Origin of the sequence: Rhizobium sp. CECT 9324, from assembly GCF_918741265.1 — a bacterium.
Classification (GTDB): domain Bacteria; phylum Pseudomonadota; class Alphaproteobacteria; order Rhizobiales; family Rhizobiaceae; genus Allorhizobium.
This window is the reverse complement of the sequence record NZ_CAKKMZ010000002.1, coordinates 57237-169911: the sequence shown is the minus strand read 5'-3', so window position 1 is coordinate 169911 and position 112675 is coordinate 57237. Positions and strand designations below refer to the sequence as shown.

The 112675-nt window shown below is 59.0% G+C and carries 110 protein-coding genes, 5 pseudogenes and 1 riboswitch (2 of these 116 only partly in view); of the genes and pseudogenes, 40 read left to right on the top strand and 75 right to left on the bottom strand.

What is annotated here, in order from left to right:
• Positions 1-576: the final stretch of a PAS domain-containing protein gene (locus LQ231_RS20780; protein ID WP_230174993.1), read on the top strand. The gene continues 2511 nt to the left of window position 1, outside the view; only the last 576 of its 3087 coding nucleotides appear in the window; its start codon lies beyond the left edge, outside the window; the stop codon is at positions 574-576.
• Between the two features lie 148 nt (positions 577-724).
• Positions 725-1333, top strand: coding sequence for a DnaJ domain-containing protein (locus LQ231_RS20775; RefSeq protein ID WP_113143617.1), 609 nt, complete (start codon positions 725-727; stop codon positions 1331-1333).
• A 41-nt stretch (positions 1334-1374) separates the two neighbouring features.
• Here LQ231_RS20775 and LQ231_RS20770 read toward each other — a convergent pair whose 3' ends face one another.
• Genes LQ231_RS20770 through LQ231_RS20755 form a run of 4 tightly spaced genes read right to left on the bottom strand, consistent with a single transcriptional unit; the run spans position 1375 to position 3919 of the window.
• Positions 1375-2211, bottom strand: coding sequence for an ATP-binding cassette domain-containing protein (locus LQ231_RS20770; protein ID WP_230173679.1), 837 nt, complete (start codon positions 2209-2211; stop codon positions 1375-1377).
• Positions 2208-2954, bottom strand: coding sequence for a cobalt ECF transporter T component CbiQ (gene cbiQ, locus LQ231_RS20765; protein WP_290371380.1), 747 nt, complete (start codon positions 2952-2954; stop codon positions 2208-2210). The genes LQ231_RS20770 and cbiQ overlap by 4 nt, the downstream gene beginning before the upstream one ends.
• A gap of 3 nt (positions 2955-2957) precedes the next feature.
• Entirely contained in the window at positions 2958-3248 is a 291-nt protein-coding gene (locus LQ231_RS20760; protein WP_230173675.1) for an energy-coupling factor ABC transporter substrate-binding protein, read from the bottom strand.
• 2 nt (positions 3249-3250) lie between these two features.
• Positions 3251-3919, bottom strand: coding sequence for an energy-coupling factor ABC transporter permease (locus LQ231_RS20755; RefSeq protein ID WP_230173673.1), 669 nt, complete (start codon positions 3917-3919; stop codon positions 3251-3253).
• Positions 3920-3968: 49 nt separating this feature from the next.
• Positions 3969-4184: riboswitch (cobalamin riboswitch) on the bottom strand.
• A 21-nt stretch (positions 4185-4205) separates the two neighbouring features.
• Between LQ231_RS20755 and LQ231_RS20750 the strand changes: the two genes are divergently transcribed.
• Genes LQ231_RS20750 through LQ231_RS20740 form a run of 3 tightly spaced genes read left to right on the top strand, consistent with a single transcriptional unit; the run spans position 4206 to position 6197 of the window.
• Positions 4206-4400 (top strand): hypothetical protein, encoded by a 195-nt coding sequence (locus tag LQ231_RS20750; RefSeq protein WP_230173671.1) that lies wholly within the window; start codon positions 4206-4208, stop codon positions 4398-4400.
• Positions 4397-5338 carry a transglutaminase family protein gene (locus LQ231_RS20745; protein ID WP_230173670.1) on the top strand — a complete coding sequence of 314 codons (942 nt, stop codon included), beginning with the start codon at positions 4397-4399 and terminating at the stop codon, positions 5336-5338. The genes LQ231_RS20750 and LQ231_RS20745 overlap by 4 nt, the downstream gene beginning before the upstream one ends.
• Before the next feature lie 46 nt (positions 5339-5384).
• Entirely contained in the window at positions 5385-6197 is an 813-nt protein-coding gene (locus LQ231_RS20740) for a transglutaminase family protein (RefSeq protein ID WP_230173668.1), read from the top strand.
• A gap of 5 nt (positions 6198-6202) precedes the next feature.
• Here the strand turns inward: LQ231_RS20740 and LQ231_RS20735 are convergent, their stop codons facing one another.
• The 4 genes from LQ231_RS20735 to LQ231_RS20720 all read right to left on the bottom strand — a co-directional run bounded on the left by LQ231_RS20735 (position 6203) and on the right by LQ231_RS20720 (position 10272).
• Positions 6203-7369 (bottom strand): mandelate racemase/muconate lactonizing enzyme family protein, encoded by a 1167-nt coding sequence (locus LQ231_RS20735; RefSeq protein ID WP_230174992.1) that lies wholly within the window; start codon positions 7367-7369, stop codon positions 6203-6205.
• 15 nt (positions 7370-7384) lie between these two features.
• On the bottom strand, positions 7385-8632 hold the full coding sequence (locus tag LQ231_RS20730) for a TRAP transporter large permease (RefSeq protein WP_290371389.1): 1248 nt from the start codon (positions 8630-8632) through the stop codon (positions 7385-7387).
• A gap of 56 nt (positions 8633-8688) precedes the next feature.
• Positions 8689-9168 carry a TRAP transporter small permease gene (locus LQ231_RS20725; RefSeq protein ID WP_230173666.1) on the bottom strand — a complete coding sequence of 160 codons (480 nt, stop codon included), beginning with the start codon at positions 9166-9168 and terminating at the stop codon, positions 8689-8691.
• 66 nt (positions 9169-9234) lie between these two features.
• Positions 9235-10272, bottom strand: coding sequence for a TRAP transporter substrate-binding protein (locus LQ231_RS20720; protein ID WP_230173665.1), 1038 nt, complete (start codon positions 10270-10272; stop codon positions 9235-9237).
• A 123-nt stretch (positions 10273-10395) separates the two neighbouring features.
• Here LQ231_RS20720 and LQ231_RS20715 point away from each other — a divergent pair, with 123 nt between their 5' ends.
• Positions 10396-11088, top strand: a complete 693-nt coding sequence (locus LQ231_RS20715) for a GntR family transcriptional regulator (protein ID WP_230173664.1) — start codon at positions 10396-10398, stop codon at positions 11086-11088.
• A gap of 11 nt (positions 11089-11099) precedes the next feature.
• Here the strand turns inward: LQ231_RS20715 and ugpC are convergent, their stop codons facing one another.
• The 4 genes from ugpC to LQ231_RS20695 all read right to left on the bottom strand — a co-directional run bounded on the left by ugpC (position 11100) and on the right by LQ231_RS20695 (position 15341).
• Positions 11100-12173, bottom strand: coding sequence for a sn-glycerol-3-phosphate ABC transporter ATP-binding protein UgpC (ugpC, locus tag LQ231_RS20710; RefSeq protein ID WP_230173663.1), 1074 nt, complete (start codon positions 12171-12173; stop codon positions 11100-11102).
• A 14-nt stretch (positions 12174-12187) separates the two neighbouring features.
• A complete protein-coding gene (locus LQ231_RS20705) occupies positions 12188-13036 on the bottom strand; it encodes a carbohydrate ABC transporter permease (RefSeq protein ID WP_230173662.1) in 849 nt (282 codons plus the stop codon).
• Positions 13029-13946 carry a sugar ABC transporter permease gene (locus LQ231_RS20700; RefSeq protein WP_356637615.1) on the bottom strand — a complete coding sequence of 306 codons (918 nt, stop codon included), beginning with the start codon at positions 13944-13946 and terminating at the stop codon, positions 13029-13031. The genes LQ231_RS20705 and LQ231_RS20700 overlap by 8 nt, the downstream gene beginning before the upstream one ends.
• 90 nt (positions 13947-14036) lie before the next feature.
• A complete protein-coding gene (locus LQ231_RS20695) occupies positions 14037-15341 on the bottom strand; it encodes an ABC transporter substrate-binding protein (RefSeq protein WP_230173661.1) in 1305 nt (434 codons plus the stop codon).
• 181 nt (positions 15342-15522) lie between these two features.
• Here LQ231_RS20695 and LQ231_RS20690 point away from each other — a divergent pair, with 181 nt between their 5' ends.
• The 3 genes from LQ231_RS20690 to LQ231_RS20680 are packed head-to-tail and all read left to right on the top strand — an operon-like array spanning position 15523 to position 18531.
• Positions 15523-16743, top strand: a complete 1221-nt coding sequence (locus LQ231_RS20690; RefSeq protein ID WP_230173660.1) for an ROK family transcriptional regulator — start codon at positions 15523-15525, stop codon at positions 16741-16743.
• Between the two features lie 27 nt (positions 16744-16770).
• Positions 16771-17871, top strand: a complete 1101-nt coding sequence (locus LQ231_RS20685; RefSeq protein ID WP_230173658.1) for a Gfo/Idh/MocA family oxidoreductase — start codon at positions 16771-16773, stop codon at positions 17869-17871.
• 18 nt (positions 17872-17889) lie between these two features.
• Entirely contained in the window at positions 17890-18531 is a 642-nt protein-coding gene (locus LQ231_RS20680; protein ID WP_230173656.1) for a ThuA domain-containing protein, read from the top strand.
• A 247-nt stretch (positions 18532-18778) separates the two neighbouring features.
• Here LQ231_RS20680 and LQ231_RS20675 read toward each other — a convergent pair whose 3' ends face one another.
• The 8 genes from LQ231_RS20675 to LQ231_RS20640 all read right to left on the bottom strand — a co-directional run bounded on the left by LQ231_RS20675 (position 18779) and on the right by LQ231_RS20640 (position 27591).
• Positions 18779-19654 (bottom strand): DMT family transporter, encoded by an 876-nt coding sequence (locus LQ231_RS20675; protein ID WP_230174991.1) that lies wholly within the window; start codon positions 19652-19654, stop codon positions 18779-18781.
• 80 nt (positions 19655-19734) lie between these two features.
• Complete coding sequence (locus tag LQ231_RS20670) at positions 19735-20937, bottom strand: mandelate racemase/muconate lactonizing enzyme family protein (protein ID WP_230173654.1); 1203 nt, start codon at positions 20935-20937, stop codon at positions 19735-19737.
• Positions 20938-21182: 245 nt separating this feature from the next.
• Entirely contained in the window at positions 21183-22187 is a 1005-nt protein-coding gene (locus LQ231_RS20665) for a TRAP transporter substrate-binding protein (protein ID WP_113143630.1), read from the bottom strand.
• A gap of 46 nt (positions 22188-22233) precedes the next feature.
• Complete coding sequence (locus LQ231_RS20660) at positions 22234-23511, bottom strand: TRAP transporter large permease subunit (protein ID WP_230173651.1); 1278 nt, start codon at positions 23509-23511, stop codon at positions 22234-22236.
• Positions 23508-24044 carry a TRAP transporter small permease gene (locus tag LQ231_RS20655; RefSeq protein WP_230173650.1) on the bottom strand — a complete coding sequence of 179 codons (537 nt, stop codon included), beginning with the start codon at positions 24042-24044 and terminating at the stop codon, positions 23508-23510. The genes LQ231_RS20660 and LQ231_RS20655 overlap by 4 nt, the downstream gene beginning before the upstream one ends.
• A gap of 5 nt (positions 24045-24049) precedes the next feature.
• Positions 24050-25219 carry a fumarylacetoacetate hydrolase family protein gene (locus LQ231_RS20650; RefSeq protein ID WP_230173648.1) on the bottom strand — a complete coding sequence of 390 codons (1170 nt, stop codon included), beginning with the start codon at positions 25217-25219 and terminating at the stop codon, positions 24050-24052.
• 176 nt (positions 25220-25395) lie between these two features.
• Positions 25396-26112: a FadR/GntR family transcriptional regulator gene (locus tag LQ231_RS20645; RefSeq protein ID WP_230173646.1), complete on the bottom strand. Its 717-nt coding sequence runs from the start codon at positions 26110-26112 to the stop codon at positions 25396-25398.
• Between the two features lie 33 nt (positions 26113-26145).
• A complete protein-coding gene (locus LQ231_RS20640) occupies positions 26146-27591 on the bottom strand; it encodes an FAD-binding oxidoreductase (protein WP_230173644.1) in 1446 nt (481 codons plus the stop codon).
• A 204-nt stretch (positions 27592-27795) separates the two neighbouring features.
• On the opposite strand from LQ231_RS20640, the gene denD reads away from it, so the two are divergent.
• Genes denD through LQ231_RS20625 form a run of 3 tightly spaced genes read left to right on the top strand, consistent with a single transcriptional unit; the run spans position 27796 to position 31476 of the window.
• Entirely contained in the window at positions 27796-28779 is a 984-nt protein-coding gene (gene denD, locus LQ231_RS20635) for a D-erythronate dehydrogenase (RefSeq protein WP_230173642.1), read from the top strand.
• Positions 28776-29699: an NAD(P)-dependent oxidoreductase gene (locus LQ231_RS20630; RefSeq protein ID WP_290371379.1), complete on the top strand. Its 924-nt coding sequence runs from the start codon at positions 28776-28778 to the stop codon at positions 29697-29699. Before denD ends, LQ231_RS20630 begins: the two co-directional genes overlap by 4 nt.
• A complete protein-coding gene (locus LQ231_RS20625) occupies positions 29692-31476 on the top strand; it encodes an IlvD/Edd family dehydratase (protein WP_230173640.1) in 1785 nt (594 codons plus the stop codon). Before LQ231_RS20630 ends, LQ231_RS20625 begins: the two co-directional genes overlap by 8 nt.
• 153 nt (positions 31477-31629) lie before the next feature.
• On the opposite strand, the gene LQ231_RS20620 is transcribed toward LQ231_RS20625, so the two are convergent.
• Together LQ231_RS20620 and LQ231_RS20615 are read right to left on the bottom strand one after the other, a co-directional pair.
• Complete coding sequence (locus tag LQ231_RS20620) at positions 31630-35136, bottom strand: AAA family ATPase (protein ID WP_230173639.1); 3507 nt, start codon at positions 35134-35136, stop codon at positions 31630-31632.
• A complete protein-coding gene (locus tag LQ231_RS20615) occupies positions 35136-36401 on the bottom strand; it encodes a DNA repair exonuclease (protein WP_230173637.1) in 1266 nt (421 codons plus the stop codon). Before LQ231_RS20615 ends, LQ231_RS20620 begins: the two co-directional genes overlap by 1 nt.
• A gap of 288 nt (positions 36402-36689) precedes the next feature.
• On the opposite strand from LQ231_RS20615, the gene LQ231_RS20610 reads away from it, so the two are divergent.
• Positions 36690-37442, top strand: a complete 753-nt coding sequence (locus LQ231_RS20610; protein WP_230173636.1) for a sulfite exporter TauE/SafE family protein — start codon at positions 36690-36692, stop codon at positions 37440-37442.
• A gap of 403 nt (positions 37443-37845) precedes the next feature.
• On the opposite strand, the gene LQ231_RS20605 is transcribed toward LQ231_RS20610, so the two are convergent.
• Positions 37846-38070 (bottom strand): integrase core domain-containing protein, encoded by a 225-nt coding sequence (locus tag LQ231_RS20605; RefSeq protein WP_230173635.1) that lies wholly within the window; start codon positions 38068-38070, stop codon positions 37846-37848.
• 200 nt (positions 38071-38270) lie between these two features.
• Here LQ231_RS20605 and LQ231_RS20600 point away from each other — a divergent pair, with 200 nt between their 5' ends.
• From LQ231_RS20600 to LQ231_RS20590, 3 genes are all read left to right on the top strand, one after another.
• Positions 38271-38537 (top strand): type II toxin-antitoxin system ParD family antitoxin, encoded by a 267-nt coding sequence (locus LQ231_RS20600; RefSeq protein ID WP_230173634.1) that lies wholly within the window; start codon positions 38271-38273, stop codon positions 38535-38537.
• The gene (locus LQ231_RS20595) at positions 38534-38830 is read left to right on the top strand and encodes a type II toxin-antitoxin system RelE/ParE family toxin (RefSeq protein ID WP_230173633.1); all 297 of its coding nucleotides are present in this window, start codon (positions 38534-38536) and stop codon (positions 38828-38830) included. Before LQ231_RS20600 ends, LQ231_RS20595 begins: the two co-directional genes overlap by 4 nt.
• 566 nt (positions 38831-39396) lie before the next feature.
• On the top strand, positions 39397-40308 hold the full coding sequence (locus LQ231_RS20590; protein ID WP_230173632.1) for a LysR substrate-binding domain-containing protein: 912 nt from the start codon (positions 39397-39399) through the stop codon (positions 40306-40308).
• Between the two features lie 64 nt (positions 40309-40372).
• Here the strand turns inward: LQ231_RS20590 and LQ231_RS27320 are convergent, their stop codons facing one another.
• The 10 genes from LQ231_RS27320 to LQ231_RS20545 form a co-directional block, all read right to left on the bottom strand.
• Positions 40373-40789 (bottom strand): gluconokinase, GntK/IdnK-type, encoded by a 417-nt coding sequence (locus LQ231_RS27320; protein WP_356637042.1) that lies wholly within the window; start codon positions 40787-40789, stop codon positions 40373-40375.
• Between the two features lie 48 nt (positions 40790-40837).
• Complete coding sequence (locus tag LQ231_RS20585; RefSeq protein WP_230173631.1) at positions 40838-42118, bottom strand: TRAP transporter large permease; 1281 nt, start codon at positions 42116-42118, stop codon at positions 40838-40840.
• A complete protein-coding gene (locus LQ231_RS20580; protein WP_230173629.1) occupies positions 42115-42672 on the bottom strand; it encodes a TRAP transporter small permease in 558 nt (185 codons plus the stop codon). The genes LQ231_RS20585 and LQ231_RS20580 overlap by 4 nt, the downstream gene beginning before the upstream one ends.
• Before the next feature lie 55 nt (positions 42673-42727).
• Entirely contained in the window at positions 42728-43723 is a 996-nt protein-coding gene (locus LQ231_RS20575; protein WP_230173626.1) for a DctP family TRAP transporter solute-binding subunit, read from the bottom strand.
• 34 nt (positions 43724-43757) lie between these two features.
• Positions 43758-44651, bottom strand: coding sequence for an NAD(P)-dependent oxidoreductase (locus LQ231_RS20570; RefSeq protein WP_230173625.1), 894 nt, complete (start codon positions 44649-44651; stop codon positions 43758-43760).
• Between the two features lie 18 nt (positions 44652-44669).
• Positions 44670-44975 carry a putative quinol monooxygenase gene (locus LQ231_RS20565; protein WP_230174989.1) on the bottom strand — a complete coding sequence of 102 codons (306 nt, stop codon included), beginning with the start codon at positions 44973-44975 and terminating at the stop codon, positions 44670-44672.
• 14 nt (positions 44976-44989) lie between these two features.
• Entirely contained in the window at positions 44990-46348 is a 1359-nt protein-coding gene (locus LQ231_RS20560; protein ID WP_230173624.1) for a Gfo/Idh/MocA family oxidoreductase, read from the bottom strand.
• 462 nt (positions 46349-46810) lie between these two features.
• Positions 46811-47230, bottom strand: coding sequence for a type II toxin-antitoxin system VapC family toxin (locus LQ231_RS20555; RefSeq protein ID WP_230173623.1), 420 nt, complete (start codon positions 47228-47230; stop codon positions 46811-46813).
• The gene (locus tag LQ231_RS20550; protein WP_230174988.1) at positions 47227-47481 is read right to left on the bottom strand and encodes a plasmid stabilization protein; all 255 of its coding nucleotides are present in this window, start codon (positions 47479-47481) and stop codon (positions 47227-47229) included. Before LQ231_RS20550 ends, LQ231_RS20555 begins: the two co-directional genes overlap by 4 nt.
• A gap of 472 nt (positions 47482-47953) precedes the next feature.
• Complete coding sequence (locus LQ231_RS20545; protein ID WP_230173622.1) at positions 47954-48853, bottom strand: LysR family transcriptional regulator; 900 nt, start codon at positions 48851-48853, stop codon at positions 47954-47956.
• A 191-nt stretch (positions 48854-49044) separates the two neighbouring features.
• Between LQ231_RS20545 and LQ231_RS20540 the strand changes: the two genes are divergently transcribed.
• From LQ231_RS20540 to LQ231_RS20530, 3 genes are all read left to right on the top strand, one after another.
• On the top strand, positions 49045-50328 hold the full coding sequence (locus LQ231_RS20540) for a serine hydrolase domain-containing protein (protein ID WP_230173621.1): 1284 nt from the start codon (positions 49045-49047) through the stop codon (positions 50326-50328).
• Between the two features lie 32 nt (positions 50329-50360).
• Positions 50361-51242, top strand: a complete 882-nt coding sequence (locus LQ231_RS20535) for an NmrA family NAD(P)-binding protein (RefSeq protein ID WP_230173620.1) — start codon at positions 50361-50363, stop codon at positions 51240-51242.
• Between the two features lie 74 nt (positions 51243-51316).
• The gene (locus tag LQ231_RS20530; protein ID WP_230173619.1) at positions 51317-52147 is read left to right on the top strand and encodes an aldo/keto reductase; all 831 of its coding nucleotides are present in this window, start codon (positions 51317-51319) and stop codon (positions 52145-52147) included.
• Between the two features lie 248 nt (positions 52148-52395).
• On the opposite strand, the gene LQ231_RS20525 is transcribed toward LQ231_RS20530, so the two are convergent.
• From LQ231_RS20525 to LQ231_RS20505, 5 genes are all read right to left on the bottom strand, one after another.
• Positions 52396-53379: an ABC transporter ATP-binding protein gene (locus LQ231_RS20525; RefSeq protein WP_230173618.1), complete on the bottom strand. Its 984-nt coding sequence runs from the start codon at positions 53377-53379 to the stop codon at positions 52396-52398.
• A gap of 4 nt (positions 53380-53383) precedes the next feature.
• Positions 53384-54211 carry a carbohydrate ABC transporter permease gene (locus tag LQ231_RS20520; RefSeq protein ID WP_230173617.1) on the bottom strand — a complete coding sequence of 276 codons (828 nt, stop codon included), beginning with the start codon at positions 54209-54211 and terminating at the stop codon, positions 53384-53386.
• Positions 54208-55086, bottom strand: coding sequence for a sugar ABC transporter permease (locus LQ231_RS20515; protein WP_230173616.1), 879 nt, complete (start codon positions 55084-55086; stop codon positions 54208-54210). The genes LQ231_RS20520 and LQ231_RS20515 overlap by 4 nt, the downstream gene beginning before the upstream one ends.
• Positions 55087-55154: 68 nt before the next feature.
• Positions 55155-56435 carry an extracellular solute-binding protein gene (locus LQ231_RS20510; protein WP_230173615.1) on the bottom strand — a complete coding sequence of 427 codons (1281 nt, stop codon included), beginning with the start codon at positions 56433-56435 and terminating at the stop codon, positions 55155-55157.
• A 42-nt stretch (positions 56436-56477) separates the two neighbouring features.
• On the bottom strand, positions 56478-58799 hold the full coding sequence (locus tag LQ231_RS20505) for an alpha-L-rhamnosidase (protein WP_230173614.1): 2322 nt from the start codon (positions 58797-58799) through the stop codon (positions 56478-56480).
• A 126-nt stretch (positions 58800-58925) separates the two neighbouring features.
• Here LQ231_RS20505 and LQ231_RS20500 point away from each other — a divergent pair, with 126 nt between their 5' ends.
• Positions 58926-59978 carry a LacI family DNA-binding transcriptional regulator gene (locus LQ231_RS20500; RefSeq protein WP_230173613.1) on the top strand — a complete coding sequence of 351 codons (1053 nt, stop codon included), beginning with the start codon at positions 58926-58928 and terminating at the stop codon, positions 59976-59978.
• A gap of 169 nt (positions 59979-60147) precedes the next feature.
• Positions 60148-60294, top strand: a pseudogene (locus LQ231_RS27315) (type II toxin-antitoxin system HipA family toxin); the annotation flags it as partial.
• 286 nt (positions 60295-60580) lie between these two features.
• Here LQ231_RS27315 and LQ231_RS20495 read toward each other — a convergent pair.
• Positions 60581-61834, bottom strand: a complete 1254-nt coding sequence (locus LQ231_RS20495; protein WP_230173612.1) for a HipA domain-containing protein — start codon at positions 61832-61834, stop codon at positions 60581-60583.
• On the bottom strand, positions 61827-62141 hold the full coding sequence (locus LQ231_RS20490) for a helix-turn-helix domain-containing protein (protein ID WP_230173611.1): 315 nt from the start codon (positions 62139-62141) through the stop codon (positions 61827-61829). Before LQ231_RS20490 ends, LQ231_RS20495 begins: the two co-directional genes overlap by 8 nt.
• A 239-nt stretch (positions 62142-62380) precedes the next feature.
• Here LQ231_RS20490 and LQ231_RS20485 point away from each other — a divergent pair.
• A pseudogene (locus LQ231_RS20485) lies at positions 62381-63842 on the top strand (hypothetical protein); the annotation flags it as partial.
• A gap of 23 nt (positions 63843-63865) precedes the next feature.
• On the opposite strand, the pseudogene LQ231_RS20480 reads toward LQ231_RS20485, so the two are convergent.
• A pseudogene (locus LQ231_RS20480) lies at positions 63866-64072 on the bottom strand (IS6 family transposase); the annotation flags it as partial.
• A gap of 227 nt (positions 64073-64299) precedes the next feature.
• On the opposite strand from LQ231_RS20480, the gene LQ231_RS20475 reads away from it, so the two are divergent.
• Positions 64300-65730, top strand: coding sequence for an NAD-dependent succinate-semialdehyde dehydrogenase (locus LQ231_RS20475; RefSeq protein ID WP_230173610.1), 1431 nt, complete (start codon positions 64300-64302; stop codon positions 65728-65730).
• A 133-nt stretch (positions 65731-65863) separates the two neighbouring features.
• On the opposite strand, the pseudogene LQ231_RS20470 reads toward LQ231_RS20475, so the two are convergent.
• The 10 genes and pseudogenes from LQ231_RS20470 to LQ231_RS20425 form a co-directional block, all read right to left on the bottom strand.
• Positions 65864-66654 (bottom strand): annotated as a pseudogene (locus LQ231_RS20470) (integrase core domain-containing protein); the annotation flags it as partial.
• Between the two features lie 190 nt (positions 66655-66844).
• Entirely contained in the window at positions 66845-67741 is an 897-nt protein-coding gene (locus tag LQ231_RS20465; RefSeq protein ID WP_230173609.1) for an alpha/beta hydrolase, read from the bottom strand.
• 16 nt (positions 67742-67757) lie between these two features.
• Positions 67758-68564, bottom strand: a complete 807-nt coding sequence (locus LQ231_RS20460) for an aspartate dehydrogenase (RefSeq protein ID WP_230173608.1) — start codon at positions 68562-68564, stop codon at positions 67758-67760.
• Complete coding sequence (locus tag LQ231_RS20455; protein WP_230173607.1) at positions 68551-69252, bottom strand: ABC transporter ATP-binding protein; 702 nt, start codon at positions 69250-69252, stop codon at positions 68551-68553. Before LQ231_RS20455 ends, LQ231_RS20460 begins: the two co-directional genes overlap by 14 nt.
• A complete protein-coding gene (locus LQ231_RS20450; RefSeq protein ID WP_230173606.1) occupies positions 69246-70001 on the bottom strand; it encodes an ABC transporter ATP-binding protein in 756 nt (251 codons plus the stop codon). The genes LQ231_RS20455 and LQ231_RS20450 overlap by 7 nt, the downstream gene beginning before the upstream one ends.
• The gene (locus LQ231_RS20445; protein WP_230173605.1) at positions 69998-70969 is read right to left on the bottom strand and encodes a branched-chain amino acid ABC transporter permease; all 972 of its coding nucleotides are present in this window, start codon (positions 70967-70969) and stop codon (positions 69998-70000) included. Before LQ231_RS20445 ends, LQ231_RS20450 begins: the two co-directional genes overlap by 4 nt.
• Positions 70970-70972: 3 nt before the next feature.
• On the bottom strand, positions 70973-71887 hold the full coding sequence (locus LQ231_RS20440) for a branched-chain amino acid ABC transporter permease (RefSeq protein ID WP_230173604.1): 915 nt from the start codon (positions 71885-71887) through the stop codon (positions 70973-70975).
• Positions 71888-71983: 96 nt separating this feature from the next.
• Entirely contained in the window at positions 71984-73153 is a 1170-nt protein-coding gene (locus LQ231_RS20435) for an ABC transporter substrate-binding protein (RefSeq protein ID WP_230173603.1), read from the bottom strand.
• Between the two features lie 62 nt (positions 73154-73215).
• On the bottom strand, positions 73216-73764 hold the full coding sequence (locus LQ231_RS20430; RefSeq protein ID WP_230173602.1) for a 3-hydroxyanthranilate 3,4-dioxygenase: 549 nt from the start codon (positions 73762-73764) through the stop codon (positions 73216-73218).
• Between the two features lie 24 nt (positions 73765-73788).
• Entirely contained in the window at positions 73789-74745 is a 957-nt protein-coding gene (locus tag LQ231_RS20425; protein ID WP_230173601.1) for a dihydrodipicolinate synthase family protein, read from the bottom strand.
• 247 nt (positions 74746-74992) lie between these two features.
• On the opposite strand from LQ231_RS20425, the gene LQ231_RS20420 reads away from it, so the two are divergent.
• From LQ231_RS20420 to LQ231_RS20380, 9 genes and pseudogenes are all read left to right on the top strand, one after another.
• Complete coding sequence (locus tag LQ231_RS20420) at positions 74993-75910, top strand: LysR family transcriptional regulator (protein ID WP_230173600.1); 918 nt, start codon at positions 74993-74995, stop codon at positions 75908-75910.
• 574 nt (positions 75911-76484) lie between these two features.
• Complete coding sequence (locus tag LQ231_RS20415; RefSeq protein ID WP_230173599.1) at positions 76485-76742, top strand: type II toxin-antitoxin system VapB family antitoxin; 258 nt, start codon at positions 76485-76487, stop codon at positions 76740-76742.
• Entirely contained in the window at positions 76739-77143 is a 405-nt protein-coding gene (locus LQ231_RS20410) for a type II toxin-antitoxin system VapC family toxin (RefSeq protein ID WP_230173598.1), read from the top strand. The genes LQ231_RS20415 and LQ231_RS20410 overlap by 4 nt, the downstream gene beginning before the upstream one ends.
• Entirely contained in the window at positions 77140-78282 is a 1143-nt protein-coding gene (locus LQ231_RS20405; protein ID WP_230173597.1) for a tyrosine-type recombinase/integrase, read from the top strand. The genes LQ231_RS20410 and LQ231_RS20405 overlap by 4 nt, the downstream gene beginning before the upstream one ends.
• 56 nt (positions 78283-78338) lie before the next feature.
• Positions 78339-79474 (top strand): annotated as a pseudogene (locus tag LQ231_RS20400) (tyrosine-type recombinase/integrase).
• 94 nt (positions 79475-79568) lie between these two features.
• Positions 79569-79835: a type II toxin-antitoxin system Phd/YefM family antitoxin gene (locus tag LQ231_RS20395; protein ID WP_230173595.1), complete on the top strand. Its 267-nt coding sequence runs from the start codon at positions 79569-79571 to the stop codon at positions 79833-79835.
• Positions 79832-80254, top strand: a complete 423-nt coding sequence (locus LQ231_RS20390) for a type II toxin-antitoxin system VapC family toxin (protein WP_230173593.1) — start codon at positions 79832-79834, stop codon at positions 80252-80254. Before LQ231_RS20395 ends, LQ231_RS20390 begins: the two co-directional genes overlap by 4 nt.
• A gap of 159 nt (positions 80255-80413) precedes the next feature.
• The gene (locus tag LQ231_RS20385; protein WP_230173591.1) at positions 80414-80914 is read left to right on the top strand and encodes a hypothetical protein; all 501 of its coding nucleotides are present in this window, start codon (positions 80414-80416) and stop codon (positions 80912-80914) included.
• A gap of 135 nt (positions 80915-81049) precedes the next feature.
• Positions 81050-81247, top strand: a complete 198-nt coding sequence (locus LQ231_RS20380; protein ID WP_230173588.1) for a type IV secretory system conjugative DNA transfer family protein — start codon at positions 81050-81052, stop codon at positions 81245-81247.
• 450 nt (positions 81248-81697) lie between these two features.
• Here LQ231_RS20380 and LQ231_RS20375 read toward each other — a convergent pair whose 3' ends face one another.
• The gene (locus LQ231_RS20375) at positions 81698-82693 is read right to left on the bottom strand and encodes an AraC family transcriptional regulator (RefSeq protein WP_230173587.1); all 996 of its coding nucleotides are present in this window, start codon (positions 82691-82693) and stop codon (positions 81698-81700) included.
• A gap of 169 nt (positions 82694-82862) precedes the next feature.
• Between LQ231_RS20375 and LQ231_RS20370 the strand changes: the two genes are divergently transcribed.
• Positions 82863-83633: an alpha/beta hydrolase gene (locus tag LQ231_RS20370; RefSeq protein ID WP_230173586.1), complete on the top strand. Its 771-nt coding sequence runs from the start codon at positions 82863-82865 to the stop codon at positions 83631-83633.
• Between the two features lie 202 nt (positions 83634-83835).
• Here the strand turns inward: LQ231_RS20370 and hisD are convergent, their stop codons facing one another.
• The gene (gene hisD / locus LQ231_RS20365) at positions 83836-85134 is read right to left on the bottom strand and encodes a histidinol dehydrogenase (protein ID WP_230173585.1); all 1299 of its coding nucleotides are present in this window, start codon (positions 85132-85134) and stop codon (positions 83836-83838) included.
• Positions 85135-85314: 180 nt separating this feature from the next.
• Between hisD and LQ231_RS20360 the strand changes: the two genes are divergently transcribed.
• The 5 genes from LQ231_RS20360 to LQ231_RS20340 all read left to right on the top strand — a co-directional run bounded on the left by LQ231_RS20360 (position 85315) and on the right by LQ231_RS20340 (position 90152).
• Entirely contained in the window at positions 85315-85863 is a 549-nt protein-coding gene (locus LQ231_RS20360; RefSeq protein WP_230173584.1) for a cupin domain-containing protein, read from the top strand.
• A 118-nt stretch (positions 85864-85981) separates the two neighbouring features.
• Complete coding sequence (locus LQ231_RS20355; protein ID WP_230173583.1) at positions 85982-87022, top strand: ABC transporter substrate-binding protein; 1041 nt, start codon at positions 85982-85984, stop codon at positions 87020-87022.
• A 105-nt stretch (positions 87023-87127) separates the two neighbouring features.
• The gene (locus tag LQ231_RS20350) at positions 87128-88192 is read left to right on the top strand and encodes an ABC transporter ATP-binding protein (protein ID WP_230173582.1); all 1065 of its coding nucleotides are present in this window, start codon (positions 87128-87130) and stop codon (positions 88190-88192) included.
• On the top strand, positions 88189-89370 hold the full coding sequence (locus LQ231_RS20345) for an ABC transporter permease (protein WP_230173580.1): 1182 nt from the start codon (positions 88189-88191) through the stop codon (positions 89368-89370). The genes LQ231_RS20350 and LQ231_RS20345 overlap by 4 nt, the downstream gene beginning before the upstream one ends.
• The gene (locus tag LQ231_RS20340; protein ID WP_230173577.1) at positions 89367-90152 is read left to right on the top strand and encodes an ABC transporter permease; all 786 of its coding nucleotides are present in this window, start codon (positions 89367-89369) and stop codon (positions 90150-90152) included. The genes LQ231_RS20345 and LQ231_RS20340 overlap by 4 nt, the downstream gene beginning before the upstream one ends.
• Positions 90153-90322: 170 nt before the next feature.
• On the opposite strand, the gene LQ231_RS20335 is transcribed toward LQ231_RS20340, so the two are convergent.
• The 13 genes from LQ231_RS20335 to LQ231_RS20275 form a co-directional block, all read right to left on the bottom strand.
• Positions 90323-90664, bottom strand: a complete 342-nt coding sequence (locus LQ231_RS20335) for a hypothetical protein (RefSeq protein ID WP_230173575.1) — start codon at positions 90662-90664, stop codon at positions 90323-90325.
• 183 nt (positions 90665-90847) lie between these two features.
• On the bottom strand, positions 90848-91525 hold the full coding sequence (locus LQ231_RS20330) for an RraA family protein (protein ID WP_230173572.1): 678 nt from the start codon (positions 91523-91525) through the stop codon (positions 90848-90850).
• Between the two features lie 7 nt (positions 91526-91532).
• Positions 91533-92549 (bottom strand): hydroxyacid dehydrogenase, encoded by a 1017-nt coding sequence (locus tag LQ231_RS20325; protein ID WP_230173570.1) that lies wholly within the window; start codon positions 92547-92549, stop codon positions 91533-91535.
• Positions 92546-93394, bottom strand: coding sequence for a CoA ester lyase (locus tag LQ231_RS20320; RefSeq protein WP_230173568.1), 849 nt, complete (start codon positions 93392-93394; stop codon positions 92546-92548). Before LQ231_RS20320 ends, LQ231_RS20325 begins: the two co-directional genes overlap by 4 nt.
• Positions 93391-94596 (bottom strand): CoA transferase, encoded by a 1206-nt coding sequence (locus LQ231_RS20315; RefSeq protein ID WP_230173566.1) that lies wholly within the window; start codon positions 94594-94596, stop codon positions 93391-93393. Before LQ231_RS20315 ends, LQ231_RS20320 begins: the two co-directional genes overlap by 4 nt.
• A gap of 7 nt (positions 94597-94603) precedes the next feature.
• On the bottom strand, positions 94604-95680 hold the full coding sequence (locus tag LQ231_RS20310) for an ABC transporter ATP-binding protein (protein ID WP_230173564.1): 1077 nt from the start codon (positions 95678-95680) through the stop codon (positions 94604-94606).
• Positions 95673-97391 carry an iron ABC transporter permease gene (locus LQ231_RS20305; protein WP_230173562.1) on the bottom strand — a complete coding sequence of 573 codons (1719 nt, stop codon included), beginning with the start codon at positions 97389-97391 and terminating at the stop codon, positions 95673-95675. Before LQ231_RS20305 ends, LQ231_RS20310 begins: the two co-directional genes overlap by 8 nt.
• Positions 97392-97455: 64 nt before the next feature.
• Entirely contained in the window at positions 97456-98553 is a 1098-nt protein-coding gene (locus LQ231_RS20300; protein ID WP_230173560.1) for an extracellular solute-binding protein, read from the bottom strand.
• A 3-nt stretch (positions 98554-98556) separates the two neighbouring features.
• Entirely contained in the window at positions 98557-99309 is a 753-nt protein-coding gene (locus tag LQ231_RS20295; RefSeq protein ID WP_230173558.1) for a helix-turn-helix domain-containing protein, read from the bottom strand.
• Between the two features lie 322 nt (positions 99310-99631).
• Positions 99632-100687: a DNA topoisomerase IB gene (locus tag LQ231_RS20290; RefSeq protein ID WP_230173556.1), complete on the bottom strand. Its 1056-nt coding sequence runs from the start codon at positions 100685-100687 to the stop codon at positions 99632-99634.
• 284 nt (positions 100688-100971) lie between these two features.
• Entirely contained in the window at positions 100972-101208 is a 237-nt protein-coding gene (locus tag LQ231_RS20285) for a hypothetical protein (RefSeq protein ID WP_230173554.1), read from the bottom strand.
• Between the two features lie 190 nt (positions 101209-101398).
• The gene (locus LQ231_RS20280; RefSeq protein ID WP_230173552.1) at positions 101399-101986 is read right to left on the bottom strand and encodes a DNA-3-methyladenine glycosylase; all 588 of its coding nucleotides are present in this window, start codon (positions 101984-101986) and stop codon (positions 101399-101401) included.
• Between the two features lie 43 nt (positions 101987-102029).
• The gene (locus tag LQ231_RS20275) at positions 102030-102380 is read right to left on the bottom strand and encodes a hypothetical protein (protein WP_230173551.1); all 351 of its coding nucleotides are present in this window, start codon (positions 102378-102380) and stop codon (positions 102030-102032) included.
• Between the two features lie 325 nt (positions 102381-102705).
• Here LQ231_RS20275 and LQ231_RS20270 point away from each other — a divergent pair, with 325 nt between their 5' ends.
• Positions 102706-103719, top strand: coding sequence for an aldo/keto reductase (locus tag LQ231_RS20270; RefSeq protein ID WP_230173550.1), 1014 nt, complete (start codon positions 102706-102708; stop codon positions 103717-103719).
• 31 nt (positions 103720-103750) lie between these two features.
• Here the strand turns inward: LQ231_RS20270 and LQ231_RS20265 are convergent, their stop codons facing one another.
• The 8 genes from LQ231_RS20265 to LQ231_RS20230 all read right to left on the bottom strand — a co-directional run bounded on the left by LQ231_RS20265 (position 103751) and on the right by LQ231_RS20230 (position 111333).
• On the bottom strand, positions 103751-104683 hold the full coding sequence (locus LQ231_RS20265) for a LysR family transcriptional regulator (protein ID WP_230173549.1): 933 nt from the start codon (positions 104681-104683) through the stop codon (positions 103751-103753).
• Positions 104684-104872: 189 nt separating this feature from the next.
• Complete coding sequence (locus tag LQ231_RS20260) at positions 104873-105268, bottom strand: Rid family hydrolase (protein WP_230173548.1); 396 nt, start codon at positions 105266-105268, stop codon at positions 104873-104875.
• Between the two features lie 4 nt (positions 105269-105272).
• The gene (locus LQ231_RS20255) at positions 105273-105854 is read right to left on the bottom strand and encodes an NAD(P)H-dependent oxidoreductase (protein WP_230173547.1); all 582 of its coding nucleotides are present in this window, start codon (positions 105852-105854) and stop codon (positions 105273-105275) included.
• On the bottom strand, positions 105854-107260 hold the full coding sequence (locus tag LQ231_RS20250; protein WP_230173546.1) for an FAD-binding oxidoreductase: 1407 nt from the start codon (positions 107258-107260) through the stop codon (positions 105854-105856). Before LQ231_RS20250 ends, LQ231_RS20255 begins: the two co-directional genes overlap by 1 nt.
• Before the next feature lies 1 nt (position 107261).
• Positions 107262-108575: a cytosine deaminase gene (locus LQ231_RS20245; RefSeq protein WP_230173545.1), complete on the bottom strand. Its 1314-nt coding sequence runs from the start codon at positions 108573-108575 to the stop codon at positions 107262-107264.
• Complete coding sequence (locus LQ231_RS20240; protein WP_230173543.1) at positions 108575-109423, bottom strand: ABC transporter permease; 849 nt, start codon at positions 109421-109423, stop codon at positions 108575-108577. The genes LQ231_RS20245 and LQ231_RS20240 overlap by 1 nt, the downstream gene beginning before the upstream one ends.
• Positions 109423-110247, bottom strand: coding sequence for an ABC transporter ATP-binding protein (locus tag LQ231_RS20235; RefSeq protein ID WP_230173542.1), 825 nt, complete (start codon positions 110245-110247; stop codon positions 109423-109425). The genes LQ231_RS20240 and LQ231_RS20235 overlap by 1 nt, the downstream gene beginning before the upstream one ends.
• Positions 110248-110316: 69 nt before the next feature.
• Positions 110317-111333, bottom strand: a complete 1017-nt coding sequence (locus tag LQ231_RS20230) for an ABC transporter substrate-binding protein (RefSeq protein WP_230173541.1) — start codon at positions 111331-111333, stop codon at positions 110317-110319.
• Positions 111334-111516: 183 nt separating this feature from the next.
• Here LQ231_RS20230 and LQ231_RS20225 point away from each other — a divergent pair, with 183 nt between their 5' ends.
• Entirely contained in the window at positions 111517-112455 is a 939-nt protein-coding gene (locus LQ231_RS20225; protein WP_230173540.1) for a LysR family transcriptional regulator, read from the top strand.
• A gap of 13 nt (positions 112456-112468) precedes the next feature.
• On the opposite strand, the gene LQ231_RS20220 is transcribed toward LQ231_RS20225, so the two are convergent.
• Positions 112469-112675: the 3' end of a creatininase family protein gene (locus LQ231_RS20220; protein WP_230173539.1), read on the bottom strand. 591 nt of this gene lie beyond the right edge of the window; the window shows 207 of its 798 coding nt (coding positions 592-798); its start codon lies beyond the right edge, outside the window — the gene reads right to left on this strand; it ends in the stop codon at positions 112469-112471.

Below are 112675 nucleotides of genomic sequence, written 5' to 3'. Positions count from 1 at the left end.
CCAGACATCGCGGTGCTTTTTACGTCCGGCTACACCGAAAACTCGATCGTACATGGCGGCAAACTCGACGCCGGCGTCGAACTGCTGTCGAAGCCTTACACCCGCGACGCCCTGGCCCGTAAATTCAGACACGTTCTCGGCAACCAGCGTCAGCGTGGTCGATCAAAGCCATCCGAGCTCCAACCCAGCCATGAAAAGCCAGCCGCAAGCTGTGAGATGACTACGCAGCTGACCATCGTTCTGGTTGAGGATGACGCACTCATCCGCATGAACACCGCTGATATACTGCAGGAGGCCGGGCATATCGTTGTCGACGCAGGCAGTGCTGAAGAAGCCATGACCGCACTTGAAACCGTCGCGTTCAACGTATTGGTGACGGATGTGAACTTGCCGGGTCTATCGGGCAAAGAGCTTGCGGAACGTGCTCGCGCCCTGCGGCCCTCCTCTGCGATCGTGTTCGCGACAGGGGATACGTCTCAAGTCAGTGCGCAAGGCGGCGCCATGGTTCTCGGCAAGCCTTATAGCGCAGCCCAATTGCTGGCTGCGGTTCGCTCCGGTTGGCTACAAAACGCCTGAGCCTGACCATGTGGAAAGTCTGATCCATGCAACGGACAGGTCACACGCCCAGTCGAGCATTGTGCTCTTGCGGCAACAGAACAGCACGCTGCTTGATCGAATTGTCATATGCCTTGCCGGTCGCAAGCCGACTGCCCTATAAGGCGCGATGACTTCTGATTCAAAGATTTTCGTCGGCCTGAGGTCGACCCGTAAAAAACCGGCGCCGCATCGCGAGACGAGTGGCCCGAAATGCCAATGGGACGGTTGTGACAAAAGTGGCAGCCATCGCGCACCCGTCGGACGGGATGCGGAAGGGCAATACATCCTGTTCTGTTCCGAGCACGTCAAGGAATACAACAAGGGTTATAATTTCGCCACGAACCTGTCAGACCCGGTGACGGCCCGCTATCAGCGGGAAGCTGCAAGCGGCAGCCGTCCTACCACTGGTACGAGCAAAAAACCGCCTTCTGAAATGCCCCTTCCTTCGACCGCCCGCTCCGGGTCAGCCAAGGCGATCAACGCTCGTAAAACTGCGGCTCAACGTCAAGCGGCAACGGCAGAACTTCAGCGGCGCACACTCAAGGTGCTGGAAGCAAAGGCTTTCGAAGCGCTCGGACTTTCGCAGGATGCGACGCCAGCGGAAATCACGGCCCGCTATAAACAGAACCTCAAGCTGCACCATCCGGACGTCAATCTTGGCGATCGCAATTCGGAGGACAAACTGCAGGAATCGATCAACGCCTACAAGATCCTGAAGCTGAACGGCTTTTGCTAGACGGGCGACGCCAGTCCGCACAGCTTCCGGTGACGATCAGTCTAAGGCGTGATCGCCACCCGGACCTGCCGCAATAGATCGTTGACGCCGCGTGGCAAATCCTTGCCAGCCGGCATCAGGCCAAGATCCCTCAGACCTTGCGCCACCTGATGGATGATGGGTTTGCGCAAGCCGCTACGCTCGCAGAAATTCTCGGTGCCGAACACCTGGTCTGGTGTGCCGTCCATCACGATCTTGCCCGTCGCAAAGACGGCAACCCTGTCCGCCCATGCATGCGCCATATCCATGTCGTGGGTTGCCACCACCACCGCGACCCCATTTGCGGCCAGCACGTGCAGGGTTTCGGTGAGTTCCTCAACGCCCTTTGGATCGAGCCCGGCGGTCGGCTCGTCGAGCAGCAAAACCGAGGGAGACATGGCAAGGACACCGGCGATTGCGACCCGCTTGCGCTGACCAAAGCTGAGCAGATGCGTCGGGCGATGCGACAGCGCATCAATTCCCAACGCATCCAACGCATGTGTCACGCGATCCCGGGTGTCACTGGGGGAAAGGCCGAGGTTGAGAGGCCCGAAGGAGACGTCCTCGAACACGGTCGCTGCAAACAGCTGATCATCTGGATCCTGAAGGACAAGGCCAACTCGAGACCGAAGTTCTGTCAGATCTCTACGGCCGTAGCGAACGGGCTTTCCGTCCAGCAGCACATCTCCGGCGGAAGGCCTGAGTGATCCGTTGAGAAGCGACAGCAGGGTCGACTTACCGGCACCGTTGGCGCCCAAGATCGCCAGCTTCTCCTGCCCCCGGATTGCGAGGGAAACCTCATCGAGAGCAACAGTCCCATCTTCATAGGCGAAATGAACCCTATGCGCTTCCAGGATCATCCGAGCCACCACGTCATTGCAGATACACCGATCAAGCCTGCGCCAATCAGCAGCAACCGCGGACCCGACGCCGGCCTTTCGACCGAGATGAAATTCAAGCGGCCCGTGTAACCGCGCGCAGCAAGGCCGGCATCCATCCGTCTGGCCCGGTCAAACACACGCGGCAGCAACGACGCAAGCAAAAGACCGTTGGACCTCAGCATCCGGCGGCGACTGCTATAGCCTAGCCGGGCGCCAAGCGACTGCTGGCCAGCATCAAGACAATCGAGCAGCAGCCAGATCATCCGGAACATCACCATGGCGATATCCGATATTTCGACACTGAGCCCTATCCGCTGAAACAGCTGAAGAATGCTTGACAAGGGTGTGGTCAATGCCAGGAACAACAAGGCTGAGACGCAGACACTGCTTCTCAGCGCGACAAAGAGCGCTTTCTCTATGCCTTCGCCCGGGACGACAGATACGATCGGCACGAAATCGACCGCGGTGACGGAGATCAATTGAGCCACCGTGCCCGTCGTAATGAACAGAAACGGTATGCGCGCCGCTCGCAGGATGTCGCGCCATGCGATACGCGCACCAACCCTCATAGTGGCCAGCATAACAACGAGGAACATCAATTGGCCTGTCCATCCTGCCGATAGGAGTGACGCAGCCATCACCCCGCCGGAGAAAAGGAGTTTTTCACCGGCGGCGTGATGACGCCACCGGTTAGTCTGGGCACAGCGATCGATGGCGCGCATCGGTTACAGTGTATCCGCGGTTTTCTTTGGCGACGTCCTGCGGCCGAAATAGAAACCGACAAGTCCAGCACCCAGCGCTGCCTGCAGGGCAAACAGCAGGCTCTCGATCTCCCCACTCGGCGGCTCCCAGAGCGGTGCCGCCCAAGGCTGGTAATCGGGTTGGATTTCGGTGATTGCAGCTTCGGCCTCACCGTCAGCACCACCGAATTCGGCATCGCCGCCGTGATGAATGACGAGCGGAAGGATTGCCAAGGCAATGACGGCGAACAGCATCCAGAGATTACGTTTCAGCATGATCAGGCCTTTGCGGAGAAGATGTTGAGCGCATTCAGTTCGCCGCGGCTGTAGCGCTGCAGCAGGTTGAACACGATGACGGTCAGCAGGCCCTCGCTGATGGCCAGCGGAACTTGCGTAAATGCAAAAATCCCTAGGAATTTGGCAGCGGCACCCGTCATTCCCGATACCGGATCAGGGAAGGCCAGCGCCAGTTGCAGCGAAGTGGTGACATAGGTTGCAAGATCGCCGACCGTGGCCGCAAAAAAGATCGCCACCGCTCCGCTGAAACCTGCCCCGGTGATCCCCTTGAACAAGCCGTAGGCGACGAAGGGCCCGACGATGGCCATCGAGAATATATTCGCACCGAGGGTCGTCAAGCCACCATGCGCAAGGAGCAGTGCCTGGAACAAGAGAACAATCGTTCCCAGCACGGTGGTCACCGTGGGTCCGAACAGCGATGCGGCCAGACCCGTGCCCGTTGGATGGGAACAACTTCCGGTCACTGATGGAATCTTCAAAGCGGAGAGCACAAAAACATAAGCGCCGGATGCCGCCATCAGCAGTTTGACCTCTGGTTTTTCTCGTACCAGCGTCACGATGCGCCTGGCACCGTAAATCACGAATGGCGCGGAAACCGCGCCCCAGCCAACCGCATGCGCGGCCGGCAGATAGCCTTCCATAATATGCATATAACACCCTCAACCACGCCCGCCGCGTGGCCCGAAAAAGTCACCACGGATGTCGTGGCCCAGCGATGGCAGGTCTCCTGGCTCGCGGGTCATAGCTCGGTCCGCCTTATCAGCCGATCACTTGGCCAATGGCATTCTGGACGTCGCTCACCGCTTACAGTTGCGGGGGCAGCCACGGTCTTGGCCCCTGATGGGTAATCCTCACCGTGTTCCCTTTTCATCCGCCATCCCTTGGTCAGGCGGAACCATCTGGTGAAATTCATAGGCGTGCGGCGGGAAAATGACAATGGAACGAAACAGAAAAATCGATCGTCAGGCAAAAGCTGAAGACGACGGAAATTCCCTGCGCGAAAGTGAAAATGGGGCAAGCCGCCAAGCCATAGAGGTGCTATGGTCGCCTGATAAACATTCAGAGCTCCCAGTCAGGCAACGTCCCGGCGCATGCTCATCATTGGAGCGCAAGGCCAAAATTCCAATATGACGATTTTCTCCGTAAGGCATGTTACCGAATATCGCTACAAACGACCGGTGCATTTCGGCGAGCATCGGCTGATGTTTCGACCGCGCGACAGCTACGACCAACGCCTTCTCGACGCAACGCTCCTCTGCGATCCACATCCACAGCAGATACGCTGGATTCAGGACGTGTTTGGCAATTGCGTCGCGATTGTCGATATCACCCGGCCATCGACAAGCCTGCGTTTCGAAACCTGGATCACTGTCGACCACACGCCGCAGGTCGCACTCGATCTTGAGATTGACGAGGCAGCCGCAACCTATCCATTCTCCTATGACCCTGAGGAGCAACCGGACCTTGAGCGGGTCATTCAACGGCATTATCCGGACCAGAGTGATGAAGTCGCCAAATGGGCCAGCCAGTTTGTCGCACTTGGAATGGCCACGCCAACGGGTCAGCTGTTGATGACCATGTGTTGCGCGATCCAGGAAAGCTTCAGTTATGCCCGGCGACATGAACCCGGCACACAGACACCGCAGACGACACTGTCGTCCCGCAAGGGCACCTGTCGCGATTTCGCCCTGCTGATGGTCGAGGCCTGTCGTGCGCTTGGCATGGCTGCCCGTTTCGTCACGGGCTATGTCTATGTCCCGGATCGCGACGGTTCGACGACCCGTGGCGGCGGCTCCACACATGCCTGGTGCCAAGTCTATATTCCGGGTGCCGGCTGGGTCGAATTCGACCCAACAAATGGCATTGTCGGCAACCGTGACTTGATCCGCGTCGGCGTTGCGCGCGACCCACGCCAGGCCGTGCCGCTTTATGGAAGTTACGACGGTGGGCCAACTGACTTTGCGGGCATGTCGGTACAGGTCAACGTGACGACGAAACCTGCTGACGATAGAAGGCATTTGCCTGGGCATGTGACGGAACACTCGTCCCTGCTGAGCGTTCACTCATGACCCAGCGCCGACCGGCGATTTGTACGGGCACCGAACCGAGGAATTCATGAAGATAAGAGCTGGCTTCAATCTGGGCTATGAATGCACCCAACCAACACCAATGCTACTGGCGTTGAACATTCATCCCTCCCGCCGCGTCGACCTCTTATCAGAACAAGTTTTGACCTTCGATCGAGACATTGAAGCCTGGAATTACATGGATGGGTTCGGAAACGCCTGCTCGCGTATCCTCGCTCCGCCGGGTCTGACCACAATATCAACGTCGTTCGATATCTATGACGACGGCCAGCCCGACATCATCCCCGAACATGCCGTCCAGCACGCGATCAAGGATCTGCCGGATGATGTCCTGGTTTATCTGCTGGGCAGTCGCTATTGCGACACCGATCGCTTGGCCGATTTCGCCTGGCAGAACTTCGGCACCACCCCAACAGGTTGGGCGCGCGTCAAGTCCATCCTCGATTTCACCCATGACCGCATCGTATTCGACTACAACAGAGCCGATTCGACCCGATCCGCCTATGGCGGCTTCATGGACCAAACCGGCGTCTGCCGCGATTTTGCGCATCTGGCAATTACGCTTTGCCGCTGCATGAACATTCCAGCCCGCTACTGCACGGGCTATCTGGGCGACATCGGCGTGCCGCAGGATCCGAACCCGATGGATTTTAGTGCTTGGTTTCAGGTCTATCTTGGCGGCTGCTGGCACACGGTCGATGCCCGTCACAACAAGCCGCGTATCGGGCGCATCTTGATGGCGACCGGGCGCGATGCCATTGACGTGGCCTTGACCACCAATTTCGGCCCCGCACAGTTGGTTCGTTTCGAGGTTATCACCGACGAGATCATCGATGCCTGACCAGACTACCAGTTTGTGAACGAGCCGTCGGTCCGGCGCAGATGCGGCGGCTCGGCGTATTCGAACGGCATTTTCTGCAATTCCGCCTCGTTGACATCCACTCCCAGGCCCGGCGCGTCAGGAACGACATAAAACGCGCCATCCATCTGAATCTGGCCTGGAAACAGGGTGGAATTGTCGAAGCCCCAGTGTTGCTCCGCCGGGCTCTGGCGGCATTCCAGCCAGCTGAAATTGGCGACAGCCGCGCCAAGATGCACGGATGCCGCCGTACAGATCGGGCCCAGCGGATTGTGCGGCATAAGATCGATATAATGGGCTTCACACAAGCCCGCGACCTTCATCGCCTCGGTGAAGCCGCCGACATTGCAGATATCGATCCGGCAGAACTGCAGGATATCGCGCTCGACATAGGGCAGGAACTGCCACTTCGATGAAAACTCCTCGCCGATTGCGAATGGCACATTCGTCATCTGGCGCAAGGCTTCGTAGGCGGTTGGTGCCTCGTCACGGATGGCCTCCTCGATGAAGTCGATCGTGCCACTCGGCATTTTCTGGCAGAAGGAAGCAGCTTCCGCGACGCTCAGCCGATGATGATATTCAACGCCCAGCGTCATCGCGTGGCCGACTTCCGCACGAGCGCGGGTCACCCATTCGGCGGTCACGGCAATGGATTCCCTCGGCTCGAAACGCTCGGTGTTTTCCTGGCCGGCGGCAATAAAACGCACGCAGTTCCATCCGGCCTCCTTCAGCAGAACAGTCTGCTCGATCATCGCCTCGCCCGGCTCTGCGGATGTCGTTGCAAATGCCGGTACTAGATCGCGCTGCTTTCCTCCCAGCAATTGATAGACGGGCACTCCGAGTGCCTTGCCCTTGATGTCATGGAAAGCAATATCAAGGGCGGCGATCGCCGCCGTCAGAACACGGCCACCTTCGAAATACTGGCTCCTATACATTTCCTGCCATAGAGCCCCACAGCGCATCGGATCCTGTCCCAGCAGGAACTGGGCGTAGTGGTCGATGGCACCCGCTACCGCTTTTTCACGGTAAGACAGCCCGGATTCGCCCCAGCCATAAATACCGCTGTCCGTCTCTACCTTGACGACCAGTTGGTTTCTGACGCCAACTCTTGCGATATATGGCTTGATGGCAGTAATTTTCATGTGCGATTCCAGATAGTTTGACGCGGTCTATCGAAGCAGGTCCGGCAGCCAGGTTGAGAGAGAGGGGAAGAATATCAAGAGCAGGATGATGCAGATCTCCGCAATGATGAACGGGAAAAGTTCGCGCATCAGTGGAGTTAGCCTGATGTTGCCGATCTTCATCAGAATGAAAAGGACGACACCGACTGGAGGTGTGATCAACCCCATGGCGAGCGATAGAATGATCACCATCGCCGCTTGAATCGGATCGATGCCGAGTTGGATCACCGTGGGCATGACGAGTGGCACAAAGATCAGCAGTGCAGCACCAATGTCGAGGAACAAGCCAAGGATCAACATCAGGACCATGATGCCAACCAGAAACAGGACCGGGCTTCCCTCGAAGTACGGCGCTGCTGCCGTAACCATTGCGCCTATTCCAAGCAGGTTGAGGGCGTAGGACAGGATGGAGGACGCCGCGACCAACAGGTAGATCGTTGCACTTGCCCTCGCGGAAACGATCAATGCACCCCAGATATCCGCAAGGTTGATGCTTCGGAACATGAATAGCCCGAGCATCGTCGCCACAAAGACGGCAATACCTCCACCTTCGGTGGCCGTGAACGCACCTGTGACCATCCCGCCAACAATGATGAAGGGCAGTAACATGACGGCTGTGCCTTCAAGAAGCAGCTTTGGCAGTTCGTCGCGCTTCACTTTGACAATGGACGTTGGCAGACCGCTGCGTATCGATTTCAACAGGATCACTACGCAACACGCCACGCCAAACAGAAGGCCAGGTACGACGCCGGCGACAAACAGATCGACCACTGAAAGGCCCGAGACGGCAGCCATGATGATCGCGAGGCCCGACGGGGGAATGATAGGACCAATGATCGACGATGCCGCCGTCACCGCGGCAGAATATTCCTTCGTGTAGCCCTCCTTCGGCATGACTGTCATGAAAAAGCGTCCGAGTGCGCTTGCGTCGGCGACCGCCGACCCGGATATCCCGGCAAACAATACGGAAGTGCCGACATTTGTGTAGGCAGTACCGCCCGGAAGGCGCCCAGTAAAAATTGATGAAAGATATATCAACCGCGTGGTGATGCCGCTGCGGTTCATTATTTCCGCTGCCAGAATATAGAACGGCATGGCCAGGAAGACGAAGCTGTCGACACCGGAAAAGAAGCGAGTGACGATGACCTGGAGCGGGATCCCGGTCAGCCACACGCCCAGCGTGCCGCCGAGACCCAACGCCATTGCAATTGGCACGCCGCCTAGCAGCAGCACCATGGAAACAAGTGCAACCCAAATCATATCAAATCTCGCCGGAAAGGAGTGTCAGGTGGCTATTCATGGACTTCGGTTTCAAAGCCAGAGATCCAGCAGAGAACGATCTGGATAAGGATCAGCACGGAACCGATCGGAATCGCCATATAGGGAACAACCATGGGGATACCGGAAGCTGCCGCGTGCTGCGACAGGTTCCGGATGGCGGCGGCCCATCCATAATAAGCGAGAAACACAAACAGGATGCCACCAATCGCATAAAGAGAGCTGCGGACAAGAGACCGGTATCGTGGCGAGACGAGGTCCTGCAGCCCCTCAACGGCCATATGTTCGGCTCGGTATACCGCTGTGACGCTACCGAGCATCATCAACCACATCATGATGTAGCGCATCGTTTCCTCGCCCCAACTTAATGAGGTTCCCATCAGATAGCGCCCCCCGACCTGGGCAAAGTTGATCAGGCAAACGATCAGCAGGATGGCAGCAGCCAGGGTTTCGCAAACCTTGGCTAGGGTGCGTGATAGATCTCGTATCGTCATTGCGCGCTTCCGTGGCTAACGTGAACGGTGCCGAACCCTGTCCGGCACCTTGAGGCAGTTCGGACGTTACTCTGCCTGCTGATAAAGTTTTGCCTCGGCCTCACCAACAGAGGCCTCCATCTGCTGCAGTAGCTCCTCGCCGACCTGCTCCGCGATATATTTGCGGACCGGTTGATAGACGGCGTCCTTGAAAGCCTGTTTTTCCTCGGGCGTCGAGGTATGAACCTGGACTCCCTTTTCCTCGGCAATCTTTTGCGCGTAAATCCAGTCGCCTTCCGTCTTCTGAACGTTTTCAACCGAAGCCATGAGGCGCGCGCCTTCCTGGACGATTGCCTGGTGAGCTGGCGGCAGCGATTCGAACCAGCTCTTTCCGACGACGATAATATGGAGGCCGAGTACATGTTCGTTGAGCGTCAGATGCTTTGCGACATCTGCAGCGCCGCCCGTATAGAGCACCGGTGGCGGGTTCTCGAGCCCGTCGACTACGCCCTGCTGCAGCGCCATCACCGCTTCAGAGCCAGCGATCGGGGTCGGATTGGCACCGAGGGCCTTGACCATTTCCATGTAAACCGGGCTTTCCATTGTCCTGATCTTCATGCCCTGCATATCGGCAGGCGTCTTGATGGGACGAACATTGTTGACGAAGGATCGGAAACCGTTTTGCGAAAACGCCAGAGCTTTGATGCCGGTCTTCTCCTCAATATCCTTGAGCATCCACTGGCCGAATTCGCCGCTCATCACGTCCCATGCGACCGGCGCGGAGCGGAAGAGGTAAGGCAGCGACCAGACCTGTATCGGCTTGTAGAATCCGGCAAAGGCACCGTCTGACGGCAGGGTCATTTCCAGCGTGCCCGCCTGAACCATTTCCGTCGTGTCACGGACGGATCCCATCTGATTTCCCGGGAACAAGCGCACGGTCAGTTCGCCGTTGCTCTTGTTTTCAACATAGTCCTTGAATGCTTTCGCAGCATTGAATTCCGGATTGTCGCCTTCAAACATTTCCAAGGCGAATTTGATCTCAGCGGCGGTGGCTTGCGAGGCTGCTACAATGAGCGTCGCGCTCATCATCAAAGCACCAAAAACTTGCGATCTTAGCTTAAACATCCGCATCTCCTCCCAGATTGTGCGATATATCGCACATAAACTATATGAAATTGTACAAAGTCAAGCGGTGTTGCTGTATGATTTCTGAGCCGCTACAAGAGGCGCAGACATGGAGGACACCGATTGCCGACGTTGCACAACAACAATGCGCCTGACGAGGCTTCAGCGGAGGCCGTAGAGGCGGGCGCGTTCCAGCCCCTGCACGAGCGCATGCGGGAAGATATAATCAACGGCGGCCTGATCGAAGGCTCTTGGCTAAAAACCCATGACCTCAGCCGCAGGTACGGCGTCAGCACGAACCCAATTCGGGAGGCACTCCATCAGCTAAGCGGCGAGGGCTTCGTCGTGATTCACCGAAACCGCGGCGCTCGGGTACGTACGCTGGACGAGGCATTCGTCCGCAACATCTTTGACATCAGAGCCCTCATCGAGCCGTATCTGGTGAGGCTCTTCGTTGAGCAAGCCACAGAGGAAGACCTGCAGGCGATGAATAGAGTTCAGTTGCAGATCGAAATGAAGCCCGACGACCAGGCCGACCTCGATCGACTGGACGAAGCATTTCACGGCATCATGTACGATCGACATTTCAACCAAGAGGCTCTGGCGATCAGGCAACGTCATGGCGAGGTCGTCAGGGGACTTGCGCGTCGGTACCCGGTCAGTCCGGCACGTCGCATTGCGATGATCGATGAACATCGCGCCATTATGGCGGCTGTGGCTCGCCACGACGTCGAGGAGACCCAAAAGATCGTCGAGGCCCATGCGAGAGCCGCTGAGCGCAACCTCATCCAGCGAATGCGGCAGGCCCAGCGGTAAGCGGGGTCATATCAAAGCGACAGTCCGCTTTGCTGATCGAAAACGTGCACCTGATCTGCGTTAATTGCCGCCTCGAAAGGCGTGCCATGACGAGCCGGGAATGCGCCGTCGACGACAGCCGTCGCAGGCTCACCGGCAAGGCTGAAAAGAACATGTGTCTGGGCACCGGTCGGCTCGACGACCAGCGTCTCGCCACGCACGATGCTGTCGCCCGACTGGCCTGCCTGGAGATGTTCCGGCCGGATGCCCAGCTTGACCGTCTGCCCGCGGCTGACCTTGCGCGCGGCGGCAAGCCTGATGCTGGTACCGTCGGCGAGACGCGCGCTTGGTCCGCCATCTTGCGCATCCACCACAGCATCGAGAAAATTCATCGCCGGAGAGCCGATAAAGCCCGCCACGAACAGATTTGCGGGGGTGCGATAAAGTTCTAGTGGCGTTCCCACCTGCTCGATGTGGCCACCATTCAGAACGACGATGCGATCGGCAAGCGTCATCGCCTCGATCTGGTCATGCGTGACATAGACGGAAGTTGTGCCAACCTTCTGATGCAGGGTCTTGATCTCGGTGCGCATCTGGACGCGCAACTTGGCATCAAGATTGGAGAGTGGTTCGTCGAACAGGAAGACCGCAGGGTCACGCACGATGGCGCGCCCCATGGCGACGCGCTGGCGCTGCCCGCCGGACAACTGGCTCGGCTTGCGGTCAAGGAGTTCGCCAAGCGCCAGCATTCGCGCTGCTTCGTTGACCTTTTTGTCGATATCCGGCTTGGACACGCCCGACAGCTTTAGGTTAAAGCCCATGTTCTGCGCCACCGTCATGTGCGGGTAGAGCGCATAGGATTGGAAGACCATGGCGATGTTGCGTTCGCGTGGCGTCAATGCATTGACCACGCTGTCACCGATCAGCACCTCGCCGTCGCTGATCTCCTCAAGTCCTGCGATCATCCGCAACAGCGTTGACTTGCCGCAACCGGAGGGGCCGACCAGGGCAATGAATTCTCCGTCCTCGATCGTGAGCGAAACGCCGTGGATAACCTCCAGCATGCCATAGGCCTTGCGGATACCCCTCAATTCGACAGATGCCATTTTGCTCTCCGTATTTACGACTTGACCGCGCCAGCCGTCAGGCCCGCGATGATGTGCTTTTGTGCCAGGAAGAAGACGATGACGGTCGGCAGGATGGTCAGCGTGATGAACGCCAGAACCAATTGCCATTCGGTGCCGAACTCGCCGCGATAGACCATGATCCCAAGCGGCCAGGGATATTTGTTTTCGGTGTTCAACATGATCAGGGGCAGGATGTAGCTGTTCCAGCTATTGACGAATGTGACGATGCTGACCGTCGCGACGATCGGCCGCGACAGCGGTAGCGAGACATACCAGAAGAAACGAATGTAGCCGCAGCCATCGACAAACGCCGCCTGAAACAGTTCGTCGGGCAGATTGCGGAAGTAGTTGCGGAACAACAGGATGCTCATGCCGAGGCCAAATGCGACCTGCGGCAGGATGACCCCCCAATAGGAATCGAGCAGCCCCAGATCGCGGATCCTGATGAACAGCGGCAAGATCGCCGTTGCAACGGGGAACATCAGGCCGATGAGGAAATAATTCATCAAATGGCTTGATCCGAAAAACCTGACATGAGCGAAGGTGAAGGCTGCCATGGCGGAAATCACGACCGTCAAGAACACGGTCATCGTGGCGATGAAGAGGGAATTCGTCATCTGCCGCCAATAGCGCTCGCCGAAAAGGATATCGGTATAGTTCGACCAGATCCAATCCGTCGGCAGGCCAAAGGGGCTGGTACGCAGATCACCAAGTGTCTTGAAGCCACCAAGCGCCGTCGTCACCAGAGGGATCAACACAAGCGCGGCGACGAGAGAGAGAGAAACATAGAGGTAGACCCTCGTTCCGGCCGCTATTCTGACGTCTGCTTTCGTATCAGTCATGGCGCATGAATATCCGTTTGTAGCCGAATGCGAGGGTGATGCAGATGACAAATAGCACCACACCAACCGCACTGCCGAGACCAACCTGCATCCGCGTCACACCATAGGTGAACAGGAATGTGACCATGGTCTGCGTCGAATTGGATGGTCCGCCGCCCGTCAGCGGCATGATCAGATCGAAAAGCTGTAGCGAGCCGATAATGGCGAAGAAGACTGACAGCCTGACCGTCGATGATAGAAGCGGCAGGGTCACATAGCGGAATTTCTGCCATCCGGTCGCGCCGTCGATTTCGGCGGCTTCCAGGACGCTTTTGTCGATCGCCTGCAATCCGGCAATGTACAGCATCATGTGAAACCCGAAATATTTCCAGATGATCACCACGAGCACGGCGTAGATCGCGTAGTCACGATCCGCCAGCACATAAGGCGTCTCGACTCCAAGAAAGCCGGCAATCGCGGCCAGCAGCCCATAATCTCCGTCATAGACGAAGCGCCAGATCAGGCCGGCCGCGACATCGGCCAGAACATAGGGCAGGAAAAAGACCAGCCGAAAAGCAACCACGCCCGGCAGCTTGTGCGCCAACATCATTGCAAGCCAGATGGCCAGCGGAATCTGGGCCAGCAGCGAGACCACGATGATCAATCCGTTGTTGATCAGAGCCTGCGAAAATGCAGCATTGTTGAACAGGACGGTAAAGTTGCGCAGACCGACAAACTCGGTCGGCGTGCCGTAGCCGTTCCAGCGGTAAAGGCTGTACCATGCCGCCTCACCCATCGGCAAAATGACGAAAAGTGTGAACAACAAGATCGCCGGCGGCAGGAATAAAACCAGGACGGGCAACCGCCCACGGGCTGTCGGGCTTTTGTATTTGACCTTGCTGACCGGGGCGACCGGTGAAGCGCCTGCCAAGGCGGTGGTTGTTGTCATGCTGGTTCCTCCCTGCACGTCGGCCGCTTGAATGTCGCCGGCCAGTCTGGCCGGCGACATTGCGTCAAAGCTTTAGTCCAGCTCGCGTGCGTCCTGGATCATCTGCGCACCCTCCTCCGGCGACATCTGCCCAGCCAGGATCTCGACCGAAACGTCATTGACGACCCGACCGACGGAAGGCCCAAGGTCCTGGTCAAAGAAATTCTGGTGCCACGTCGATGCTGCCAACTGGTCGGCCGCTTCACGCATCAGGGGGTTCTTCAATCCGTCCTCGGCACCGGTTGCTGCCGGAATGATCATGCCGGCTGCAGCCATTTTTTTCTCCTGTTCAGGGCTTGTCATGAACCGGAGGAAATCGACGGCTGCGGGCGATGCGTTTTTAGACACTGCCCAACCATTCAAGCCACCCAGGGTATCGGTCACCTTGCCGGGGCCACCTTCAACGACCGGGAACGGGAACCGCCCGATATTTTCAGGCGCCAGACCTTTACCATCGCCGGCGTTATTTCGCTGGTTCGGCTCGGTGTGCTCGAAGCCTAACAGGATGGCAGCCTTGCCGTCGCCGAACACGCCGAGTGTCTGCGGCCAACTCGCTCCCAGGTAACCACCCTGGAACGGCTCCAGCTTGCCTAGTTCGGCCAGTTGCGCGCCCGCCTTGATGATCGTGGGATCCAGGAAGCCGTCGCCCTCATTGTTCTTTGCCTTGTCGAAGACCTCCTGGCCACCGTTGCGCATGACCAGATAGCTCCAGTAGAAATGCAGCGGCCACTTGTCGCCACCACCCCCGGCAATGGGGGTGATACCCGCATCCTTCAGTGTCTTCACCGCCTGCAGGAAGTCATCCCAGGTCTTGATATCTTCTGCCTTGAGACCGGCTTTTTCAAACAGCGCCTTGTTGTAGTAGAAGCTGATCGTGCCCATGCGATACGGCACCGCAAAGACCTTGCCATCGAAGGTCAGGCCGTTCACGGCCGCCGGCTTGTAGCTCTTTGCCCATGCACCATTGTCGGCGTTCATCGCCTCCGTCAGATCCATCAGTGCACCGGTCTGAGATTGTTGGCGCAAGACACCGCCACCCCAGCTGTAAAAGAAGTCGGGTGCGGCGTCCGACTGCAAGAGTGTCGGCAGTTTTGCCTTGAATGCCTCGTTTTCCAAAAACTGCAGCTGCACATCGACATCCGGGTGCTGACCCTCGTAATCGGCTGCAATCTCCTCCCAGACCTGGATATAGGCCGGGACTGTCTCGACATGCATCCATTTGACGACCGTCTGGGCCGATGCAAGTCCTGCTCCGCCCAGCAGTGCGACAGCCGTTGCGGCTGCCAGACCCACGAGACGTTTGGCGCCAGCAGGCGCCATTCCACCATGATGCGTCATCCTGTTCTCCTCCCAAGGTGCGCATTTATTCCTCAACACGTACAAAATCAGGCCAAGGACCAGACAATGTCAACTGACAAAGTGCAAATTTCTGCGAAATCTATTGACAACCCCGGCTCCATGTCGCCTATTTTTGTCCCGATACCGAATATAATCATCGAGATGCGAGCGCCATCCAGCTATGAAAACCGCCGACCCGGAATTGATGCGCGCCATCAATCGCTTTACCGTGCTGGATACGATCCGGCGATTTGGTCCCATATCCCGGGTGGAGATCAGTGAGCGCTCGCAACTGTCAACCACCACAGTATCGGCCATTACCGGTTCGCTTCTCGACGATGGCCTCATCCTGACGCGACACGAAGGCGATATTCGCAATGCCGCCGCGCGAGGCAGGCCCCGGGTGATGCTGGAATTGAACCCGGATGCAGCCCGCGTGGTTGGCGCCAAGATTGCTGCCAACCAGATGATTTTTGTGGTGACCAATTTCTGTGGCGAGGTCATTTCTCATCTATCGCTCCCCGTCAGGATCACCCGGCAGCCGATCAGCGTGATCGCGGACCTGATCGAAGACGGCATACGGCGGTGTGTCGTTGACGCCGGCCTGGCACTCGACGATATAGATTCTGTTTGCGTCGGCTTTCCGGGCGTTGTCGAACATCGCACAGGGCTGGTCCGTTCGAGCCCGATCCTGAGCGAAGCAGACGTCGACTTTTCTACCGAGATGACCAGCCGGCTGAATGTGGCGACGATCGTCGAAAGCGATTCCCATGCCATCACGCTCGCCCATCACTGGTTCGGCAAGGGGCGCGATCTGGATGACATGGTACTCGTGTCGCTCGAACATTCGCTGGGTCTGGGAGTGCTGCATGGCGGGCAGCTTTTTCGCGGCGCCGGCGGCCTCAGCCACAATCTTGGCGACCTGATGATGGGAAGCGGCCTCGCTGAAAGCGTTCGGCTTGCCTCTGTTGCCGGCGAGGCTGCCATCCTTGGTGACCAAGCCCAGTTTGGACGGTTCGCCGATGCAGTGCGCCTGGGGCGCGGAATGACGCTGGCCCAGACGCTGATTGCCGCGGAGGACAATACGCTGATCCTGGCAGCAACCCGCGCCGGCGAAGCCATCGGCATTGCCGTTGCCAATATCGTGACGCTGTTTGGTCCACCACGCGTCATCATCGTCGGCGCGAGCCTGTCGCTTGGCCCCTTGTTCAGCAAGGCACTGTCAGACTCCTACAGATCAGCGATCCCCTCCTCTATCAAGGAGATCGCCGAGCTGGTCTTTGACGAATCAGCCGAGGAAATGTGGGCGCAAGGCGCGGCTGTCGTTGCCCTTTGCGAACTCTACGAATCGCCTTGGGGCACCACGGGACCTGCACCGGCACCGCAATCAGCAAAAGTCTGACACAATAAAACAACTCTGGGAGGAAACATGCAAAAGGTGGGTATTGGCGTCATTGGCTGCGGAAACATTTCGTCAGCCTATTTGAAGGCGATGGCCTCGTTCCCGATCCTGGATGTGCGGGGTATCGCGGATCTCAACCAGGATCTCGCCAGCCAGCGTGCAGCAGAATTCAACCTCACCGCGCGAACGGTTGAAGAGCTTCTTGCCGACCCGACGATCGAGATCGTCGTCAACCTGACCATTCCGAAGGCGCATGTCGCGGTTGCGATGCAGGTTCTGGATGCCGGCAAGCACACCTATTCGGAAAAGCCGCTCGGCATCAACTTCAAAGAGGGGGAGGCCTTGTCGGCAGCAGCCCGCTCAAAAGGACTGCGCATCGGTGCGGCACCGGACACATTCCTCGGCGGCGCGCACCAGACGGCACGCGCATTGGTTGATTCAGGTGCTCTTGGCATTCCTGTCGGGGGAACCGCGACATTCATGTGCCCCGGCCATGAACGCTGGCATCCGAACCCGGATTTCTACTATGAGACTGGTGGCGGCCCGATGCTCGACATGGGTCCCTACTACATCACCGACCTCGTCAATCTGCTCGGGCCGGTTTCGCAGGTTGCCGGCTTTGCCGTCGCGCCGCGCAAGGAGCGCCTGATCACCAGCGAACCGCGCAGGGGCGAGCTTATACCGGTTCACGTTGCGACCCATGTCGCCGGCGTCATGGCGTTCGAATCGGGTGCGATCATCCAGATCGGCATGAGCTTCGACGTGGCCGGTCACAAGCATGTTCCCCTCGAGCTCTACGGTACCGAAGGCACTCTCATCGTTCCCGATCCGAACCACTTTGGTGGCCAGGTCGAGCTTTTGAAGAAGGGCGGCGCCTTCGAGCCGCAGGAAACCACGCAACCTTATGCGGATGGCAATTATCGTTCGATCGGCGTAGCCGATATGGCCCATGCGATCAGGTCCAACAGGCCGCACCGCGCCAATGGCGATCTGGCGCTACACGTGCTGGAGGTGATGGAAGCCTTCCAGAAAGCAGCCGAGAGCGGCGCGACCATCAAGATCAACACCAAGACCGAGCGCCCGGCACCCCTGTCGGTTTCGCTGGACGATGGCCAACTGGCCCGCTGACACTGGAGGAAATGAAACATGCGTGAAGCTCTGATCGTCTGGGGTGGCTGGAGCGGCCACGAACCGGAACAATGTGCCGAGATCATCCGAGACATCCTGCAGGAGGATGGTTTCAAGGTCTATGTCGAGCGCAGTACGGAAGCCTTCGCAGACCCATCGATCCATGACCTCTCGTTGATCGTGCCGATCATGACCATGTCGAAGATCGAGAAGGAAGAGGCGAAAAACCTTGCTACCGCGATTGAAAACGGCGTGGGTTTCGCCGGCTATCATGGAGGTGCCGGCGATGCATTCCGCGAATGCGTCGAATACCAGTTCATTGTCGGTGGACAATGGGTCGCCCATCCGGGCAACATCATCGACTACACGGTCAACATCACGCGACCGGACGATCCGCTGATGGCCGGCATGACCGATTTTCCCTACCGGTCGGAGCAATATTACATGCATGTCGACCCTTCCAACGAGGTGCTTGCCACCACCACTTTTACCGGCGATCACGCCTGGTGGATCGACGGTGTCGTCATGCCGGTGGTCTGGAAGCGCAACTACGGCAAAGGTAGGGTATTTTATTCGGCGCTCGGGCATGTGGCTGCGGAATTCCAGGTTCCACAAATGCGCGAGATCTTTCGCCGCGGAGCCGACTGGGCAGCGCGTTGATGATGCTGGCCTGAGGCCAGCACCGGCATATCAATGACGTCCTCCCCAACGTTCTAAACCGATCGAAATACGATCGCCGAACCTTGGGGGAGGACGTTAATGGCTCGGCGCGTCGAATGCGAACGATGGCGGAATGAGCACCTCCCTGTCCTCTTTTTCTCTTTTAAAGCCGCGTTCGCCCGACGCTGGCGAATATCTGTTCTTTGCGCTTACCCCCGGTGCTTTGACCTTACACGAGAGGCAGGGATCACTCCGCAACAACTGGCGAAACTGCATTGCGCGCCTTCAGCTGTCGTTCGCGAAAGAAGATGAAGAGGCCAGACGCCACGATCAGCCCAGCGCCGACAAGCATGCCTATACGGGGCACGTCGCCGAAGAACATCCAGCCAAATACCACCGCCCACAGAAGCAGCGTGTACTGCAGAGGTGCCACCGTTGCCGCATCCGAAATCTTCAGGGCGCGATTGACCAGCATATGGGCGGCCATCGCGACGATACCCAGCAACCCGAGCAATGCCAGGTCGATGCCGGATGAAATCGGCGCCCAGTCGAAAGGCGCAAAAGCGAGCCCGGCAAGTCCTGCGCCTGCGACCTGGAAGAAGACCAGGGTCTTGTCCGGCGTATTGCGCAGGCTGCGGCCCGACAGGAGCATGAAGGCGAAGGCGCCGCTGCCGACGATCGAGATCAGGGCCGGCAGCGTGAACATTGCCGACGACGGTTCCAGCGTGATGATGACGCCGATGAAGCCGGCGGCGATCGCGCACCAACGTCGCCACCCGACTTTTTCGCCAAGCAACAGGGGGGAAGCGGCCGCCACATAGATCGGCGCGGCAAGCCAGTAGGTCATCACGTCCGCCAGCGGGAGATACATCACCGCATAGTAGAAGCAAAATACTTCCAGGGTCGACAACGCCACGCGGGCAAACTGCATCCACGGCTGTTCAACCGAAAGCACGGAGAGCAAGCCCGCCTTCCACAGAAAGGGCGCCAGAATGACGAGTGCCGCCAAGCTGCGGATCAGGATGACCTGTCCAAGCCCATAATTTGCCACCAGCCATTTGCCCATCGCGTCATTGAGCGCAAACATCAGCATGCCGAGCAGCATGATCAGCGGCCCCGTCATCGCTGACGCTCCAGATGCGGCCGCACGAGTTTCTATTGTTGTCACGCAAATCCTCCCAAATTTTCTTTTTTATTCGAGCGCTAGAGGCTGGTCGTATCCGACAGGCGGCGGCTGACCGTAAAGGCCCGATCCAGTTCAGGATTGAGTTCCATGCCAAGCCCCGGGCCCGGCGGCACAGTGATCATGCCGTTTTTCACTTCGGGCAAGGCCGTGACCAGATCGCGATACCATGTGCGGTAGAACGCCCGGACACTTTCTTGGACCAGTGCGTTCGGTGCATTGAGCGACAGGTGGGTCGAGGCGCACAGTACCACTGGGCCCGTGCAGTCATGCGGCGCGACGGGCAGATGCCACGCCTCGGCCATCGAGGCAATCTTGCGCGCCTCCGAAAGACCTCCGCACCAGGAAATGTCGAGCATCATCACGCCGGCAGCCCCGGTTTCCAGAAGATCGCGGAATGCCCAGCGCGAGCCGAGGGTTTCCGATGCGGAAATAGGTGCAGGCGAAACGGCTGCGTAGCGCGCAAGGCTGGACAGGCTGTCCATCTTGATCGGGTCTTCATGCCAGAACGTGTTATAGGGCGTCAGTGCCTTGGCAATCTGCATGGCCGGCAACAACTGCCACATCGAGTGAAACTCGACCATGATGTCCATCTTGTCGCCGACAGCCGCGCGGATCTTTTCAAATGGGTGAAGCGCCTGTTTCAGGTCAGGCATCGAGATGTAATTGCCGCGTGTCTTTTCGGCGGCCGCATCAAACGGCCAGATCTTCATCGCGGTGATGCCCTCCTCAAGCAACGAATGGGCCAACTCATCGGCATTGTGCAGGAAGCCGTTCAGATCGTCATAGTCGCGACCTTCCGACAGTCCGTAGTTGGCAGTTGTTTGCCCTGTCGCCTTCTTGATGTATTCGGTGCCGGCGCATGTATTGTAGGTGCGGATCTCGCGACGGGTGAAGCCGCCCAGCAGTTGGGCAATCGGCATACCCGTGGTCTTGCCGAAAATGTCCCAGAGCGCGATGTCGAAGGCTGAATTGCCGCGCACCTCAGCACCGGACGAGCGAAAACCGAGATAGCCCACCAGGTCGGCGGCAAGCAGATCGATCTGCAACGGATCACGACCAATGACCCGTGGTGCGATGTATTCATGCACATAGGCTTCGACCGTCTCGGCACCGAAAAAGGTTTCGCCGAGACCGGTAATGCCCTCATCGGTATGCACAAGCAGCCATAGGAGATTGGCGCGTTCGGCAACGCGCACCGTTTCAAGGCCGGTTATCTTCATGGAACTCCTCCTCCGCGATCAAGAGGGCCTGCGGTCAGCACTGCCTTTAAGCCTTGATCAAAATTTTTGTCATCGCGGCGCTGGCTGAGAAATTGCCGCCGCCATTTGCAGATACGCTGCGTCAATCACCCACCATTCATCGCCCGGCGATCACTGCGTGTCACCCGAAAATGAACTACCATAGAAAGGGGACCGGAGCTCATCGCCTCGGTCCCCTATCTTCTCAGTCAAAGTCGTTGAGACGATTACTTACGGATCTCAGCCAGTTCGGCAATGATCGCGTCGACCACGTCGGCACCGATTTCAGCCTTGTGCTTTTCGTAGACAACCATCGACTTCTCGCGGATACGAGCCTGTTCTTCCGGCGACAGGGTGTTGACCTGCAGGCCCGCAGCCTTGATCTTTTCGAGGGAGGTCTTGTTCAGTTCCTGGATGACCTTGCGCTCCTCATCGCGACCGACAATGGCACATTCACGAAGGGCTGCCTGTTCTTCGGCTGTGTAGGTGTCGAAGATCGCCTTGGAGAACAGCAGCAGGAACGGCGTATAGGCATGGTTGGTTTCGGTGATGAACTTCTGGACCTCGTAGAACTTCGAGGTGTCGATCGTCACATAAGGATTTTCCTGGGCGTCGATTGCATTGGTTTCGAGCGCCGAGAACACTTCGCCGAATGCCATCGGCGTGGCGTTAGCACCCAGGTTCTGGAAGGTGTCGAGGAAGATGTTGTTCTGCATGACGCGAACCTTCATCCCCGAGAAGTCTTCCCACTTGGTGACCGGGCGAACCGAGTTCGACAGGTTGCGGAACCCGTTTTCCCAATAGGCGAGATTGACCAGGCCGGCGGCTTCCAGCTTCTCGTTCATCATGTCGCCGAACTTGCCGTCAAGCACGGTATAGGCTTCCTGCGGCGTGCCGAACAGGAACGGCAGGTCGAATACGCCGAGGGCAGGAATAATGCCGACCAGCGGCGAAGACGAGGTGACAACGCCTTCCTGGACGCCCGAGCGCAGTGCCTGGGTTGCCTGAAGATCGCCGCCGAGTGCGCCGCCCCAGAATGCCGTGATCTTCAGCTTTCCGCCCGACTTTTCATCGAGGCAGGCCTGCATGGCCTTGATGCCGTTGCCGACAGGATGATCGGCATTGATGCCGTTCGAGATGCGGATGTTGCGGTCGTTGAACTCTGCGAAAGCAGGTGCTGCAGCCGACAGGCCGAAAGCGATCGCGGTGGTGGCTAGAAGCAGTTTCCTCATAATATCCTCCCTGGATTGTTGAATGAGACTAATGTGTCGCCGGCTGCTAGCGCAGCCATTGAGCAGGCACGATGACAATGTCCGGGAAAAGGACCAGGACAAAGAGAACGAAGACCTGAGCAGCCAGGAACGGCAGAACGCCGATCGTGACTTGCCCCAGCGGTACCCGGCCGACACCACTGACGACGTTGAGAACAACGCCGACGGGAGGTGTCAGAAGGCCAATGCAGGTGTTCATGATGAAAAGCACGCCGAAATAGACGGGATCGATGCCGGCCTGCTTGATGATCGGCATCAGGACGGGCGTCAGGATCAGAATGGTCGGCGTCAGATCAAGCGCCGTGCCCACGACAAGCACCAACACCATGATCACAAACATCAACAGGATCGGCCGATCAATCAGTGGCTCGATGTAGCCCGTAATCTCGGCCGGAATATTGGCGGCGGTAATCAGCCATGCCGAGACCAGGGCCGCGCAGACCAGGAACATGACCACGGCCGTGGTTTTGGCGGCCTGAAGGATCACGCGCGGAAGCTCCCGCAGGCTCAGTTCGCGGTAAATGAACACGCCGACGAACAATGCATAGGCGGCAGCAACCACTGCCGCTTCCGTCGGCGTCACGACACCGGCTTTGATCCCGCCCAGAATGATCACAGGCATGCCGAGCGCCCAGAGCGCACGGGTAGTGGCGCGCATCCGCTCCTTCATCGATGTGCGGGGAAGAGCCTGGACGTTGTCCTTTCGAACAACAATCAGCCAGGTCACGATCAGCGCGATACCCATCAACAGACCGGGAACAATACCCGCCATGAACAGCTGGGTGATGGACACATTGGCTGAGACACCAAAGACGATGAAAGCCATCGACGGCGGGATGACCGGCGCGATGATACCGCCAGCGGCAATGAGACCCGCGGAACGGGGCACATTATAGCCTGCCTTGGCCATCATCGGGATGAGGATTGCGGCCAATGCTGCGGTGTCTGCCGCAGCCGATCCCGAGATGCTGGCCATAATGATTGCCGCCATAATGGCGACGATACCAAGGCCGCCACGAATATGGCCGACACAGGCGATGGCAAAATCAATAATGCGGCGAGAAAGGCCACCGGCATTCATCAACTCACCAGCAAGAATGAAGAAAGGAATGGCGAGAAGGGTGAAGGTATCTGCACCGGCAATCATGTTCTGCGCAATGATCTGCGTATTGAACATGCCCATGAACCACATGAGCACAACCCCGCAGAACATCAGCGAGAAAGCAACCGGCACGCCGATTGCCATGGCTCCGACGAGCGAAGCGATAAAAACAAGCAAAGTCATTGGCTGCGCTCCGCCATCTGTTCGGCAGTCAGGTTTTCACCGGCAAAGGCGGCGATTTCTTCCTCTGTCACGCGCCCCGTCAGCAATCGGATCAGGCGCTCAGCCGCGATGATCATGACGCCTGCTCCGGTAAAAAAGCCAATTCCGTAGACCCAGATCATCGAAATCTTGGTGACAGGCGCGTCCATGCTGGCATTGATCGGCGCCTGGTTCCAGGTGCCCCAGAAGAAGATGGCCGACACGCCGATGATGATGATGTTCGACAGGACCATACAGACGATGCGGCCAGGTCGACCGAGCATCATCACCAGCGTTTCCACACCGACATGTCCGTGTTCGCGAAAGGCGACCACCGCCCCGATGAAAGTCAGCCAGACAAAAAAGTAGCGCGACAGCTCGTCCGACACGTTCAGCCCGGAATTGAAGCCGTAGCGCAGGATCACGTTAACAAAGACCATGACCGCCATGGCCGAGAGCAAGACGATCAGCAGTATTTCAAGGAAGCGGTAGAAAAGATCTATTGCCTTCTGCATATCCCTCACGCCTTTTCCAGAAGACCACGACTGGCCAGGTTGCGAATGAGTGCGCTCACGCCGAACGTCCATTCCGGGCAGGCATCGCTGCGCTCGACCCAGTTCACCAGACGCCCGAGCTTGCTTGTCGATATTTCCACGCGATCGCCAACCTCATGGGTGAAGCCGAGGCCCGCTCCGCGCCGATCCTTGACAGGGGCAAACATGGTACCGAGAAACAGTACCGCCCCGTCCGGATACTGATGATTGCGGTTCATCAATTGCGATGCAAGATTTTCCGGCGAGCGGCTGATAGCTTCCATCGGGCTCTCGCCGGTCATCTCGAAACCGTCATCACCGGTGACCGTGAGCGCGACCCTGACGCGACGCAAGTCTTCCATGGTGAATGCATCATCGAAGAGCCGAATGAACGGGCCGATCGAACACGATGCATTATTGTCCTTCGCCTTGCCGAGCAGAAGCGCCGAGCGGCCTTCCACATCACGCAGATTCACGTCGTTGCCAAGTGTCGCGCCGACGATCGTGCCGTCAGAGCGCAATGCCAGAACAACCTCGGGCTCCGGGTTGTTCCATTGCGAAATAGGATGAATGCCGACCAGCGCGCCGCAACCGACAGACGACATAGGCTGGGACTTGGTGAAGATCTCGGCGTCAGGGCCGATACCCACTTCCAGATATTGCGACCACAGGCCCATGTCCTGCAGCAAAGCCTTGACCTTGGCCGCCTGTTCGGAGCCGGCGACAAGGCCACGAAGACTGTCGCCGAGAACGGGGGCGAGCTTGCCGCGGATCGCCTGCGCTCGCAGCGGATCGCCCTTGGCCTGCTCCTCGATCACCCGCTCCAGCATGCTGTCGGCAAAGGTTACGCCTGCTGCCTTGACCGCCTGCAGGTCAATGGGGGCCAGAACCGTGCCATTTTCGCCGGAGAGAAAATCATCGAGACTTCCGAGGTCGGAAAGACCGGAGGCGCTGCGCAGTAGATCGGTCAGATTTGTCATCTCGAGAAGGGCCGACATGGTTGCGGCAATGCTCGTCAGATCCAGAACGCGACCGCCTGCGACCATGACCGTGCATGGCCCAGCACTTGCCTTCGACCAGACTCGTCCGACCAGAAGCGCAGCGTTCGCATCATCCGGCAAAACAGAACCTGCGCGCAATACACGTTCGGAAATCAAATCTCGTCCTCCACTCCATCCGGTCAAACGCGCCCTCCAGCAACGCTTGCCCTATTGTCAGGATGTCTGACAACGCTCCAGCTCTCTATTAGTCTGACTCAGTTTCCATGTCCAGTACGCAAGCCGACAAGCGGCCAAAAACCTATCCCGGTCCTGCGCGCCAGAGCCATCAGCCCTCAAAACGTCTCTAGCGTCAGGTCAAGCCGTCCCGAAGCACCCATGAGGTGGCGGTGCATGGCGGCCCTGGCCGTCAATGGATCGCGCGTTGCCACCGCATCCCGGATCGCCACATGTTCGGCGATCGTGGTCTCGACAATTTCCTCAAGAATGGCAGCCGCGCGCGCTGCATTGATTGCAACACTAATGCGCTCGGCGATGAACCCAATGAAAAGTGGGAAATACTCGTTATGGGTCGCCGCCGCCAGCGCCCGGTGAAACACCAGATCGGCTACGATGCCCTGATCTGTCCATTTCTCTGCACCCGTCATCTGGGCCAGTGAATCGTCCAGCTTCTTCATGTCGTTTTTGTCATGGTGGATAGCGGCCAGACCGGCGGCTTCGATCTCCAGCGGGATGCGCAACTGGAAGAGGCTGCGGAAGCTGTCACGATCGTGCAAATCGTTTTGCTCGATACGAATGGAGCCTCGCCCGAAACCCTCGGTGACGAAAGCACCGACGCCCTGGCGGGTATCGACCAGGCCCTCATTGCGCAGCTGGGCGATTGCCTCGCGCACGACGGAACGGCTCACACCAAAGGTCTTCGCCAGAATATGCTCGGTCGGAAGCTTCTCGCCTGGCAAAATCCGGCCTTCGGCAATTTCCTTGCCGATATGACCGGCAATGCGTGCCGGGAGATGTTCGCTCCGCTTGATCTGGCTAAAGTCCGCCGCCATTCTGTAATCCATCCCTGATAATGCCAGACTATTCTACGATAAGTTCGGGAAATTCAATTGGCAGCCAGGGTTCATCACCAGAGATGGATCGATTGCCTGTTTGACCGCGGTCAACAGCGCCCGCCTAGTCGGGTCCAGCCTCGCATCGAAATCGGCACGCTTCAGGCGACCGATGCCGTGTTCGGCGCTGATGCTGCCGTAGTAATCGTCAACCACCTGGTTGACCACCGTCTTTGCCTTGTAAATCCTGGCAGCTATCTCCTCGGCCACGATGCCAGCCGGCGGCAGGACATTCAGATGCACATTTCCGTCGCCCACATGGCCATAGGAGACGCAAACGCAGTCAGGAAGCGCATCCAGTACCGCCTGTTCGGCGTCGCGGACAAAATCGGCAAGGCGTGACAGTTGCACGGAAATGTCAGTGCGCATATGCGGACCGCGCTTGGCCTGCCCCTCATTCATGCCTTCGCGGAAGAGCCAGAGATTGCGTGCCTGTGCCTGGGACGCGGCAATCACCCCATCCACAACCAATCCATCCTCCATGACACCGGTGAGAAAGCGTTCCATCAGGTCGGCAATATCCACCAGACCGGAACCGGAAATCTCCATCAGCACATAGGCCGGATAGTCGCCGGCAATCGGCATGGCGAGGTCTGGAATAGCTTCCCTCGCCAGCACGAAGGCGAGCGGCGGCATGAATTCGAACGCCGACATCAGGTCGCAGCAATCGCGTCGCGCACGCCGATAGAGCTTGATTGCATCATCGAGCGAATTGAGCCCGAGCAATGCGGTTGCGATCTGCTCCGGATAAGGCGTGAGCTTGATCGAAACGGCCGTGATGATGCCGAGGGTGCCCTCGGCACCAATAAACAATTGCTTCAGGTCGATACCGCGATTGTCCTTGCGAAGCGTCGACAGGCCATTGAAGATCGTGCCATCGGGCAACACGACCTCCAGGCCCAGCACCAGTTCGCGCGTCATACCGTAGCGCAGGACATTGATCCCGCCGGCATTGGTCGAGACATTGCCGCCGATGCGGCAGGAGCCTTGGGTACCGAGTGCGAGGGGAAAATACATACCCCGGGCAGCAACGTCATCCTTGATTTCTGACAGGATGCAGCCGGCCTCGACGACGGCCGAGAAGTCATCGGCATCGACATTGCGAATGGCATTCATGCGCTCCAGGCTGATCACGACCTGCGTGTCCGGCTGGTCGGGTATGCCACCCAGCACAAGTCCGGTATTGCCGCCTTGAGGAACGATCGTCAGCTGCAGATCCCGGCAGGCCCGCACGGCATTGGCCACATCAACGGTTGAGCGTGGACGCAACACCGCAACGGCGCCGCTGGTGACGTCGCCATGCCAGTCGCGACAAAAGCGCAGCATTTCGGCCGGATCCGTGAGAACCATGTCACTGGAGAGGGCTGCACGCAAGGACGCCTGCAGATCCGCGGTTTTACTGATCCCATCCACGTTCATATTGTCTCGCCTTTTCGCGGGCCGCTGCAACCTCCTGGCCGCTCAGTGCAAGACCGGAGTTTTTGGAGCGCATCCCAATTATTCTGTTTTCAAGCAGATCATATAAGGTTATCAGACAACCTTACAATAGAAATTTCTGACCGCCTTTCGTTGAGGTGTTTCGACGAGATGGCAGGCGGTCATATCCTTGGGAGGAGAGACCTGATGCATATCCTGATCATTGGTGCGGCCGGCATGGTTGGTCGCAAGCTGGCAGCCAAACTGACGACCGACGGAGCGCTCGGCGGTAAGCCGATCACAGAGATGACTCTGGTGGATGTCGTGACGCCCGAGAGGCCCAACGGTTTTACCGGCAAGGTCCACGCCAAGGAGGCCGACCTTTCTGCCCCGGGCGAAGCTGAATCGCTGATCGCGGCGCGGCCCGACGCCATTTTTCATCTGGCCGCCATCGTCTCTGGCGAAGCAGAACTCGATTTCGAAAAGGGCTACCGGATCAATCTTGATGGCACGCGCTACCTGTTCGACGCTATTCGTCTGGCAAACGGCGTTGACGGCTACAAGCCACGCGTTGTCTTCACGTCGTCGATCGCGGTTGTCGGTGCACCCCTGCCCTATCCGATCCCCGACGACTATCACACGACACCGCTGACCAGCTACGGCACCCAGAAGGCGATCTGCGAACTGCTTCTGTCCGACTACAGCCGCCGCGGCTTTTTCGACGGCATCGCCATCCGCCTGCCGACGATCTGCATTCGTCCAGGCACGCCGAACAAGGCAGCCTCCGGCTTCTTCTCCAATATTTTGCGCGAGCCGCTGGTCGGCAAGGAAGCCATCCTCCCGGTGTCCGACGATGTTCGTCACTGGCACACATCGCCACGCTCGGCGGTGGGTTTTCTCATTCACGGTGCAACGATCGATCTGGATACGGTCGGACCGCGCCGGGCGCTTTCCATGCCGGGGCTCAGCGCCACGGTCGGCGAACAGATCGAGGCGCTGCGCCGCGTGGCCGGCGACAAGGCCGTCGCTTTGATCCGCCGCGAGCCGGACGAGATGATCATCAAGATGGTCGCCGGCTGGGCTCCGGGATTTGAAGCGACCCGCGCGAAAGCGCTTGGCTTTACCGCCGAAACCTCCTTTGATGAGATTATCCGCGTGCATATCGAGGATGAGCTGGGAGGAAAGCTGTGACCGATAACTATCTGGCCAAGACGTCACCGCGCCGGATTGCCTTTCTCGGTACCGGGCTGATGGGCGCACCGATGGTGCGGCGCCTGCTTTCCGCCGGCCATCAGGTCACAGTGTGGAACCGTGACCGTACCAAGGCCGAGGCCCTCCAATCGCAAGGCGCTAATGTCGCCGAGACGGCTGCCGCGGCTGCCACTGATTGCGAGATCGTCTTCACCATGCTGAGCGATGGCAAGGCCGTGGATGCGGTGCTGTTTGAAGCTGGCGTAGCCGAGGCTTTGGCGCGTGGCGCTGTCGTGGTCGACAGCAGCTCGATCGCGCCACCGATCGCCAAGGATCACGCAAACCGTCTACTGCAACGCGGCATTGCTCATGTTGACGCGCCGGTGTCGGGCGGTGTGGTCGGGGCAGAGGCCGGAACGCTTGCGATCATGGCCGGCGGTACGGCAGACGTGATCGACGGGCTCTCGGACGTATTTGCAGCACTCGGTCGGGTAACCCATGTCGGACCTTCTGGCGCAGGCCAGATCTGCAAGCTCGCCAACCAGCAGATCGTCGCTATCACCATTGGTGCTGTTGCCGAAGCAATGGTCCTGGTCGAAGCCGGAGGGGCAAGCCGCGAAAAATTCCGCGATGCCATTCGAGGCGGGTTTGCCGAAAGCCGAATCCTGGAACTACATGGTGCGCGCATGGTCAAGCGTGACTTCACGCCCGGCGGACCGTCGAAGCTGCAGTTGAAGGACCTTGAAGCGGTCAAGGCCATGGCTGATCGATTTTCACTAGAGCTGCCGCTGACCGAGCAGGTGCGCCGTGAATTCTCCGACTTCGTCTCGGCCGGGGGTGGTGATACAGACCACAGCGGCCTGCTGCTGCACCTGGAAAAAATGAATGCCGCCAAGGGCGGGGAGGAAAACAATGGTTGAAGACATCAAGGCGTCGCGTCGCCTGCGTTCGCAGGACTGGTTCGACAATCCCGATCATCTCGACATGACCGCGCTCTATCTCGAACGTTTCATGAATTACGGCACGACACCGGAAGAACTGCGTTCCGGCAAGCCGATCATCGGCATCGCCCAGTCGGGCAGCGACATCAATCCCTGCAACCGCCATCATATCGAGCTTGCCAAGCGCATCCGCGACGGCATTCGCGATGCCGGCGGCATTCCAATCGAGTTCCCGACCCATCCGTTGTTTGAAAACTGCAAGCGACCGACTGCCGCCCTCGACCGCAACCTTGCCTATCTCGGCCTGGTTGAGATCCTCTATGGTTACCCACTCGACGGTGTCGTTCTGACCACCGGCTGTGACAAGACAACCCCTTCCGCGCTGATGGCGGCCTCGACCGTCGATATCCCGGCGATCGTCTTTTCCGGCGGGCCTATGCTCGACGGCTGGCACGATGGCGACCTGGTTGGTTCCGGCACGGTGATCTGGCGGTCGCGTCGCAAATATGCGGCCGGTGAGATCACGCGCGAAGAGTTCCTCCAGTCGGCGCTCGATTCCGCACCTTCGATCGGCCATTGCAATACCATGGGCACGGCCTCGACGATGAACGCCATGGCCGAAGCGCTCGGCATGTCACTGACCGGCTGCGCCGCAATTCCGGCCGCCTATCGCGAACGGGGCCAGATGGCCTATCGCACCGGGCGTCGCGCCGTCGAACTGGTGCAGCAGGACATCAAGCCGTCGGATATTCTGACGCGCGAGGCGTTCCTCAATGCAATCCGGGTCAATTCGGCGATCGGCGGGTCGACCAATGCGCAGCCGCATCTGGCGGCCATGGCCAAACATGCCGGGGTCGATCTTTACCCGGACGACTGGCAGACGCATGGCTTCGACATTCCGCTGCTCGCCAATGTGCAGCCAGCGGGCGCCTATCTCGGCGAGCGCTTTCACCGGGCTGGTGGCGTACCCGCGATCATGTGGGAGCTTTTGCAGGTTGGCAAGCTCGAAGGCAACTGTCCGACGGTGACGGGAAAGACAATGGCCGAAAACCTGGAAGGCCGGCAATCGACTGACCGCGAAGTTATCCTGCCTTTCGACGCGCCCCTCAAAGAACGCGCCGGGTTCCTCGTGCTGAAGGGCAATCTGTTCGATTTCGCCATCATGAAGATGAGCGTCATCTCAGCCGGTTTCCGCGAGCGTTACCTGAGCGAGCCAGGCAAGGAAGGCGTGTTCGATGGCAAGGCTGTGGTCTTCGACGGATCTGAGGATTACCACAAGCGGATCAACGATCCGGACCTGAATATCGACGAGCGCACGATCCTGGTGATCCGTGGCGCCGGCCCGCTTGGCTGGCCGGGTTCGGCGGAAGTGGTCAACATGCAACCCCCGGATCACCTGATCAAAAAGGGCATTCTCAGCCTGCCGACGATCGGCGACGGTCGCCAGTCCGGCACGGCCGACAGTCCGTCGATCCTCAACGCCTCGCCGGAAAGTGCCGCCGGCGGCGGACTTGCCTATATTCGCACCGGCGACGTCATCCGCATCGATTTCAACTTGGGTCGCTGCGACATGCTGGTCGAGGTTGACGAGATCGAACGGCGCAAGGCCGACGGGATTCCTGCGGTTCCTGCTGATGCAACGCCATGGCAGATGCTCTATCGGCGCACCGTCACCCAACTGGCCGACGGCGCCGTCATCGAGGGCGCTCCCGGGTTCCGCAAGCTCGCCGAAAAGCTTCCGCGCCACAATCACTGAGTGTGCAATCCCATGTCGCAAGGCCAGTATAAGGACTAGCCTTGCGACATGGCCGGTTTGCAGCGGGCAGGAATAGTCAGCGAGAAAAAGCCGGGGGCATTCAACAACCCGGCCTCCCCTTGGACAGGATCTGCTTCCGAGACGTTCTAGCCCTCAGGGCAAGTGATGGATTTGCACGTCCGGGACAGCGGTCTTCGCCAGTTCACAAAGGTGCCAATGGTGCGTGAGATAAATCACCTGGCCGATATTCGACATCTCACCCAGCAAACGGAACACTTCCAGAGACCGCGGGTTGTCGAAGCTCTCCATAATGTCGTCGGCAATGAAGGGGACGGCAGGACGCACGGCAGCAAACTCCTCGTAGCCTGCTAGCCTGAGCGCTAAATAGAGTTGGAACTGCGTGCCTGTCGACATGGCCTCGGCCAGTTTCGATGCTCCGTCCGCTGCCATTCCGATCAGGATTTCCCTGTCCCGGTCGAATTGCGTGGCAAGGCCTGTATAATTGCCGCCGGTGATCAGGCGGAAAGCTTCGGACGCGCGGTTCATCATCGAACTGCGATGCTTTTCGCGATATGTGTGCAAGGCCTGTTCGGCCGTGAGAATGCCCGCCTTCAATGTCAGATAGCGCGCTGCCAGCTCTTCAATTTCAACGAAGATCGTCCGGCGCTTCGTCTCGATCCTCGCTACGGCGTCGTCTCCACCGACGGCATCCAACTTATCCTTTGCCCGGGTCGCATCGGCATAGAGGTCTCTCGCCCGGACCGCCAGATCCTCGATGCGTGTCGAAAGCTCCATCGCCTCACGTTCCACGTCGTGGGGGTCGATATCCGTCAGGCGTTTTTCTGCTTGCGCAAGACTTGATGCTCTCAAGGTCTGTGCGATCTGCTCCTTGAGCGCAACCATGCGCGTTTCGATCCTTTCGCGCTCCTTCGCCTGATCGAGGTACCCAGCAACCGCTGCCAGGGTATCCGTGCCGAAATAGGCCGTCAGCTCTGTCTTACGCGCATTGTGCACGGCAAGGTCGGTCGCCAACGTGGAGCGCTCCACTTTCAATCTTGCCAGTTCAGCCTGCTTGTCATCGACGATTTGCTTGTTTCGCAGCGCTGATTTTTGCATGTCGAGCAATCGGCTGGCGGCGGCAAGCGGATCATCTGTCGCTTCGCCATCATCAAACTGGGCAAGCAGTGCAGCCATATCGGTTCGAAACTGCGATTGATCGCGTTCCATGGCGCTGACGCGTTGCGCCATTTCCTGACGTTCCTTCAAGATACCCGGCAACTTAGCGAGGACATGAAGAATTTCCCGGATTGTGGCGACTGTGCCTGCATGATCCACCAGCCAGGTTTTCCCAAGCGCGTCGAGCCAGGCTTTCTGCCATGCGTCTGCGCGTGCCTGTGCCTCACCCAACTCACGCTCACGCACGTTTATTTCGCGCGAAAGCTCCGCCACGGATTTCTCATGGCTGGCCAAGGCTTCAGACTGTGCCCGGTATTTGGACACAAGATCTCGCGCCTCCTGCACCAGTGCATCGAGCGGCTGGTCAAAGAGGTTTTCCAACTGCGCCCTCCCGTTCTTGGCCTCAGTCCTTAGAAACTGGGTCAATCCGTCCTCAAGTTCGACGCGATATCCACCGAGCTCCTTTTCGATATCGGCAATAACAATGTCGGCCTGTTGCAGATCGGCATGCGCTGACAAGGCGTCGAAGCGCCTGCCTGACCAAGTTTCCAGCGTTGCCAGCCGCTCCAGCGCATCATCGTGACGAACCAGAACTTCCGGCAGGCAGGTAGCGATTTTCTGCGCGATCACCGCATAGTCCGCCTCTGCCTCAAGCAGCAATTGGCCATGCCTCTGGATGGCAGCCGTGTTTTCCGCTGATCGTTGTTGCAGTTGGCGCAGTTCAGCCAGGTCATGCACATGGGCCAGGCGGCTCGCGGAAGCCGAATCGTCCCGGCGCAGGAACTCTTCAAAAGTATTCGCCGTCTTGATGTCGAGCGCTTCGATATGGACCTGCCAGGCGATGTCTCGCTCAGCCCGCAGCGCTAGTGCCGTCGCGTCATCGATCGTGCCACTGGCGTTAAAGGACGCCAGACGGGCGTCGATCGCGACCTGCTCCGTCACGAGGTCCCGCTGACGCGTGCGGTGGTCAGCCACACGACGGTCGATGGCAGTCGCCTGAGATCTCCACAGTTCGATCTGGCGAGCGTCCACTGCAGCCGTCGCCGCCAGATCCTCCATGTCCCCTGTCCAGGGCGAAAGCCGCGTCAGACGACTATCGAAGGTCCGCTGCAGCTGAAGCCTTGTACGTTGCTCGACGACGAACCGGCCCACAAGATCGGACCCGGCGAGGCGGGCAAGTGCCAGTTCGAGCTTTGCCAAGGACTGGCTGTCGCCGGAACCCATCGTTTCAGTTGTATTCGCCGCGTCTGCGCGGAGCCGATCCAGAGTATTGCGGGTCCGGTTCAGCTCGCGCTCAGCGGCAATAAGCTCCGCATCAACGCCAGAACGCCGTTCGATGAGATCGCGAATGATCGCCGTGTTGGCTGCGGACAACAACAACACTTCCGGATTTTCCTCGCCGGCCCGATCGAGATCGGCAAGGAGCCGCACCAGCATGCCTTCTTGCTCGGCATATGCCTGTCGGCGTTTGGGGAGGTCTGCCTGTGCAGAACGAAAACGCGCGCTTCCATCGGCCAGCATTTCAAGGTGGGCGGCAATACCGAGGCTCTTTTCATCGACCGCTATTGCGTCGATGTCACACACGAGCTGCTCAATCGCGCGGTCCTTCTCCTGCAAGAGTGCCTGGAGCCGGGTTTCATCGCGCGACAACTGTGGCAGCAGAGCAAACCATTCGACGGGCGGTCGCGGCAAGTCCGCCAGCGTGGCAGCGTCCTGGACAAGACGCGCAAGTTCCGATGCAAGCGGCACCGCCGTCAGCACCCGCTCCAGCTCGACATGCCGGGTCCGCGTCTCAGCAAGCTCCGCCGCCGCCGCATCATAGGCAACCTGTGCCTGTTTATAGGTCGCCGTCAGCGCTGCATGCGCTGCCGCGAACGTGTCCGTCGCGTTGCGCTCAGCCTTGAGGGCCTCCAGCGAACGCTTCAGTTCGGCAAGCCTGGTGGTGGACGATCGCTTTTTGTAAAATGAGCTCGCCTCTTCCGCCGCCGACGAAAGGACCTTGCTCAGCCCGGCAAGGCCCGAACTGGCCGAAAACAGGAGCTCACCCAGTTCGCCCTTGCTTTGCATGATGGCGTTTCCGCCGTCCTTCAGCGACTGGTCGTCGAGGGAGAACATCGTCCGATAGGCCTCGCGGGAGACGCCGCCGAGGGCTCGTGCCAGGAGGGCGTCATTGACAATTGCACCGTGCTCATCGGTCAGGCTGCCGGTTCGTTGTTTCAAGCGAACGAGTTCGTGCGTGGCGCCATCGATGTCCAGCTGCGCACCGATGCGCATTGCACTATAGGGATGGAGGAAATTGTAGGGTGTTTGCGAATGCATACCGAACAGCAAATCCAGATATGCGGTCAGCGTTGTGGACTTGCCGGCCTCGTTGAGGCCGTAGACAATGTGGAAGTCAGGACGTCCGGGCGTAGCCTTGCCAAAATCGATGACGCAATCGGTGAACTTTCCATAGCGTGTCACGTCGAGCCGGTTGAGGCGCATCAGTCGTCATCCCGGTCGGCAGCACTCATGCGGGCGGCAATATCTTCACTTCCCTTGACCAGCAGATCGTCGAGGAATCGATCAAAGCCGGCTTCATCGTCGCCCGCGAAGTGCCGGCTCTCTGGCGGAAGGTCCGCCAGGAGATCGCGGACCATGTCACCGATTTGATCACGAAACCCCGAACGGGCGAGCACGTCATCGCGCATCAGCTGCCGCAGTTCGCTCACGGGGTCAGCCGTTGCGCGCTTGATTTCACCAGGCGGCTGAACGGCCAGTTCGATCTTTTCAACCCATGTATTGCCAAGCCGGTCGCTGCGCTGTTCGGCTTCCGCCTGCATCAGGTCGATGTCGCGACGGATCTTCCAGGCAAGAGGCGTTTCACCCACCAGGCGCAACCGCGTGACCAGCTGAGGCGAGGCCGTGCGCTCCCGCAGGCCTGATAGCGCGATTTCGATTGCAGTGGCCGCATCGCGCCATTCGCTGAGGCCACCCAAGTCGACGTTCAGCCGCTCGAACTGCGCAACGCTGGTCAGACGTTCTTCAATGGTGATGGAACGATCGTCCGCGATGGTGACCAGCGACACGGTCTTGGCACCGGCCTCGTTGATGTCGCGTCCCTGCGGCATGCCCGGCATGACGACCGAGCGCCCACCCTGGTGGTGCCTGCGTTGATGGATATGACCAAGCGCCCAGTAGTCGAAGCCGGAAGCATGCAGATCGGCGACATTGCACGGCGCATAGACATCGTGACCCGGTGCGCCGGCAAGGCTGGTATGCATCAGTCCGATATTCACCGCATCAGGCACAGGCGCCATGTATTTCGGCAAAAGTCCCTCCGGCGCCTGTGGCTTGGAAAAACTCATTCCGTGGATTGCGACAGAAAGGCCCCTGCCGCCACACGCGACGACCTCGGCGCGTGCACCGAAGATTTTCACCGACGGCGGGAGCACCAATTCCTGCGTGATCCTTGACAGCGCGTCATGATTGCCGCGGATGACATAGGCGGCGATACCGCCCTGGTGCAGGCGCTCCAATTGACTGGCGAGGAAACGCGCAGTTTTCATCGATGTCTGATCGCCATCATAAAGATCGCCCGCAATCACCAGGGCGTCGACCTGCTCCTCCAGGCAGAGATCGACGACAGAGACAAGCGCCTGACGCGTCGCGCCACCGATCAGATTCGCCAGCTCACCGTTGCGGAGTGCCAGGGAGCGGAGGGGTGAATCGAGATGGATGTCTGCAGTATGGACGAATCGAAATGGCATGAAGGAATCCGGAAGCGATTTCCGCCACTATAGGACAAAGCAGTTGCCTACCGCTACCGCCATGCTCGACGGGACATGCGCATATCAACCTTTGCAAGCCGCGTCTCAGAAAGGAACGTGGCACGCGAGCACCCTGGCGATTTACTTCATTTGCAAATTAGGCGAGAACCGCGTGTCGAAATTCCCCAACCTCAGTGATCGCTGTTGCGGCGTGACAAAGGGTGAGCCGGTGGTTTGGTTGACACTGGCTGCATCGTTTACCGACGCGCATGGACCTGGGCAGACCGCATGATCGAACATACCTCGCTGATAGTCACAATAGCCCTCGTGTGTGCATTTCTTGTCGGGCTTTCCAAGGGAGGCCTGCCGTCGGTCGGCACCCTCGCTGTCCCGTTGCTTGCGCTCGTCATCTCGCCGGTGACCGCAGCCGCGCTGTTGCTGCCGATCTACATTGCCAGCGACATGGTCGGCCTCTACCTCTATCGCCGCAGTTATTCCGGTCGAAACCTTGCCATACTCGTTCCGGCATCGCTGCTCGGCGTCGCCATCGGATGGATGTTCAGTGCCTATCTGTCGAGCATATTCATCGGCATGATCGTTGGAATGGTCGGCGTCATGTTCTGTCTCAACGCATGGTTGGGCGCCCGCTACCGGAAAGTGGCGAAAGAAGCTGATGTCCCGGCAGGAATGTTCTGGGGAACACTCACCGGCTTGACCAGTTTCGTCTCGCACTCGGGCGGACCGCCTTACCAAATGTACGTGCTGCCGCAGCGTCTTGAGAAGATGACATTCGCCGGAACCTCGACAATCCTGTTTGCCATCATCAACGCCGCCAAGGTGATACCGTATTGGGAACTGCAACAGTTTTCCAATTTTGACAGCACCCTGGTTCTCTGGCTGATGCCGGCGGCGATCATTGGCACGGTGGTCGGCAAGAGACTGACCCAAGTCCTGCCAGAGAGCCTTTTCTTCCGTATCGTCGAGATCGGCCTGCTTTTCCTGTCGCTGAAGCTGATAGCGGATTTCGTCTTCAGTATTTAGACAGACAGTAACCGCTCATGTTTGCCTCGAGCGCGCGCAGCGTCACAAGCTTGAGGCAAGCAGGCCACCTATAAATGACCCCTGATAATTGGGGAACTGAAGTTGAATTGGCATCCGATTGAGGCGCTTGAGCCTGGGCGATTGGCGGTTTTGTTTTTCATGGACGAGGCAAACCCGCGGTGCCTTGGCTATGTCGAGCAGAATGGCATCTGCGGCTGGCCAGACCATGTCTCAGGCCGCAGACCCCATGGCTGGCTTGATCTATCCGCCATGCTCGGGGGATGCCTGAAACCGTCAGGTGCGTGATGTCACGAGCATAACCCTCCCTCCAATACGACCATTTCTGCCTTCGGATGCTGACTTGGAGTGAACCCCTCGGGCTGGACCAGCGGGGCGCTTCAAACTAAGCCGCCTGCTGGGCGAGTTGGGTTTCAAATTCTTCTGGCGATCGGTAGCCAATGGCTGAGTGCAGCCGCTTGGCATTGTAGACGTCTTCGATGAATCTGCGCAATCGCTCGGCGACGTCTGCGAAGGTTTCATACCCGGCCGGATAGATGTCCTCTACTTTCAGAGTCTTCATGAAGCTCTCGGCCTGCGCATTGTGATAAGGGTTGCCAACGGCGCTCATGGATCCCTGTGGGCCTGCCGCATCGAGCGCTCGTCGATAGGTCTCACTTGCGTATTGGCATACGCGGTCCGTGTGGTGAATGCAGCCAGGCGGAGGCTTTCTGTAATGGCCGGCGCTGACAGCAGGAGAGAACACGATCATTCTTGATAATAGTTGATAAAGAGCCTACCTTGTCTCTATCACATCAGATGGAGGACCACATGATCAGCGCCGATCTGGGAAAGCAGCTCGAAAGCTATATCCAGCAACTCGTCGATACAGGTCGCTATGGCTCGAAAAGCGAAGTCCTTCGTGAGGGCGTGCGACTGGTCCAGGACCGCGAGACCCGGCTTGCCGCGCTGGATGCTTCCATCATGCGCGGCATTGCCGATGCCGACGCTGGACGAACTAGGCCGGCGAGCGATGTCTTCGACCGTCTCGACGCTAAATACCGTGCGATGGCTGACAAGGCCGACAAATCGGCATGATCCTTGAGTTTTCCAGCGAGGCGGCAAATGACCTTGAGCAGATCGCCGATTACATCGCTCAAGACAATCCCCAACGCGCCCTGTCATTCGTTCGAGAGTTGCGGATCAAGTGCGAGGATCTCGTCGATACGCCGAACAGCTTCGCCCTCGTCCCCCGCTACGAGCACCATGGCATCCGTCGGCGCGTTCATGGCAACTACCTGATCTTCTACCGCGCCGAACCCGCGAAGGTGGTCATCATCCATATCCTGCATGGGGCCGCCGACTATGGCGCCATCCTGTTCGGCAAATAATGTAAGTCGGCCTATCTGGGGCGACCTCACGCGCTAATGCCGAACTAAGCGGCTACCCTGTGTGTCTCAGCGCCATCACGCAGAGCAGCCATCCCATAGTCGTTTAGCATTGAACAGGATGAACCTTCGTGCTCCCGCACGGATGGCCTCAGGACGAAGTGACAACGCGTCACTTATCCGTCTGCAACAGAAACGCTGTTCAATGCCTCAGTGAGCTGCACCCCGCTGCGCCGCACGATCCGTCTTATTTGGCGAGACCGCGTTCTCGCAGAACCCGTCTGACCTCCCGCTCGCGCGAGGACACCATTGCAACCCACATCTTCTGGCGGATGATGGCGAATTTCGATTGCTGAATCGGCTTCATAACAACATACCTTGTATTTCCACGTCCTGCATCATGCCTGACACGACGACAAGAATGAAACGCAATTTTTGCATCGCAGCATTGCGTCATAGGTCGCTTTGCCGCCATCACGAAATGGTTGCTCTGGTTCGGCTATTGACGTGAACGTTTCGTTTCTTCCAGATAGACCCAAGGGTTGGACCCAGACGGACATCGGACAAAAATGCAGCTTCCCATCAAGTCGATCCTGGTTTTCCATACGGCCGCTCGCGCCGGCAGCATATCACGGGCCGCCACGGAGCTGAGCGTAACGCCATCGGCCGTGAGTCAACAGATCCAGGTGTTGGAGGTTCAACTCGGCGTCACGCTCCTGGCGAAGGCCGGCCGCGGCATTACGCTGACAGAAGCCGGCGAACGCTACTTCTCGATGATTGCCGACCAGATTGAGCAAATAGAAGAGGCCACCGGCACGATCCGGGGCTTCCGGTCGGTTGAGACCCTGACTATCCGCGCCACCCCTACCCTTTCTAACAAATGGCTTTTGCCTCGATTAAGCACCTTTCTGGATCGTCATCCCGATATGGAAGTCCGTCTCGACGGTACGAATGAACCGACCGACTTCAATCAGGAGCTTGTTGACCTCGAACTGCGACATGGAGACGGCCGCTGGCCGGGCCTTTTTGTCGAGGGCATTGCGGAAGAACAATTCTATCCCGTCTGCTCTACCGATTATGCCCAAGCCGGCAGCCTGACCCCGCAAGATTTGTTGCATCGGCGCCTGATACATTCGGCGAAATCACAGGCACAGTGGACGACCTGGTTTCCGCTTACTGGAATCAAGCCGGAAGAACGCTGGCGACGGGTCTTGTTCGATCGCAGCCATATGGCGATCGATGCTGCCGTGCGCGGGATGGGGATAGCGCTCGAAAGCACACTGATGATGGGAGAGGAAATTAAAACCGGGCGACTGGTTTGTCCCGTCGTCTCACCGCCGGTCGTTCGAATCGTAACCCAATGGATCGTCTGTCCGCGCGATCATCTGCGCCAGAAGAAAGTGCGGCTCTTTCTGGAGTGGTTGCGTGCCGAACGTGACATCTGGCAACAGGCCCATCCGCTGGGTGCGCTTTCAGACTGAGCCTGTCATGCCATTCAACCAGATGGTGGTCCTGTGCGTGATCGTCTCCAACGAGAGCTCGATATCAAGCCGGATCGAGTTTTGCATCGATCCCGGGTGGTTCAAGCGTCACCAACTGGCTCTCCAGCGAGGAGGAACTTGCGAAGTGGCTGCTTCTGGTCTGCTGCCTTTGCGCAATCAAGCCTGGCGATCCATCGAGAAAGACAAAACGGACGGATCCCAAACGGGACCGCAGGAGATCCCGGTAGCTGCGCTTCAGTACCGAGCAAGAAATGATGACCAGGTACTGTCGCAAAGACAACGCCCGATCGCACACCGCGTTTAGCCACGGACCGCGTAGCGCGTCCGTCAGCGGGATGCCCTGCCGCATGCGAACGACATTATCAGCCGAATGCAGATCGTCGGCCTCGACAAAAGCGCCTTCGAACCTTAGCGCCAGCCGTAAGCCAACTTCGGATTTGCCGCATCCGGCGACCCCCATGATGACGATGAAATCGTCATGGGAGGGTAACTCATGTCTTCTGCCATCTCAGTAAAGACCAAGCAGCTTTATCGGAGCCAGTGTCAATTGCGGGAACAGCACCAGAGCGAGGATCGCAGCCACAAGGATGGACATTGGCGCAAGCGAACCTTTGATGACGTCCTCAATCGACATTTTCGCCACCTGCGCCACCGCGAAAAGACAAACCCCGACCGGAGGTGTCACCAGGCCAAGCGTTAAGGTAATGACCATGACGATCAGAAAATGGATGGGATCCACTCCCAGTGAAACCGCAGGCGGCAGAAGGACCGGGATCAGAATGAACATGGCCGCAATCGCATCCATGAACATGCCGACGACAATGAGGAAGAGGAAGATCATCACCAGTGCCATAGTGGGTCCCGTGCTGATCGCACCGAGGAACGTCGCGACCTGCGCCGGGAGGCCGTCATAGGTGAACACCCAGGCGGCAAGCTTGGCGGTTGCTGCAATGAATAGGATCGTGCCCGATGTGCGCGCAGTTTCAACGAATATGCCCGGTAAGTCGCTAAGCTTGATTGTCCGGTAGAGCACAACCGCGAGGAAAAGCGTGTAAAGCACAGCAATGCCGGCTGCTTCCGTCGGCGTAAAATAGCCTCCGACGATGCCGGCCATCAGGATGACGGGCGTTAGCATCGGCAGGATCGCAGCAATGCCTGTCGTAACGACTTGGCGGACATTGAAGGGCGTCGGCGGATTGAAACCGTGGCGCACGGCGTAGATGTGATTGAACACCATGAGCATCAGCGCAATGAAAAGACCCGGTATCAACCCCGCAACCAGCAAGGTGCCGATTGAGGCATTGGCAATCGAGCCGGCAATCACGATGAGGATCGAGGGGGGAATGATTGAAGACAGGGTCGAGCTGCACAGCGTCATGCCGACGGCATAGCCCTTCGGGAAACCATGGCGCTCCATTGCCTTGATCTCGATAGCACCGATCGAGGCGATGTCGGCGACAGAGGAACCGGATACCCCACCGAAGATGACGGAAGAGGCGACGTTGACGTGACCAAGGCCACCCGGCAGCCAGCCGACCGTGGCTTCGGCAAAGTCGAACAGCTTTTCGGCAACGCGCCCACGTTCCATCAGCACGCCGACCAGGATGAACAGAGGCACCGCGACCAGCAGGAACGAGTTCATGGCCGAGAACATGCTCTGAGCCAGGAGATCGATCGGCGTCGATGTGAAGAACAGGATCGCGGCCACACTGGCGAGCCCGAGGGCTACGGCAAGAGGAACACCCAGCGCACTCATGACAAGGAAGAGGGCAAGAAGAACAAGGCTCATAGCTGCTTCTCCGTCTTTGGCTTGGCGCTTTCAACGAGACGGATTTCGGGCATGACCTGCAAAGGGTCAGGAAGCTCGATCAGGTCGCGACGGGTTCTCAGCGATTCAACGATCGCAAGCACTGCCAGGATTGAACTGAGCGGCATGATCGTGCCGATCAGCCACATGGGAATGGCAAGGGTCGCAGCGGTCTCGTTCATCATCCATTGCTGCTGGACGAGGTGATAGCCGGTCCATCCCGTCAGTGCGAAAAAGACTACCGAACTGACCACGTAGATCGGCACGGACAGTCGACGGATTAAACTGGGCATCATGGAGATCAGAACGGTGACGCGCGCGGTCTCGACCGTTCTGAACCCGGCCGCAAGACCAAGGAAAATCATCCAAACGAAAAGATAGCGGGTTGCTTCTTCGGTCCACGAGACCGGCAAACCAAGCAGGCGGCTGGAAACCTGAAGCAGGACGACGAGCAGCACACCGATGACGGCAATACCAGCTGCAAAATCGGTCGCGACCTTGAGGGCCTTGCCGAACATTGAGGGGTCTTTGGACATGCCATATTCTCCTGTCCGGATCGGCCTTGCGTCCGATCCGGTTGGGGCCCGCGGATCAGTTCTTGCCGACGGCGGCAACAGTCTTGTCGAAGAAAACCTGATCTTTCACCAAGTCGGCAAAGACGGGGTATAGCTCCTTCGAGACAGCGACGAACGCCTTTTGCTGCTCCGCCGTCAAACGATTGACTTCCATGCCGTTTTTCTGCAGTTCGGCAATCGTGCTTTCGGCGGTTGCCGCGTCGTTTTCAACCTTCCAGGCTTCGGCTTCCTTGCCGGCTTCCTCGATGGCCTTCTTGTGCGCATCGCTCAGGCCTTCGAACTTGGCCGGATTGATGCCGAGCACCCAGCCATCACCCATGTGGTTGGTGATCGAAGCATATTTCTGCACTTCGAAGAACTTGGCACTGAGCGGCACGTTGATCGGGTTTTCCTGACCGTCGACGACCTTCAGCTGCAGGGCGTTATAGACTTCGGCGAAGGCCATCGGGGTCGGCGCCGCACCCATCTTCTTGAAGAATTCGACCCATAGCGGATTGTTGGGCACGCGGAACTTCAGGCCGACCAGATCTTCCGGCTTCTCGATCGGGTGTTTGGAATTGGTCATCTGGCGGAATGGCCGCGGCCAGAGATTGACGCCCTTGATGCCGATATTGTTGAGATCGGCAATCAGTTCCTGCCCCTGCTCACCGGCGAGGTAGCTTCGCAGCTGCGCCTCGTCATCGAACAGATAAGGGATGGAGATGGCGGAGAATTTCGGATTGAAGTTCGCATAGAGCGAGGTCGCCAGCACCAACATGTCCAGAGAACCGCCGGCGAGCTGCTTGACTGCAGCCGATGGATCGCCGCCATAAAGCGTTCCATTCGGGAAGACCTTGATCGTCAATTCGCCATTGGTCTTGGCGGAGACAAGCTCGGCAAACTTGTTGGCGGCAACGGTGATTTCCGATGTATCCGGATCCGGTGTCGACAGGGTGAGCGTCTCAGCCTGAGCAAACGACGTGGTGAGCATGGTGGCTGCTGCCAGCAGGCTGCGAAGTGTAAAGTGTTTCATTTCATTCCTCCCATTTGATTTTTACGACTCTAGATCAGGCGGAGTTGCCTCCACCCGCATTCCTGCGTTGCAGTTCCAGAATGACGCCGCTGTGGTCGAGATCTCCATCACCATGCTCCACCATGGCCTGGAAAAGCCGGTCAACCTCCTCGCTGACCGGAAGCGTCAATCCACGGCTTCGGGCAAAACCCAGCGCCGTCGATGTATCCTTCACCTGGTATTTCGCCGGACCGCCCGGCTGGAAGTTGCCTTCCACCATGCGCAAGCCATGCTGACGAAAGACCGTTGAATCGGCGAACCCACCGAGCAGAGCCTCACGAACCCGGGCCGGATCGGCGCCGCCACTCTCTGCCAGCGTCAGCGCTTCAGCGACCGCACAGATCGTCGAGGCGACGATCAGCTGGTTGGCGAGTTTCGTCAGCGCACCGCTTCCCGACGGACCGACATGGGTCACGCGGCCGAGGCAAGCGAACAACGGCCGGAGACGATCGACAATCGCAGCCTCACCGCCTGCCATGATGGCAAGCGTTCCTTCCTTAGCGCCTTTTTCACCACCAGAGACCGGAGCATCGAGACAGTCGACACCACGATCGCCGGCGGCCTTTGACACGGCGACTGCCATTTCGACTGGGATCGAACTCATGACCAGCAGGGTCGAACCAGGCCGCATCGCTGCTATGACACCGTCATCACCCATCAACAAAGCTTCGCAAACCGGGCCGGAGCTTAGCATGCAGAGCACCACATCGGCGCGACTTGCCGCTTCGGCTGCATTCCCCGCCGTGGTAACGCCCCTGTCCTGCAGCGCCGATGCTTTGTCCAATGTCCGGTTCCAGGCCGTGACCTTGAACCCGGCCTCGGCCAGGCGACACGCCATGGGTGCCCCCATGATGCCGGTGCCGATGACGGTGATGGTGGGATTATTCATCTGTCCACACCTTCCCACTCACGGATAGCGCCGTGTCGAGAAGCGAACCGGGCGTTCCTCGACAATCAGCGGGGGGAAAGCGTCGCGGAAACGCGCCAGATGGGGCGTTTCCAGATGCGCGTCGAAGTCTGCGCGACTGTCGTAGACTTCATAGAAGACAACAGTGTCGTCCAAGCCTTCCGGGCAGATCACGTCGAACTGCCGGCAGCCCGGCTCGTCGGCAACGGAATGTTTCGCGTCATCACGGGCCGCTTCCAGGAAAACCGACAATTTGCCCGGCTTCACCTGAAATTCGGCGATCACGACAAAAGCCTGGCGGTCCATATCATTCACCGCGCTTACTCTGCAGCCATCTTGGCCGGACGGAAGCGATCTTCCATATCCCGTCGCAGCTTGACCACATCAAGGTCATTGACGATTTCGACATCGTCGAAAGACACGATCTGGTCCTTCTTGATCGGCCGCTTGAGCTTGACGTTGTGGGCAAGACCGATCGGCAAGGCTTTGAGATCAAGACTGCGGCTTGCCGGGATGGCATTGGCCCAGACGGCGTAACCGCCCTCGCCGTCCAGCATTTCGCCGGGCTGCATATCTTTTTTAGCCGTCGCCACGGCATCACCGCGGAACTCCTTGGAGCAGCCGGTCGGCTCGTTACGCAGGACAGCAGACAGCACGCTGATAGACGTCTCTAGACCGATGATGTGGAATGGACGCCACATGGATGCGTACCAGCCCGAGGGATCGGTTAGCAGGCCATACTGCTTGAAGCAGGCACGGGCATATTCGTTATGCGCCTTGAAGGTGACGAACACACCATAGCGGATGTTGTTGAACACCTCGCGGCCATCCGGCTCCTGGCTGGCCGCAATATCAACCAGACCAGAGCGTGCCATGCGGCCACCATCGGAGACGGGGCGGAAGACACGGGCCAGATCGTGCAGACCGGCCGGCGGAAAGGCGAGACCGTCATCCGGGCAATCGAGGCCGGTTCCGTTGGCAACGGCCGCCATTTCGATCGCCGCCTTGGTGCCGTCGGTAAAGGAATTGTAAAGCTTCGGATTGAGGTTGTCTGCCGCAACCTGTTCTTCGGTCCAGCCGAACAGGCCCCAGACCGTATCCGGCGTGGAATAGCGATAGCGCGGCTCGAAATTCATGCCCTTGCCGGCAGAAGTAATCTCGAAGCCGGTCGCACGTGCCCAATCGACGAGTTCGCAAATTAGCGCCGGCTGATCACCATAGGCCATCGAATAGATCAGGCCCTTGGCGCGCGCCTTTTCCGCCAAGATCGGCCCGACCATGACGTCGGCTTCGACATTGACCATGACCACATGCTTGTTGTGCTCAATGGCGCCCAGCGCATGGCGGGTGCCGGCGATCGGATGGCCGGTGGCTTCGATGATGCATTCGATCTCGCCGCATTCAAACATCGCGTTGACATCGTCGGTAACGAAAGTCGTTCCGTTCTTGATGGCATCGCCGCAACCGGTCGCCGCGTAGCGCTCTTTCGGCCAGCCGACGCGGCTCATGGATTCCTTTGCCTTGCCGACGTCAAGATCAACGACAGCGACCAGGTGAAGGCCATGGATCCGCTGAGCCTGGGCCATAACCATGGACCCGAACTTCCCGGCGCCTATCAGGCCAACCCTAACGGGGCGTCCATCGGCGGCACGAAGTGAAAGCAGTGAGTAGAGATTCATTTCAAAATCCTCGGCTGGGGATTGTCTCGTAGTAGAGACCGGCCGGAGCCAACATCAGCAACAAGCATTCTCTCGGATTTTGGCCGTACGTGACCCTCCGCGAATACGATGCCGACGATGGTTTTTGTCTCCTCCCGGAGAACAAGGCAACTTTGCCTTATCCTTGCTCAGCCGCCTCCCACAACGGCTGATGATGAAATAGTAGGAGGAATAAAAATTAGCTCAATTTAGAAATTTCGGCAGAAACATTAGAAATTCTACACATCAGAGCCACTTTGATCGCTATCGTGTTCTTGCAACCAATCCACTATCGCAACTACCGCTAGTGTTGAGCGGCTTTCGCATGAGCGCACCTGAGGCTTTGGAGGCTCGGCCTATTGCTTGGCATGCTCATGAAGTGAACTGATTCTATGACGCACGCCTTGATGGGAACTCTAACCAGCGACCCGCAATTCTAAAGGCTTAGGCGACCCAAGGGTTGAGCACTTTCAATCCGGCGGCCTCAAATGGGCCTGTATCCCGCGTGGCGACAGTGAGATGGTTCTCTGCTGCCGTGGCAGCAATGTATCCATCAGCCTTGCCGATCGCCTTTCCGGATATTCGACCGCCGGCCATCAGCTCTGCGTAGAATTGCGAGGTACCTACATTAAAGGGCAGAATGCGCCCGTCAAAGATCGGAAGAACTTCACCTTCAAGGCGATCGCTGAGAATTGTTTGGCGCTTCCCTGCAGGCATTGAGGCAATTCCGAAACGAAGTTCGGCAATTGAAATTGCAGAAATAAATAGTGTTTCGATGGCCTGTGCATCAAGCCAAGTCAGCACACAAGTATCAGGTGCCGGCTTCCAAGGCTCAGATATTACATTAGTATCTAGCAAGATCATTCGAAAGTCATCGGTTCTCCCGGTGTCCCGTCACGCTTTTGTTGCAGCGCTTCCACGTCACTGTTTGACAATTCGGCGTCACGGCCAATGGCCGCGAGCAATGATCCGAGTTTCACGCGTCCAGATGGACGAACAGCGGCTTCAAGAATGTCACGAATTTCGGCTTCGGTACTACGGCCGTGGTGAGCTGCTCTTGCGCGTAACGCCCGATGAGTTTCATCAGAGATGTTGCGAATTGTCACCGCTGCCATTGACCCGCTCCAATCCATATTTTGCAGTGATATCACGTTAACAAAAATGATAGCATTTTTCAAGTCGTGCTGTGAGAAAGAAATGTGGCCTTGTAACGCGTTCTTCGCCTTGATGAGAACAGAACCGAAGACCCTTAGATACAGGCACCTCAATTGCTCAGTCACGCCTCTGCCTCCAACCCCATCCCATCCAATTCATGAAGCTATTTGGCGACAAACCGTCGTCGCCATTTCGCGCAACCAGCGATATGCCGGGTCGGCATCCAGGCAAGGAGGAGATATCGCCGATTTCACGCTCTGCGCTTTGCGGACGGGAAGGTGGATCGAAGTTGGCAATACCCAATTCAGTGCTCCTTCGGCCACTGTTGGCCGTTAGGAAAACGCGTGAGCTCGAGGAATGACCGGCTCCCCGTCGGCTCTTGCGACCGGTATGCAACACCAATCATGCGACGCGGCAATAATGCACCCCGCGCTACGTCACCGCGATTCGTTGAACAAAATCCAGAAAAGCCCGCACCTTGGCCGGCGGCATGTGGCGTGACGGATGATAGGCGTAAAGCGGAAATTGCTCGCCGGACCATTCCGTCAGGATCGTCGTCAGCGCCCCGCTCTCAAGCCATTCGTCGAGACCGATGGCAAAGCTCTGGAATAGGCCTTGCCCAGCGAGACAGGCCGCGACGGCAGCGGAGGGATCGTCCATGACCAACCGCCCTGCCACCTTGATCTCGATGGCACCGTTATCCCCCTGGAATTCCCAGGTGAACGGCCGCCCGGTCTGCGGGTCGCGAAAGAGAATGCAATCGTGGTGCATCAGGTCGTGGGGCGTGGCTGGAACGCCGTGACGGTCGAGATAGGCTGGGGCAGCACAGGTCAGCACCGGTACGTCAAGCAGTTTGCGCGCGATCAGCGAGGATTCGTCCGGCGGACCGAACCGCACGGCGACATCCGCGCCGCTCATCATCTCTTCGCGATAGTTGCTGGTGGTCAGATCGAGCGTCAGGCCGGGATAGCGCGCCAGAAATTCACCGATCCTCGGTGCCAGCACCATGCGCGCGAACCAGGGATCGATCGAAACCCTGAGCCGCCCGCCGACGAATGCCGCAGAACCGGCGGCTTCGGAGGCCGCTTCCTCCAGCCCGGCCAGCAACGGCATTATCCTGGCATGGAAGCGGGCGCCCTCTTCCGTCAGCGTAACCTCACGCGGATTGCGGTCGAACAATCTGACCCCGACGCGTTGTTCGAGCCGTGCTACCGCACGACTGACCCCCGATGGCGTGAGGCCGAGAACATCCGCGGCCCGCACAAAATTGCCCGCCTCGATCACTGCCCCGAAAACGCCGACCCCGGTCAGCAGCCGCGTGTCGAAACTCATGCACCCTCTCCGCCGCAAGGTCAGACTTCGCCGACCGTCTCTCCATGATGATTTGAAGTCATCTTATCTTTGATTTTAATGCGCGTGAATCATCTTTCTTCGTCCCGTAAATAGTTCCTCAGCGCCCGGACGGCGCCAGCGGCATGCCGGAACCGTGGAAATCTCCGGCCTTGCAGAGAAGGACTTCATCGATGAATGCGATCTCACGCAGAAGCCTGTTGGCGCGCGGCGGCCTCTTGCTGGCAGCCGGCACAGCCGCTGCGAATACGCCGGTTCATGCGCTGGCAGCCAAACCGCAAGCGCGGTCCGGAAAGTTCAAAAAGATCGACATGGCGATGAAGCAGGCCGTTCGCGACGGAACCGTGGCAGGAGTCGTTGCCACAGCCGCGGGACCGGACGGCATGATCTACGAAGGGACCTTCGGAAAGGCCAATACAGTGACCGGAGCGATAATGCGCGCCGATACGGTTTTCTGGCTGTTGTCGATGACGAAGGCCTTCACCGCCACGGCCTGCATGCAACTCATCGAGCAAGGCAGGATCGATCCCGAGGACGATGCGGCGAAATATCTGCCGGAGCTCGCCAATCCGATGGTGCTGGAGGGTTTCGACGGCGACGGCCAGCCACGCCTGCGCCCGGCCAAGCGTGCCATCAAGGTGCGTCACCTGCTCACCCACACCTCCGGCTATACCTATTCAATCTGGAGCGATGCGCTGACCCGCTACGAACAGGTCACAGGAATGCCGGACATAGCGACCTGCAAAACCGGTGCTTTCCTAGCACCGCTCGAATTCGATCCCGGCGATCGCTGGCAATACGGCATCAGCATGGACTGGGTCGGAAAGCTGGTGGAAGCGGTCAGCGACCAGTCGCTGGAGGTCTATTTCCGCGAGAACATCTTTGCCCCGCTCGGGATGACGGATTCAGGCTTCCTGATCGGCAGCAAGCAGAAGGGCAGGGTCGCCACCTTCCACAACCGGAACGCGGACGGAGGACTGACACCCGCGCCCTTTGAAATGCCACAACGGCCGGAATTCTTCATGGGCGGCGGCGGCGCCTTCAGCACGCCACGCGACTACATGGCCTTCCTGCGGATGCTGCTGAACGACGGCTCCCATAAGGGCGTGCGGGTGCTGAAGCCGGAAACGGTCGCCTCGATGAGGCGCAACCAGATCGGCGACCTCGACGTGCGCGCCATGACGACGGCCCAACCCGGTTATTCGCGCAGCTTCGACCAGTTTCCCGGTGAGCCGCACAAGTGGGGATACTCGTTCGACATCAACACGCTGCCCGGTCCGAACGGCCGGTCGGCGGGCAGCATTTCCTGGGCTGGCCTGCTCAACTGCTATTTCTGGCTCGACCCGGTCCGGCAGGTGACCGGCGCCATCTTCACCCAGCTTCTGCCTTTCTACGACGAAAAGGTCGTGAAGCTCTACGGCACATTCGAGCGCCGCCTCTACGACGGCCTCGCCTGATCCATTCCCGACCTCAACACCAGGAGACTATCATGTATGCGATTACAGGAATTACCGGCAAGGTCGGCGGCGCGCTGGCGAAAGCCCTGATCGAAGCCGGAGAACCGGTCCGTGCGGTGCTGCGCGATCCCGCCAAGGCGGAAAGCTGGCGCCAGCGCGGTTGCGAAATCGCCTTTGCCGACATGGGCGACGCGACGCAGCTCAGCGTCGCGTTCAAGGGCGCCAAGGGCGTCTTCATTCTGCCGCCGTCGGAATTCGATCCGGCGCCCGGCTATCCGGAAGCGGCAAAGCAGAATGAGGTGCTGACGACCGCTCTCCTTGCCGCCCGCCCCGAAAGGGTGGTCTGCCTCTCCACCATCGGCGCCGACGCGGAAGTCGACAATCTGTTGAGCCAGCGGACCATGCTGGAAGAAGCCCTCGGCGAACTCGATCTTCCCGTCACCTTCCTGCGGCCCGGCTGGTTCATGGAAAATGCCGCCTGGGACGTGGCCTCGGCTCGCGACGAAGGCGTGCTGCACAGCTTCCTACAGCCCGCCGACAAGACGTTCGCCATGGTCGCGACGCAAGATATCGGCCGGCTTGCCGCAGATCTGATCCGCGAGCAATGGATCGGCACGCGGGTCGTGGAACTGGAAGGCCCGGCACGGGTCTCGCCCAACGATCTCGCCAATGCCTTCGCGTCGGTGCTCGGGCATCCGGTGCGGGTGGAGATCGTCCCGCGGGCAAGCTGGGAGGACCTGTTCCGTGCCCAGGGGACGCGTCACCCACAGCCGCGCATGCGTATGCTCGACGGCTTCAACGAAGGCTGGATCGACTTCAAGGCCGACGGCGGACACCGTGTCAGGGGCACGACGTCACTTGAGCAGGTGATCGAAGCGCTGGTCCGGCAGGCGGCGGCAAGCGAGACCGCCTGAGCCCGCCGGGAGAACAGGCGGTGGATGGCGTCTGCCTCTGCCGCCGCGTCCCTCGCAACTCGAAAGGAAAGATCATGGAAACGATTGAAACCCACGGTGTCGCCATCCCCCGGCTCGGACTGGGGACTTTCCGGATGCCGGGCGATGCCGCCCGACCGGTGGTCGAAAGCGGGCTTGAACTTGGCTTTCGCCACATCGATACCGCCGCCATGTACGACAATGAAGCCGCCGTCGGCGCGGCGCTCGCGGCCTCCGGCATAAACCGCGCTGACCTCTTCGTCACCACCAAGGTCTGGCACGACAAGCTCTCCCCCGATGCCCTGCGACGGTCCTTCGACACGAGCCTTGGTAAGCTTCGCCTCGACCATATCGATCTCTTCCTCGTCCATTGGCCATCGGGAAACATGAACATGAGCGCGACGCTGGACGCGATCACCAAACTGAAGGAGGAAGGACTGGCGCGGGCCATCGGCGTCTGCAACTTCAACCTGCCCATGATCCGGCACGCGATCGAGGATATCGGCGCGCCCATCGCTGTTCATCAAGTGGAATACCATCCGTTCCTGTCGCAGACGCCGATGCTGGATTACCTTCGCCGCAAGGGAATTGCGATGACCGCCTATGCGCCGCTTGCGCAAGGCCGGGCGGCAAAGGATCCCGTTCTCGCCAGGATCGGCGAGAAGCACAGCGCCACCGCAGCCCAGATCGCCATTGCCTGGCTTCTGGATCAGGAAAACGTCATCGCTATTCCCAAAGCCGCTCGCCCCTCGAGCCAGCGAGCTAACCTCGATGCGCTCAACATTCACCTCGACGACGAGGACCGCGCGGCTATCGCAGCTCTGCCGAAAGACCTACGCTACGTTGACCCGCCTTTTGCTCCAGACTGGGAGGCTGCAACGCTCTGAAATGCAGGTCTTTAATTTCGCGATAGGTTCGAGGATACCCCTCGATTTGGCCAAGCAACGTCCGCATGTTGGAGCCAAAGCTATTGGTGGAATGACCGAAATATCGGCGCGAATGCGTCGTCGAGCATGGGTCTCCGTGTTCATCGAGCACAATACCCAACCGACAACATCGCCTTGAAAGAACTCGAACCAATGGCAAGCTGCGCAGCTTGTAGTCAAAGTAGCAGGGGACTAAGCGCGGCATGACATCAGCTATCGAAACGGTGTTCAGCGGCGGGTGTTGGCGTCGCCCAAACGGTCTCTCCCGGTCGGAAATTCACACTGCCAGGCGTGCGAGCCACCATGTCTCCAAGCCCTTCGACCTTGAAATAGACCAGCGCATCGGCGCCAAGCCGCTCGACATGACGTATCCTGCCGCTCCAGCGGCCGCTGTCTGAAGAGATCGTCAGGTGTTCCGGCCGGATGCCATAGGTCTTGCAGCCCAGCCCTTCTGCCGCCGCTCCCGTATAGAGGTTCATCTTGGGGCTGCCTATGAAACCGGCGACGAAAGGCGTCGCCGGCTTGTTGTAGAGGTCCATCGGGCTTCCGAGCTGCTCGATGCGGCCGCCATTCAGGACGACAATCTTGTCGGCCATGGTCATGGCTTCAACCTGATCGTGGGTCACATAGATCATCGTTGCCCCGAGCTTCTTGTGCAGGTCAGTGATCTCGAGCCGCATCTGCGAGCGCAGCGAAGCGTCGAGGTTCGAAAGCGGTTCGTCAAACAGGAAGACTTGTGGGTTACGCACGATGGCGCGGCCGATGGCGACACGCTGGCGCTGGCCGCCGGAAAGCGCCTTGGGTTTGCGATCGAGCAAATGGGTCAGTTGCAACGACCCCGCTGCCTCCTTTACCTTCGCTTCGATCTCCGCCTTGGGACGCCCGGCAAGTGACAGTCCAAACCCGATATTCTCCGCCACGGTCATATGCGGATAAAGTGCGTATGATTGGAACACCATGGCAATGCCGCGCTTGGACGGGTCCGTATAGGTCACATCCTTGCCACCGATCGTCAACGCACCGGAGGTCACATCCTCCAGCCCCGCGATCATGCGCAGCAATGTCGACTTACCACAGCCAGAAGGGCCGACAAAGACCACGAATTCGCCGGGCTGAATATCAAGATCGATGCCCTTGATGATCTCCAGCGCGCCAAAACTCTTGCGGATGTCTTTCAGTTGAACGCTTGACATGCACTTAGCCTTTCACACCACCGGCGGTCATGCCGGCAACGATCTGTCGATTGAAGAAGATGAAAACGATGAGCGGCGGGATCGTCACGAGGAGGATGTTCATGAACAGCAGATTGTACTGGCTGGTGTACATGCTCTGGAAATTATAGAGCGTCAGCTGCACCGTCACGTTTTCCTTGCCCGGCAGGTAGTAGAGCGGGTTGGTGAAATCGTTGAAGATGGCAATCGACTGCACGACGATGTTGGTCACCGTCACCGGCTTCAGAAGCGGCATCACCACCCGGAAGAAAATCTGCCACGGCTTTGCGCCATCGATCAGCGCGGCTTCATCAAGATCGCGCGGAATGGTGCCGATGAACGAACGATAGAGCAGCGTAGAGAAGGAGAGATTGTACGCGACCTGGATCAGCACCATGCCGGTCATGGTCTTGAACAGACCGATCGACTGCAGCAGCCCGATGGTCGGCACAACGGCCGGCGGCATCATCAGTCCGATCAGCAACGCCGTCTGCGCCACGCCATTCCAACGGGATCGGCGCCTCTGCATCACATAGCCAACCATCGCCGAAAGCACGACAAGGATGGTCACGGAGAACACAGTGATGATGGTCGAGTTGAAGTATGCGAGCAGCAGTTGGTAATTGCGGGCCTCGACGACGGCGACGAGATTGTCCCAGAGCAGCCATTCCTTGGGCAAGAGGAAGTTCAGCCGTGATGCCTCGGAGCGCGACTTGACCGCCTGCAAAGCGATGAACACGAAAGGCACGATGAAGATGACGGCGGCGACGGCAAGCGAAATACCGCCGACAACGATTGGACGGGCGCGCCTCATTGGTCGATCTCCCGGCGATTGAACATCACTGTCAGTGGCACCATGATCACCGCGATTAGCGCAAACAGAATGACGTTGCCCGCCGTCGAAAGCCCGTAGAACCCGGCCTGGTACTGCTTGTAGATGACTGAGGCGACGACATCGGAGGAGAAACCCGGCCCACCGCGCGTCATCGCCCAGATCAGGTCGAAGGAGCGCAGCCCCCCGATCAACGACAGCGTGACTACGGTTATTGTCGCGGGTTGCACCAGCGGCAGCGTGATACGTTGGAACTGCTGCATCCTTGTCGCCCCATCGATGCGCGAGGCCTCGTAGTAATCGGGGCTGATTGCGGCAAGGCCTGCAATGAAGATCAGCGTTGCCAACCCGACGCCCTTCCAGAGATCGACAAGCGCCACGGAAAACAGCGCCAAAGCGGGATCGGTGAGCCAGCCGGGCCCATCTATTCCGATCGCTTCCAGCGCCACATTGATGATGCCGCGGGTCGGATGCATCATCACTGTAAAGGTGATGCCGATACCGATGGTCGAGACCAGAACGGGAAAGAACACCACGGTGCGCAAAAAACCGCGAGCGATCAGATTGCTGGTGAGTAGCACGGCAAGTAACAGGCCGAAGACAGTCTTCAAGCCGGAGGTCATGGCGGCATAGATCAGCGTGTTGATCAGCCCCTGCACCAGAAACGGCTCGGAGAAGAACTGGCGGAAATTCTCAAGCCCGATGAACTCGGCCGTCATCAGGTCCCAGCGCGTCAGGCTATACCAGAAGGACGTGGCCGTCGGGAGAAGGAAAAACACGCCATAGATCACCGCCGCCGGTAAAAAGAACCAGAGCGGATAAGGCAATTTGCGTTTCGGTATGATGGCCTCGACCATGGGTCCTCCTTCCACGGCATGGGGGACCGCCCGCTCTCGCGGGCGGCTTGTTCATTCGAGTGACTAGCTCACCAGTTCGGAATGCCGAGCTGCTTAGCCTGCTTGCGCACATCCTCATCATAGAGCGCAGCCGCTTCAGCAGCGGGGCGCATGCCGGAGCCGACTTCGACGGTGATCTGCTCCAGCGCCGGCCCCTTGATCGGCGACAGGAATTCCAGTGCCGGTGCCGTCCTGCCATCCTTGAAGTAAGGCAGCATGTCGGTGATGGCGGTAGGTACGTCCGCTGGCAGGTCGCAACCGTCGATTAGTGACGGCCCCTGCACGGTATTGACGGCCATCATCGCCTTGCAGCCATCAACGCCGCCGATAAAATCGGCGAACTTCTTCGCCTCTTCCGTATGCGCCGTGGCCTTGGGAATATAGATCGCCGGCGGCATCCAGACCGTCAGGCCGTTGTTGCCCGCGTCATCACCGGGCTGGGCGAAGAAGCCGACATCCGCCATTTCATCGGGATAGTTCTGCTTCAGCACGCCGATGGCAAACGACAGCATCGGGTAGTGAGCGGCCTCTCCGGTTGCCACCATGCGCAGTCCGTCGTCATAGGTGCCTGCGCCAAAATCCTCGTTCAGCAGGCCCTTGTCATGCACCTCTTGCAGACGCTCGAAGCCTTTAACAGCAGCCGGCGTCGTTGCATATTTCGCCTTGTTGGCGGTGTAATCGGCCGCAAAGTTCGGCGCCTGTGCCTGCAGATTGTAATAGTCGGCCAGCACGAAGAGCTGCGAGGTCCAGGTATCGCGATAGGTCTGGGCGACGGCAACCTTGCCGGCCGCCTTGACCTTTTCGTTGTTGGCCATGAACTCTGCCCAGGTCTTTGGCGGCGTTAGGCCAAGCTCGGAATAGATCTTCTTATTGTAGAAGATACCGCCGGCCATGGTGGTGCCGTAGGGCACGCCGTAAACCTTGCTGTCTGCCGAAACCACCGATTTGAAGCTATCGGCGACCTTCGCCTGCGACGGCAAATCACTCAGATCCATGAGCGAGCTTTCCGGCTTCAGGGCCTGCAGCAGCGAGCCGGAATTGTAGAGGAAGACATCCGTCATCTCGCCGGTGGCAAGCCGTGTCTTGACGATGTTGTCGCCCTCGCCCCCTCCCGGACGCTGCTCGACCTCGACGGTCACCTCTGTATTCTTCTGTGAATAGGCCGCGGCGAGCGCTTCGGCAGCCGCGACCGAGTCCGGGCTGTTGTCGACCAGAAAGGTCAGCGTGGTATCGGCAAAGGCAGTGCCCGACAGCAAAAGCGAGGTCAGGGCAGCTACAGCCGTCAGTCTTGTCTTCGTACGCAATGTCATGATGTTCCTCCTCCGAACAGTAAGACGACACGATGGAATGCACTAGTTGCTTTTTGGACTTTCGAAAGTGACCAGATGACGACCCGCCGCCATCAAGGTATCGCCGGTAACGGGCCTGCCATCCAGCACCGGATTGACGTGCCGCGCCGTCGGCACGAACAATCCCTCGCAGCCTTCAGGAAGGCTGACGCTGTACTCGACCTTGCCATCGGCAATCGTCCAGGAAGCTTCGATTCGCCCCTTGGCGACCTCATGCCAGGCCGAAACAGGATTGAGCTTTTCGAGTGCTATCGGCGAGATGTTTACACGGGCAAAGCCCGGGTGATCAGGATCGGGTGAAATGCCGGCCACGCTTTCAAACAGCCATTGGCACACGGCTCCATAGGAATAGTGGTTGTAGCTGTTCATGTCGGGCTCGTAGATCGTCCCGTCCGGCGCCATGGAATCCCAGCGCTCCCAGATCGTCGTCGCGCCCTGCTTGACCTGATAAAGCCAGCCCGGCACTTCTTCCTGCAGAAACACCTTCTCGGCCAGATCGTCCATGCCAAGCTTGGTCAGTGACGGCAGGAGAGCGGGCGTACCGATAAAGCCGGTCCCGATCTTGTAGTCCGCGTCCTCGACAACACGACGGAAGTGGCTTTTCGCTGCCTCGAAATGCGCTGCCGGGATCAGATCGTGCAGGAAAGCTAGTGCATAGGATGTCTGGTCGTTATGGGCAAGGCGGCCCGAAGGCGAGATGAACTCGAAAGCAAAGGCCTTGCGGATATCCCCTGCACGGCCCTCCATCGCCTTGCGTAGATCGTCACGGCCCAGCACTCCGGCGATGCGCGCCAGAAGGTCCGTCGAAATGAAGTGATAAAGAGTTGCCGCGCAATCGTCGGCAATGGTCGGCCGCGGCTTGCGATTGTCGCCCACCGGCTGAAGCCAGTCACCGAATGTAAAGCCACGATCACCCCAATGCGGCGGTGGGCGCACGATCGGACTGTCGGAGATCGACCAGAGGAAGTCCACCCAGCGCACCATGGCATCGAAGCACTCGTCGAGCGCAGCACGATCACCATAATGGGTGTAGAGAACCCAGGGGATAATGACGATGGCATCGCCCCAGCCGGTGGAGCCGGCATAGCCCGGAAAATGCTCGGGATGCAGCCGTGTCGGGTCCGGCGACACATGCGGGATCGCCCCATCCGGCCGCTGATCGGCCATCACGTCGCGCAGATACTTGCGCAGGAAATCCTCGCTATCGGCCAGCCAGCAGGCTGTCGGTGCGAAGACCTGCGCGTCCCCCGTCCAGCCAAGCCGCTCGTCGCGCTGCGGGCAATCCGTCGGCACCTCGATGAAGTTGCCGCGCTGCGACCAGACCGTGTTGAGCACCAGCCGGTTTACGAGGCCGGAGCCGCTTTCGAAACCGCCCTTGATCTCTGCGACCGAAGTGATCGGCACGGAGGCGATCGAAACGATCTCAGCCTCGCCGGTGACCGTCACGCGGGCATAGCGATAGCCCTGGAAGGTGAAGTAAGGCGCATAGGTCTCATCCCCCTCGCCTGCAAGGGTGTAGCGCGTTTCAGCAACGGCCGTGCGATAGTTGCGATTGTCGAAAAAACGATCGGGGCCGAGCACTTCCGAATGCTCGACACACACCTGCGCACCCGCTTTCCCCCGCACCGTGTAGCGCACATAGCCGCCAACATTCTGGCCGAAATCATAGACCAGACGTCCCTCGGCATCGCGCCACTGTTCGACTGGAGCAAGCGCCGAAAGCTCGCGCACCGGCGTCGTCTCATGAGCAACGAGCAAAGCCTTGTCAAAGGCGATGGCTTCAGCGCCATGCATCTCTACAAGCTCAATCCTTGCGTCAAATATCTCGCCGAAATAGATGCCAGACTTCACGACCGGCAGGGCGCCACTCTTCCAGCTTGCATCGGTCGAAAGCAGCGTGCGGCCACCGGCCACCAGTTCGGCAATCGCAGCGATCCGGTCGCCCCAGCAATTGGGAATGGCGTTTTCGCCCCACATGATCGGCGAACGATACCAGCCATCCGCCAGCCAGATCTCGATGCGGTTTTCACCAGCAATCAGAAGCGGCGCAACATCATAGCGCTGATACGCCATGCGGTGGTCGTAATTGGTCCAGCCCGGCGTCAAAAGGTCTTCGCCGACGCGCTTGCCGTTAATGAAGCAGCGATAAAGCCCCTGCGCGGAAATGAAGAGATCGACGGCGGCCAGAACGGTCTCCAGCACAAACACCTTCGAAACGAAACTTGCGGGACGACCGACGCCCTCATCTGCCAACGGCGCGATCATATCCGCAGCCCAGTTGCGCTGCGTCAGCCCCTTGCGGCTGGCGGTCGCGTACATGTTCATGAAGTCCTCCCTAACGTCGTGTAGAACGTTCTATGTATAACGTTCTACATTTTTTAGCCAGGTGCAATAGAAATTTTTCACAGCATCTGCCATGGTGGCGAAACAGTTGAGAATACGAGGAAAAAAATGTCTGAAACTGGCGAGAGTACCGCGACCAGAGAGCGTGTCACCATCCGGACGGTCGCGGCTCACGCAGGCGTCTCCGTCGCCGCCGTCTCCAAGGTCCTGCGCAATGCCTATGGCGTTAGCGAATCGCTGCGTGGACGCGTCGAGGCCTCGATCGACACCCTCAACTACCGCCCGTCCCGCACGGCCCGAGGCCTGCGCGGCAGCACCTTTACCATCGGCCTCCTGCTTGTGGATATCCGCAACCCTTTCCTGCCGGAGGTGATCGACGGCGTGAACGGCGTGCTCGCTCCGTCCCACTACCGGGCCATGATTGGTGTCGGCGAAGCCAAGACGCATCTCGAGACAACGCTGATCGAATCAATGATCGACTACAAGATGGACGGACTGATCATGGTCGCGCCCCGCCTACCCTCCGAGATCATCTCGCGGTTTGCCGAACAGATCCCGATTGTCGCCGTGGGTTATCACGATCCGACAGCGAAGAATTTCGACACGGTCAACTGCGACGACCAAAAGGGCGCGGCGCTCGCGGTGCAGGCATTTATCGAGCGCGGCTACCGCAAGATCTCAATGCTGACGCTAGGCTCTCGCGAAGGCCACAAGGTCTCCGTCGTTCGCCAGCGCGAGATCGGTTATCGGCAGGCGATGGAAGCGGCAGGCCTCACGGCAGAATTGGATGTTCACGGCGTACCAGTCTTTTCGCCCGATAGGGAGGACAGCATCCGCGCCTTTCTCCGCCGGCCCGATCGTCCCGAGGCCGTCTTCTGTTGGAGCGACCTCGACGCAGTTACCCTGCTCAACGTTGCGGCAGAAATGGAAGTCCGTGTGCCGGAAGATTTGGCCGTCATTGGTTATGACAATTCCCCAGTAGCCGCTTTGAGTCTCATCAACCTATCCAGCATCGATCAGTCCGGCCGAGCGCTCGGCGTACTTGCTACCGAAACGCTGCTGTCGCGCATCGAAGGCCGAACGGCGCCTGCGGCGCTCGTATGTGCGCCGTCATTCATCGCCAGAGGCAGTAGCTTCAATGGCGGCACCTTGAAACTATGAATAAGTCTCTTGATGAGGATGTGATCCACCGGCCGCAATATTGCGCAGCCGTCGCCTTGAAAGGACTCAAACCGGTGCCCTTCTATTCCACAATCATGCAGTTCACGGGATAGGAAACGATGATTTGAGTAGTTTCGCAGCTGAGCCTAGGAGCCACAGTCGCCAGTTTCAGGTTCGCGCGATTATTAAGGAAGTCGCGACCTCCACCGCAACGTGGCGCGAGACCGCAAAGGCGGTCGGTGCGCGGTCAGCCGAAATCAACCGTATGGCCAGTGTATTCGAGCACGATGATTTGCAGCGAGCGCTGGCCCTATGACGAGAACCTTCCTACACAGTTTCGATCCGTCCTCGGCCAGCCCGATCACCGGCGCGGCCGTCGACCTCCAAGAGTTCCGCCTCCACCAATACGCGTTCATCGTAAACGGCCGATCGCGCGAGCGGGTATCCGCTCGAGGCTACATCGGAGGCCCATCGTCGAACGGAGGCTGGCGGGCTGTTTGGGAAGATCGTTCTGACGGATTTTCCTGAATGGCGCAGACATACGGCGCGTCCGACCAATCGCCTTGAACGGACATGAACCGTCGACCCGCTGAACCACAGCGCTAGTTGGTGTGCATGCCGATGATTGGCGTCATCATTTTGATGTGCGCATCGATCCGCTCGAGCACCCTTGGCGGAACGACCTCACGCTCTGGTAGTGACCACCAGGCTTGGTTCACCCGCTCCACAGTTTCGGTTGCAGCTTGCAGGACGGCGGCCTCCGGCAGGCGCGCACGATTGGCGAATGCTTTCCATCGGTGCACATTCAGCGCTTTGAAGGGGCGCTCGCCTGCAAGCGATAAAGCCATTGCGTCTGCCGGGATATAGGGAATGGTCGAGAGTACGTCATAGACCGGCGAAAGCCCAGGTTTGTCGCCCTTATCCCGATAAATCACTGACCAGTTTTTCAAGTGCATGTCACCGTTCCCAGTGATGGCAGCGAGAGCCAGCCGACGCACGAATTCGAGTGCGGCCGCGGACGATACGGCAACGTTCAAGGCTGCCGCGATATCATGATAGGCGGCACCTTCGTATTTCCGCGAAGGATAGACGCCGAACACCTGCGCGAAATCCTCGATATGTATCCGGTCGCCACCTGCCTCGCGATCGAAGCGTTTGACGAGCAGCACTTTCCCATCCGACAGCGTCTCGAACTCCTCCGGGATACCTTCGAACTCCGATTGCTCGACCAGTTCGCGTTCCGGAACCTCCATGCCGATGGCTTCAGCTAATGCGAGATTGGCATATTCGTTTTCCGACACCCCGGGAAACGAGGTCGATGGAAACTTGGCGATGTAGGATCCCTGGTCATCACCGAGCGGCAGTGTCAGTCCGCCGCCCTTCCCCGTATTTTTGATGACCGAAAGCTTCATCTGGACGCCGGCAAGCGAGAACCGCGCCTTCGGCTTCGGAACAGGCAGCTTGTCGAGACTCGCAATCGTTCTGTCACTCGGTTCGACGCGGACAGCGCCAGGCAGATCCGAACCCAGCGCGACGAGCAAGTCGAAATCGTTTCCTGCACGAATACTTCCCGCGTGGTGTTTTTCCATCGCCTCGCGCAGTTTGTCTTCCGGGAGCAGATTGGCGAAGAACGCTGGCAACGCTCTGGCGACAGGTTTCGGATCCTTGCGCAAGCCTCCGGTGGCTGCGCGAAAAGACAGGCTGAACACAGGAAAGCCGCCGGTTGCGCGATAGTTATCCTCGAAACTGAAGACGGTGAAATCGCCGGGCGTCCTGACGATCGTGCCGACCCTCAAATGGTTCAGCAGCACGTCAAGCGACGAGATGGATCTCGGATCAGATAAAACTTCAGACATTCTCATCCCCGTCTGGATGAGCCATGAACGCCGGGAGATCATCAAGATCGTCATGCGGCCGCAGCAACGCATCGACGGCCGGCACCATCGCCTGTGGGATGAGCATTAACTCAAGTCCGAGAGCGCGAGCAATATTGATGAGGGTTGTCGTACGCGCAGCACTGCTTCCGGCTTCTATCTCACGATAGCGGGGACGCGATATACCCGCCATGTCGGCAACCTGCTCCTGGGTCAATTGCCGGCCTTTTCGAGCAGCCTTCAGCAACTGCCCGATTTCCAGCAAGGATTCTGACGCAGACCGTGCCATCCGACCTCCCCAACCGTTCTCCGTGAAGTAGGGCAAGCTATCTCAAACATTCTAAGATCAGTCAATCTAAAAGACATATAAACGGATCATTGATCAATAAATGATCCGTTTATATATCTTTTATGCCGTTTTCTGAATTGTGGTGTCGGAGCCAGCGAGTTGTACCCATCTTACATGCTTTGTTAAAGGCACGACCCTATTTCCGCTGGCCCTCGGCACTGGTGCCAGAGAGAAACGGAATGAGCATGCCCAAACACGATCTTTCATCACGTCATTTTCAGCGAAAAATTTCGGAATTTTGCGAGGTGCGTATTGCACCGATATCCTCGAAGCGGGTGCTGGAGAATATCCGCCCTTACCTGACCAGCCTGATCATTTACCGCAAACGGCCGCCAATCCTGAAGGGCCATCTCGACTGGACTGCGATCGGAGAGGCCTGCGGTATCGAAGACGACATGACCGCTGAACTCAGGAAGCAATTGCGGCCGGCCCTTGATGCGATCATCCGTTGGCTGAAGGCGCCGCCAATCGCTGATGACGTTTCTCCAGCAAAGCCGTCTGCCCTGACAGGTGAGGCTGAAGCGGTCAAAAAGACAGCGGCGACTTCCTCGACCAGAAAACCGCTGCGCGCGGCGGCCGACGGAGTTTTTTGTCCGGAACACATCTGCGCAACGCGGTCCTTCACCAAAGCCGATCAGCACATTCCCGGATCCGCTATTTGAGGCGACCGACGATCCAGCAAGTTTTCAGGATGCGCTAATCTAACATATGCGCCGGTTTGGCGACAGCTACTGGCAGCTCTACCGCGCGGTGGTTCGCTTGACCGAGACCTTCGACAGCAAAACGCTTCTCTCTTGGATCCAGGGCGAACGTGTCCCGCGGTCGGTTGTCAGTTTCGACATCCTGCGCCGGATCGAAACGCGTTACCGACTGCCGGAAGGGTATTTCAAGAAGAAGTTGCCGCACCAGGCGCGCTCCGTCTACGGTCACGATCTTGGCGATATCAGTCCGGCCGAGCGGCGGCGAATTTCTTTACATCTGCCGGATGATTTCAGCAGCCTGCCATTCACGAAGCGAGAGGAGATCCTCGACTGGGTGCGCCGGGTGATTGTCTCCGGTTCGACCGAATATCGCCGCTACCAGGCGGCAGCCAGCAAGCAGCGCTATGCGATCCGCTTTCCTGGCGTTACCTATGGCGGCGGTTCGCTTTCGCCGCGAACGCTGGCATCTGCTGCCAATGCCAACCAGCATATGGCCGAGGAGCTCGACGATCCGGATCTGCTGTCCGGTGTCGTCGATGCCCCGCCGCGTCTTGCGATGGAGATGGCCGATCTGATCCGGTTCAAGACCTCGACGCTGACGGCGATCGGATTGCAGCGCAACGGGGTATGGGGCGAAGAAACCGCTTCTCAGAAGATCGAGCATCTCGGATTGATGTTCGGCGCGCTGGCCGCCTCCCCGTCCGGCATCATCAAAGGTCGAGGCGTGCCACTCAGTCAGGTGAGCTTTGGTCTACTTGTCTTCCCAGGTGTCTGGGACTGTTATCTGCAATGGCGCGAGCAGCGGCGTGGCTTCTACACAAAGTGGGAAGAAGACATGCTGATGGTTGCGCAGGCCCTCACCCGGGCGGAGGTGGGCTGGATCCGCCAGCACCCGGAGCTTCTGAAAAATGTCAGGCCTATCGAAGGGCTGATCGCACCCTAGGAAATCGAGTTCGCTACACGTGCGTAGGCAAGGACCCAGCGGTTGATCGTGCTGTGGTCCACTTCGAAGCCCCGCTCTTGGATCATTTCTTCCAGGTTGCGATAGCACAGCTGGTAGCGCAAATACCAAATCACCGCCTGCACGATCAGCCATGCTTCGAACAGCCGCCCCTTGAAATCGTCTTTCGATTGGCGCTTTAGCCTTTCGGCAATGGCATTCAGGATCATCGTTACGCTCCGCTACTTTGAGTAGCGGAACCTCCCCATGCTTGGTCAACAGTTCGTAAAACGCAAAAATTTGCGACGAGCCCGGCGCATTGAATATATGGGAAATCGATATGAATTCATTTGATTTATGTGCGTTGTCATATGGGCCAATGAATTGCATCCCTGAGGCAAGAGGTTGACTGACCTCCCGAACTTTAAATTTCCTTCGTGTGCGGAGACTTGCCCGGATGACGACGAACAACGATGTCCAACTCTATATTGGTGGCGTCTGGAGAAAGACCAGTGAAACCCTCCCCGTGATAAATCCGGCCAATGAAAACGTCATCGGAACAGTCGCCGTCGCAAGCCCGGAAGACCTGGAAGACGCGCTCACCGCAGCAGCAGATGGTTTCCGCATCTGGAGCAAGACCTCGCCGTGGAAGCGTGCCGAAGTGCTGCTGAAGGCCGCCGCGTTGCTGCGGGGGCGAAGCGAGGAAATCGCCCGTTCGATCACGCTGGAAAACGGAAAATCCATCAACGAGGCTCGCCTCGAGGTCATCCGCGGCTGCGAGTTCTTCGAATGGGACGCCGGAGAGTGCGTGCGCCTCTATGGCCGGGTAATTCCCAGTGAATCCAGCATCCGCTACATCGTGTTGCATGAGCCCGTTGGCACCGTGGCTGCCTTTTCGCCATGGAATTTCCCCATGAGCCAGCCGGCCCGCAAGATCGCCGGCGCAATCGCGTCGGGGTGTTCGATCATCATGAAGGCTTCGGAAGAGACCCCGACCGGCGTGGTGCACATTGCTCGGGCCTTTCAGGATGCCGGCCTGCCTGCGGGCGTGCTGAATCTCGTGTTCGGCCATCCCGCGCAGATTTCCGAATTCCTGATCCCGCGCGAACAGATCCGCATGATTGCCTTCACCGGTTCCACGGCGGTCGGGAAGCACCTGACCGAGATCGCGGCGCGACACATGAAGCCGGCGCTGATGGAACTCGGTGGCCACGCTCCCGTAATTGTCTGCGAAGATGCAGACCCGGTCGCTGCCGGTATAGCGTCTGCAACGCGCAAATATCGCAATTCCGGGCAGGTATGCACCTCCCCGACCCGGTTTTTCGTACACGAAAGCATTTATGATCGTTTTACAAAGGCTTTTGTTGGGAAAGCCACGTCGATCCGTGTCGGGGCCGGGATGGATAGCGATACTCAGATGGGGCCTGTTGCCAATGACCGTCGCATCGAGGCGCTGCAAGCGCTGGTGGACGACGCAAAGGACAGGGGTGCCAAGCTGCTTTGCGGTGGCGGGCGGCTCCAGGGCCGCGGTTATTTCTTCGCGCCGACCGCAATTGCCGAGCTATCCGACGACGCGCGTGCCATGCGCGAAGAGCCGTTCGGTCCGCTAGCACTGATAAATCCCGTACGCTCAATCGATGAGGCGATTGAAAAGGCCAATTCCCTGCCCTTCGGTCTCGCGGCCTATGGCTTCACCCGTTCGGCCGCCAATGTGGAGCGTTTGATGAGCGGAATTGACGCCGGCAATGTCTCGATCAACACGCTTGAAGCGTCACGCGCGGAAACACCGTTCGGTGGGGTCAAGGAGAGCGGCCTTGGACGCGAAGGCGGTGCCGAGGGCCTTTACCACTACACCATCGTCAAGACGGTATCGCATCTGATCGAGTAACAGGAGTACGTCACGGGCGCGCCTTGGCTGCTGATCAAGCGAAATCTCTTTGTCGCCGTGTCAGTTCTTATCGTGAGAATCTGCATGAGTATGATTTCATTAATGCCAGCTCATCGCCGGGACAAGGTGTAAAGCCCGGAGACATCCCTGACAGGTGTTCGGAGACATGCCTGACAGTTACGGCGGGTTTTCGAGGTCGATTTTGGCGACCTTGCTTGCGCCGATGAAGACGCCGTAGAGGCCGTCGCGATCAAGGGGGCGGATGGCCAGGCATTTGCCCTCGAACGCCCGGGCTCGCGCCATGCCTGAGCCTTGAAGACGATGTAGCCCTTGGTCGTGCGAATGGGCCGGACAATCTCGATGCTGTCGTAGACGGGCTCCGGGAGGCGTTTCGGAAACGGTCGTGGTGAGGGCTGTAACGACTGGCCGGAACCGCCATGCCGATCGCCTCATGCGGGCGGTGGTGATTGTAGATCTCGCGCCAGCGATCAAATGCCCTTTGCGCCTGGGGCTGGCCGGAGAGGGCCGCGAAGTTGAGCACCTCGGCCTCGAGGCTGCGGTGGAAGCGCTCGTTCTTGCCGCGCCCCTGCGGGTGACAGGGCCTTGCATGGATAAGGTCGCTCCCGAGCTTGAGCAGCCAGACGCGCAGCCTTGTCCACTGGTTGGGAACGCCGGTGCCCACGGATTGCCGTTGTCGGTATAGATGGCCATGGGCGGGCCATAGCGACGCAGGATAGGCTCCATGCGGCCGACGCGATCGATCCTCAACCGCCTCGCCCGCGGCAAACCGCTTCAGCCAGACATACCCCGTCTGGCGGCTGATGCCGAAGCGCTCGCAAAGGGCCGACACATTCGCCCCCTAAGCCCCGCCAGCCGACAGAATTCCAAACGCTCGCCGACAACCGACCTCGCCTGCCAAGCCATCAAAACCTCCCGGATTATAATCCGAAAAGTGCCAGGCATGTCTCCGAACACCTGTCAGGTATGTATCAAGGCTGTACAACGAGGCCTGGGGATGAGCTCATAGAGCTGTCAGCAGCTTGAGCGCACGACGGACACACCTGCCTTCGCCGTAAAAAACATCAGTGCACTGCATGCTATTATTGTTGAAATTTCAGGCGCTACTACCCTTCACGAGCCCAATCAGGGCTTTTGACAGAGCCGTGTTGCCGTCCCTGAGTTCCATCAGGATATCGAAGTGGTTGCGACCCGGCACTTCCAGCATCCGCGTTGCATAGCCGGCATTTGACCACGCCTCCGCGAAAGCCTTGGACTGGCGTTTGAAGCCCGGCGCTTCTCCTTCGGCCCAGGCGATGACAACGGGGCAGCCGATATCAGGCACATGCCGGATCGGACTGAGCTCTGCGGTGTACTGCGCATCGAGCGACAGCCAATCCTGCGCGAAGCTCGCGGCGATGGGAGCAAGATCGAAGAGCCCGCTCATGGGCAAAGCCGATTTCACCACGTCTTCCGGCACGCCAAAGGTACTGTGCCATCCGCGCGCCAGCAGCATGCCGGCAAGATGAGCGCCAGCCGAACTGCCACCTATGTGAATACGCTCCGCGTCGATGCCGTAGTCACGGCCGTTCTTCCAGAGGAAGGCCAATGCCGCGCGGACTTCTCGGACGATCTCGGCAAGCGACACTTCAGGCGAGAGCCGATAATCGATGACGGCGGTGGCGATGCCCTCTTGCGACAGCGTGCCGGCCATCATAGCGGAATCATTCTTTGAAAGCGCCCGCCAGTAGCCGCCATGGATGAAAAGGAAAACCGGCCGTAATGCGCCGGCCGGATCTACGCCGAAGATGTCGAGCGCCTGGCCACTGTCATCATCATAAACGATGTCTGCGTGGCTCAGCCAGGGCGCGCGCACTTCATCGGACGTTTCGCGATACGCCCGCATCTGGTCCGCAAAGCGGTCGCCTACGGTGGCACGGGCGTTGTAGTCGATGTCCAGCTGCTCGCGAGGCCATTGTCCCTCTGCTGCCAGTTGCTCGGTGAGCGTGGTCATGGGCTTCTCCTCGGGCTCAAAGCATCAGGCCGGCGGATCGGTTTTCGATCAGCCGGACAATGTTGAGCGCGGTCATTTCAGACGATTTCGGATTGTTGGCCAGCGGCCGGTTTTGAAGGCGGATGTCGAGCGTGCCGAAATCTCCCTCGGCACGGATTTCATGGGCGTTCAGCATTGCGGCCGGGTCCGCCACCAGCGTGATCCGCGTGCGTTCCAGGCCAATGCCGGCGAGCGACGTGATGACGGCGACATTGGCGTTTTGTGGAAATCGATCCGCCGCCTCGCGGGCGCTGCCCTCGAAGAAGGCGAACGGTGCTGCGAGCCCCTCAAGATCGCACAGTTGCTCCGCCGGCGTGCCCAGCCAGGCCCGGGCCGGCTTGACGATGCGGTGCTCGACATACGCCAGTCCGAGCCGGGATGCGGCCGCAAGTGCATCGATGCCACCTAGCGCGCCGGGAGGTACCAGCAATTGGCGGCCTTGCCTTTTCGCGAGCGTGATCAATTCCGAATACACGGCGTCATCAACAAAGGCTGATGTGGAGGAAACGGCGAAATCCATGCCTGCGGCCAGCGCTGCGCGTCCGAAAGGCAGCACGCTCGCGCGGCCGGCAACTTCGACCGCCAGGCTGGCCCCCGTGTGAGTCAGATCCAATGGGGCTGAGATCAGCCGCGCTCCCTCAGGCAAACCCTCCCGCTTTTGCCCGGGATCGCGCACGGCGACGGCGACAATACAGAAGGGAGCTTTGCATTCGGTCAGAAGGGCGGCAACACGCTGGCCGATGGCGCCCCAGCCGACAAGGCAGACTGGCTCAGACGCCGACATAGCCCTGTACCTTTTCATAGTCGCGGTCGAGATCGTCACCACCGCCGGACCAGACGGTTCGGCCCTTCTCGATGATGTAATGCCGGTCGGCCAGACGCTTGAGTACCGCGAGGTTCTTGTCGATCAGCAGGATTGACTGACCGTTGGCGCGTAGCTTACCAATCACGTCCCAGATCTCGGCCCGGATCACCGGTGCCAGGCCCTCTGTCGCTTCGTCGAGGATCAGCAGCCACGGATTGGTCATGAGCGCGCGGCCGATGGCGAGCATCTGCTGCTCCCCACCGGATAGCGTTCCGGCTGCCTGCTCCGCGCGTTCCCGCATGCGCGGAAAAAGCTCGTAGATGCGTTCCAGCGTCCAGCTGTCGCCGCGCTTCTGACGGTTTGCAGCCGTCGCGATCAGGTTCTCACGCACCGTCAGCGTGGGAAACACCTGCCGGCCTTCCGGCACCAGGCCAACCCCGAGCCGCGCGACCCGCTCCGGTGTTTGCCCGGTCGTTTCGCGTCCGCCAATGATCACCCGTCCGCCGCGGGCGCCGACAAGTCCCATGATCGTCTTGATCGAGGTGGTTTTGCCCATGCCGTTGCGACCCATAAGGGTGACGCATTCGCCCTGCCCCACTTCGAGGGAAATGTCGAACAGCACCTGGCTGTGGCCATAGCCGGACTGAAGTCCCTGAACACTCAGCATAGTTCACCCTCGGTTCCAAGATAGGCCTCACGCACGTCGGCGCTGGAGGAGACGTCCTGGGCATTGCCGGTCAAGATGACGCGACCATAGACCAGAACGGAGATGCGGTCGGCAAGCGCGAACACGGCATCCATGTCGTGTTCTACAAGCAGGATCGTCACCTTGCCACGCAGGGTTTTCAGCACTTCTACCATTTCCTGGCTCTCGACATGGCCAAGACCGGCCATCGGCTCGTCGAGCAGCAACACACTGGGCCGTCCAGCAAGGGAAACCAGCAGTTCGAGCTGCTTGCGTTCGCCGTGGGACAAATCGTCGACGACGATCTTGCTACGACTACCGAGGGGACTTCCCGCCAGAAGCTGGTCGGTCTCTTCCCATACCTCGCTGCGTCTCGAAAGACTGTCGAGAATGCGCATGTTGTGGCCACGCCGGGCCTGCACCGCCACGCCGAGATTTTGCCGGACGGTGAACTCGCCGAGCAGGCTGGTCACCTGGAAGGTGCGGCCAAGCCCGAGAGCGACGCGTGCGGCGGGACCAAGGCGCGTGATGTCCTGGCTGCCGAGTAGGATCTTGCCGTTATCGGGCAGCAGGTTGCCGCAGAGCTGGTTGATAAGGGTGGACTTGCCGGCGCCGTTCGGGCCGATCAGCGCATGGATATGCCCCTCCTCGAGCTCGAAGGTCACGTTGTCGGTTGCAGTTAGTCCGGCGAAACGCTTTATCAGCCCTTCTGTTTTGAGAAGCGTGGTCATGCCGCGTCCTTTCCAAAACGGGAGAAGGCTCCTGATATGCCGCCCTTGGTGCCGAGCACGACGATGAGCAGCAGGATACCGAGCACCAGTTGCCAATGCTCCGTCCAGCTGGCGAGGTAGGTCTGCAGGATGAGGAATGCTGCTGCACCCCATATCGGACCGATGAAAGTGGCAACGCCGCCAAGGATAACCATAATCATCAGCTCGCCGGACTTGGTCCAGGCAAGCGTATCGGGGCTGGCGAAACGCATGAATACGGCCATCAGCGCGCCTGCGAGGCCGGCACCCATGCCCGAAAGCACGAAGGCATAGAGCTTGTAGCGGAAGGGCTCGACGCCGAGCGAGGTCATGCGTTTTTCGTTCTGGCGAATACCTGCCAGCATCGATCCGAAGGAGGACCCGATGATGCGACTGAGCCAGATGAAATACAGCACGGCCACGACCAGGATCACGTAATACATTGCCGTCTTGTCACGCAGGCTGAGGCCGAACAGCGTATTGGCGTTGCGCACGATGATACCGTCCTCGCCACCATAGCCGTTGAGCGAGACGAAGAAGGAAAACAGCATCTGGGCGAAGGCAAGCGTGATCATGATGAACTGCACGCCGCCGGTGCGCAGCGCCAAAGCCCCGATCACCAGTGCCAGCAGCCCGGAAACCAGCACTGCGGCCGGAAGTGTGAGCAGCAGTTGGTCTGTCCCCGGAATGAAGCCGAGCAGAGGCGCGCCTTCCGCCTTGTGAAAATACAGGATGCCAACGACATAATTACCGATGCCGAAGAAGGCAGCGTGGCCGAACGACACCATGCCGCCGTAGCCGAGGACCAGGTTTAGGCTGGCTGCGGCAATGGCATAGATCATCACGCGGGCAACGAGGCTCGGCAATGCCGGCTGCTGCAGTGTCAGCGCGACCAAAGGCAGGGCGGCGAGGCAGGCGATCAGGAGAAGATAGAGGACCGGTCGGCGCATGTCTCAACCCTTCATCGGAAAGAGGCCCTTGGGCCGGACGAGTAGGACAATAGCCATCAGCAGATAGATACCCATCGCGGCAAGGCCTCCACCGAGCGCATCCGCGTCGGCGCCTGCCATGACCTGGCGCAGCAATCCCGGGACGAAGGCGCGCAGCCCCGTATCGAGCACGCCGAGCGTGATGCCGGCGACAAAGGCGCCCTTCACGGAACCGACACCCCCGATGACCACGACGACGAACGTGGTAAGCAGGATCTGTTCACCCATGCCGACCTGTACGGCAAGCACCGGGCTCATCATGAAGCCCGCCAACCCCGCAAGTAGGGATCCCAGGCCGAAGATCGCGGTGTAGAGCAGGTTGATGTTGACCCCGAGGGCCCGAACCATGTCGCGATTGGTCGATCCCGCGCGCACCAGCATGCCGATCCGGGTGCGATTGATCAACAGGTAGAGGCCGAGTGCTACCAGCAGGCCGGCCACGATGATCAGCAGGCGGAATGGCGGATAGAGCAGGCCCGGAAGGAGCTCTATCGGCTGGGCCAGCGCCTCGGGCAATTGCATAAAGATCGGCTGGCGGCCGAACAAAAGCACGGTGGTTTCGTTGAATATCAGGATCAGCGCAAAGGTTGCTAGCACCTGATCCAGGTGGCTGCGGCCGTAGAGCCGTCGCATCACGCTCAGCTCCACTACGATGCCGGTCAGGGTCGATGCCGCCAATGCAGCGGGAAGCCCGAGCCAGAAGCTTCCTGTCGCACTAGCCACCCAGGTGCCAATGAAGGCGCCCACCATGTAGAGCGCACCGTGGGCCAGGTTTATGACTCCCATGATGCCGAAGATGAGCGTCAGCCCCGCGGCCATCAGAAACAGCATTATGCCGTAGAGCAGGCCATTCAGCAGTTGTTCGAATATCAAAGTCATCTGCGCCGCTTCCGTCGCTTTCCCGTCTGTCGACGGAGATCGAAAAGGTAAAGTCCGGGGTTGACCGAGGGCGAAGCCCGGGCCTCATCGCGCTGATTAAAGGTTGCAATCCTTGGCGTGAATGTCGCCGTAGTTCTCTACCAATTTACGCACGGTCTTGGTGGTCGGCACGCCATCCTGGCCCTTCACCACTTCGAGAAGGAACCAGTCCTGGACCGGGTGCTGGTTGGGACCGAAGCTGAAATTGCCTCGCACGGACTGGAAGTCGGCCTTGGCGAGTTCGGTGCGGAAGGCTGCGATGTCGTCGATGCCGCCGGTCTTTTTGAGGGCCGAGGCGATCAGGCGGGCGACGTCATAACCCTGGGTGCCATAGTAGGTGAGCGGGCGGCCCGGATAGGTTTCCTTCCACTTGGCCACCAGTTCCTTGCTGGCAGCGTTGTCGAAGTCAGGGCTCCAGTGCGAGGTGACCTGCAGGCCGACAGCCGCTTCGCCAAGGCTCTTCAGGGCCACGGCATCGCTGGAGGGTTCAGACAACACCATAGGGATCTGGCCGAGCAGGCCGGACTGCTGATACTGGCGCAGGAACGCGATACCGAGACCGCCCGGATGGAACTGGAACACCACGTCAGGCTTGGCAGCGCGGATCTGCGCCATTTCGGCGGAATAGTCGGTCTGGTCGAGCTGGGTGTACATTTCGCCGACGATTTCGCCACCGAACATGCGCTTGAAGCCGTTCAGAGCGTCCTTGCCGGCCTGGTAGTTCGGCGCCAGGATGAAGGCACGTTTGTAGCCGAGTTCCTTCGCGGCGATGCCGGAGGCTTCGTGCAAGGAGTCATTCTGCCACGGAACCACGAAGTAGTTAGCATTGCATTCCGCACCCGCAAGATTCGAAGGCGCGGCGTTAGGGCTGATGTAGATGCCATCGTTGTCGACGACGTCGGGAACGACGGCACCGGCGATGTTGGAAAAGATGATGCCGGTCAGGAGCTTGATGTTCTCGTCGCCCATGAACTTCTCGGCGATCTGGCGGCCGTTGGCCGGCTTGTTGGCATCGTCCTCAACGACCAGTTCGACAGGCACGCCGCCGAGCTTGCCGCCTTCCATGTCGATGGCAAGCTTCATGCCATCGCGAACGTCCTGGCCGAGATAGCCGCCCGGGCCCGACAGCGTGGTAATGACGCCGATTTTGACGGCGTCCTGGGCGAGAGCTGCGGTTGCGCCGCTCAAGGCGAAGGTCAGTGCGAGCAGTGTATTCCTGAGTTTCATAGGGTTCCCCATTGTTCTTTTAGGATTGACGTTCCGTTCCCGTTACGCTGCGGAGCAGGCTTTCAAAGCTCGACCCAGCCTTCCGGCGGCACTTTTCCGGGATGGAGCGTTCCGCATTTCGGGCAGGTCCGGAGTTTCTCGTCGGCATAGAACTTGGCGTAGATCGGCGGCAAGTCGTCGACGATGGATTCCAGATCGACCTCGGCGCGATGCACTAACGTGGTGCATTCGAAGCAGTACCATTCGACGGCATCCAGCAGGCCTTCCGGGCGGGCGGGCTCTATAACGAGGCCGATGGAACCATCCTGAGGACGCTGCGGCGAATGGCGCATGTGCGGCGGCAGCAGGAAGATGTCGCCCTCGCGGATCGGCACGTCGTAGAATTCGCCGGTCGTGGTGTCATGCAGCTTCAGCAGCATATCGCCCTTGAGCTGGTAGAAGAATTCCTCGACCGGATCGTCGTGATAGTCCGTGCGACGGTTCGGACCGCCGACGATGGTCACCATCAGGTCAGCATCCTTCCAGATCTGCTGGTTGCCCACGGGCGGCTGCAGCAGGTGCCGGTGCTCGTCGATCCATTTCTGCAGATTGAATGCACTGAGTTTTGCCATGACCCTTCCTCTCGTTGTAGATGCTTAGGCCAGCTTCAGACCACAGGTCTTGAAAGCCTCGCGGGTCGCCCGCTTCTCGTCTTCCGTCAATTCCAGCAGCGGGGCACGCACTGGCCCGCCAACCTGGCCGAGCAGTTCCTGCCAGTATTTCTGATGTGCATTGGGCTTCTCAGCCGGCTTGCTGAGACGAAAGGCTTCGCGGACCTGTTGGAGGCTGGCACTGATGGCCCGGGCCTCCGCAGCCTTCCCGGCGAAGGCAAGCTCGGTATATTCGCGCATTCGCCGATCCACCTTGGTCTGCATGGTGTAGGGGGGCGAGGAGCAGAGATAGAGCTGCCAGCCGAGTTCCAGTACATTGTCCAGCCATTCCGCTTCCGAAGCGGTGGACACCAGGATTCGGTCGCCTGCGAGCGCGGTGAGCTTCTTGTACATTTCGCGCGGCACGGAATACTTGATGGCCACCACGGTCTCGATGTCGGCAAGGCGATTGCAGAGCTCTGGGCTCATCAGGTAGCCGCTGTCGGGATGCGACCAAAGCGCCATGCCGATATCAACCTTCGAGGCGATGGTTTCGTAATACCGGGTCAGGGTCTCGTCCTGAGCCTTGAAGAAGTTCAGCACCGGCGCGTGCACGACGATATAGTCCGCCCCGCAAGCCTGGGCATGCTTGGCTAGATCGATGACCACGTCCATGTTCTGGTCGGAGCAGGACATGATGGTCTGTGCCCGACCATCTGCCGCGTGGACCGAGAGGTCGAACAGCCGCTTGCGCTCGTCCACGGACATGGAGAAGAATTCGCCCTGCTTGCCGGCGATGAACAGGCCTTCGATGCCGAGATCGTGGATCCAGTGGTCCATGTTGCGGCGGAAACCGTCTTCGTCCACGGCGCCGTCGACGCGGAACGGGGTATTGGCGGCGGCCCAGATGCCGCGCATCGTGGCGCGAGAATGGGCCTTGGCGTCTTTGCGGTCGTATTTCATGCGTTCTCCTCAATAGTCCGGTTTGGCGGCCGGATTCGCGCGCAAAACGAAAAAAGCGCGCGGCAAATGGTCCCGGCACAGCTCGCCGCCATCCCTTGCGGCAGCGTTTCCCCGTCATTGCAAGAGGTTGTCAAGGCTGAAAACATCTGATGACTGCCCGGAAAAGTTTTCTTGTCAAACGCATTAAGCAGCAGATTTTTTTATTCAAGAACCTGTGGATTGAGCATATATTCATGCTAATTTCAGCATGGATCAGCCGATGCCCAATTTACGTCAGATCAAGAGCTTCCAGGCCGTCGTGGAGCTCGGGAACTTCTCGCGCGCGGCGGAGCGCCTGCACACGAGCCAAGCGGGTGTGTCGCACGCGATACGCGATCTTGAGGCGCTGCTTGGGGCACGCCTGTTCGATCGGACCACGCGCCGGGTGGAACTGACCGAGGCCGGTCAGATCTTCGCGGCCGGAGCGCTGCCCGGTCTGGCGGAAATAGAGCGTGCCGCCGAAGCGGTGCGCGACTTGAGCCAGCTGCGCATGGGGCAGGTGCGTATCGCCGCGCCGCCGCTGTTGGGCGCGACCGTGCTGCCGCGTCTTCTGCAGGAAGTTACCAAACTCTATCCGAACCTGAAACTGCGTATCGAGGACGTGGCGACCGACCTGATCGCTCCTCGCGTGCGCAACGGCTTATGCGATATCGGTGTCGGCACGTTCAGCGCCGACGAGGAAGGGCTGGACCGTCAGCAGATCCTGAGCGACCGGCTCATGGTTTTCCTCGAGCCCGACCATCATTTCAAGTCGCTTGAGGAGGTCGACTGGAAGGCCTTGTATGACCAGAAGATTGTGGCTCTGACGCGGGAAAGCAATATTCGCCTGCTGACCGAGATCGGCTTCGAGACCGCGGGTCTGCCACTGCGACCGCATCTGGAAGTGCACCAGATCCACACCGCACTTTCGTTGGTCGAAAGTGGGGCGGGTCTTGCGGTCCTGCCCACCTATGCCTTCGCGGCGCTGAACGGCCGTCGCATCGTCGCCCGACCGCTTTCCAATCCGGCAATCACCCGCCAGGTCAGCGTGATCACGGCGCGCGAACGAACAGCTTCGCCTGCGACGACCGCCATTCGCCCGCTGCTGCGCCGCATTCTGCGGGAAATGGTACCGGAAATCCTGTGATATCGGCCCTATCAACAATACTACTCCCCTGATCCAGCAGCCGTGGAATGCTGCAGGTCCCTGCCTGGCGGGAGTTACGGATCGTCCACAAGCCATAGTCGCATCGTCAATCGCGCCCTGACGCGCCTGAAGCTAAAGCAGTTGCATTTATGGTTCACGGAATCAGGGTGTTTTCCGTCCGATGGCAATATGCACGAGACCGAAAACGCCACGTCAGTCATTTACGCACAAGGAGGCATGCGCATCGAGGAAATGCGAGCGCTCGAGAAAACCCTCCCGACGGGAGAGCGAGCGATGCGCTCGTCGAGACGGGCAAGAGCGACCCCTGCCGCAGAAATCGGCCGCAGCAGGCTCTGGATGGGCTATTTCGCGAGATCGTGACATTCAATTTATGGCTAATGATTTGTTAAGCGAACCCATATGCAGCTTAGCGTTCCGTACTTCTCATAAATGCGCTCGCGGTGGCTCACCTCCGATAAGTACCTCTTATCGATGGTTAGCCATCTTTTTGCAGCGCCTTGCCATCTGACCTCGCAAACGCTATGTTTGAGCCCACCCTCCAATGAGGAACACCATGTCCGAACCGCAGCTTTCCATACGGAGCGCGAAGGCAAGAGATCTCGCGCATGCGCTTGCGCGCCGCACCGGTCAGCCGATCAATCGGCTCGTTGAACTGGCGCTTGAACACTATGATCAGGAACTGCGTGAGAAACAGGCGCAGACCCCCGCCGATACCTTGTGGGAACTCATGGCCGAGGGCCGGCGCTCAGTGCCCGCTGGCATCACCTCTGCCCACGACGACTTCTACGACGAGCACGGCCTGCCGATATGATCGCCATCGATACCTCGGTTATCTTGGCAACGTCGTTGAATGAGCCGGAAGCCGAACTCTTCCATTCGCTTGTCGGTCGAGAGGAGATTTTGATCGGATGGCCCACCCTCCTGGAGGCCCGTATGGTGCTGACGGGTAGAAGCTTTCCCAACGCTGCAGCAATTATCAAGCAGCTTACCGAACTGCCGAATGTCACGACGGTCGTCTTTGGCGAGCGGCATTATCACGCCGCGGAGATAGCGTTTGACCAATTTGGAAAGGGACGCCACCCGGCCAGCTTGAACATGGGTGACTGCTTCTCCTATGCGGTGGCAGCGGTTGCCAGGGCGCCCTTGCTGTTCAAAGGACGGGATTTTGGTCAAACGGATCTGAAACTCCACCCTGCGTCGTCTATGGTATGACAGGCTCTCACCGGGAGCCCGTTACTCGCCGTGTCGAACAACTCGACACGATCGCCGCCGTCCTGCCGATCGACCGGCGCGACGAGCTTGCCGAACTCCTTACCGATCAGGATGTCGAGACTCTCCGTCACCTGGTCAACGAAGGCATGGGCGAAAACACGCTGCGTGCGCTTACCTCCGATCTTGCCTATCTGCAGGCCTGGTCTCTGGCCGCAACCGGCGCCTCCCTCCCCTGGCCAGCGCCAGAGGCTATGCTGCTGAAATTTGTCGCGCATCATCTGTGGCAGCCCGACCAGCGCGACATCGACCCTCTTCACGGCATGCCGGCCGATGTCGAGCAAAGCCTGCGCGATCAACGTTTCCTTCGATCGTCCGGTCCACATGCGCCCGATACGGTTCGGCGTCGTCTCGCGACATGGTCGACCCTGACGAAGTGGCGCGGGCTCACGGGCGTCTTTTCCTCCCCTGCCCTTAAGTCAGCCATCCGCCTTGCCGTGCGCGCCACCCCGCGGCCGAGGAAACGCAAAAGCGCCAAGGCAGTGACCGGCGATGTCCTGGCCAAAATGCTCGCAACCTGCAGCACGGACAGCCTGCGCGACATCCGCGACCGGGCAATCCTGATGGTGGGCTTCGCCTCCGGCGGCCGCCGACGCAGCGAGATGGCTGGTCTTCGGGTTGATCAACTGACGTTCGAGACGCCGATCGACATACCCGATGGCCCTCCTCTCCCCTCGGTCGCTATCCAACTCGGCCGCACGAAAACGTCCGGGGCGGAACACGATGAGGTGGTCTATCTGACGGGCCGGCCCGTGGACGCGCTCAACGCCTGGCTTGCGGTTGCCAGGATCGAAACGGGGAGCGTCTTTCGGAAGGTCGATCGCTGGGGCAATGTTTCCAGGCGCGCGCTGGAACCGGGAGCGATCAACGGAATCGTCAAACAGCGGGTGGCGATGGCTGGATTGGATGCGGAAGAGTTTTCGGCGCATGGCCTTCGGTCGGGATATCTGACGGAGGCAGCCAATCGCGGCGTACCGCTTCCTGAGGCCATGGAGCAATCCCGACATCGATCGGTCCAGCAGGCGTCCAGCTATTGTAACAGCCCAGCTCGGCGAAACGGTCGGGCAGCCCGTCTACTCTAGCCTCGATAAGCGACTGATAATATTTCATTATCGGACATATTCCTCATTATAGAGAAATGGCCCAAATCATTGAGCAGAACAGCGAGAATTCCGTGAAGAAGACGCCAGCGCCGTCTATCAGCACAGCGCCTGAGCGTGATGTTTCCGCGCCGGAGGTGTCGCACGACAGCCCCCTCCCCTATCTCGTCCTTGAGGATCAGACACCAGCCCATCTTGCCAGCCTTGCCGACCGAGCCCGCAGCTATGTCGAAGCCGCCAGTTCCGCCAATACGCGCAAAGCTACGCCGCCGACTGGAAGCACGTCTCCGCGTGGTGCCGGCGGTCCAATCTGGCTCCCCTCCCCCCGCATCCGCAAACCGTCGGACTTTACATCACAGCCCGCGCTTCCGACAGTGCAGCGGGCATGCCTTCACGCGGCGGCAAGGCCAACTCTGTTTCCACGATCGAGCGCCGCCTTTCCACCCTATCCTGGAATTATGCGCGGCGCGGACTCTCGCTCGCCCGCAAGGACAGGCATATCGCAACCGTCATGGCCGGCATCCGCAACAGCCATGCCCGCCCGCCCGTGCAGAAGGAAGCGGTGTTGGCAGAGGATATCATCGCCATGGTCTCGACGCTTGATGGCGGTTCGCTGCGCGACAGTGCCATGTTGCTCATCGGCTCTGCCGGTGGTCTTCGGCGCTCCGAAATCGTTGGCCTCGATCTGAAGGCAGACCAGACCGAAGATGGGCGCGGCTGGATCGTAATCCTCACTAATGGAATGCTCGTCACCCTGCGCGGTAAAACTGGATGGCGGGAAGTCGAAATTGGCCGCGGTTCTTCAGACTCCACCTGTCCGGTCGTCGCGATCGAGACCTGGGTCAAGTTCGCCAAGCTTGCGCACGGTCCCCTCTTCCGGCGGGTTACGGGACAAGGCAAGGCGGCTGGGTCAGAACAGCTGAATGACAAGGAAGTGGCTCGACTGGTGAAGCGGTCCGCGATGGCGGCTTGCGTTCGGGGTGATCTCAGCGAGATCGAGCGTGCGTTTAAGTTCTCCGGTCATTCCCTTCGTGCCGGCCTTGCTTCTTCTGCCGAAGTCGACGAACGCTACGTCCAGAAACAGCTGGGCCATGCTTCCGCTGAGATGACCCGTAGATACCAACGTCGGCGCGACCGCTTCCGCGTAAATCTGACCAAGGCTTCAGGGCTTTAATTCCCCCCCTCCCCTACATGGTCCGACCACGCGCTTGCAGAAACACCCCGCACGCATTATAGTCACTATAGTCATTTTGGTTATAGGTGAAGCGATGCAAGCATCAACGCATGATGATATGAGCTGGACGGTCGCCGGAGCGAAGGCAAAGCTTTCGGAAGTCATGGAGCGAGCGCAATCCGCACCTCAGACGATTACCCGCAGCGGAAAGCCGAGCGTGGTAGTCGTTTCTGCAGAAGAGTGGCAGAAGAAGACTGCGCGCAGGGGATCGCTCGCGGAGTTTCTGTTGGCATCTCCTCTGCGTGGTGCCGATCTGGATATTGAGCGGCAACACGACGAGCCACGTGACTTGTCGCTATGAGACTGCTCCTTGATACGAATGTTCTGTCTGAAGTTACGAAACCTCGTCCCCATGAAGGTGTTCTGAAATGGCTCCACGGACTGGACGAGGACCGCACCTTCATCAGCATCGTGTCGATTGCTGAAATTCGTCGCGGCATTGCGTTGATGGATAGTGGGCGAAAACGCGATGCCCTGAACGAATGGCTGGCGCATGATCTGCCTCAACGCTTCGAAAGCAGGATTATTCCGGTGGAAGGGCCTGTCGCCTTGGCCTGGGGCGATCTCCTGGCACTTGCCAAGCGAAGTGGTCTGGGGCTTGCCTCGATGGATGGTCTGATTGCCGCCACAGCCATCGCTCACCAGTTGACCCTTGCGACGCGCAACATCAAGGATTTCGAAGGCTTTGGAATAGACATCATTGACCCATGGGTGGACTGATCAGGCTCTTGTTTGTCGATTGAAAGGATTGGTCTCGGTGTTCTCCTACAGCTTGCTCAAAAATCACGCCGGGATCCTGCTCGTCGGGGACTACACGTCCCTGACCTAGCTGCATGAAGTCGTCCATGACGTGAATGAGCGCTCGCCGATTGTGAAGGGTTGGCCTACGATGTGCGCAAAGCATATGAGCGGCAGCGCGAGGTTATTCAGCCGCCAAAACACATTGCAGAAATCGGCGTCCGATATGGTGTCCAGATATTGTGGCCTGTCTTTATGTTGCAGCAAAGGCTGCTGAGGCAATCTCTCGCGTTCATCAATCACACTGCCAAGACACAAACCATAGCCTACGCATTGGAGGCCGTCATCGAAGATGCGTTGCGCGAGGATTTTGGTGCGCAGGCGGGGCATATCGTCGATCTCTGGCAGCGCCTTGATCGGGCACAGTCTGAAGTGTTCGACATGATCGACAGTAGAGGGGCAATCTTTTGCTCATGGACGAAGGCTGAGCGGAAGGCCGGCTTTGCGCAGCTCCTTTCGAGTTTCGATCCGATGTATGACCGCCTCTACGCTATGCGATTAAAGAACGGCGAAAAGAACCTGATCTCTCCGACAGAATTCGCGGGCTGGGAAAATGCCGAATGGCCGGATCCTCGGTGGTAAATCACGGGCTCATCAATAGTGATATCACCCGGATAGACTCCCCTCCCCTGCTCTCTGTTGAAACCGCAAGCTCGAGAACCAAGGGCAGGATTTCCGCTTATCGCTTCAACCGAAATCGGTAAGTAAAAGCCACACATGACCCGCTCCTGGAGCGAGGGAAAGCACTCCTCGTCCGAGCACATCTCGGCGCGCGACCTCATCAATCCTGATGAGATCATGCGCTTGGACCCGGACCAATTGATCCTGCTTCGACAGGGAGAGCGGCCGGCGCGCGTTCGCAATCTGCGCTACTTCGCCGATCCTGAGTTCAAGGGGGCCTTTGATCCGCCATGAGAGAGAAATGGGAGCCAGAACCAAACCGACAGAGAGTGGCCGGGATGAACGGTGCTGCCTTATCACTGTCTGGGTTCGGTATGGAATTTGCAATCCCTGTACAGGACGCGGAAGCATCAAGGGCTAGTTACCGCAGGGGCCAAATAATCTGCGTGACATCCTTGCAACCCATATCCTTAAGCAGACCGGTTTCTACGAGCAGGCGAGCTACGCCATCGAGGATACGCCGGAGTTTAACTTCACGGAATGGACGCGAACCGCTTCATACGCGCCTCTCCTGATGGAAAACGGGGGGAAAAAGCGGATCAACAATGGCCGAAAATAGTGTGCCCCCGAATTTTCTAAAACCTTGATTTTTATGAATTGGGAGTTTGTCCCAAAGGGTGTTAACCGGCTGTTTTCCTCGAATTCGAGTCCCTCCAATACGACCACCTGCAATGGGCGCCTATATCACAGGCTAGATTCTGATGACCTTACGCCCACCGGAGGAATCCCGAACTGAGCTTTGAACGCTCGACTGAAGGCCGCCTCCGATTCGTAGCCGACCTTTCTGGCAACATCGCTGACACGCGCATTGGCATGCCGCATGAACCCATGTGCCAGAGTAAGCCGCCACCGATTGTGGTAGGACAACGGCGCTTCCTTGACCAGGGCAGAGAACCGTTCGGCAAAACTGGACCTGGACATTCCAACCGCACGCGCGAGATCGACCACACTCCATTTACGGAATGGTTCGTCATGTATGGCCTTGAGGGCGCGGCTGATGCGAGGATCCGCCAACGCTCCCAACCATCCTGTATCGCTCGCGTTCCTAGTCTGCGCCCAGGTTCGAATGACGCGGATGATGAGTACGTCGATCAGGCGGGAGATCATGACGGACGAGCCTGGATGCACCGTCTGGGATTCCATCATCATGAAATGAGCCAATCCCTCAAGCCATCCGCCGGTCTGGCCACCAGACTTCTCAATATGGATCACCGCCGGTAGCGCCGAGACGACCCATGGCACGGATGCGCTCTCGAAATGAAATACGCCACCGATGGCTTTGGTCTGCTCGCCATTGCCGCCATGGCGCAGGCCCAGCCGCTCGGCCGTGAACTGCTCCTGCATCAGGAGACCGGCATTCGCCGCAATCACATCGCTGCCATCAAGCAGGATATGCCCAACGCCGCGTGGCAGCATGATCAGGTCACCGGCAATCGCATTAATTGAGACTTCACCGGCGACCCGAACGGTCAGGCTGCCCTCCAGAACCACGAAAAAATAGGCTGATCCTGGTTCGAAGCGCAGCGCCCAGGGATGGTTCAGCTCCGCGGAGAATACCAGTTCGCCACGCAGTCTCACCAGGTCGAGCATCTGGGACAACAGATCGACGCGTGAGGCAAGCATGGGAGAAAACCCGGACGATGAGGCATGCCTTGCGGCGTTCCAGTCATGGTCTTCCATCTCAGCATTCCTTAAATTCGAGAGGTCTTCAGAACGAAATATGCAGTCCGCTCAACATCCTACCGACAGACATCAGACTGTTCAGCTTCGGCGGGACGAGTGCCCAGAACATTGCAGATTATCCGAGCTGAAATCAACCGCGCCGACGCGCTATCAATGGAGTACCACAATGAAAACCCTCCTCATGTCCGCCCTCATGCTTTCCACGACCATCCTGGGCGTTGCCCCGGTCTTCGCCCAGACCACTCTGCCCGCACCGACCATCAAGAACATCGTGCTGGTGCATGGCGCATTCGTCGATGAGACCAGCTGGAATGGTGTCGCCGCCATCCTCACCGCCAAGGGCTTCAAGGTTACGGCCGTCAAGAACCCCTTGACCTCGCTTTCAGACGATGTCGCCGCCACCAATGCGGTCCTCGATGCGCAGGACGGCCCGGCCGTACTCGTCGGTCATTCCTGGGGCGGTGTTGTCATCGGGGAAGCCGGCAACCATTCGAAAGTGGCATCGCTGGTCTATGTTTCGGCGTTTGCGCCAGACAAGGGCGAGACAATTTCGGCGCTGGCAGCGAGTGGCCCCGCCACACCTGGCGTCAAGGCGATCCGGCCCGACGCCAAGGGCTATCTCACCATTGACCCCGCCGTGTTCCCGAGCGCCGTGGCAGGCGACCTGCCCAAGGAGATCGGCGAGCACCTGGCGGCACACCAGATGCCGATCAACCACACAGCCTTCGATGCTCCGGCCGAAGTCGCCGCCTGGCATGACAAGCCGAGCTGGTACGTTCTGAGCGCGCAGGACCTCGTCCTTGATCCCCATGCCCAGGCCTTCTTCGCAGAGCGGATCAAGGCCAACGTAACGAAGGTTGAAGGTAGCCACGCGTCGCTTGCCTCGCATGCCGCAGAAGTCGCCGCGGTCATCGAAGCGGCCGCAGGGGCTAAGTAATCGCGTGCTTCGACGCCGCCGCCAACTTTATGGCAGCGCCACCATCGCAATATCGTGTGCCCCTGAACTTCTCTGAGGGCGGGGGGTACACGAGGCTTGAGTGCGCTATTGATCTGCTCAGGATCTGGCCTTCGAAACAGCTTCGACAAAGTCGTGCTGCCGTTTAACAAATGAGAGGCGGGTTAAACCCGCCTCTTCTATTTCATTCCGCCGCGAGTTGCTTTGCGCTCAGCCGCAGGGCTGCAGCCCGGCGATGCCCCTCCAGCTGTTCAGTGGCGCTCTGGCGGACAGCTGCCGGAGCGACTGCTGCGACACCACGCTCGTCCAGCCATTGGTGAGTAGCGATCTTGACGTATGATCCGACCCAAAGGCCACCGGTGTAGCGACCGGCCGCCATGGTAGGCAGTGTGTGGTTCGTACCGCTGCACTTGTCTGAATAGACGACGCTTGCCAGTTCACCGATGAAGATCGAACCATAGTTGCGAAGCTTCTTGGCCATAGCCATCGGATCGCGTGTGTGCACCTGTAGGTGTTCCGTTGCAATGAAATCCGAGTAGGCGATCATCGTCTCTTCGTCTTCAACGACCGTGACTTCGCCGTAGTCCCTCCATGCAACGCCGGCGACGGGAGCGGTCGACAAGGTCTCAAGCTGCTTTTCGACTTCCCGGATCGTATCTTGTGCAAGCTGGCGGTCGGTCGTGACCAGGCCGACGCGGGTACGGACGTCATGCTCGGCCTGGGCCAGCATATCGGTCGCCAAGGTAGCCGGATTTGCTGTTTCGTCTGCAACGATAAAGATTTCGCTCGGCCCTGCCAGTTGGTCGATACCGACCTGTCCGAAGACCTGTCGCTTGGCCTCATTCACAAAAGCATTACCCGGACCAACAATCTTGTCGACTGCCGGAATGGTCTCGGTTCCGTAGGCCATTGCAGCAATTGCCTGGGCGCCACCGACGCGGAAAATGCGGTCCGCACCGGCCAGATGGCAGCCTGCAATCATTGCAGAGTGTGCATTGGGTGGAAGGCAGGCGATGACCTGGTCACATCCAGCAACCTTGGCGGGAACAATCGTCATGACAGGCGCCGACAGCAGCGGGTAGCGCCCCCCCGGGACATAGCAGCCGACAATTTCAATCGGAATGACCCGGTGGCCAAGATGCAGACCTGGAAGCGCCTCAATCTCCAATGGAAGGATGGTCGCTAGCTGCGCCTCGGCAAACCGGCGTACATTCGCGATGGCGAATTCGGTATCTTCGCGGGTCTGTGGATCGAGATCGGCGACAGCCTTGAGCTTCTCTTCCTGGCTAACCTCGAAATTGGTCACCTCAGCCTTGTCGAAGGCGACGGAATATTCGCGCACGGCGGCATCGCCACGCTCACGGACATTTGCAATAATGTCCTTGACGGTCTTTTCGACTGGAGCCGTATCTGAGACGGCATCTCGTGTCGGTTGCTTGATCTGGATAAACTTGCCTTTCAGCGCATCGAGACGCGACGTCATCAAAACCTCCTGTGTGGGATGATCGGCGCCAACATCTGCCAAGGTGGGCGGCCCCGCAATTGCTCACAAACCATCTGTTCATTATATTCACCACTGGAGTTGATCTTCGGCAGCGTTCGGTATCCCCATGGGATATCCGGTGTCATTTTCAGCCACCAGATGAAATCAGGGAACTGACCGATGCCAAAAATTGGTAGCAAGCTTCGTGAACTTCGCCGCCGCCGCGATCTGGGCGTTCGAGAGCTGGCAGCCCGCTCTGGAATATCCCATTCCACGATTTCGCTTATCGAGCGTGACAAGATGAGCCCATCCGTCGATACGCTGGGAGCGGTCCTCGATGCCTTGGGAACAACGCTCCCTGGCTTCTTCTCCGATCTGCAATCAAGCCTGCCATATTCGCCATTTTATGCGTCAGCGGACCTCGTTGAGATTGGAAAGATTGATACAATCTCGTATCGCGTTGTCGGGCTCGATCATCCGAATAGACAGCTTTTGATGCTACATGAGCGTTATGCACCTGGAGCCGATACAGGGGAAGAGTTCACCCACGCGGCCCAGGAGGCAGGCATGGTGCTTTCCGGTGAGGTCGAGATCACCGTCGGCAATCAGAAGAAAGTGCTCAAACCCGGTGATGGCTATTATTTCGATAGCCGCTTGCCTCACCGTTTCCGCAACGTTCACGACGGGCAAAGTGAGATCCTTAGCGCCATAACACCGCCCACCTATTGAGGATGGCCAATCCACTCACCACTGGTGAGTATAGTGACCATGCCTGCCAATGCCGCTTCCCAAAGTTTTGAAACGTGCTTTGCTAGTGGTCGGTCGACAACACAAAGGGGAGCGTCCTATGAAAATTTTGAAAGCTGCTGTCATTGCATCCACCGTCCTTGCGGCGGGTGGTTTCGGGGCGCAGGCCCGTGATCTCACTGTTGTGTCCTGGGGTGGAAATTTCCAGGATGCCCAGCGAAAAATCTTCTTTGAACCTTTTGCTGCTGAAACCAAAAAGCCGGTTCTCGATGAGAGCTGGGATGGTGGCTACGGTGTTCTTCAAGCGAAGGTGAAGGCAGGAGTCCCGAACTGGGATGTCGTTGAAGTCGAGGCGGAAGAACTGGCCCTTGGTTGCGCCGACGGCATTTACGAAAAGCTGGATTGGGACAAGCTGGGCGGCAAGGATACATACCTTCCTGCAGCCGTCAGCGAATGCGGCATTGGCAATATCGTCTGGTCGACAGGTCTGTCCTATGACGGCGAAAAGCTGGCCGAAGGCCCCAAGACATGGGCCGATTTCTGGGACACCGCGAAGTTTCCGGGAAAGCGTGGCCTTCGCAAAGGCCCCAAATATGCTCTCGAATTCGCCCTGATGGCTGACGGCGTTCCCGCGGAACAAGTCTATGAAGTCCTGAGCGGCGAAGGCGGCATTGACCGTGCATTCAAGAAGCTCGACGAACTCAAGGCAGACATCATCTGGTGGGATGCCGGGGCACAACCGCTCCAGCTCCTTTCATCCGGCCAGGTTGTCATGACGTCCGCCTACAACGGTCGCATCAGCGGAATCAATCGCTCGGAGGGCAAGAAGTTTGGCTTCGTTTTCCCGGGAAGCGTCTACGCTATCGACAGCTGGGTTATCCTGAAGGATAGCCCGAACAAAGACGCAGCGATGGACTTCATCGCATACTCCAGCAAGGCCGAAAACCAGGCAAAGCTTCCTGAATTCATCGCTTACGGTCTACCGAATCTCGGTGCGACGAAGCTTGTGCCTGAACAGTTCCAGAAAGAACTTCCGACCACTGAGGAAAACATCAGCGGTGCGATTGCGCTTGATGTCGATTTCTGGACCGACAACTCGGAAGAGCTGACGCAGCGCTTCAACGCCTGGCTCGCTCAATAAGCGCCAGCGCACGCACGCCATGATATCCGTTGCCCATTGTGGGCAACGGAGCATTCTTCGGATGCGGGAGGGCAGGATGCGTTATCAAAACGAACGTAGGTCATTATGAGCGACGCATTTATTAAGTTCGACAAAGTCAGCAAAGCGTTCGGCATCATGACCGTCGTTGACAATCTTGACCTGTCTATCGGCAAGGGGGAGTTTGTCAGCATGCTGGGGCCGTCCGGGTCCGGCAAGACGACACTTCTCATGATGCTGGCCGGCTTCGAAAATCCCTCCAGTGGTGCGATTTCCGTCGGTGGAAAACGTGTCGACGCGTTGCCACCCCATAAGCGCAACATGGGCGTTGTCTTTCAAAACTATGCCTTGTTTCCGCATATGTCAGTGGTGGACAACGTCGCGTTTCCGCTCAAAATGCGCGGTGTTTCCCGGCGTGAAATCGTGGAACGCGTGACAAGAGTTCTCGACATGGTTCAGCTCGGCGCTTTCCACGACCGTCGGCCGATCCAATTGTCGGGCGGCCAGCAGCAGCGCGTGGCGCTCGCTCGCGCTCTGGTATTCGAACCGGAAGTCGTCCTGATGGACGAGCCGTTGGGCGCTCTCGACAAGAAGCTGCGCGAACAGATGCAGATGGATATCCGCGATCTCCATCATCGCCTTGGCCTGACGATTGTGTTTGTCACCCATGACCAGTCTGAGGCCCTGACAATGTCGGACCGGATCGCGATCTTCAATCACGGCAAGATCGAGCAGATTGGCGGCCCGTCCGAAATCTACGATCGTCCAAAGACCCAGTTCGTCGCACAATTTATCGGCGAAACAAACCTCTTGAGCGGCAAGGTCACCGGGTCCTCCAATGGCGTTTTGAACGTTATTCTAGAAGGCGGCCACGCGATCAGGGTGTCGTCAGACACCGCACTGGAATCAGGTAAGCACGTGAAAGTTTCGGTTCGCCCGGAACGTATAGAGCTTGGGCTGTCCGGCGAGGGACACAACGAACTGAAGGTGAAGGTCACCGACATTGTATACCACGGGGACCACCTTCAGGTCCAAGCGGACGCCGGAAGCAGACCGCTGGTTGTCAAGGCGAGGCGCCAGGCGACGACGCCCCAGATAGGGCAGGATACGATTGTGTCGTTTGGCCCCGAACACTGCTGGATTGTCTCATGAGCCAGGGTCTATGGTCCTCTAAACACCTGAAATCCTTCGCGCTTATCGCGCCGCTTGCTCTCTTTCTGATCTTTTTCTTCGTCGCTCCTCTTTTGACCATGATGAAGACGGCGGTATCCGATCCCGTCGCGTCCAGGGCGCTGCCGACTGTTTCTGAAGCGTTGGCCAAATGGGATCGCGCAAGCGTGCCTCCCGCTGATGCACAACAAGCATTCGCCAATGACATCCGAAATATCACCGATGACGAGCTTTTCGGCGATCTGGTGCGTCGGCTGAACAGCGCAAAGTCCGGTTTTCGCACGCTGATGACAAAGACGCGCAACGCTGTCACCGAGAATGAGGATCTGACCGATCTCGTGTCCGTCGACAAGCGGTGGGCGGACCCCGCTTTCTGGATCGCCATCCAAGACGCGGCAAGTGCCTCTCTCACGGATCGAAACCTGCTCGCGGCTGTCGATTTGCAGCGTGATGTCAATGGTCACATTGTCAATGCGCCGGTCGGCACATCGGCCAATCGGACGACGCTCTTCCGGACCATGATCATGGCAGGTGTCGTGACCCTCTGCTGTATAGCAGTCGGCCTTCCATTTGCGATGGTTGCCGCGTCAACTAGCGGCTGGAAACGCCAGCTCCTCCTGGGCGCTGTACTTCTCCCGCTCTGGACGTCGCTCCTGGTGCGAACCGCTGCCTGGTACATCATCCTGCAGGACAATGGGCTGATCAACCTGACGCTTCAGACGCTCGGTCTGACAGATGGCCCGGTCCCGTTGATCTTTAACCGGCTCGGCGTGGTGATCGCGATGACCCACGTGCTGCTTCCCTTCATGGTCTTGCCAATCTTCAGCGTCCTGATCGGCATTCCCAAAAACCTGATGCCTGCCGCAGCATCGCTCGGGGCGCCACCGGTCAGAGCATTCCTGCTTGTATTGCTTCCACTCAGCCTTCGCGGTGTGGTGTCAGGAGCCTTGCTCGTTTTCATGAGCGCCCTCGGCTACTACATCACCCCGGCACTTATCGGCGGGGCCAAAGACCAGATGATCAGCTCGGTGATCGCTTATTATGCAACAGGTGCTGCGAACTGGGGCATGGCCGGCGCTCTTGGTATCGTGCTTCTGGCGGCAACCATGATGCTTTATGTCGTCTACCTTCGTCTTTCTGCGGAGGAGGTCCGCACATGAAGGCGCTTCCCATCAGCAAAGCAGTCTTTGGAACCGCGGTCATCATTTTCCTGATGGCTCCCCTGTTCGCCATTCTTCCGCTTGCCTTCACCGACAGCGTCTTCCTGAATTACCCGATTCCCGGGTTTTCGCTTCGCTGGTTCCACGAATTGTTCACTGCCAACGCCTGGCGTCGGTCGATCGTCAACAGCCTGCTGATTGGAACGGGAACGACAGCGCTCGCAACCATTCTCGGGACAATTGCAGCTCTCGGATTGCGCGGGAATTCCGTGTCGCTGCTGTTCAGCTTCTTCCGCATGGTATTTCTGCTGCCGATGGTCGTTCCTGCGGTCGTCCTCGGCGTCGGCATGCAATTGATGTTCGCTCAATATGGCCTCGCCAATACGTATCTGGGCGTCATCATTGCTCACACTGTCATCGCGATCCCATTCGTTGTCGTCAACGTGACTGCCGCGCTTCAGGGCATCGATCGTCGCCTGGAAAATGCCGCAGCAAGCCTTGGCGCGTCGCCCGCGGTTGTCCTGCAGCGCGTGACTTTACCCCTGGCCATGCCCGGCATTGTGTCCGGTGCAGTGTTCGCCTTTGCCACGTCCTTGGATGAAGTCGTCCTGACCTTGTTTGTCGCCGGACCAAACCAGCGAACTGTGGCGCGCCAGATGTTTTCGACAATCAGGGAGAATATCAGCCCGGCAATTGCTGCCGCCGCATTCCTCTTCATCATTGGAACTGTCGTCATCGCTGGTCTGGCGCTGCTGGCTCAAAGGAGGACCCAGCGCGCATAGCGAAAAGGTTTGATGCAAAGCGTGATCCCAGGCCCGTACGCCAAGAGGCGGGCCCACCTGGCCGCGCCTCCGGGCGCGGCCTTCTTCTGTTGCGACCCGGTCTGTTCATTTGTGACCGATCGCCTATCTGAACTACCCGAAAAACAAGACTTTCCGTTGCGTGGAAAGGCTCAGAAATCGATTTCGAGCCCGTCCTCACAGAAGTCGAACTTGGCAGGTTCCGATTCACTGCCGTCTGCATAGGTCGCCTTCACCCACTGAGCGCAGCTATCGCTATTCGTGCTTTGGTCCCACACGAGATTTGCAGTCGCACCGGGCTTGATGCCGGCGCCAATGTCAAAATAACCCCAGTCACTCCTATTTTCGGACACCAGTACTTCGGTAATTGCCGAGGAGGTGGTGTTGGTGGCGGTAAATGAAAACTCTGCGGCATGGGAAACATTGGATAGCGGTCCGCTCCACACGATGCTGAAAGCTGCAACAAAGCCCAGGCGGGCGCGATTGAAATTCATGTTCTGTCCCCAAACACGTACGAGTTCGATGCGAACCTTCTTGCATTGTCCTTACGGGAAGTCGACGGAAATGAATGTCGCACACGCCTTTAAACGAAGCTTGGCTTTTGACGTTTGATTACGCAGCCTGGACCGATCGCATTGGCGCGTTGCAGCCGGGCTTCATTGCCTCTCGACCAACAGCTAATCGATGAACTCGCAGCCCGCCTCCTTGAGGACTTTGTCGACCCATTCACGATTGACCACGCCAGCCTCGGTCTCCGCCATCTGTTTCGTCTCAGCTTCGTGTTTCTTCGTCGCCGCCTTGAAAATCGCGGCTGCATCCGCCTTCGGAACGCAGACAACGCCGTCGATGTCGCCAAGGATCAAGTCGCCGGGTTCGATGACCGTGCCGTTGATCGCGATCGGCAAGCCAATTTCGCCGGGGCCAGTCCGATAAGGGCCGCGATGAGTCACGCCGCGCGCAAAGACGGGAATATTCCGTTCCAGAAAAGCCTCGGCATCGCGGATTGCACCATCCAGCACGAAACCCTTGACGCCGCGCCGGATTGCATGGGCGAGCATCAGTTCCCCCATCAGGGAATTTGCCATGTCGCCAGCGGCATCGACCACGATAATGTCGCCGGGTTGCGCCATGTCGATCGCCTTGTGCAGCATCAGATTGTCGCCAGGCCGCGTTCTGACGGTCAAGGCCGTGCCTGCGAGATTGCCGGACCGGTGCATCGGCCGCATGCCCGTGCCAAGCCCGCATATACGTGACATGGAATCGCTGACATTTGCGACCGGAAGGGCTTTGAACGATTCGACAAGTGCCGGATCGATACGATCCCAGTTCAGTTTGATACGAAATCCGTAAGTCATGAGAGCCTCAGATGGAAAGTTCGGTGGGGCGGGCGACAGAACGCTCGTCCGGCTCATTGCCGTCGAGAATGCTGATGATGTGCTGGGCAGCAATCACGGCCATCGCGTCGGCGGAGCCGTAGGTGACGCCGCCGATATGCGGGGTGGCAATAAGTGTGCTCAAGGCCCAGAGCGGGCTATCGGCGGCCGGTGGTTCGGTGGCAAAGCTGTCGAGTGCGGCACCTGCAACCGTGCCTGCCGATAGCGCTTCAGCAAGCGCTGCCTCGTTGATGATGCCGCCGCGCGCGGTGTTGACCAGAACCGCGGTCTTCTTCATCAGGCCAAGCCGACGTGCGTCGATCAGGTCGCGGGTTGCAGCCGTCAGCGGGCAATGAATGCTGAGGATGTCCAGATCCGGCAACATGTGATCGATATCGCTTGCTGAGGCGAAGCCGTCCGCTTCCGCGGCACCAGGAGCGAAGGGGTCGTGCACGACCACCTCCATGCCCAGCGCCTCCGCCATGCGCGCCGTTTCCCGCCCGATACCGCCGTAGCCGATCAGTCCGATCGTTGCTCCGAGAAAATCCTTGCCGATGAAGGTCGGCTTTGGCCATTCGCCGCTTTTCACAGCCTTATCGAGGGGCAAAATTTCCTTGATGAGGCTGAGCGCCAGCGCGATTGTATGTTCGGCGACGGCACGGGAGTTCGATCCCATCGCCCGCAGCACCGGGATCCCGAGCGTTGCGGCGGCGGCGATATCGACATTGTCGATGCCCACGCCGTGCTTGGCGATGACCTTGAGACGGGGCGAGGCGGCGATCACCTCCTCCGTGATCCGTCCCTGACGCACCATAATGCCGTCGACCCCAAGGTCTCCTGCGCGTTTTGCGACGATGTCGGATGCATCATAGGGCGGCGAGAAGTACACATCGATGTCGTGCTCGTTGAGGAGCCGGATTGCCTTTTCGGCAATCTTGTTGTGGGTGACGAGGATGCGCCGGCCACGTTGGCCGTGCCGTGCGCCCTGGAGGCTGTCCTGGGTCATGAGGTGGCCCGTCCTTTCTCAAATCGTAGAAGAAGATTTCGGGCACGTGTCACGATCGGCGCATCGATGAACCTGCCGTCCAGCATGAAGGCCCCTCGTCCCACGGCCGCCTCTTTTTCGTTGGCCGCAACGACTTTCTGCGCCCAGGCGATTTCGTCCGGGCTGGCTGCGAAACATTCATTGAGGATCGGCACGACCGATGGGTGGATGCAGGTTGCGCCGTCGAAGCCGAACTGACGCGCCTCCGAGGCCGCCGCGCGAAGTGCCTGCTTGTCGGCGAAATCGACCGTGGTCCGCAGCATGCCGAAGGAGAGCACTCCTGCCTCCTTGGCCGCATAGTGGATCATCAGCTTGGGATATCGCAGCACTTCGGGTGTCGGCTGAGCGCCCATGGCCGTTGCCAGATCTTCGCCACCAGAAGTGATCGCCAGGACCCGCGGACCGTGGGCGATGGAGCGAACTTCGAACAGCCCTTTCATGTCTTCGATCAAGGGAACAAACTCGATCGGTGCCCGCCCCGTCTCATGTCGTCCAAGATGTTCGGTGAGACCCGTGAGAATGTCGACGCTACCGACCTTGGGAATATAGAGCGCATCGGCTCCCGCCAGCGTCGCCACGACGGCATCGTCAACCATGCGGTCACCATTGTTGATGCGCACAAAAACCTGGCAGCCCATGCGCCTGATATCCGGCACCCATTTGGTCAGGTTGTCGCGCGCCTCGGTCTTCGCCATTTCCGGGACGGCATCCTCAAGATCGATGATAACGACATCGGCGCCACGTTGCCCGGCCTTTTCCAGAAATCGCGGCGCATTGCCGGGGACATAAAGAAGCGAAGCGATCATTCGTCCCCCTCCAGATCACCCAAGGCCATGCCGATTTCGGCCAGAATAGCCTCGGTCTGCTCGCCGACGTCAGGTGCCGGATGGCGAAAGACCCCGGGGGTCTGTGAAAACCGTGGGAATATGTTGTGCTGGGGAATGGTGCCGAGATCGGCATCCTCGACATTGACCACAATCTCGCGCTCGGCGAAATGCCGGTCGGTGCTGATATCGGCAATGTCATAGACGGGACCAACGGTTGCGCCCGCCTTGCGCATCTCCGATAGGGCTTCGTCGCGCGTTCGTGTGAGGAACCAGGCCGCAAGCGCCGCGTCGACCAGTTCGCGGTGCTTCACGCGCTGCGCATTGGTCGCAAAGCGGGGGTCGTCTTTCATGTCGGGCCGACCGACGATCTCGAAGATGCGCATCGCGATCGCTTGCGTCGATCCGGAGAGGGCCACATACTTGCCATCGCTGCACAGATACACGTTGCGCGGCGAAACCGTGTTGGAGCCCGAGCCGGACCGTTCCTTGACCTTGCCGGTGACATGATAGATCGAAGCCTCCGGTCCGAGCGAAGCGAAGATCGGCTCGAGCAGCGAGAGGTCGATGACCTGGCCTGCAGCATCGCCCCGTTCACGGGCAAACAGCGCCATCATCACCGCATTGGCTCCGGTCAAACCGGAAATCATGTCAGCCAGCGCCAGGGGCGGCAGAACCGGTTCACGGTCCGGGAACCCGGTGCGCATGGCAAAGCCGCTCATCGCTTCCACCAGCGTGCCAAAGCCGGGAAGCTTGGCATAGGGACCGGTCTGGCCGAAACCAGAAATCCGCACGATGACCAGCTTCGGGTTGAGTTCCAGCAGAGCGCTCGGACACAATCCCATCTCCTCGAGCGTGCCCGGCCGAAAGTTCTCGATAAAGACGTCGGCCGTCTCGAGCAGCTTCTTTAGCGCTTCCAACGCCTTCGGCTGGCGCAGATTGAGCGCGATCGAGCGTTTGTTGCGCCCATAGGTCTTCCAGTGGAGGGAATGACCATCGTCGCGCCATTCCCGCAAGGCATCCCCCTGTGGGGGCTCGACCTTGACGACATCCGCACCGAAATCGCCGAGTTGGAGCGACAGCATGTTGCCTGCCACGACACGACTAAGATCGATGACACGGATGCCGTGCAGCGGCCCTTTGCGATCGGGCTGGAACCGGACGGTCTTTGTATTCTCTGCCATGTTGACCTCAATTCTGGTCGCGCGTTCCGGGAAAAACGGCGCAATAGTCCTTGGGAATATGCACCAGAACGGATCCGTCCTTCAGTTCCAGCGGTGTTTGAATCCGAAACTCGATCGACCCCGAGCGCACCGCATATTGCCAGACGGACCCGAGATAGGTTCGCTGCTCGATCGTGACCCGCAAGGTGTTGGGGCCGGTTTCGTTGACGATTTCGATCTTCTCTGGCCGAACAGCGACAACGACTGCGCCCGTCGCATCCGCAGGGCCCGGTGGCGTCACGATCTCACTGCCATCGACCAGGCGGACCCGGGCTGCGTCCGTTCCGCTCTCGATCATTGTGCCATCGAAAAAATTCGATGATCCAATGAAATCCGCAACAAAACTGTCTGCGGGCCGCTCGTAGATTTCGCGCGGCGTGCCAAGCTGGCGCATCCGACCCATGCTCATCACCGCAATCCGGTCTGAGACGGCAAGCGCTTCCGACTGGTCATGCGTGACGTATATGGTGGTGACCTTCAAGCGCTCCTGCAGTTCGCGAAGCCAGACGCGGGCGCGCTCGCGCAGTTTCGCATCGAGGTTCGACAGCGGTTCGTCGAGGAGCAGAAGAGGCGGCCGGTAGACCAGAGCACGTGCGAGTGCCACGCGCTGCTGCTGTCCGCCCGAAAGCTCGAAGGGATAACGGTTGGCGTAAGGCAGCATCTCGACGAGGCCCAACGCCTCCTTGATGCGCTCGTCGCGTTCGGCCCTGCCGATCTTTCGAAGCGTCAGGGGGAAGGCAAGATTCTCCGCCACCGACTTGTGCGGCCAAAGCGCATAAGACTGGAAAACAAGGCCGATATTGCGCTTTTCCGGCGGCACCGTGTTGTTCGGATTGCCGTCGAACAGCACCCGCTCGCCGATGCGGATGGTGCCGGATGTTGCGTGGTTGAGGCCGGCAACGGCAAACAGGGAGGTCGACTTGCCACAGCCGGATGGTCCGAGCAGCGTCAGGAACTCGCCTGAAGCGACATGAATGTTCAGATTGTCGACGGCCGTGACGGCGCCGTATTTGATTGTGAGGTTCTGAAGAACAAGATCAGCCATAGATTTTGGCTCCCATGACGCGGCGTGCGAGAATGACGAACGCGGCGGTAATGATGACTTGGATGGTTGCAAGGGCGGAGACCGGGCCATTGTCGCCCTGGGCGACGAGTTGCAGCATGGTGGTGCCGATAATCTCGGAACCGGGTTGGTAGAGAAAGGCCGCGGTCACATATTCCTTGAAGAAGTGGATGAACAGCAGCGCATAGCAGCTGAACAGCGCCGGCTTCAGGATAGGCACAATGATGCGCGTCACCGTCGTCCACCAGTCCGCGCCGGAAATGCGCGCTCCTCGGTCGAGTTCCTCTCCGATCTGCGCAAGTGCCGGGGCGATGGCGCCGAAGCCGACAGGAATATAGCGGATCATGAAGGCAAGTATGAGCACGGCGATCGTGCCGCGTATGATATCGGCTCCCGGCAGCCAGATAATGGCGTAAAAGAAGCCGAGGCCGGCAATGATGCCCGGCAGCGCGCGCGGGAAGAGAGCGATGTATTCGAGCGCGCGATTATGACGGAAGTCCGAACGACGCGCGACCAGAGCGATGACCAGGATGAAGAATGTGCCGATCGCCGCGCCGATCGTTGCGACAAGTACCGAGTTGACGATCGAGCGGACATAATTGGCCGATCCCAGGACAAGTTCAAAATTGGCGGTTGTCAGCACTTTCCAGAATGGGATCAGCGGGGTGAGAAAACTCACCATCGAGCGCATGAAGATGCCGCCGAAGATCGAGATAATCGTCAGAAAGGCAAAGGCGAAGACAAAGATGAAGGCCGGCCAGCGCCATGCGCCGAGATCGAGTGTCGAAGGACGACTTGCCTTGCCGCGCACCGTGACGAAGCGACCGGACGACTTCATCAGGAAGCCCTGAAGCCAGACGAGAAGGGCAACCACAATCAAAAGAATTACGGCAGCGGCGCCGACGATGCCGTATTCCGGGCGCACCGAGGCATTGATGCCAGCGTTGTAGAGGAAGGTGGTTACGGTCTGAATACCGGAAGGGCCGCCAAACAGCAGCGGGATGGCAAGCATCTCGATACCAACGACAAAGTTCAACACGGCTGAATAGATGATTGCAGGGCGGATCATCGGAATAGTCACCGAAAACAGCGCCCGGAAAGGTCCCGCACCCGTCGAACGCGCGGCGTCTTCCAACAGCGGATCGGCCTTGGTGACGGCGGCCAGACACATGAGATAGGTGAGCGGTGCCTGGCTCAGCCCCGCAACGACGCCCATGCCTGTGACACTGTAGAGATTCCACGGCGCTCCACCGAGATAGGTCTTGGCTGCAAGTGTCATGAAGCCCGACGGGCCGTACATGGTGAACCAGCCAAAGGCGATGACGAGGTTCGAGACGAACAACGGCCAGATGAAGATTTCACCGAGCCACTTGCGTCCCGGCAGATTGGTACGCCCGACCAGAACGGCCATGATCGCGCCAAAGACCTGCGCAATGACCATCGTCAACGCACCGAAGTAAAGCGTGTTGAAAAAGACGCCGGCCATGCCGGGTTCGCTGAATAGGCGGCTGAAGTTGCCGACCGTCAAGACAGCCGTCTCGTCATAGAGGGGCTTGTCGAGGAAGGCCTGGAAGATGATCGGGGTGATTGGACCGAATACGAGGATCGTCGTCAGCGCCGCAACGCCCCAGTAGATCGCACGCGATCGGTCTATCCCCCTTCCGGCCTCGCCGGCGTGGCTGATATCCGTCATCGAATTTTCCTGTCAGGGTTGGTGGAGGGCCGCCACGAAACGTGGACGGCCCTCGGGCCGAGCTTTAGCGGCCAGCGATTGCCGCGTTCCACTTCTCGACGAAGGGGCCCGCTTCGGTGATCAGGCGCTGATCGAAACCTGCGATGATCATGTTGTCATTGCCGACCGTCTCGCCGATCTTCTGGAAGGTGTAGCGTACCTGGTCCTCAGCGACATCTTCACGGTAGGGAACCAACCCGCCCTTGCCGACGAGCGTCTGACCTTCCTGGCTCAGGGCATAGTCGACGAAGAGCTTGGCAGAGTTGGGATTGGCAGCGCCCTTGGGAATGCCCATGCCGCGCAGCATCATGATCGTGCCGTCGTCGGGAAAGGCAAAGCCGAGGATCTCACCGCCCGGCTGTTCCAGTCGCGGAAAGATGGTGATCCCCGACACGGCAATGCCCATCAAATATTCGCCGGTCGCGATCTTTTCATTCATCGGACCGCCGGAGGTTTCACCGCGGATCATCGGTCCGATCTTGCGAAGGTCACTCCAGCCTTGCTCACCCTTCTTGTTCATATAGCTCCACCAGGCGCTCAGTCCAAAACTGTTGCGCGCGGCGTCGTAGGTGGTGATCTTGCCTTTGAAATTGTCCGGTGCGGCTGTGGCTGCGGCAACCAATGACGCAAAACCCTTCGGACGCTGGTCTTCCGGCAGCAGCGCCGCATTGTAGGTGATGACAAGCGGATCCGTCGAAAGGACATTCACGCCCGGATACGGATTTGCGAATTCTGGCAGCTTCGCCACTTCCGGACTTTTGTAGTCTTCCATCAGCCCGTCCTTGCCATAGGATGCCCAGCGGTCATTGGCACCGGACACCAGAAGATCGGCGGTGCGGGCGCTCGATCCCTTTTCAGCCTCCCAGCGAGAGTGCACCGTGCCGGACCCCAGGTCGATGGTCTCGACCGTCACCCAAGGATATTTGGCCTTAAAGCCCTCGAGGATCGGCTGCCAGTTGTTGTCCGCCATGTTGGAATAGATCATCAGCCCGGCTTCGGAGCGCGACCCTTCGATGATCGTCGAATACTCGGCTGGATAGCCCTCAGGCACGCCCTGCGCTTGAGCCGTGCCGGCAATGCCGACGAGCAACCCTGCAACGGCCGAAAGTGTGGTCAATTTCATTGCTTACCTCCCTTTGGATATACGACGACGGCGACGCGTCAGCTCCTCACTGATCGCGACCGCGGTTTCCCTGACCACTTCACTGATGCGGCCGGAATTCGAGATGAATCTTGCCTGGGGACCGGAAATATTGAACGCGGCGATGACCTCGCCACTCGCTCCGAAGATGGGAGCGGCAGCGCCCGCCGCTCCTTCAACAATCCCCATCGGATTGACGTAGAAGCCTGCAGCCCTGGCGCTCGTGATCGCGTCTCGCAGCTTTTCCTCTTCCGCTTCGGAAAGACAAGCAGCGGCCACATAGCTGTCGATCTTTGCATCAGTTCCGGCCGCAAGAAGCACAACGCCGCTGGCGACCTTGTGCGCCGGGCGCGTTGGAACGATGTCGCGGTCGTAGAGTATCTCACGCTTCGGCAGGACCTTGTTGAGATATCGGATTGACTGTCCTTCGAGCACAGCAATGAAGCCGCTCTCCCCGGTCTGCTCCACCGCCGCGAGCAAATAGGGTGATATCAGAGCGATCAGCGCACCATAGTTCTGACCGTCGGAGGAAATCTCTCCAGGCAGGCGACGCAGTGCGTATTCCCCGCTTTCAAGCCGCTGCACGTAACCACGCTCCGTCAGTGATTGCAGCATTTGCAGTGCGCTCGACTTGGGCATTGCCAAAGCGGCGGCAATCTCTGACAGGCCGGCCGGACCCGTCGAAGCGGCAAACCACTCGATCATATCAAGAACGCGCTCGACACCACGACCACTCAAAAGAGACCCTCCCAGATCGTTCAATATACTGAACAACTTTATAATACTGAATGATGCAGTCGTGGTCAATCGTGAATTCGGGTTTTCAGATCCGCACCTCGTTTCGGCAGGAATACCAAAGCTTGGAGACGCGATGCGCAATCGATTTTAAAGGGTGAAGTTCGGGTACTTCGCCAATCCTCGCGTGAAGCAACCAAATCACGGATCCGCGGCCGTATTTCGCTTACAGATCAGCATCTTGAGGAAGCCGATGAGCGCCAAGCTAGTTGTCTTGCCGGCGATAGCGGCACTTCTGCCACGAAGAAAGGCAATGCAACCGCGGTCATTTTGCCGAACTGAGCCATTTCAAGGCGCTGATCTCATCTTCATCCATCCAGTCGAGCAAACGTCTGCTGCGCGTCTTTCCCATTTTGAAGATCGTCGGCAACGTACCGGCCTCGAAATCTTCAAACGCTCTTGGATGAATATAAGATGTCCGGCACACCGAACGGGTGTTGACCAGCCTTGCCGCGACCTGGTCCACGACAGAATTGACCTGAACTGACCTCTCGCGCCGGCTGTCGGCCCGGCTCAAATCTGCCAAAAGAAAAGCGGCCATGCAGGTCGCACCCCAGGTGCGAAACTGGCGGGAGGTGAAATCGGCGCCCGCCGCATCCCGAATGTAGGTATTTACGTCCTGTGAGGTCAGTTGCCGCGGCGATCCCTTATCGTCCAGATACTGAAACAGGGATTGGCCGGCTAATTCTTGAAGACGTTTCAGCGCAGCGGCAAGCCGCCTGTCCGTGTGGGAAATATTCCATTCTTTTCCCGATTTTCCACGGAACCGAAACTTCACCACCGAGCCATCTATCCGGATATGGCGGTTCCTGAGTGTGGTCAGTCCAAATGAGCCGTTTTCTCCCGCATAGCGTTGGTTGCCGATACGGATGTAAAGGTTGTCCAACGCATAAACCACTGTCGCCAGCGCTTTCTCCAGGGAAACGTTCCGCTTGCGCAGATCGCGATCCACTCTCTGCCTGATGTCAGGCAGGCTCTGTGCGAAACTCACCAGCTTGTCGAACTTCGCCTTTCCGCGCTCGGCGACCCAGTCCGGATGGTAGCGATACTGCTTCCTGCCGCGGGCATCCACGCCAACTGCCTGGAGGTGCGTGTTCCGGTCAGCGGAGATGAGGACATCGGTATAGGCTGGCGGGATGGCGAGCGCCGCGATGCGGCTAAGCTCGTCAGCATCGCGGATGCGTGCCCCGGTTTTATCGAAATACAAGAAGCCGTTTCGTCCTGGTTTGCGGACGACCCCGCCTTCAAGCGAACTCACATAAACCAAGCCAGCGCCATCGGCTGAGAGTTTGTCGCGCCGCGCCTCATGCCGAAGGTCCATTCTAGCTTTACCCCTCCCTAGCCTTACCCCTCCAAGGCGCCCGTCCGCGTGCCGCTGTTTCGTCTGCTTCGTCCCGGCGCAGCAACTACCTGAACCTTTGAGCTTGTAACGGTCGCAGACGCTGAAGTGCATGCCGATGATCACCTGCGCTCTTGAAACACGTCAGAATTCCGTAGGTTCCAACACCTTGCCAGAGCCTTCGGCAAAATCGTCGGGGTACCCGGCATCAGGAACATCCACCGGCTTCGGTTGTTCTTCTCACTAAATGAAAGGCCCCTCAAATTTCAGCCGCGAAACTCGCCCTCGTTGCTGTCTCGTTCGTCATAATTGAGGTCCCAGTCCTTCTTCCCCTTGTCGCCACCTCGTAACTGCTTTTGCACGGTGGCGTCGTCGGAATGGGTGATGACCCGCGGCTTGGCGCTACTGACGCCATTGTTGGTGCCTCCCTGGTGATTTATCTCCGATTGCCCACGGGCGTCCGCCTCAATCTGCTCCTTGGACGACGGCTTTTTTCTTTCCATGATGATGCTCCCTTCAGGTACGAACACTGGATGTCTACGACGCCATGCTTCGATTGCATGTAGGACAAACCGCACAATGCCCGTTCGGTTCCGCGCGGCGGCAACAATCCGCCTGGGTACCGACGTTGGGCTGCTACGGCGACATAGGCTGCTCGAACCTGGGCGGAAGATCCGATAGCTGTGCCGACTGTTAGAATATCGGCGGCGGCACTGCCTGGCGCACAGGCTTGCTCAGGTAGGGCGAGCCTGCCACGGCAAAGCGCCAAGGTTGATCAACCACCTTGGTGATGCCAATACGCGGCCCGTTGACGATGACAGGCTTTTGCGCCGGCATTTGAAGTGAAAACGGCTGAGCAAGCAGCGGCCATTCGTTCATGATGCCTGTAACAGAAAGTGCCTGGCAAAGATTGCCCGGCCCCGCGCACAGGCGCCTCAGATCGGCAATTCCTCTCCGCTGCTCCATAACCTCAATAGCATCAGTGGGCTGCAGCGCGCGGATTAAAACTGCGCTGCCCTCCTCGCAGACAAAGTTCAGGCACCAGTGGAGACCAAATGACCTGTAAATATATGCGCGCGCAGGTTCCGAGAACATTGCCGAATTCGCCTTTGTCATCCCCCGGAAGCTGTGTGATGCCTCGTCATCCCGCCGATAAGCCTCCGTCTCGACGATGATCCCGCCAACGCCGGCAAAGATGAGACGCACGCCCAGCAGGTCGGCCGCAACAGACACCGCATCGCGTCGGAAGAATTCGACACTCATCCGCTCGCTCATCGTCATCTCCCCCTCCCCCCTGCGAACGGCAGCCGGCCTGTCGCTTCGGTCAGAGCTTGCGGTTCAGCTGTGCCACAACCAGAGGAATGGCAACCGCTCCCACGATCCCGAGTTTCATATGCGAGGCGATACGGCCCAGCGCAATGGTGATTGTTGTCGTCAGAGCCGCGCGCAACCAACCGCTCATCTCCGCCTCGGCATGCACGTCTTGCCGTTGCATTTCCGCGATCCGTCGGCGCAGAGCGTCGATCTGGCTCCGCAGTTCTTTCAACGCATCCTTCACGGACCGGTCTTCGGAGCCCAAGCGCCCGGCAATCAAGGCCTCGTCCACGTCCACTTCCTCAAGGTATTCGCGCATCTGCGCCGGACTGTCGAACCCCCTGGTTTTGATATTGGTCATGATACCTCTCCTGCGTTTGCCACCATGGGCACAAACATGCGTGTCCCGTCGCCCTGCGCAAAACCTGCGGCGCGATCAGATGTTCCACCTGGAACGCAATCCGCAAGGTAGCCGGGCCTCAGATCTCGACACAAAAGCCATGAAACAATCGTGCGTCAGAAGAAATCCGGAGCGCAACGGAAATGTGCAGGGAAACGCAGTTGTGAATTTCCTTCCCAGCTCCTGCGAATTGTCACCGGCTACCGCTGCTGCCTTTCATCCTGCATTTATGAACAGACAGGCACCGGCGCTGGTTACGACATGCCGGCATGAAAGGATCAAGACGATGACTCTCAAGAATATTCTGCCGAGCCGGATCGGTTTTGGCGCTGCCCCGCTCGGAAACATGTTTCGCGACATTCCGGAAACCGAAGCGCTTTCGACGGTCGAGGCCGCATGGAAGGACGGTATCCGCTATTATGATAATGCGCCGTTTTATGGTGCCGGCCTCGCGGAAATCCGTATGGGTGAGGCGCTCGCTGGAAAACCGCGCGATCAGTATGTCATAAGCACCAAGGTCGGCAGGGTCATCCTAGACGAGATTGAAGATATCAGCGCCCGCGATCTCGGCGAGAAGGGGGACGTCTTCAAGTATGGCCGACCCAACAAGATCGTAAATGACTATTCCGAGGACGGTACCCTTCGCTCGATCGAGGACAGCCTCAAGCGGTTGGGGACCGATCACATCGATATCGCCTTCGTGCATGATGTCGCCCAGGATTTCTACGGTGACGAATGGCTTTCCGCCTTCGAAAACGCCCGGAAAGGCGCTTTCAAGGCACTGGACCGGCTGCGCGACGAAGGGGTTATCAAGGCGTGGGGCCTCGGCGTTAATCGGGTCGAGCCGATCGAATTGCTGCTCGGGCTGGAAGGTCCAAGGCCGGATGGATTTCTGCTTGCCGGGCGCTACACCCTGCTCGACCATGACCGTGCGCTTCAGCGCGTCATGCCGATGGTGGCCAATCGTGGCCTCGGTGTCGTCGTCGGTGGTCCCTACAGTTCAGGCGCGCTGGTTGGCGGGCCGAACTTCGAATACGCGCCCGCAACACCGGCGATCCTTAACAAGGTGGCACGCATCAAGGCGATCGCCGGACGCCACGGCGTCAGCATGAAGGCGGCGGGCCTGCAATTCTCACTCTCTCATCCCGCCGTGGCTGCCGTCATCCCCGGCGCCAGCAAGCCTGAGCGAATCGCGGAGGACAGCGCAGCGCTGAACGAGACCATTCCTGCCGATTTCTGGCACGAAATGCGCCAGGAAGGTCTCGTCAATTCAAATGCGCCGCTGCCCATCGACCATTGAGCAATGCCTCCCCGACCGGACACCTCGTTCATCATCTGATGGAGGAGGCGTCCGTCGCCGGGTCGATCGCGAGGAATTTCTGCAGGCGCGGCACGGTGAAGTCCAGGAAGGCGCGGACACGCGCCGGCATGAGCTGGGTACCGCGATACAGGGCGTGAATGTCGTCGAATTCGATGACCGAGCTGTCGGCCAGCACTTCGACCAACTCGCCCCGGGCTAGAGATCCGCGAACGTGATAGTCTGCGATGCGCCCGATGCCCACACCTGCGATTGCCATCCGGCGAATGGTGTCCCCGTTGTTCACCAGCAATGATCCGCTGAGCATCCGTTCCACGATCCGCCCGCCTTCCCGCATCGGCCAGACGGGATTGGCCCTGCGGAAATTGAACCCGATGCAGTTGTGCTTGAGCAAATCCTCAGGTGTCTGTGGCACACCCCATTTCTCGAGATATGCCGGCGAGGCAACGATGCGCCGCTGGGTCACGCCGATCTTGCGCGCAATGAGATTGGAATCTGGCAGCTTGCCCACCCTGATCGCCACATCGGTGCGGTCGAGATAGAGATCAATCGTTTCGTCAGACAGGGAAAGATCGATAACAATCCCGGGATAGGCCTCCCAGAAGGCGGGCAAAATCGGCTCAAGTGCAGCAACCCCAAAAGTCACCGAAGAGCTGACGCGGATCACGCCTTCAGGCTCGGCGCCGCCTTGGGCGATCTGTTGTTCGGTTTCGTCGAGTTCGGCGAGGAGCTTCTGGCTGCGCTCGTAGTAAAACTCGCCCTCACGGGTCAGCACCAAGCGCCGGGTCGAGCGTTCGACCAGTCGAATACCGAGCCTACTTTCGAGCCGTGCCACGAGCTTGGACACGGTCGAGGGGGTCATCAGAAGCGACCGTGCTGCTTCCGAAAAGCTGCCGGCTTGCACCACCTGCACGAAGACCATCATCTCACCCGCGCGATTGTCCATCAGGCTTTCCCATCCCAAGTCTCAAGAGAGCGACGACCTTAGGCGCGGTTCGCGCTACGGGGAAGATCCACCTGTGATTGGCTTTTTGAAATCCTGGGAAATCCGGCCGTCTGCCGGGGGATCCGGCAGAGGTACCATTCCAATAGCCGATGAGCCTGGACACGGTGAACGCGACCGAGAAAGAATGTTTCAAAAAATCTTGGCGGCGGTAATCTCTACCTCAACCAGAAATTCCGGTCGAGTGAATCCGGAGACGATGATCAGCGTCGAAACCGGCTTCGGCTCCAACGTGTATCGGTCACGAACAGCCATATAGGCCGGGAAGTCCTCCCGTTTCGTGACGAAGCCGCTGATGCGGATAACGTCGGCAAAGCTCATCCCTGCCTGCGAAAGAATGGCGCCGATTGCCTCGAAGCAAAGTTCCGCCTGTGCCGTGACGCTTTCAGGAATGCTGTCGTCGAGGGTTATGCCCAGTTGACCGGAGGTAACGAGAAGGCTTGCGCCCGGCGGAACCAGAAGGCCGTGATTGTAATTGCCGAAAGGGCGACGGACCGAAGGCGGATTGAAGGCGGTTTTTCCCGGCATCGGCTCAGAACCTTTCCATCTTCGTTTTCACCTTCGCCATGAAGCGTGCCCGCGTGTCTTGCGTGCAATTGTTCATGTCGTAGTGGGCGAGGAAGGTTACCGGCGACCACGGATTGATCTGCGCGCGTAGCACCCGCTTGACGATCTTCTTCGGCGGGTTGCCGGCGACAAATGCCCGTAACGGCGTCGCGCCGTAGGTCATGACCGCGCCAAGCTTGCGGATATGGCGCAACCGAGACTGGACCTTGCCGTCCACCAGTTCGAAGGAGATGCCGGGCAGCCAGACGCGGTCGAAATAGCCTTTCAGGATCGCCGGAAAGCCGAAATTCCACACCGGCGTGACGATGACCAGTCCTTCGGCCGCCAGCAGCCGGTCGCAATGCTCCTTCACCAGCGCCGTGTTGTCGGGGTAGTCATGATAGATCATCCGGTCGTGGCGCGACAGGACAGGATCGAAACCTTCGGCATAGAGATTGCAATCATCGACCTCGTGACCGGCCGTCTGTAGGCTTTCCCGGGTGAGACGATGGAGGGCACCGCCGAAACTTTCTTCGACCGGATGGGAATGGAGCAGCAGGACGCGCATCAGACCCCCAGTGCCGCAAGGCCAGGGAAGAGATAGTTCTTGCCGGCGTTGAAATCAAAATCCGGATTGTCCCAGGCGATCATCTTGCCCGGGTTAAGCAGCCCCTTGGGGTCCGTCTGTTGTTTGAAGGCGAGCTGGGTCTTGTCCGTTTGTTTCATCCCGCCTTCTTCCAGCGTGTAGCGGTGTGGGTTGAAGATCGGGCAGCCATTGTCTTCGTGAATGCGAATGATCTCCTCCAGCCGCGCTTCGGTGGTGTAGCGCACCAGCGGCAGGCCGGAGCACTGGATGGCCGCATCGAACTTGATGAACTCGAGATGCCCCGGCACTTCGTCGCCAAAGATTTCCACCAGTTTCCCGACCTTGGCGACATGGTCTGGGCTGGGATACTGAACCTGCAGATAGGTGAAGCTCGGATCGAGCTTCAGCGCCCTCAGCGTCGTGTGGTTCCATGCCAGCTCATAGGCATGCGGAATGCCCTTCATGCTCTCGACCTTGTCGGAGCGAAACAGGATCTCGCCCTTCTGCTGGGCAACGAAGGCAGCAAATGGTTCCATCGCATGCGGCGCGATCATGATCACCACCACCGACTGGCCGCGATCACGAAGATAGGGCTTGTGACGGGTGAAATAGTCGTACGGGATCGGGGCTGCGATCGGCGCCACTTCCTTCAGCAGCAGGCCGTTCATATGGCTGAGTGCATCGGAAAAGCGCACGGCATCCATGAAGTCGTCATAGCCGACCAGCACGTCTACCCAGTCATAGGCGGGGGCAAGCGGCATTTCGACCTCGGTGATGATGCCGTTGGTGCCATAGGCGTGGCTGACCTTCTGCAGGTCCCAGCCGGTGAGGTCCAGCACCTTTGGCTCTGCTTCCATGGTGACGACGCGCAGCCGCAGGATATTGCCGAGATCACGAAGACCACCCCAGGTGATCGATCCGACGCCGCCCGATCCGCCGGCGATGAAACCGCCGATGGTCGCGGTCTGGGCCGTCGAGGGATGGAAACGCAGTTCTTGGCCGGAATGGGCCTTTGTCGCCTTGTCGAGCTGGGCAATGATAACGCCGGGCTCGCAGACGACCTTTCCGGACTGAATGGATTTGATTTTGTCCATGCCGGCAAGGTTGAGGATAATGCCGCCGGAGAGCGGCATGGCCTGGCCGTAATTGCCGGTGCCGGCGCCGCGCGGGGTCACAGGAGCTCCATGCGCATAGGCAACCTTCAGGACGCGGATGACCTCCTCTTCGGACGTCGGAGACACGACGAGATCGCCGGTGACGTTTTGGAGCTGCGCCTTCAGGATCGGCGAATACCAGAAGAAGTCGCGGCTTTTCTGGCGCACCAGCGCCGCATTGTCCTCAACGGCGATGCCGTCGAGTTCCTTCTTGATCGCTGCATAGTCGGGCATGTCATGCTCCAAGGATCGGGTCGAGTTCGCGGTAGTCCGGCAGGCTGCGGTCGATGCCCATGCCATTCCGCATCACGATGCGGTCGGCCTGCGGACGGGATAAAAATTCGCTCCAGCGACGGGCGCTGAACAAAACAAGATCGGCGGGGCCTCCGACGGCGATACGGCCAAGGTCCGGTCGGCCAAGAATGTCGGCAGGCGAGATCGTGACGACGCGGGCCGCATCCGTCAGCGGATGATCGAGATGCAGGATGCGCACCGCCTCGCGAAAGACTTCGACCGGGTCCATGTCGCCATAGGCATAGAAGGGATCGCGGGTATTGTCCGACGATACGGCCGTTGCCACCCCGGCTGCCGCGAGCTCATGAAACAGCGTCACTCCGCGCCAGCGTGGCGTGCGGCCCGGATGCCTGTCCTGCAGATACATGTTGCACATCGGCAGGGAGACCACGGATATGCCGGCCCTGGCAACGAGATCGATGGTTGCCTTTGCGACGTGTTCGTCCTGTCGTGCAAGCGAGCAGCAATGGCCGACGGTGACGGCACCCTGGAACCCATTGCGCAGCTTGGCCTCGGCGATGGTCTTCAGCGTCAGTACCTGTCGGTCCTCGGTCTCGTCGACATGCAGATCGATGTCGAAGCCGTTGTCCGCGGCGGTGCGAAACAGCAGGTCGAGGCGTCCCTTCAGATCCGGCATCAGATAGGTGACACCGCCGAGGATCCCTTGGTGTTCCCGAATGACCGAGACGAGATCATCGAAAAACGGCGCTTCGAATATCTTGTCGAGCGGGAACAGCGCAACCGCCTGCAATGCGATCCGATCTTTCCATGCCTCCCGAAGCTCTGAAAAGACCTCGAAGGAAATGCGATGCTGGGGGGCGATGGAATCGAGATGGGTCCGGATCAGATGCGTGCCGTGGGCGTAGGCTGCGCGCAGCGAAAAATCCATCCGCGTCCTGATGTCGCCCGCCGTCCAGTTGGCCTCGCGATCGATGCCGACATTGTCGAGTGCCCCCATGAAAGTGCCGTCAGGGTTGGGGCGACGCGGCCAGATGTGGCCCTTGTCGAGATGGGTGTGCATGTCGGCAAAACAGGGCCAGACCATGCCTTGGCGCAAATCAGCCTTCGGCAAGTCCACCGGAGCAGTGCCCGCCGGTAAAACGGCATCGATCCTTCCATTGGAAATCACGATATCTACCGATGCCAGGCCTTCGACCGCCGGACCGGTGGGTGCGGTCACGGCGATCGCTGGCACCGTGGCATTGCTGAGCACGAAATACTGACCGTCCGGCAGGGAAACGAATGGGTTCGACATCAGTTTTCCCTTTTCAGGCTGCTTTCGTGCCAGCGATGCAGGCTCAGCCAGGAGATCAAGGAGGTCAGCGCGAAGATCGTCACACCCAGCAGCGACAAGAGGATCAGCGCCGCAAAGAGGCGCGGAATGTTCATCCGGTACTGGGCTTCGAGCAGGCGGAACGCGAGGCCGGAACCGGCGCCGGCGGAGCCTGCCGCAAATTCCGCAACGACGGCCGCGATCAGTGCCAGGCCACCGCCGATGCGCAGACCGGTCATGAAATAGGGAAGTGACGCGGGAAGCTTGAGATAAAGCAAAGTCTGCCACCGCGAGGCGCCGTAGAGATCGAACAGATTGAGCAGATTGTGATCGACGCTTTTCAGCCCCTGCACCATGTTCGACAGGATCGGAAAGAAGGCGACAAGGAAGGCGCAAATCAGCAGGGCCACCTGGGTCGAAGGCGCATAGATCAGGATCAGCGGCGAGATCGCGACGATCGGGGTGACCTGCAGGATGACGGCGATCGGGTAGAAGGCAATCTCGACCCAGCGTGACTGAACCAGAAAAACCGCGAAACCCACCCCGCCGATGAGGGCGAGCAACAGCGACAGCAGCGTGATCTTGGTGGTCACCCACAGTGCCGGCGCCAACGTATGCCAATCTGTGAACAGTGCTGTGGCAACCGCGATCGGGCTCGGCAGGATATAGGGCGGTACGCCGGAAACGGTGACGCCGACATGCCAGATCAGCACCATGGTCGCCAGCACAAAAAACGGCACTAGAATGCGCAGCACGAGGTCGCGGTGCGTGTTGCGGTCCGAGGAGGAGATATTCGTGGAGCTATCCGGTGCCTTGTTTTGTGTACGCATCAGTGCTCCCCCGATCCGATGGCTTCGAGCAACATGGTCGAGACCTTTTCGCAGGCCTGCCGATAGTCCTCCGATGTTCGGTAGAGGGCGTCGCGCTCCAGGCTGGTGTGCAGCGGAAAATCGGCATGCACACGGCCCGGCCTTGCCTTCATCACTACGATGCGATTGGAGAGATAGGCGGATTCAAATACCGAATGGGTGACGAAGATCACGGTGATGCCGGTTTGCTTCCACAGGCGCAGCACGTCGTCATTGAGCTTCTGGCGGGTGATTTCGTCGAGTGCGGCGAAAGGCTCGTCCATCAACAGCAGCTTCGGCTTCGTCACCAGCGCACGGGCGATCGAGACACGCATCTTCATGCCGCCGGAAAGCTCGCGCGGATAGGCATCGGCGAAATCCGCAAGACCGACGGTCGCGAGTGCTTCGAGGATCTGCGGACGGGCAGCGGCGTTCGAGATGCCGCGCAATTTCAGCGGAAGATGCACATTGCCGAAGACCGTCTGCCAGGGCATGAGTGTCGGCTCCTGAAAGACGAAGCTGATGTCGCCGTCCGGCAATCCGCGGGAATTGATCCTCGAACTCGGCCAGTCGATCGTGCCCGACGAGGCGTCGCCGAGACCGGCTATGATTCGCAGTGCCGTGGATTTGCCGCAACCCGACGGCCCCAGCAGGCTAACGAACTCTCCGCTTTCCACGACGAGCGACATATCCGAGAGCGCCTGCGTACCGCTTGAAAAGCGCTTCGAGACCCTGTCCATGACAACCAGTGGCCGTTTGTGTCCTTCGGTGGACCGCTTCAGCCCGCGTGCTTCTTCCAAAATCATTGCTGTCCCGGCTGCTCGACAGTTGCTGTGTCCCGCCGCCGGACCGGCGGCGGGACGATCAGTGTGCTGTTATTTCTTCAGTGCCATGCCGACGCCCTTGCAGGCAAACTGCGCCGCAAATGCCTTCTTGTAGTCGGTTTCAGCCTTGAAAAGCTTCATGGCAACACCGTCATCGAAGAACTTCTTGTATTTCTCCTCGGTGATGCAGCCGATCCCCTTTTCAAGCGCTGCGCCGGATTCGAGAATGCCATATTCCTTCATCTTGGCGATCGAATAGGCGATCTGCCCATCGGTCATTTCCGGATTGTCGGTCTTGATCAGGGCATTGGCCTTGGCATTGTCGCCGTAAAGGTAGTTGTACCAGCCCTCGATCGAGGCATCGACGAAACGCTGCACAAGATCCGGCTTGGTTTCGACGAGCGATGCCTGTGTGGTGATCATGGTCGAATAGGGGGAATAGCCACTGTCGGCCAAGAGGAAGACTTTCGGCGTCCAGCCCGCCTGCTTCTCGATCTCGTAGGGCTCAGACGTCAGGTAACCCTGCTGGGCCGATTGTTTGTCGGCGAGAAAGGGTGCAGGGCTGAAATTATATGGCTTGTACTGTTCGTCCTTGAAGCCGGGAAAGTTCGCCTTCATCCACTCGAAATAGGTGAGGTAGCCGTCCTTGCCCATGAAGATCGTCGGCAGCTTGGCCAGATCCTCAAATTTCTCAATTCCCTGATCTGGATGTGCGATCAGGACCTGTGGGTCCTTCTGGAAAATAGCGGCGACATCGACGATTGGAATCCCCTGTTCCGTAGCGGAAATTTCGCTCTGCGGGCTGCCCATGTAAAAATCGATCTTGCCGGAAATCAGCAACGCGCTGTTGGCAGCGTTCGGCCCGCCCTGCACGATGGAGACATCGAGGCCGTATTTTTCATACGTGCCGTCGGCGACCGCCTGGTAAAAGCCGCCGTGCTCGGCCTGCGCCAGCCAGTTGGTGCCGTAGGTCACTTTGTCAGCAGCTGCTGCCTGGGCGAAGGTCGCGACCACGGCGCCGAGGCCAACCATGACAGGAAGTGCAGTCGATTTCAGTAGAGTGCGCATTCTGCGTCGTTCCCCTTTGATGCAACAGGCGGTCGTCATTGGCCGCCCATTTTCTCCATTTGAGCTGTTGCCTTGCTCTTTGAAAAGCATCAAAATTCGTCCACATTGATGCTTTTTAGGCATCTGTCTGCGCGCTCTTCTCGGAGCCCCGCCCTGTCCTGCGAACGATGAAAGACCGGACCGATGCTGCATTCCCGAAAACTGGACTATATCAATGAAATCGCGCGTTGCGGATCCATTCGCAAGGCTGCCGCGCGCTTGAATGTCGCGTCCTCGGCGATCAATCGCCAGATCCTGGCACTGGAGGCGGAAATTGGCGTGCCGATCTTCGAGCGACTGCCGCGCGGCCTGCGGCTGACGGCCGCGGGCGAACTGTGCATCGAGCATATTCGCGACGTTCTGAAGAACTACGAGCGACTGGAATCGCGCATTCGCGGCCTAAAGATGCCGCAGGCGGGTAAAGTGTCGATGGTGACAACAGTCGGGCTTGCGGCAGGGCCTTTGCCGGAAATCATCGCCAAATTCGTCGGGCAACATCCCCGCGTGCGTATCCAGCTGCGCAACGATGGCGGTTCGACAACCCTTCACCCGGTCTTGACCGGCGAAGTCGATATTGGTCTCGGCTTCAACATTCCAGCGACGCCGGGCATCCGCACGCTGGCGAATTTCGATGTGCCGATCGGTGTCGTTCTTCCACCGGGACACAGACTGGCGGGCAGCGGTCCGATCAGTCTGGTGGATGTTGTGCAGGAACGGCTGGTGCTGGCGCAAACAGGAACCAGCTTACGGGACGTTATCAATCTGGCCTTGGCACCACTGCCTGTCTCGGTGGAGCCGGTTGTCGAAACCAATGCGTCGGAGATGCTCAAACAGTTGGTCAGGTCGGGCACGGGCTTGACGTTGCTCAATCCGCTGGATGTCATTGTAGAATGCCGCCGCGGCGAACTGGTGTTCCGCCCAATCGTGGAAACGCATTCCCGTCAGCCTATGAAGCTGTTTGCGCGGGCGCGCGCGCCGCTCGACGCCCCCACCAGCCTGTTCATCGAGTATCTGATGTCGGAACTGCTGGCGATGATGCAGGAACTGCAAGCCAAAGGCCATATTCTGGCGTCGGAAAAATGATGCCGGAGCCCGGCTATCTCGAATAGAGATTGGAAAGCGGGTAGTGCGTCAGATCGTCCAGAAGGTTGATGAAGCCCTTCGCCTGGTGGCTGGCGATCAACTCCCCCTTTTTCGCCGTGCCCAGCGATGCATTGCCAACAACGCCGTTGGGGTTCAGATCATGGGCGATCCATGCCAGTGAGTGCGGCGGCAATGGCTGTAAATGGTGCGTGTTTTCCTT

Coding starts and splice junctions, on each gene's coding strand:
- LQ231_RS20775 (WP_113143617.1), top strand. CDS start 725: ATGACTTCTGATTCAAAGATTTTCGTCGGCCTGAGGTCGACCCGTAAA.
- LQ231_RS20770 (WP_230173679.1), bottom strand. CDS start 2,211: ATGATCCTGGAAGCGCATAGGGTTCATTTCGCCTATGAAGATGGGACT.
- cbiQ (WP_290371380.1), bottom strand. CDS start 2,954: ATGCGCGCCATCGATCGCTGTGCCCAGACTAACCGGTGGCGTCATCAC.
- LQ231_RS20760 (WP_230173675.1), bottom strand. CDS start 3,248: ATGCTGAAACGTAATCTCTGGATGCTGTTCGCCGTCATTGCCTTGGCA.
- LQ231_RS20755 (WP_230173673.1), bottom strand. CDS start 3,919: ATGCATATTATGGAAGGCTATCTGCCGGCCGCGCATGCGGTTGGCTGG.
- LQ231_RS20750 (WP_230173671.1), top strand. CDS start 4,206: ATGGAACGAAACAGAAAAATCGATCGTCAGGCAAAAGCTGAAGACGAC.
- LQ231_RS20745 (WP_230173670.1), top strand. CDS start 4,397: ATGACGATTTTCTCCGTAAGGCATGTTACCGAATATCGCTACAAACGA.
- LQ231_RS20740 (WP_230173668.1), top strand. CDS start 5,385: ATGAAGATAAGAGCTGGCTTCAATCTGGGCTATGAATGCACCCAACCA.
- LQ231_RS20730 (WP_290371389.1), bottom strand. CDS start 8,632: ATGGTGCTGCTGCTAGGCGGCGTGCCAATTGCAATGGCGTTGGGTCTC.
- LQ231_RS20725 (WP_230173666.1), bottom strand. CDS start 9,168: ATGACGATACGAGATCTATCACGCACCCTAGCCAAGGTTTGCGAAACC.
- LQ231_RS20720 (WP_230173665.1), bottom strand. CDS start 10,272: ATGTTTAAGCTAAGATCGCAAGTTTTTGGTGCTTTGATGATGAGCGCG.
- ugpC (WP_230173663.1), bottom strand. CDS start 12,173: ATGGCATCTGTCGAATTGAGGGGTATCCGCAAGGCCTATGGCATGCTG.
- LQ231_RS20705 (WP_230173662.1), bottom strand. CDS start 13,036: ATGACTGATACGAAAGCAGACGTCAGAATAGCGGCCGGAACGAGGGTC.
- LQ231_RS20695 (WP_230173661.1), bottom strand. CDS start 15,341: ATGACGCATCATGGTGGAATGGCGCCTGCTGGCGCCAAACGTCTCGTG.
- LQ231_RS20690 (WP_230173660.1), top strand. CDS start 15,523: ATGAAAACCGCCGACCCGGAATTGATGCGCGCCATCAATCGCTTTACC.
- LQ231_RS20685 (WP_230173658.1), top strand. CDS start 16,771: ATGCAAAAGGTGGGTATTGGCGTCATTGGCTGCGGAAACATTTCGTCA.
- LQ231_RS20680 (WP_230173656.1), top strand. CDS start 17,890: ATGCGTGAAGCTCTGATCGTCTGGGGTGGCTGGAGCGGCCACGAACCG.
- LQ231_RS20675 (WP_230174991.1), bottom strand. CDS start 19,654: ATGACGGGGCCGCTGATCATGCTGCTCGGCATGCTGATGTTTGCGCTC.
- LQ231_RS20670 (WP_230173654.1), bottom strand. CDS start 20,937: ATGAAGATAACCGGCCTTGAAACGGTGCGCGTTGCCGAACGCGCCAAT.
- LQ231_RS20665 (WP_113143630.1), bottom strand. CDS start 22,187: ATGAGGAAACTGCTTCTAGCCACCACCGCGATCGCTTTCGGCCTGTCG.
- LQ231_RS20660 (WP_230173651.1), bottom strand. CDS start 23,511: ATGACTTTGCTTGTTTTTATCGCTTCGCTCGTCGGAGCCATGGCAATC.
- LQ231_RS20655 (WP_230173650.1), bottom strand. CDS start 24,044: ATGCAGAAGGCAATAGATCTTTTCTACCGCTTCCTTGAAATACTGCTG.
- LQ231_RS20645 (WP_230173646.1), bottom strand. CDS start 26,112: ATGGCGGCGGACTTTAGCCAGATCAAGCGGAGCGAACATCTCCCGGCA.
- LQ231_RS20640 (WP_230173644.1), bottom strand. CDS start 27,591: ATGAACGTGGATGGGATCAGTAAAACCGCGGATCTGCAGGCGTCCTTG.
- denD (WP_230173642.1), top strand. CDS start 27,796: ATGCATATCCTGATCATTGGTGCGGCCGGCATGGTTGGTCGCAAGCTG.
- LQ231_RS20625 (WP_230173640.1), top strand. CDS start 29,692: ATGGTTGAAGACATCAAGGCGTCGCGTCGCCTGCGTTCGCAGGACTGG.
- LQ231_RS20620 (WP_230173639.1), bottom strand. CDS start 35,136: ATGCGCCTCAACCGGCTCGACGTGACACGCTATGGAAAGTTCACCGAT.
- LQ231_RS20615 (WP_230173637.1), bottom strand. CDS start 36,401: ATGCCATTTCGATTCGTCCATACTGCAGACATCCATCTCGATTCACCC.
- LQ231_RS20610 (WP_230173636.1), top strand. CDS start 36,690: ATGATCGAACATACCTCGCTGATAGTCACAATAGCCCTCGTGTGTGCA.
- LQ231_RS20605 (WP_230173635.1), bottom strand. CDS start 38,070: ATGAGCGCCGTTGGCAACCCTTATCACAATGCGCAGGCCGAGAGCTTC.
- LQ231_RS20600 (WP_230173634.1), top strand. CDS start 38,271: ATGATCAGCGCCGATCTGGGAAAGCAGCTCGAAAGCTATATCCAGCAA.
- LQ231_RS20595 (WP_230173633.1), top strand. CDS start 38,534: ATGATCCTTGAGTTTTCCAGCGAGGCGGCAAATGACCTTGAGCAGATC.
- LQ231_RS20590 (WP_230173632.1), top strand. CDS start 39,397: ATGCAGCTTCCCATCAAGTCGATCCTGGTTTTCCATACGGCCGCTCGC.
- LQ231_RS27320 (WP_356637042.1), bottom strand. CDS start 40,789: ATGGGGGTCGCCGGATGCGGCAAATCCGAAGTTGGCTTACGGCTGGCG.
- LQ231_RS20585 (WP_230173631.1), bottom strand. CDS start 42,118: ATGAGCCTTGTTCTTCTTGCCCTCTTCCTTGTCATGAGTGCGCTGGGT.
- LQ231_RS20580 (WP_230173629.1), bottom strand. CDS start 42,672: ATGTCCAAAGACCCCTCAATGTTCGGCAAGGCCCTCAAGGTCGCGACC.
- LQ231_RS20575 (WP_230173626.1), bottom strand. CDS start 43,723: ATGAAACACTTTACACTTCGCAGCCTGCTGGCAGCAGCCACCATGCTC.
- LQ231_RS20570 (WP_230173625.1), bottom strand. CDS start 44,651: ATGAATAATCCCACCATCACCGTCATCGGCACCGGCATCATGGGGGCA.
- LQ231_RS20565 (WP_230174989.1), bottom strand. CDS start 44,975: ATGGACCGCCAGGCTTTTGTCGTGATCGCCGAATTTCAGGTGAAGCCG.
- LQ231_RS20560 (WP_230173624.1), bottom strand. CDS start 46,348: ATGAATCTCTACTCACTGCTTTCACTTCGTGCCGCCGATGGACGCCCC.
- LQ231_RS20555 (WP_230173623.1), bottom strand. CDS start 47,230: ATGATCTTGCTAGATACTAATGTAATATCTGAGCCTTGGAAGCCGGCA.
- LQ231_RS20550 (WP_230174988.1), bottom strand. CDS start 47,481: ATGGCAGCGGTGACAATTCGCAACATCTCTGATGAAACTCATCGGGCG.
- LQ231_RS20545 (WP_230173622.1), bottom strand. CDS start 48,853: ATGAGTTTCGACACGCGGCTGCTGACCGGGGTCGGCGTTTTCGGGGCA.
- LQ231_RS20540 (WP_230173621.1), top strand. CDS start 49,045: ATGAATGCGATCTCACGCAGAAGCCTGTTGGCGCGCGGCGGCCTCTTG.
- LQ231_RS20535 (WP_230173620.1), top strand. CDS start 50,361: ATGTATGCGATTACAGGAATTACCGGCAAGGTCGGCGGCGCGCTGGCG.
- LQ231_RS20530 (WP_230173619.1), top strand. CDS start 51,317: ATGGAAACGATTGAAACCCACGGTGTCGCCATCCCCCGGCTCGGACTG.
- LQ231_RS20525 (WP_230173618.1), bottom strand. CDS start 53,379: ATGTCAAGCGTTCAACTGAAAGACATCCGCAAGAGTTTTGGCGCGCTG.
- LQ231_RS20520 (WP_230173617.1), bottom strand. CDS start 54,211: ATGAGGCGCGCCCGTCCAATCGTTGTCGGCGGTATTTCGCTTGCCGTC.
- LQ231_RS20515 (WP_230173616.1), bottom strand. CDS start 55,086: ATGGTCGAGGCCATCATACCGAAACGCAAATTGCCTTATCCGCTCTGG.
- LQ231_RS20510 (WP_230173615.1), bottom strand. CDS start 56,435: ATGACATTGCGTACGAAGACAAGACTGACGGCTGTAGCTGCCCTGACC.
- LQ231_RS20505 (WP_230173614.1), bottom strand. CDS start 58,799: ATGAACATGTACGCGACCGCCAGCCGCAAGGGGCTGACGCAGCGCAAC.
- LQ231_RS20500 (WP_230173613.1), top strand. CDS start 58,926: ATGTCTGAAACTGGCGAGAGTACCGCGACCAGAGAGCGTGTCACCATC.
- LQ231_RS20495 (WP_230173612.1), bottom strand. CDS start 61,834: ATGTCTGAAGTTTTATCTGATCCGAGATCCATCTCGTCGCTTGACGTG.
- LQ231_RS20490 (WP_230173611.1), bottom strand. CDS start 62,141: ATGGCACGGTCTGCGTCAGAATCCTTGCTGGAAATCGGGCAGTTGCTG.
- LQ231_RS20475 (WP_230173610.1), top strand. CDS start 64,300: ATGACGACGAACAACGATGTCCAACTCTATATTGGTGGCGTCTGGAGA.
- LQ231_RS20465 (WP_230173609.1), bottom strand. CDS start 67,741: ATGACCACGCTCACCGAGCAACTGGCAGCAGAGGGACAATGGCCTCGC.
- LQ231_RS20460 (WP_230173608.1), bottom strand. CDS start 68,564: ATGTCGGCGTCTGAGCCAGTCTGCCTTGTCGGCTGGGGCGCCATCGGC.
- LQ231_RS20455 (WP_230173607.1), bottom strand. CDS start 69,252: ATGCTGAGTGTTCAGGGACTTCAGTCCGGCTATGGCCACAGCCAGGTG.
- LQ231_RS20450 (WP_230173606.1), bottom strand. CDS start 70,001: ATGACCACGCTTCTCAAAACAGAAGGGCTGATAAAGCGTTTCGCCGGA.
- LQ231_RS20445 (WP_230173605.1), bottom strand. CDS start 70,969: ATGCGCCGACCGGTCCTCTATCTTCTCCTGATCGCCTGCCTCGCCGCC.
- LQ231_RS20440 (WP_230173604.1), bottom strand. CDS start 71,887: ATGACTTTGATATTCGAACAACTGCTGAATGGCCTGCTCTACGGCATA.
- LQ231_RS20435 (WP_230173603.1), bottom strand. CDS start 73,153: ATGAAACTCAGGAATACACTGCTCGCACTGACCTTCGCCTTGAGCGGC.
- LQ231_RS20430 (WP_230173602.1), bottom strand. CDS start 73,764: ATGGCAAAACTCAGTGCATTCAATCTGCAGAAATGGATCGACGAGCAC.
- LQ231_RS20425 (WP_230173601.1), bottom strand. CDS start 74,745: ATGAAATACGACCGCAAAGACGCCAAGGCCCATTCTCGCGCCACGATG.
- LQ231_RS20420 (WP_230173600.1), top strand. CDS start 74,993: ATGGATCAGCCGATGCCCAATTTACGTCAGATCAAGAGCTTCCAGGCC.
- LQ231_RS20415 (WP_230173599.1), top strand. CDS start 76,485: ATGTCCGAACCGCAGCTTTCCATACGGAGCGCGAAGGCAAGAGATCTC.
- LQ231_RS20410 (WP_230173598.1), top strand. CDS start 76,739: ATGATCGCCATCGATACCTCGGTTATCTTGGCAACGTCGTTGAATGAG.
- LQ231_RS20405 (WP_230173597.1), top strand. CDS start 77,140: ATGACAGGCTCTCACCGGGAGCCCGTTACTCGCCGTGTCGAACAACTC.
- LQ231_RS20395 (WP_230173595.1), top strand. CDS start 79,569: ATGCAAGCATCAACGCATGATGATATGAGCTGGACGGTCGCCGGAGCG.
- LQ231_RS20390 (WP_230173593.1), top strand. CDS start 79,832: ATGAGACTGCTCCTTGATACGAATGTTCTGTCTGAAGTTACGAAACCT.
- LQ231_RS20380 (WP_230173588.1), top strand. CDS start 81,050: ATGACCCGCTCCTGGAGCGAGGGAAAGCACTCCTCGTCCGAGCACATC.
- LQ231_RS20375 (WP_230173587.1), bottom strand. CDS start 82,693: ATGGAAGACCATGACTGGAACGCCGCAAGGCATGCCTCATCGTCCGGG.
- LQ231_RS20370 (WP_230173586.1), top strand. CDS start 82,863: ATGAAAACCCTCCTCATGTCCGCCCTCATGCTTTCCACGACCATCCTG.
- hisD (WP_230173585.1), bottom strand. CDS start 85,134: ATGACGTCGCGTCTCGATGCGCTGAAAGGCAAGTTTATCCAGATCAAG.
- LQ231_RS20360 (WP_230173584.1), top strand. CDS start 85,315: ATGCCAAAAATTGGTAGCAAGCTTCGTGAACTTCGCCGCCGCCGCGAT.
- LQ231_RS20355 (WP_230173583.1), top strand. CDS start 85,982: ATGAAAATTTTGAAAGCTGCTGTCATTGCATCCACCGTCCTTGCGGCG.
- LQ231_RS20350 (WP_230173582.1), top strand. CDS start 87,128: ATGAGCGACGCATTTATTAAGTTCGACAAAGTCAGCAAAGCGTTCGGC.
- LQ231_RS20345 (WP_230173580.1), top strand. CDS start 88,189: ATGAGCCAGGGTCTATGGTCCTCTAAACACCTGAAATCCTTCGCGCTT.
- LQ231_RS20340 (WP_230173577.1), top strand. CDS start 89,367: ATGAAGGCGCTTCCCATCAGCAAAGCAGTCTTTGGAACCGCGGTCATC.
- LQ231_RS20335 (WP_230173575.1), bottom strand. CDS start 90,664: ATGAATTTCAATCGCGCCCGCCTGGGCTTTGTTGCAGCTTTCAGCATC.
- LQ231_RS20330 (WP_230173572.1), bottom strand. CDS start 91,525: ATGACTTACGGATTTCGTATCAAACTGAACTGGGATCGTATCGATCCG.
- LQ231_RS20325 (WP_230173570.1), bottom strand. CDS start 92,549: ATGACCCAGGACAGCCTCCAGGGCGCACGGCACGGCCAACGTGGCCGG.
- LQ231_RS20320 (WP_230173568.1), bottom strand. CDS start 93,394: ATGATCGCTTCGCTTCTTTATGTCCCCGGCAATGCGCCGCGATTTCTG.
- LQ231_RS20315 (WP_230173566.1), bottom strand. CDS start 94,596: ATGGCAGAGAATACAAAGACCGTCCGGTTCCAGCCCGATCGCAAAGGG.
- LQ231_RS20310 (WP_230173564.1), bottom strand. CDS start 95,680: ATGGCTGATCTTGTTCTTCAGAACCTCACAATCAAATACGGCGCCGTC.
- LQ231_RS20305 (WP_230173562.1), bottom strand. CDS start 97,391: ATGACGGATATCAGCCACGCCGGCGAGGCCGGAAGGGGGATAGACCGA.
- LQ231_RS20300 (WP_230173560.1), bottom strand. CDS start 98,553: ATGAAATTGACCACACTTTCGGCCGTTGCAGGGTTGCTCGTCGGCATT.
- LQ231_RS20290 (WP_230173556.1), bottom strand. CDS start 100,687: ATGGACCTTCGGCATGAGGCGCGGCGCGACAAACTCTCAGCCGATGGC.
- LQ231_RS20285 (WP_230173554.1), bottom strand. CDS start 101,208: ATGGAAAGAAAAAAGCCGTCGTCCAAGGAGCAGATTGAGGCGGACGCC.
- LQ231_RS20280 (WP_230173552.1), bottom strand. CDS start 101,986: ATGACGATGAGCGAGCGGATGAGTGTCGAATTCTTCCGACGCGATGCG.
- LQ231_RS20275 (WP_230173551.1), bottom strand. CDS start 102,380: ATGACCAATATCAAAACCAGGGGGTTCGACAGTCCGGCGCAGATGCGC.
- LQ231_RS20270 (WP_230173550.1), top strand. CDS start 102,706: ATGACTCTCAAGAATATTCTGCCGAGCCGGATCGGTTTTGGCGCTGCC.
- LQ231_RS20265 (WP_230173549.1), bottom strand. CDS start 104,683: ATGGACAATCGCGCGGGTGAGATGATGGTCTTCGTGCAGGTGGTGCAA.
- LQ231_RS20260 (WP_230173548.1), bottom strand. CDS start 105,268: ATGCCGGGAAAAACCGCCTTCAATCCGCCTTCGGTCCGTCGCCCTTTC.
- LQ231_RS20255 (WP_230173547.1), bottom strand. CDS start 105,854: ATGCGCGTCCTGCTGCTCCATTCCCATCCGGTCGAAGAAAGTTTCGGC.
- LQ231_RS20250 (WP_230173546.1), bottom strand. CDS start 107,260: ATGCCCGACTATGCAGCGATCAAGAAGGAACTCGACGGCATCGCCGTT.
- LQ231_RS20245 (WP_230173545.1), bottom strand. CDS start 108,575: ATGTCGAACCCATTCGTTTCCCTGCCGGACGGTCAGTATTTCGTGCTC.
- LQ231_RS20240 (WP_230173543.1), bottom strand. CDS start 109,423: ATGCGTACACAAAACAAGGCACCGGATAGCTCCACGAATATCTCCTCC.
- LQ231_RS20235 (WP_230173542.1), bottom strand. CDS start 110,247: ATGATTTTGGAAGAAGCACGCGGGCTGAAGCGGTCCACCGAAGGACAC.
- LQ231_RS20230 (WP_230173541.1), bottom strand. CDS start 111,333: ATGCGCACTCTACTGAAATCGACTGCACTTCCTGTCATGGTTGGCCTC.
- LQ231_RS20225 (WP_230173540.1), top strand. CDS start 111,517: ATGCTGCATTCCCGAAAACTGGACTATATCAATGAAATCGCGCGTTGC.